Genomic DNA, 114,346 nt, shown 5'->3' with positions numbered 1-114,346 from the left:
ACGGCGAACGCGGTCGATCGGCATGCGCAGCGGCGCGCCGCGGAGAGCCGGGCCTACGGGGCGCAACAGGCACCGCCGCCCCCTTCGCAGCAGTACGGTCAGCCGGATCCCTACGCTCGGCCGGCTCCGGCGCCCGCGGCGGCGGAATCGGAGGACCTGGTCGACAAGCTGCACAGACTCGGTGAACTCCACGCCTCGGGTGTGCTCTCCGATGACGGATTCGCCGCGGCGAAAAGACAACTGCTCGGCTGACGGCTGCGCCCCGGTCGAAGCGCGTTCGCCGAGTGAATCCGGATGCGGCCCTCAGCGTTCCGGCGCCGACGTCCGGTGTGGGTCCGTCAGCGTCATACTGATGCCGATCAGGAGCCCGACGGTGACGACACTGATCGCGCCGATCAGCGGGCCGAGTACCTCCAGCGCTTCGGCGCCCTGCGGTTCCGCGGGGTGGGCGGCGGCATGGGCGTGCATCGCGGACATACCGGTGTAGTGCATGGTCGCCACACCTGCCGCCATCACCAGTGCCGCACCCACCGTGGAGACCGCACCCCAGGAGCGCAGGCTGAACCACAGGGTGACGGTGGCCGCGCCCATGGCGATCACCAGGGAGAGGGCGATACGAACCGGGTCGTAATCGATCTGGGCGTCGGTTTGCATCGCCGCCATACCCGTGTAGTGCATGGCACCGATTCCCAGGCCGGTGATCACTCCGCCGGTGAGCAGGATGGCGAGCCCGGAACCGGGTGTGCTCACCAGATAGAGGCCGACGCCGACGACCCCGATCGCGAGGGCCGCGCTGAGCACGGTGAGCGGGACGTCGAAGCGGATCTGGGCGCCGTCGATCGAAAAGCCGAGCATCGCAACGAAATGCATGACCCAGATACCGGTTCCCCCGATGGCGATCGAGGCCATGATCAGCCAGCCGAGCCGGCGCCGGCCCCGGCGCGCCTGTTTGGTGCACTGTAGTCCGATGGCGCAGCCGGTGGCCGAGAGAAAATACGCCAGCGCCGGCGTGAGCCAGCCCAGCGCGAAGTGTTCCAGGTGAAGCATGTCCATCCAATTTTCCGCCGGAATTCCCGGTCCTGTTGTGTGAGATAGACAGTACGACAGAGGAATCGGAGGAGTGTGCTGATTGTTTGCCGATTTACGGTGTTATCCGTCACACTCACTGATTGCGCATTGTGAATACGCAATATTGCATTCTCTGATGGCGGTTGCCGGAATGTGGGAGCGTGTAGGGGATGGACAAGTAGTCGTGGCGAAACCCGATGGGTCATCGGATGATTCGTTCGCTTTGACTGCTCTCGATTCGGTCTCGGGGTGGTGTGGGGGATGAGGTGGTCCGAAGCGGGCATCCGTCCAGCAGATTCGATGCCGGCGGTAGCCATTGCATAACCAAAGGTTCTCGAACTTCGTCGAACCCTCATTGCGACCGGTCTCCCGTGCGGGCTGCGGGCTGTCGATGGGTATCGGCGGATATCGCCGAACGGTTACATGTACACCGGCGGACCCGGCTGATAGTCATTGGGTATGACTACTCCGGGTGAGTTCGAATTCGAGGACATCTACCGCACCGGCGGGCCCTTCGGGCCGGGCGCCACACCGCCGTGGAGCATCGGGGAACCGCAACCCGCGCTCGCCGCGCTCATCGAACAGGGGCGGTTCCACGGCGAAATCCTCGACGCCGGATGCGGTGAGGGCGCGATCTCGCTGGACCTCGCGGCCCGTGGCTACACCACAGTAGGGTTGGACCTGGCGCCGACCGCGATCGAATCCGCCCGGGCCGAGGCGCGCCGTCGTGGGCTGGGGAATGCCACGTTCGAGGTTGCGGATATCACGTCGTTCATCGGTTACGACGGGCGGTTCGGCACCGTTGTCGACAGCACGCTGTTCCATTCGATACCGGTCGAGGCGCGGGAAGGGTACCTGCGTTCGATCGCCCGGTCGGCCGCCCCCGGGGCGTCCTACTTCGCGTTGGTTTTCGACCGATCAGCCTTTCCTGAGGTCACGGGCCCGGGGCCGGCGCCGGTCTCGGCCGACGAGCTGCGAACGGCGGTCTCGAAGTACTGGGTGGTCGACGAGATCGAACCCGCGCGGATCCACGGCAAGATTCCCGCCGCCGCGCTGGAGACCCCGGCCGGCGATCCGATCTTCCGGCTGGAGGCCATGCGCGACGAACCGCACGGCCGCAAATCTGTCCCCGGCTGGCTGCTCTCGGCGCATCTGGGCTGATCCTGCTCGTACCCGGCCCGTGGTGTGAGAGCCGGGCCGGGTGGGCGGGCGCTACGGATTCCCGGCCGGTGCCGGGCGGCAACGGATATCTGCTGAACGACCGGTTCGTCACCTTCTGTGGTGGAGGGCGGTGACCCGTGCGCTCGCCCGGTGGCAGGTGCCGGCGCACTCGCGGCTCGGGGTGGCCGCAGTATTACGGAAATGTCCGGTATTTCCGTAATTATCCGAGTGATCAGGGCGCGCAAGATAATTCGATGTAATACACTCGTGTAATTCCATCGATCGAATTTGGATCGCGCTCTGATTTGATTTCTATTAACCTCGGTTTCGTATCACGTTTGCAAAACGGAACGAGTACGTTAGGATTACGGCACTACCAATGTGGACGGCGCGCAGGGCGTCATCGGTTGGATGATTGATTGGAGAAGGAAATGGGTTCTGTCGACCTGGGAAACCTCGGGACTCTGCTGGGTGCGTTCGGGAGCATTTTCAGTGGATTCGGCGATCTGACGAGCTTCTCCGCCGAGTGACAAGTGGCTCGTGTACGCAGGTAGACCTGCAGGAACAGCCCGCCGGATCGGAAATCCGGCGGGCTGTTCTCATATCTGCCGAAGTCGCCTGGAAAATTGTCGGAGTCAATACTGTTGGGGCTGCCGGATATTCGGTCCAGAGCGGCACCGGCTACGCTGGGGCAGATGTCCGGAATCGACGACTTTGCTCGAAGCGGTACGCCGCTGTGTGACGAACCCGCCGACTCGGCCGGCAGATGCGGACTCGGGTCCGGTGATCTGTGTATCCCGTATCGGCGCGTCCACGACGGCACTTGGGGCTATCTGTGGGGGGACTGCTGGCGCGGGCCGGGACAATCGGGTGATTATCTCGGTTCCCCACTGATTCTGGTCGAGGACGATTTCGATCCGTCCGGTGCCCGCGCCATCGAATTCACGCGCCCGCTTCCGGGAGACCGGCCGGCCGGACAACTGTTCGACTACCGGCACCACGCGGACAACGGATTCGGTGTCACGGAGGTCTCGCGTATCCCCAACGACGCCATCGAATTCGGTGGTCGCACCTTCGTTCAGTACACCTCCGTGCACACCTGGGTCCCGCCGGACTCCGATACCGACGGCTCCGCGTTCTCGGGTATCGCCTACTCCGACGATTACGGCATCACGTGGCAGGACTTCCCGCACCACTGGCCCGGTGCCGCGCTCGGTATCAACGGGAATCCTTACGGTATGTGGACATTCGCCGGTATCGATCCCGACGGCTACCTGTATATCTTCGCCAAGCCGTGGAACGGCAGCCACCATTTCCGCCACGATCGCGGGGGTATCCACCTCTTCCGATACGACCCCGCCGCCTTCTTCCACGGCGATTTCGCCGCCCAGCAGAACTGGGCCCATATCGACGGAGAATGGGGCTGGTATCCCGCCGCCCGGCAAGCCCCGACCCCGATCTTCGGTCCCGGCAACAACCTCGGCGAATTCTCCGTCGAACGTATCGGTCCGGTCTATGTGATGTCGTACTTCGACTGCTCCGACCTGAGCATTCGCACCCGTACCGCGCCGCGCCCGGACGCGCTGTGGTCCGCCGCGAAAACGCAGGTGGTGCACGACGCAACGGCCTCGCCGGCGCACGCCGGCCGCCCGCAACTGCCGAACCTCTACGGTGGCTATCTGCACCCGGGGTCGTCCTCGCCCGACAACCTGACCGCGGTGATCAGCCGGTGGACCGGTATCGCCGGCTCCGGCCCGTACACTGCCACGCAGTGGACGGGCCTATCGGCCTGAGCGGCGGATTCAGCGAGTGGCTGCCAGTAGATCGGCCGCCTTTTCGCCGATCACCACCGCGGGTGCATGGGTATGGCCACGGATAATCGTCGGCATCACCGAAGCATCGGCCACCCGCAGCCCATCGACGCCGCGCACCTTCAGCTCCGGCGTCACCACACTGCCGGAATCACTGCCCATCCGGCACGTACCCACCGGGTGGTACAAGGTATGAGAATGCCAGGTGAGCGCCTCTTCGAGGGTCTCGTCGAGGGTTTCGCGCTCCCGTTTGGGCTGGAGGAACGCGCCGAGCGACGGCCCCAACGGTGCGGTGCGGGCGATCCGGTGCGCAATCCGCAGACCCTCGAGCATCGCGGCACGATCGGCGCCGTCGCTGTCGGACAGATACCTCGGGTCCACGAGGACCTTGGCGGCGGGGTCGGCCCCGGTGAGGGTGACCGTTCCGCGGCTGCGTGGGCGCAGCAGGACCGGCCCGAGTGCGACGGCATGGCCCGGGGCCACCCCGATCCCTTCGTCGAAGAACGGCGCGGGGCCGAAAATGAGCTCGAGGTCGGGTAATTCGAGATCGGGCCGACTCCGTACGAAACCGTAGGCCTCGCCGACATTCGAGGTGAGCAATCCGCGCCGGCGTAGCAGATAATCGAGCAACTGGCGCGGTTTCTCCGCGTCGAAGAGGCTCCCGGAATCGACGCCGAAACCGATGAGTGAAACCAGGTGATCGCTCATATTGCGGCCGATATCCGGAATATGGCGCAACACCGGAATATTATGCGCACGCAACTGCTGTTCGTCCCCGATACCGGAGAGCATCAGCAATTGTGGAGTGTTGATCGCGCCGCCGCAGAGCACGATCTCCTTCCGGGCCCGGACGGTAAAAACTCGATTGCCTTTGCGATATTCGACGCCGACGGCACGGGTACCTTCGAAGATGACTCTGTTCGCGTGCGCCTCGGTGAGCACGGTCAGATTCGGCCGGCGCCGGGCCGGCTTCAGATACGCGTCGGCGGTACTCCACCGCGCTCCGCGTTTCTGGTTGACCATCGTCTGGCAGAAGCCCTCCGGCTGCGCCGTATTGGCCCGCTCGTTCTTGAAACCGGCCAATTCGGCAGCCGCCAGGAATTTCCCGGTCCACGGGTTCGCGGTGCGCTGGTGCGAGACCTGTAGCGGCCCGGACCGGCCCTCGTCGGGTTCGGACGCGCCCTCCACGGCTTCGATCTTCTTGAAATACTCGACGATATGGGCGAACGACCAGGTATCGCCGGCCGCGGTCGCCCACTCGTCGTAGTCGGCGGCGAAACCGCGCACCCACATCATGGCGTTCATCGACGACGAGCCACCGAGCAACTTCCCGCGCGGGTACAGAATCTGACGGTTGCCCAGTTCGGGTTGCGCGGTGGTGAGGTAGCCCCAATCGCATTCGCCTCCGAAGAGTTTGGAGAACGCGGCCGGGATATGAGCGAACCGGTTGGTGTCCTCCGGGCCGGCCTCGAGCGCGACGACCTGGCTTCCCGGACTCTCGCTCAGCCGGGCGGCGAGGACTGCCCCGGCCGAACCGGTGCCGACAACGACGTAATCGGCGGTGGCCGGCAGAGCCGTATCTGCTTTCATCGGTGTGCTCCAGTCGTGGTCAGCCGCGCAGGGCGGAAGCGAAAATAGCGGGCAGCCGCGACCAGCGCGGTTCGGCGGCGAAAGCGGTGAGCAGGCGACCGGTTTGCGCGGCGGTCCGGTTGGTGACGAACCACGGCGGTTTCGGGGTCAGCGACCATTCCCGGTTCAGCAACGAACGCGGCGCGGGCCGGAACGGTCCCCGGACGACGGTGCGTTCGATCCGGTCGATCAGCCAGGCGTTGTGCACGACACCTATTCCGCTCTGGACATCGTCGAGGGTATGGCCGGGATAGGCGCCCCAGCTCGCCGTTGGGGTCAGATAGCCGACCGCAGTCCATGCGTTGACCGCGACGGTGCCGTAGCGCAGCCGCTCGATCAGGTCCTCGAACCCGGCGCCGAGGTCGGCGATGGTGTCCGGATGCGCGACGATATTGATCCCGAGAGTGCCGGTGAGCCGTTCGTTGGCGGTATCCACCGCCGCGCCGGCGAAGGCGGCGCCGGTTCCCGGCAGTTCCACGACGCCGAGAACCGGTGCGAAGTATTCGGTCGTGTACAGCGCCTCCGCGGCGGCGGGATCGAGTCCGGTCACCAGTGCACGTTCGCCCTGGGGGCCCAGCCGGCGGGCGTCGGGGTAAGTCGCGCGCGCCCCGGCCACGCGGTCGTCGCTGCCGGGGTAGTAGGCGCGGCGGGCCGGAGCGCGGTCCAAGGCGGCGGCCAGGGCTTTCAGGAATTCGTCCTTCTGCGGCCAGTCGGCGGAGACGATCACCGCCTGCGCCGCCACACAGTTGTAGCCGCCGTTGTGCAGCCGCTGGGTCGCGATATGTTCGGCCTGGAACTGCACATCGGCCGCACTCCACCGGCCGGGTAGCACGATCGTCGGGGAGACGCCGCCGAGTTCACTGCTGATCGGCTTGTCCAGCAGTGGCGTTCCGGCGGCCTTCCGGGCCGCGGCATCCGGGCCGGTGCCCCAGACGATCGCGTCGTGGGTTGCGGCGCTACCGGTCATGTGGACGTGGGTGACTTTCTCATGGGCGATCAGGCGCCCGCCGATATCGGCGCCACCGGTGAGGATGCGCACCACCCCGAGGTCGATCAGCGGTGCGAAGATCTTCTCGAAAACCGGCAGCAGCGGATCGGTGATCGGGTTCAGTTTGAGCGCAACCACCCGATTGTGCGCGATGAGCTCGTACACCGTGTCCAGCGGCGCGATCGAGGTGATATTGCCCGCGCCGAGTACGGCGCCGATACCGTGCGTGCGGGTCGGATCCAGCTGAGCGAGACCCGCATTGGCTCGCGCCGCGGCCGAACTCACCCCGCGCTGCAGCCAGATCTCGGCGCTGAATCCGCTGAGCAGCAGTTCGTCGTAGAGGCCCGTGGGCAGTACCTGGACAGTCACCTGATTACCGGCTGCACCGAACTTCGTCTTCGCGAGCGGGCTCCTGCCCTGCTCCAGCGATTCGAGAGTGCGCGAGACGGTGGCGAGAGCGGTTGCGAACCCATAGGGACCCGACATCCATTCCTCGCCCACCAGCGGCGACGAGGTATCCAGGCCTTTGATCCCGGCGGCGGCGTCGACCCATTCTTGGGCGTGCTGCCCGGTGAGCGCGCGGACCCGGTCGAGCAGGGCGCGTCTGCCGGTGAGCGGTAGCCGGGACCATTTCTGCTCGCCGCGGGCAAGGTCGGAGACGGCGGCGTCGATCACGGTATCGGCGGCGGCGGCCTGTTCTTTCTGCACGGTGCACTCCGTTGACGAGAATCGCGCGGTTATCCGGACACTGATGAGTGTGACTGTGCTCACGACCGAAGGGTATGTGTCACCGTTGCGTACACGGCGGGCAATATTTGTGCATGCGCACAACCGGGGCGTGGCCTGAGTCACTACCGGATGCGTACACTGCCGGATATGACCACGCCCGCGCCTGTGACTCCCGCCCCCGAAGCGTCGGCCTTGGCCGCCCGGCTGTCGGATGCTGTCGAGGTGCTGACCGATATCCTCGTGGGTCGCATCGCCGCGGCCGACCCCTCCTATGGAGAATCCGGGCTGCTGACCGAGGACCAATTGGCCCACACCTGCCGGGAAAACCTGGGATCGGTGATCGGCGCCCTGGCCGGTACGCACCCGTTCCGGTTGCAACCGGCCCGTGCGGCCGGGCGCCTGAAGGCCGAACAGGGCATTCCGATCGCTGCCCTGTTGCATGCCTACCGGCTCGGCGGCAGGCTCATCTGGGAAGAACTGACCGCACGCTCGGACGGGCCCGGTGATCCGCGGCTGCACGATCTGGCCACGCATCTGTGGGAACTCATCGACCTGTACTCCGACGCCGCCGTCGAGGCCTACCGCGATACCGAAGTCCTGCTCGCGCATTCCGATGCCCAGGTCCAGAGCCGGCTCATCCGGACCCTGTTCGACGACCATTCCGGAAACCCGGCCCGGGTGCTCGACGTACTGCGGACGCTGGGGTTCCCCGAACGCGGTGCGTTCGCCGTCGTCGCGATCGATACCGAATCCACCGCGCCCTTACCGGCGAAACTCGCGGCGGCGCTGGACGGCCTCGGTATCAGGTCGGTCTGGGATGCGCAGATCGACGCGTATATCGGGTTGATGTCCGCGGCCGCGCCGGCCGCAATCGATCGCGCGGCCGTGACGATTTCCTCGATCGTCGCCGACCGGGTCGGTATCAGTACCGTGTTCTGGGCGTCCCAGGCCATTCCCGCGGGGCTCACCGAGGCTCGGCTGGCCGCGCGTTCGGTCCGCGCCGGCGCCACCGGTGTGGTGCGCTTCGGTGACGAACCCGTCGGTCACCTGCTCATCGCCGTGCCCGCGGCGGGACGACGGGCCGCCACGCAGATCCTGGGGCCCGTCCTCGAGCTCCCCGATCCCGAACGTGACGATCTGATCGCGGCCCTCGATGCCTGGTACCGCTGCGGCGGTTCGGCCGCGGCGGTGGCCGAAACGATGCACTGCCACCGCAATACGGTGCGTTACCGGCTGCGGAAGATCCGCGATCTCACCGGCCGCGACACCACCGATCCGCGCCAGTCCGCCGAGCTGTATCTGGCGCTGGAGGCGTGGTCGCTGCTGGGTGCCGGCCGGGAGGCGTGAACTGCCGGCGCCGGTCAGCCGCCGGTGATCAGCAGGGGGAGTGCGCCGGTGTCGAGAATATGGTCGCAGTGCCGGGACAGGATGGTCAGAAACAGCTCGTCGCCTCGGTCGGTGCGTTCCACCACGACCGAGGCGGCGATCGACATGATCACGCCCATGAAACTCTGGCGGCGCACCGCCTCCCGGATCTGCTCCGGTGTCCGTGCCGGTTCCGGGCCCAGTGCCGCATGGTAGGTCAGCAGGAGTTCGTCGTAGTGTGCCCGGCGGAGGTCGGCGGGTAGGGCGCCGCCCAGGAAATAGGCCAGGTCCGTGAGTGCGGGCCCGACCATCACCCCCTGCCAATCCACGACCGTCAGTGACCGCGCCGACTCCCGCGCCCCGAACAACATATTGTCCAGGCGATAGTCGCCGTGCACGAGACCGCGCTGCTCCGCACTCATCAGTGCGAGATAGTGGTCGAACGCGGTGACCAGTGAATCGCATACCGAACGCTGGGGGCCCGACAGGTATTCGCGGTACCGCGCGAGGAACAGCGTATACAGTTGCGTCAGCAGTTCGGCATTCAACAGGGAACCGCGTTCGAGCCAGCCGGCTTCGATCAGCGACGGCCGCCCCGCGGTGAGAGTATGCAGCCGGCCGAGCTCGGTCACCGCGCGCCGCGCCTGTTCCACGGTGGCGCCACGGATCTCGTCACCGGCTACGGCGGGCGCCGCGTCTTCCAGCACGAGATCGAAGGCGCCGGAACCGGCATCGATGGCGGCGTGATAGCAACCTGGAGCCGGCCCGGAGCCGAGGTGCGGTACCAGCTCGCGGTAGAAGCGCACCTCGCTGTCGTACAACCCCATCGCCGCCCCGGTCTGCCGGCTGGTCGGGTCTGCCGAGGCGACTTTCAGGATCACCGACGCCGGCCCGGCCGAGCCGGGTGCGTAGCGGACTGCGATCCGATAGCAATCGCTGACCTGCCCGGTGCCGATGCGTTCGTACGAAAAGCCGTGAACGGCGGCGCCCAGCACGGCTGTCAGCCAAGCATTCGTGAGGTCGGCCGGCTGCGAGACGACCGCGAGGTCCGGAGGGTCCGCCATGGCCGAACGCTACCGTGCGGCCGGGCGCCGCACTCGCCTTTCGAAGATATTACTGTTGTTGTTACCGCACGGCGGAATCAGGTCCACAGCGCCGCGATCAGCACATTGACGATCGCGAGCCCGCCGGCCGCGTCCGGCATCCAGCCCGCGTCCTTGCCCCGTTTCGCGTCGGCCCGAGCCATTTCCGCGAACGCCGCCACCAGTACCGAGATCACCAGCTTGATCCCGATCTTCATCATGTTCAGGTCCTTGTCCAGCGAGGACACCGATTCGGCGAGCCCGACCAGGATTATCCCGGTGATGAGCTGGGCCCGTGCGCCCCAGACCATCACCTCGTTGACCGCGGGCCGCCCGGCGGCGTATCCGCCGACCACGGCCGCCATCCCGAGCAGATGGGTGACGACCACAACGTTGTAGACGAGTTCCATACGACCGAACGCTACTCGATCCGGAGGTCGGCTACTACATAGAGTCGTAAATAGGTGTCGACTCCCGCCGGCCGCGGACCGTATACGCCTGACCCTCCTGCCACCTCGCCCCACAAGAGCGGCAGATACCGCACTCGTTGCCGGATCAGCCGACGAACTCCGCGGCGCGGCCGGCCATATCGAGCAGCGGTTGTGGCGCAATACCCAGCACCAGTGTGGCCGCCGCGGCAACCACGATCGACGCCAGGGTGGCCGGCGGCCTGACCACGACCGGCGCATCGGCAGGCGGGTCGGTGAAGAACATCAGCACGATCACTCGGATATAGAAGAACGCAGCCACCGCGCTGGCCAGCACACCCACGATCACGAGCAACCCGGCATCACCGGCGGCCGCCGCCTGGAACACCGCGAACTTGGCGACGAAACCGGCGGTGACCGGAATCCCCGCGAACGACAGCAGGAGAAGGGCGAATACCGTCGCGAGCCAGGGCGCGCGGCGGCCGAGGCCGGCCCAGCGCGCCAATGCGGTGGCTTCGGTACCGTCGGGTTCGCGCACCAGGCTTACAACAGCGAAGGCGCCCAGCGTGCCCAGTCCGTAGACGAACAGATAGAACAGCGTCGAGGAGATACCGCGGTCGTTCGCGGCGACCAGTGCGGTGAGCAGGAAACCGGTATGCGCGATCGAGGAATACGCGAGCATCCGTTTCATATCCGTCTGGGTGATGGCCAAGACGGCACCGACCACCATCGTGGCCACGGCGACGGCGGCCAGCACCGGACGCCAATCGCCGGCGATCTCGGCGACGGCCACCTGCAGCACCCGCAGCAGAGCGCCGATCGCCGCGATCTTCGTGGCCGCTGCCATGAAGGCAGTGATCGGCGTGGGCGCACCCTGGTACACATCGGGCACCCACGCCTGGAACGGGACCGCACCGATCTTGAACAGCAAACCCACCGCCAGCATCGCGACACCGAGCAGCGCCAGTGTGGGCGCACCGGATTCGGCCGCGAGCGCCTCGGCGATACCGCTCAGCCGGACGGTACCGGCCTGGCCGTAGAGCAACGCCACCCCGTACAGGAAGAACGCCGACGAGAACGCCCCGAGCAGGAAGTACTTCAGCGCCGCCTCCTGCGAGAGCAACCGACGCCGGCGTGCCAGCCCACACAACAGGTAGAGCGGCAGTGAGAGCACCTCGAGCGCAACGAACATCGTGAGCAGATCGTTCGCGGCCGGGAACAGCAGCAAGCCGCCCAGGGCCAGGAGCAGCAGCGGAAATACCTCGGTAGGAGTGACACCCGCCGTCGCCGCGGATCGTTCGGCGCCGCTACCGGGCACCGCGGACGCCTGCGGAGTGAACGCGTCCATACCGTAGTCGGGTACGGCGGCGGCGCGACTCCAGGTGCCGGGGCCCGACCGCGGCCGGGGCAGCGGTCCACGTTCGGCGACGAAGAGCACCGCGAGAATTCCGACGACCAGCAGCGTGCCCTGCAGGAATAGTGTCACTCCGTCGACGGCGACCGCATCGGCGACGGCGGTCATCCTGGTTCCGGACAGCAGCACCACCGCGATCAACGCGGCGACGAGCGCGGTGAGGGTGAGCGCCACCTGGGTGGGATACCGGCGCGAGCGGGGGAGGAACGCATCCACGAGAACGCCCAGTACCGCCGCACCGAACACGATCAGAATCGGGGCCAGTGCGTGGTATTCGATACTCGGCGCGGGTATCGAGGCGGCCAGGATCTCACTGCCGCGTGGATCAGCGCTCATGGGGGACACCTCCGGTATTCGCCGCCTCCGGTTGGACCGGGACCGGCGGTGGGGGATCGACACTGCCGATGGTGGTGAGGGTCTGATGCACTGCCGGATCGATGAAATCGAGGACCGGCTTCGGATACACCCCGAGGAAGATCAGCGCACCGACCAGTGGCACCACCACGACCAGTTCCCGGGGAACCAGATCGTGAATCCCCTCGTTGCCCTTCGCCACCGGCCCGGTCATCATCCGCTGGTAGAGCCACAGCACGTAGATCGCGGCCAGCACCAGGGCGCCGGTGGCGAGGATCGCGGCCAGCTGGTAGCGGCTGAATGTGCCGATGAGCACCAGGAACTCACTGACGAACGGTGCGAGACCGGGTAGCGACAGCGTCGCCAGGCCGGCAATGAAAAACGTTCCGGCCAGCACCGGCGCCACCTTCTGTACGCCGCCGTAGTCGGCGATGAGCCGGCTACCCCGGCGCGACACCAGGAATCCGGCCACCAGGAACAACGCCGCGGTGGAGATGCCGTGGTTCACCATGTACAAGGTTGCGCCGGTCTGACTCTGGCTGGTCATCGCGAAGATACCGAGCACGATGAAACCGAAATGGGAGATCGATGTGTAGGCGATCAGCCGCATCACATCTGTCTGGCCGATGGCCAGCAGCGCGCCGTAGAGGATGCCGATCACGGCGAGGGCGATTACCAAGGGCGCGTAGGTATCCGAGGCGACCGGGAACAGCAGCAGGCAGTAGCGCAGCATACCGAAGGTGCCGACCTTGTCCACCACCGCCATCATCAGCACCGCGCTGGCCGGTGTCGCGGAGACCGCGGCATCCGGCAGCCAGGTATGTAGCGGCCACAACGGCGCCTTCACCGCGAACGCGAACATGAACCCCAGGAACAGGGCATTGAGCACGACCGGCCCGGCGCCGAGCTCGCCCGCGTTCGCGGCCGCCACCACCGTGCGCAGATCGAACGTGCCCGCCCCGTCGGTGCCGAGACCCTGCTGGACAGTGAGCACGTAGAGACCGATCACCGCCGCCAGCATGATCAATCCGCCGAGCAGGTTGTACAGCAGGAACTTCACCGCGGCCCGCGAACGCTGCTGCCGGGCGGGCGCACTGTCGGTGCGGGGCCCGAATCCGCCGATGAGGAAATACATCGGAATGAGCATCGCCTCGAAGAACACATAGAACAGCAGAATGTCGAGGGCCAGGAAGGAGACCAGCACCATGCCCTCGACCAGCAGCGTGAGGGCGATATAGATATGCGCTGCGCGTTTCCCGGAGCCCACTTCGCGATCGTCGTGCCAGCCCGCGAGTATCAGCAGCGGCACCAGACCGGCCGTGAGCAGCGTCAGTACCAGCGCGATTCCGTCGACGCCGAGCGTATAGCCCGCGCCGAACGCCGGTATCCAGGTATGGGATTCGACGAACTGGAATTGTTCCCCGCCCGGCTGGAAGGCCATGGCGACGCCGAGCGCTACGGCCAGGGTCGCCACCGCGAACACCAGCCCGGTCCAGCGGGCCGGGGTCGACCGGCCGGCGGGCAGCAGAAGCACGACTGCCGCGCCCACCACGGGGAGCAGCCAGAGCACGGTCAACCAGGGCACGGCGCTCACCAGATCCTTACGGCCAGCAGGGCGGCGGCCACCAGGGCCGCGCCGGTGAACATGGACAGGGCATACGAACGGACGAACCCGGTCTGGATCCGGCGGGCCCGTGCGGACAGTCCGCCGATGAGGGCGGCGCAGCCGTTGACGAGTCCGTCGATACCGCGGTTGTCGAGGAAAACCAGTGCCCGGGTGACATGCCGGCCGGGCCGCATGAACGCCGCCTCGTTGACCGCGTCCCCGTAGAGGTCACGGCGGGCGGCCACGGTCAGTGCGGAAACCGTGGCCGGTGCGGTGGCGGGGATCTTCGCGCGACCGTACTGCCGGTAGGCGAGTCCGATGCCGACCGCGACCACACCGAGCGCGAGCGCGGTGATCACGGGCACCGGCAGTGCAGGTTCGCCGTGATGTTCGCCGACGACCGGGGCCAGCCAGTTCTGCAGTGACGAACCCCAGACGAAGACCGCACCGGCGCCGACGGAACCGAGCGCGAGCAGAATCATCGGGCCGGTCATCACACCGGGGGATTCGTGCGGGTGGGTATCGGGTTTCCAGCGACGCTCACCGAAGAAGGTGAGCAGCATGACCCGGGTCATATAGAAGGCGGTGAGTCCCGCGCCGATCAGGGTGACGGTGCCCAGAATCGGTCCCGCGACCCCCTCGGCGGCGAATGCGGCCTCGATGATGCGGTCCTTGGAGAAGAACCCGGCGAACGGCGGTACGCCGATGATCGCGAGGTACCCGAGTCCGAAGGTGATATAGGTGATCGGCAGCAGCGTGCGCAGACCGCCGTAGCGGCGCATATCGGTTTCGTCGTCCATGGCGTGCATGACCGAGCCGGCGCCCAGGAACAGGCCGGCCTTGAAGAAGCCATGGGTCAGCAGATGCATGATCGCCACCGCGTAACCGGCGGGCCCCAGGCCGACGGCCAGCACCATATAGCCGATCTGGCTCATGGTCGACGCGGCGAGCGCCTTCTTGATGTCGTCCTTGGCGCAGCCGATGATCGCGCCGAACAGCAGGGTCACCGCACCCACCAGCACCACCGCGACCTGCGCGGTGGGTGCGAGGTTGTACACCGGGTTGGAGCGAGCGATCAGGTACACCCCGGCGGTGACCATGGTGGCGGCGTGGATGAGCGCCGATACCGGGGTGGGGCCCTCCATCGCGTCCCCGAGCCAGGACTGCAAGGGGACCTGGGCGGATTTACCACAGGCCGCCAGCAGCAGGAGCAGCCCGATCGCGGTGAGGGTGGTATCGCTCGCGGCGGAAGCGGATCCGAAGACCGCGTCGAAATCCACCGAGCCGAAGGTGGCGAACATGACCATCATGGCCAGCGCCAGCCCCATATCGCCGACCCGGTTCACCACGAACGCCTTCTTGGCCGCCGTCGCCGCGGTCGGCTTGTGATACCAGAACCCGATCAGCAGGTACGAGGCGAGACCGACACCCTCCCAGCCCAGATACAGCACGAGGTAGTTGTTCGCCAGGACCAGCAGCAGCATGGCCGCGAGGAACAGGTTCAGATAGGCGAAGAAGCGCCGGCGGCCGGTGTCTTCGCGCATGTATCCGACCGAATAGATATGGATCAGCGAGCCGACGCCGGTGATGAGCAGGGCGAAACAGATCGACAGCTGGTCCAGCGCCAGCCCGAAATCGACCTGCAGCCCGGCCACCGGAACCCAGCTGAACAGATCCGCCGTTACTGCCCGGTCGGGATCGGCGCGGCCCAGCATCCCCACGAACGCCACGATCGCGACGGCGAACGAGGCGAGCGCCGCGAAGGTCGCGAGCAGATGGCCCCAGGCATCGGCACGACGGCCGGTGAGCAGCAGTACGGCGGCGCCGGCGAGGGGCAGGGCGGGCAGCAGCCACAGCGTTGCTGTATCCATATCAGCGTCCTTTCGACATGCTCGGGAGCGCTGCGTGGCTACACTGCGCTGCTACCTCCGTGCTCGACCCGAACATGTCAGAACTTCAGCAGGTTGGCGTCGTCGACCGAGGTCGAGCGGCGGGCGCGGAAAATGGTGATGATGATGGCCAGTCCCACCACGACCTCGGCCGCGGCGACCACCATCGTGAAGAAGGCGAACACCTGACCGTCGAGGTTCGCGTGCATCCGGGCGAAGGTCACGAACGCGAGATTGACCGCGTTGAGCATCAGCTCGATGCACATGAACACGATGATGGCGTTGCTCCGCAACAACACTCCCGCGGCGCCGATCGTGAACAACAGCGCGGACAGGAACAGGTAGTTCTCGGGATTCACCGGGGACCTTCCTCGTCGGCCGGGCGAGTGGTGGGGTGTCCGGCGCCGGGCGTCGGGGTATCTCCGATACCGGGTGGTGCGGTTTCGCCGGCGGGACGTTCCGCGGTCGGCGCACCGACGGACAGGATCGCCGCATCGGTGAGTGCCCGGGTGCGGCGATGCCGCAGGATGGTGGAGACGGACAGTTCCTCGAAGGAGCCGTCCGGGAGCCGGGCGGGGATATCGACGGCGTTGTGCCGTGCGTAGAAACCGGGTGTCGGCAGCGGTGTCGGCCGGTGCCCGGGAACGCGGAACCGCCGCCGGGACAGTTCGCGCTGGCCGAGCTTGGGGACGAACTGCTCACGGTGCGCGAGCAGCATGGCGCCGATGGTGGCGGCGATGAGCAGGGCCCCGGTGAGCTCGAACGCCCACACATAACGCACGAAGATCAACTCGGCGAGCGCGCCTATCACGTCCTGACCGGGGAAACCGGTGGCGGGGAAGACGATATCGGAACGCCGGATACCGTGCGCGATCCCGGTGCACAGCAGGATGCCGAAGCCGACCCCGACCACAGCGGCGGCGATACGCTGCCCGCGCAGGGTTTCGCGCAGGGATTCCGCGGAATCGACGCCCACCAGCATGAGGACGAACAGGAAGAGCATCATGACGGCGCCGGTGTACACGACGATCTGGACGACACCGAGAAACAGTGCATCCTGGGCGATATAGAACACCGCCAGGCTGATCATGGTGGCAGCCAGGCAGATCGCCGAATGCACGGCTTTGGCCGCGAAAACCATACCCAGCGCACCGAGTACCGCCAGCGGCGCAAGGATCCAGAACTGGACGGCCTCGCCGGTGCCGGTCTCGGTGAGGGGAGTGGCTGCCAGGAATGCGGTTGCGGGGCTCATCGGGGGCCTCCTTGTCCCGCGCCGGCGACGGGGCGCTCCGTATCGCCGTGTACCCGGCCGAGGTAGTAGTCGGCCTCCGTGGTGCCCGGCTGCATGGCGTGTGGCGGGGCCTGCATATCCGGTGCCAGGGGCGCGAGGAGCCGGTCTTTCTCGTAGATGAGGTCGGCCCGGTTGTCGTCGGTGAGTTCGTAGTCGTTGGTCATCGTCAAGGCCCGAGTCGGGCAGGCTTCGATGCACAGGCCGCAGCCGATACAGCGCAGGTAGTTGATCTGATACACCTGGCCGTAGCGCTCACCGGGAGAGAAACGCTCCTCCTCGGTGTTGTCGGCGCCCTCGACGTAGATCGCGTCGGCCGGACAGGCCCAGGCGCACAGTTCGCATCCGATACATTTCTCCAGCCCGTCCGGGTGCCGATTGAGCTGGTGCCGCCCGTGATATCGCGGCGCGGTGGGCACCTTTTCCTCGGGATAGAACTCGGTATTGGGTTTCTTGAACATGGTGCCCGCGGTGACCGCGAAACCCGCCAGGGGTTCGAACAGACCGGGCGAGGAGGTAATGGTGGAGGTCCGCTCGGGAAGCGGTGGGGTGGGGAAGCCGAGGAAAACCTCGGAACCGCTCGGCGAACCCGCGGTGGGGGCGGCGATATCGTCGTCGGGCGGGAACTCCGGAGCCGGCGCGGGGATTCGGCCGGCCCGCAGGAACAACCCCACCAGCAGCGCGGTCACCAGCAGACCGGCGATCACCAGAATCGGCGTGGCCGCCGCATAACCTTCGAGATCGAGGACGCGGGCGGTGGCCACGACCATCACCCACGCCAGCGAGGCCGGAATCAGCAGTTTCCAGCCGAGGTTCATGAACTGGTCGTAGCGCAGCCGCGGCAGGGTGCCGCGCAGCCAGATGAAGACGAACAGGAACATCCATACCTTGGCGGTGAACCAGAGCAGCGGCCACCAGCCCGAATTCGCGCCCTCCCACAGATTGACCGGGAACGGGGCGCGCCAGCCGCCCAGGAACATGGTGGTCGCGAGCGCGGAGACCGTCGCCATGTTCACGTACTCGGCGAGCATGAACATCGCGAACTTGAGCGACGAATATTCGGTGTGGAAACCGCCGACCAGTTCGCCTTCGGCCTCGGGCAGATCGAATGGCGCGCGGTTGGTCTCACCGACCATGGAGATGCAGTAGATCAGGAACGACGGCAGCAGCAGGAACACATACCAGGTGGGTTGCTGGGCAGCGATGATGCCCGAGGTCGCCATGGTGCCGCCGAGCAGGAATACGGCCGCGAAACACAGCGCCATGGCGATTTCGTAGGAGATCACCTGGGCGGTGGAGCGAAGGCCGCCCAGCAGCGGGTAGGTCGAACCGGAGGCCCAGCCGGCCAGCACGATTCCGTACACCCCGATCGAGGTGATCGCCAGAATGTAGAGCACCCCCACGGGTAGATCCGTGAGCTGAAGCGCGGTGGGGTTCCCGAGGATCGACACCTCCGGCCCGAACGGGATCACCGCGAAGGCCATCACGGCGGCGACCACCGAGATGACCGGGGCGAGAACGAAAATGGGTTTGTCGACGATCGCGGGGACGATGTCCTCCTTGAACGCCATCTTCACCCCGTCGGCCGCGCTCTGCAGCAGACCCTTGGGGCCGACCCGGTTGGGCCCCACCCGCATCTGCATCCACGCGACGACCTTGCGTTCCACCAGGACCCCGAACAGGACGGTCAGCAGCAGGAACACGAAAACGGCGACGGCTTTGGCGGCGACCAGCCACAGCGGGTCCAGGCCGAAAAGGGACAGATCAGTCATGGTCGGAGGCCTCCGTCCGTTCGGCGCGCCGCACGGTGACGACGCTGCCCGGTCCTGCGCCCAGAGCGGTGTGCACCGAGCAGCCGGGTGAATTCATCGGCAGCCACACCACCCTGTCGGGCATGGGCGTAACCACCAATGGCAGAGTGACCGTGCCGTTTCCGGTGGCAACCGTGACCTGCTCGCCGTCGGCCACGCCCGATTCCGCGGCGGTGTCCGCCGACATACGGGCGACCGGCGCCCGGGCGATACCCGCGAGATTCGGCTCACCGTCCTGTAGCCGGCCGCGGTCGAGCAGCATCCGCCAGCCGGCCAGGACCGCGGACCCGGCGGGCGGCGCCGGCACCGGGCCGGCCGGATACGCAGGCGCCGTGGTGGTGGTCCCGGACCAGCCGGTGAGCCGGTCGAGTTCGGCCCGGGCGGCGGCGGTATCGGGCAGGCCCAGCGCAACACCGAGTTCCGCGGCGAGGCTGTGCAGCACCCGCTGGTCCGATATCGGTGCCGCGGTACGGCGCACCGTGCTGTCGGTCAACGCCGCGGTGAACGGCCGTGGGCGCCCCTCCCAGGTGCGGTAGGTACCGGATTTCTCCATCGCCGTCGCCACCGGGAACACCACATCGGCGTACGCGGTCACCTCGCTGTGCCGTTGTTCCAGGGAGATCACGAAATCCGCCCGGTCGAGCGTGGCCCGGGCCGCGGCCGGATCGGGCAGGTCGGCGAGTTCGACACCGCCGACGACGAGGGTGCCGACCCGGCCGCTGCCGTCGAGGATCGTCCCGGTATCACGCCCCGGCCCGGCCGGTATTTCGTCGACGTTCCATACCTGACAGACCTGGCGCCGGGCGTCGGGGTCGGTGACGGTCCGCCCGCCCGGGAGCAGGCCGGGCAGCGCACCCGCTTCCACCGCGCCGCGTTCACCCGCTCTGCGCGGCACCCACGCAAGCGCGGCACCGGTATCGGCGGCCAGCCGGATCGTCGCCGACAGCGCCCCGGGGACTGCGGCCAATCGTTCGCCTGCCAGGATCACCGCGCCGGGCCGGCGCAGCAGCCGCGCCAGGTCCGCCGAAACAGAGTCCGCTACCGCCGAGGTTGCCGATCCGCCGGTTCCGCCGAGTGCGCTGAGGGTCTGTGCTTCGGCACCCGGCACTGTCGGAAGCAGGGTGCCCGACATGCGTTCCAGACCGCGGGAGGCATATGGGGCGAGGGAGTAGACGGGCATGGCCCGGGTGCGTGCCTGCTTCCGCAGCCGCAGGTAGACGATGGGCGATTCCTCCTCGGGTTCGAATCCCGCGAGCAGCACCACCGGTGCGGTGTCGAGACTGTCGTAGCCGACGGAGTCGGGATGGCCGGCGACCCACGCGCCGAGGAACTCGGCCTCCTCCGCGGAATGGGCGCGGGCGCGGAAATCGATATCGTTGGTGCCGAGGACCACCCGGGCGAACTTCGCGTAGGCATAGGCCTCCTCCTCGGTGACCCGTCCGCCCGGTAGCACCGCCGCATTCCCCACTCCGGCACGCAAACCGCGCGCGGCCGCGGCCAGGGCCTCCGACCACGAACAGGACGCCAGTTCGCCGTCGGGGCGACGGAGCAGCGGCGTGGTGATCCGGTCCCGTTCGGTGGCGTAGGCGAATGCCCACCGGCCCTTGTCGCAGTTCCATTCCTCGTTGACCTGCGGGTCGTCACCGGCCAGACGGCGCATCACCTTCCCGCGCCGGTGATCGGTGCGCTGCGCGCACCCCGAGGCGCAGTGTTCGCAGACACTGGGGCTGGACACCAGGTCGAAGGGGCGGGCCCGGAAGCGGTAACTGGTCCCGGTCAGTGCACCGACCGGGCATATCTGCACGGTGTTCCCGGAGAAATACGAGTCGAGCGGCTCGTGCTCGGCGGTGCCGACCTGCTGCAGCGCACCGCGATCGAGCAGTTCGATGAACGGGTCTCCGGCGATCTGCTGGGAGAAACGGGTGCAGCGCGCGCACAGCACGCAGCGTTCCCGGTCGAGCAGCACCGCGCTCGACAGCGGAATAGGTTTGGGGAACGTGCGTTTGACGCCTTCGAACCGGGACTCGGTACGCCCGGTGGACATGGCCTGGTTCTGCAGGGGGCATTCGCCGCCCTTATCGCAGACCGGGCAGTCCAGCGGATGGTTGATCAGCAGCAGTTCCATCACCCCCTGCTGCGCTTTCTCCGCGGTCGGTGAACTCAACTGGGTGCGGGCCACCATGCCCTCGGTGACCGCCATCGTGCAGGACGCCACCGGTTTGCGCTGACCTTCCACTTCCACCAGGCATTGCCGGCAGGCGCCCACGGGCGCGAGCAGCGGATGGTCGCAGAATCGGGGGATCTGGACGCCGATCAGCTCGGCGGCGCGGATGAGCAGTGTCCCGGCCGGAACGCTCACCGTGGTGCCGTCGATGGTGAGGGTGACCAGGTCGGCGGGCTGCAGATCGGCCGAATCGGAACGGACGGTAGCTGTCATCGGATTACCTCTCCGGCCGCGGTGGAGGCCCAGGCGGTGGCGCGTGCCGGGTCGAAGGGGCAGCCACCTCGTTCCAGATGGGCGATGTATTCGTCGCGGAAATACTTCATGGAGGACACGATCGGGCTGGCGGCGCCGTCGCCGAGCGCGCAGAACGATTTACCGTTGATGGTGTCGGCGATATCCAGGAGTTTGTCCAGGTCGGCCGGGGTGCCGAGACCGGCTTCGAGCCGGGTGAGCAGCTGCACCAGCCAGTAGGTGCCTTCCCGGCACGGCGTGCATTTCCCGCACGATTCGTGCGCGTAGAACTCCGTCCAGCGCAGAACGGCCCGGACCGCACAGGTGGTGTCGTCGAAGATCTGCAACGCTTTGGTGCCGAGCATAGATCCGTGTGCCATGACATTCTCGTAATCCAGTGGTACGTCGAGATGTTCGGCGGTGAACAGTGGGGTCGAGGAGCCGCCGGGTGTCCAGAACTTCAGCTGGTGGCCCGCCCGGACACCCCCCGCGTAACCGAGAAGTTCCCGCAGCGTCACCCCGAGCTGCGCTTCGTACTGCCCCGGCCGGGTGACGTGTCCGGACAGCGAGTACAGGGTGAAACCCGGTGATTTCTCGGTGCCCATGGCACGGAACCAGCTCGGCCCGTTCCGGAGGATGGGCGGCACGCTGGCGATCGACTCGACATTGTTGACTACCGTCGGGCTGGCGTAGAGCCCGGCGACGGCGGGAAACGGCGGCCGCAGCCGGGGCTGGCCGCGGCGGCCCTCGAGCGAATCCAGGAGCGCGGTTTCCTCACCACAGATATACGCGCCGGCGCCCGCGTGGACGGTGAGTTCGAGATCGTATCCCGACCCCAGGATATCGGTGCCCAGCAGCCCGGCGGCGTACGCCTCGGCGACCGCGGCCTGCAACCGGCGCAGCACCGGCACGACCTCACCGCGTACGTAGATGAACGCATGCGCGGCGCGGATGGCGTAGGCCGCGATGATCACGCCTTCGATCAGCGAATGCGGGGAAGCGAGCATCAAGGGGATGTCCTTGCAGGTGCCCGGTTCGGATTCGTCGGCGTTGACGACGAGATAATGTGGTTTCACCGTGCCGTCCGGCTCGGGGCCCTGCGGGATGAAACCCCATTTCATTCCGGTGGGGAAGCCGGCTCCGCCACGGCCGCGCAGGCCCGCGTCCTTGACCGTGGCGATGACCTCGTCGGGCGTCATGGCGAACGCGGTCGGCAGTGCCTCGTACCCCTGATGCGCCCGGTAGGTGTCGAGTGTCCAGGAGTTCGGCAGGTTCCAATATCTGGTCAGTACCGGAGTCAAGGTCATCGTGCACCGTCCTCACCGGTCTCCGGCACCTCGGGTGCACGCATCCCCTGTTCCCGCGCGATATCCAGTCCCGCGAGCGTCGGACCGCCGGGATCACCGTCCAGTACGCCGGGACGGGTATCGGGGAATCCGGCCAGCACGCGCGCGGTCTCGCGGAACGTGCACAGCGGGGCGCCCCTGGTCGGCCGGACCGATTGGCCGTCGCGGAGATCGTCGACCAGGGTCTTCGCCGATTCGGGTGTCTGGTTGTCGAAGAATTCCCAGTTCACCATGACGACCGGCGCATAATCGCAGGCGGCATTGCATTCGATGTGTTCGAGGGTGATCTTGCCGTCGTCGGTGGTTTCTCCGTGCGCGATTCCCAGATGCTCGCGCAGTGTGGCGAGGATGGCATCGCCGCCGAGAACCGCGCACAGCGTATTCGTGCAGACACCGACGTGATAGTCGCCGGTGGGCGTGCGCCGGTACATGGAGTAGAAGGTCGCCACCGCCGTCACCTCGGCGCCGGTGAGGCCCAGCAGTTCGGCGCAGAACTCGATACCGGTGCTGCTCACACAGCCCTCTTCCGACTGCACCAGATGCAGTAGGGGCAGCAGGGCCGAGCGCGGTTGGGGATACCGGCCGATGATCTCCTTCGCCTCCGGTTCCAACCGGGCCCGGACCTCGTCCGGATAGGGTTGCGGCCGCGTGCTAAGGCGCAGCAGGATCTCGGTCATCGGTCCACCCCGCCCATCACCGGATCGATACTCGCCACAGCGGCGATCACATCGGCGACCATGCCGCCCTCGCACATCGCCGCCACCGCCTGCAAGTTCGTGAAGGACGGATCGCGATAGTGCACGCGATACGGCCGGGTACCACCGTCGCTGACCATATGCACCCCCAGCTCGCCGCGCGGCGATTCCACCGCCGCGTAGACCTGCCCCGGCGGTACCCGGATACCCTCGGTGACCAGCTTGAAATGGTGGATGAGCCCCTCCATGGAGGTGCCCATGATCTTGCCGATATGCCGCGGTGAGTTACCGAGGCCGTCGGGGCCCAGCGTGAGATCCGCCGGCCAGGCGATCTTCTTGTCCGAGACCATCACCGGGCCGGGACGCAGCCGGTCCAGGCACTGTTCCACGATCTTCAGCGACTCCTTCATCTCCTCGATCCGGATGAGGTAGCGGCCGTAGCAGTCGCAGGTATCGGTGGTGGGGATATCGAATTCGTAGGTCTCGTATCCGCAGTAGGGCATGGCCTTGCGTAGATCGTGCGGGAGCCCGGTGGACCGCAGCACCGGTCCGGTGACACCGAGCGCGATACATCCGGTGAGATCCAGATAGCCGATGCCCTGGGTGCGGGCCTTGAAGATCGGGTTGTGCGTGAGCAGGTGTTCCATATCCCGGAGCCGATTCGGCATCAGCTCCAGCAGTTCCCGCACCTTCGTGACCCCGTCGTCGGGGAGATCCTGGGCGACACCACCGGGCCGGATATAGGCGTGATTCATCCGCAGGCCGGTGATGGCCTCGAAAACATCCAGGATCAGTTCCCGCTCCCGGAATCCGAACAGCATCGGCGTGAGCGCGCCGAGCTCCATACCTCCGGTAGCGAGTGCCACCAGATGTGAGGAGATGCGGTTGAGCTCCATGAGCAGTACCCGGATCACGGTGGCGCGCTCGGGGATATCGTCGGTGATCCCGAGCAGGCGTTCCACTCCCAGGCAGAAGGCGGTTTCGTTGTAGAACGGGGACAGATAGTCCATCCGGGTGACGAAGGTGACGCCTTGGGCCCAGGTGCGGAACTCCAGGTTCTTCTCGATCCCGGTGTGCAGGTAGCCGATTCCGCAGCGGGCCTCCACCACGGTTTCGCCCTCGATCTCCAGGATGAGCCGGAGCACACCGTGCGTGGACGGATGCTGCGGCCCCATATTGACGACGATGCGTTCCTCGCCGGCGCCGCGGAGCGCATCGGCGACATCGTCCCAGTCCTGGCCCGCGACCGTTACCACCTGGTGGTCGGTGTCCGTGCCCGGCGCGGCCGGGGTGGTACCGGTACCGGAGTCGTCGTGGTCGGGCCCACCGGAAACACCGGGCCGGATATCGATTTCACTCATCAGCTGTAGGCCCTCCGCTCATCGGGCGGCGGAATGCGCGCGCCCTTGTATTCGACCGGTATCCCGCCGAGCGGGTAGTCCTTGCGCTGTGGGTGACCGCGCCAGTCGTCGGGCATGGTGATCCGGGTCAGCGAGGGATGCCCGTCGAACCGGATACCGAAGAAGTCGTAGGTTTCCCGTTCGTGCCAGTCGCACGTCGGGTACACGCGATACAGCGAGGGAATATGCGGATCCGTATCGGGTGCCGCCACCTCGAGGCGCAGCCGCCGGCCGTGGGTGATCGAGTTCAGGTGGTAGACGGCGTGCAGTTCGCGGTCCGTTTCGTCGGGGTAGTGCACGCCGCTGACTCCGAGGCACAGTTCGAAACGCAGGGCGGGATCGTCGCGTAACGCCCGTGCCACCGCCACCAGATGGTCCCGGCGCACATGCAGGGTGAGTTCGTCGCGGTCCACGACCACTTTTTCGATCGCCGCGTCGAAACCGGCGCCGGTGTCCAGTGCGGTGCGCAACAGGTCGACGACCGTATCGAAATAGCCCCCGTAGGGCGGGGGAGTACCACCCGGCAGGGCGATCTCGTGCACGAGGCGCCCGTACCCGGAGGTGTCACCGCTACCGGAGATGCCGAACATACCGCGGCGGCGGCCGATCACCTCGTCGTTCGGCCCGATGGGCTGTTCCGGTTCGACGGCTCGGCTGTCGGTGGATTCGGGACGGTCGGTGCTCATCGCAGCAGACCCTCCATCCGGATCGTCGGGGTCGCGGCGAGGGCGGCCTGCTCCGCAGCCCGGATCGCCTCGGCGCGATTCACCCCCATCGGGGTGTGCTGGATCTTGTCGTGCAGGGCGATGATCGCGTTGAGCAGCATCTCCGGTCGCGGAGGGCAACCCGGCAGGTAGATATCGACCGGCACCACGTGGTCCACACCCTGCACGATCGCGTAGTTGTTGAACATTCCGCCCGATGATGCGCAGACTCCCATGGCCAGTACCCATTTCGGCTCGGTCATCTGGTCGTAGACCTGTCGCAGTACCGGCGCCATCTTCTGGCTGACCCGGCCCGCGACGATCATCAGATCGGCCTGCCGCGGCGAGGCGCGGAAAACCTCCATACCGAAACGAGCCGAATCGAACCGGCCGCCGCCGGTTGCCATCATCTCGATGGCGCAGCAGGCCAGACCGAACGTCGCCGGCCACAGCGATCCCTTGCGCATGTACCCCGCCATGGCCTCGACCGTGCTGAGTACGAACCCGCTGGGCAGTTTCTCTTCCAAACCCATATCCGACTACTCCCTGGGCTATGGGCCCGCGCCGGAACGCGGACCGCGGCTGATCGGAGGTTCGCGGCTCAGTCCCAGCCGAGGCCGCCGCGCCGCCATTCGTAGGCGTAGGCGACCGAGACGTTGACGATGAACAATGCCATCGCGACCAGGCCGAACACCCCGAGCGCATCGATATGGACCGCCCACGGGTAGAGGAACACGATCTCGATATCGAAAATGATGAAAAGCATCGCGGTGAGGTAGTACTTCACCGGAAAACGTTGCCCGGTAGTGCTTCCCGCACCCCCGGCCACTGCATGCGGGGTCGGTTCGATACCGCATTCGTAGGCTTGTAGTTTCGCGCGGTTATAGCGTTTCGGGCCGATGAGGCCGGCGATCAGGACCGAGATGACCGCGAACGCGGCGGCAACCGCGCCGAGGACCAATATCGGCAGTTCGGTGTTCACGACTGCGCTTCCCCTCCTTGTGAACTCCGGACCCGGCGGTTGTGCCGCGGGGCCCGCGTACGGGGCCGGGCGGTCGATGGGTACGGCCCGCGCCGCCGGGAGCTGCCCCGGAAACGAGAATGGGCTGGGGGCAGATTCAGGCGTCGCGGGTATATATCATCTCCCGCGCTCATGTGAGCTACAGCACAGCCTACAACTGTTGCGGCAGGGAGAACGGGGATTCACAGACCGGTTTGATCGAATTCGGGACTGAGATTTATGAGCGAATGAACCTAATCGGCTCGGGCTGTATCAGATTGCGCCTGGAGTGTGAGCCCTACTCGGTGACGCTGCGACCGCGACGTGCTCAGGCTTATCCAGAGCGCTGAACTCCAGTCCTGCGCACGCCGATGCTCCGCTACCGCTGCCGGGTTCGACGCGCTCAGGCGGCCGGGCGTCGGCGCAGCAGGTCGACCACGATCTCGGTGAGCCGCAGCGGATCGATGGGATGGGACGCGACCGCCTCGGCACGCGACCAGTTCGCCAGCCACGCATCGTCGGCGCGGCCGGTGAGCACGATCAGCGGCGGGCATTCGGCGAGCTCGTCCTTGAGCTGTTTGGCCAGCCCCATCCCGCCGACCGGGGCGGATTCTCCGTCCAGAACGGCGAGATCGGCCGCGCCGGCATCCATCCGCTCCAGTACCACCGCAGCGGTGGCGACCTCGAGGTACTCGAGCGGGGGGAGATCCGGATGGGGGCGGCGCCCGAGCGCCAGCATCACCTGACTCCGGGTGTCGGCATCGTTGCTGTAGACCAGGACTCGCAACACGGCGGGAGGATTCACATCGGCCACGTCCGCATGGTACGTCCGCGACCGCGCGGTTGGGGCCGGCTTGGCCGAGATGGTCCGCGCGCGGCGCTGGTCTAAGCTGCCGGCGTGATGGACGAATTGGTCGGTGAGCTCATCGATACGGTGGCCTGGGTCCTGATCGTGGACGGGCGGATCCTGTGCGCTCGCCCGTCGGGTAAGGAGATCTTCTACATTCCGGGCGGAAAACGCGAAGCGGGCGAATCCGATGAACAGACGCTGGTGCGCGAGATCGCCGAAGAGCTCACCGTCGCACTGGTCACCGAAACCGTCGAACCGGTGGGCGTCTACGAGGCCGTCGACGGTACGGCCCGGGTGCGGATGAGCTGCTACCGCGCCGAGTACCGGGGACAGCTGACCGCGAGCAGCGAAATCGCCGAAATCGCCTGGTTCGGCTACGCGGATCGACCGCATGTACCACCCGTGGACCAGCTGCTGTTCGACGAACTACACACGGCGGGCGCCCTGCACTGAGTACCGGCTGCGTCTGTTGCGACGGCCCTGCACGGTTACGCGGCGCTTTCCCGCACCGTGCCGGCCGTGAACGCCGAGGGGTGCCGATCGGCAGCCCTCGGATTGCGGCGAAGGTGACGCGCTCAGGCGGAGCCGGCGAGCGACTCCGTCGGCGGATCACCCGGGATTGGCCGTCAGATCCGGCCGGGTGGCCCGATCGATCAGGTACTCGATCAAGCTGAGCAGCACATTCTTCGCCGATACCCGATCACGGGCATCGCAGAGCATCACCGGCATCGAGCCGTCGAGATCGAGAGCATCCCGGACCTCGTCCACGGTGTAGCGCGGGGCACCGTCGAAACAGTTGACCGCCACGAGGAACGGCAGGCCGCGGCGTTCGAAATAGTCGATGGCGGCGAAGGAGTTCCCGAGCCGGCGCGTATCGGCCAGGACCACCGCCCCCAGCGCGCCCCGTGCCAGTTCGTCCCACAGGAACCAGAACCGGTCCTGGCCGGGCGTCCCGAACAGGTACAGCACCAGGTCCTTGTCGATGGTGATCCGGCCGAAGTCCAGCGCCACCGTCGTAGTGGTCTTGGATTCGACACCCGACAGATCATCGATCCCGGTACTGAGTTCGGTGATCATCTCCTCGGTCCGCAGCGGCGGAATCTCGCTGATCGAGGCCACCATGGTGGTTTTACCGACGCCGAAGCCGCCGGCGATGAGGACCTTGACCGACGCGGCCAGGGCCGGCGCCGCGGGGTCGATCCGGGCAGGGTCAAATTTTTCGGATTCCATCCAGTACCGCTCGCAATATGTTGAAGTCGCCGGGGCCGGACTCCATCTGCACCGGAGTCCGGAAGATCAGATGGCTGTCACCGATCAGATCTCCGACGAGAATCTTGGTCACCGCCAGCGGCAGTTTCAAGGCGGCTGCCACCTCCGCCACTGTCTGTGGTTCCGTGCACAACTGCACGATATCGAGATATTCGGGTTCGGTACGACGTAGTGGCGGGGCTCCGCGAGCTCTGACCACGATCGTGAGCATATCCAGATCGTGTCCGGCACCGACGGTCCGGCCCCGGGTGATCGCATACGGCCGCACCAGCGGTCCGGCATCGTCGTCGAACCAGGAATCCCGTGTACCGGTCATCGCCGTATCGCTGTTCTCACGGTTGCTGTGGTCGGTCCCCGGTTCCGCTGCGGGAACTGGTCGAGAGATGGGTACCGACGCGCTGTACGGTCAGGTTCATCTCGTAGGCCACCATGCCGAGGTTGGCGTCCGCGGCCGCCTGGACCGCGATACAGGCGTTATCGCCGGCGGAGGTCACGAACAGGACAGCTCGATCGAGTTCGATCACCGCCTGCCGGACGTTACCGCCCTCGAATCGTGCGCCCGCGCTACGTGCGAGGCCGTGCAGGGTCGACGACATCGCGGCGAAATGCTCTGCTTCGGTGCGATCCATTTTCGAGGAGTGGCCGAGCAGCATTCCGTCGGTGGACAGTACGACCGCCAGCCGGACCCCCGCGAGTCGCTCGACGAGATCGTCGAGCAGCCAGTTCAGGTCACCTTGAGTGGAAGTTGACACTTAGCCTTCCTGTTCATCCGGGGATGCGCCGTCCGGCACCGGGGTCGCGGTGCCGGAATCCGTGGCGGGCAGAGGCCTGCGGCCCTGCCGGGTACCGTTCTCGATCGCCGCCATCAGATCTCGGGCTTGTTCGGCCGAGCGCGGCCGCGCCGTTGCGGCCTGCTGGGCGCCCGAATCTTCCGGTCGCGGTGCGACTTTAGCCTGCCTGGTGCGGCGTGGTAAAGCCGGACGACCGTCGGGCAGCACCTTCGGTTCGGTGGTGGACGTGCCGCTCTCCGCCGGCGCGGCGTCCGGAGGCGCCGGATCGGGGCGGCCGGGCGGCCGCGGGCGGTCCTCGACGAGGGTGGCCGCCGGGGCTTCGGCGCGCTCCTCGGGTGCCGGGGGCGGGACCGGGGCGGCCGGTCGCGCCAATCCCGTCAGCGGTGCGGTCTCCTCCGCGGGGTCGGTGAGCAGGGCAGACGGAACGATCACGACCGCGCGCACACCGCCGTACTCCGATTCCCACAGCCGTACCGAGATACCGTGCCGGTGGGCCAGCTGCGCGACGACGAAGATCCCCAGCCGCGAATCCCGCTGCAGTGACGCGACCTCGAAATCGGGCGGGCTTTCCAGGATCTCGTTGAGCCGGTCACGGCTGTCGGCCAGGATCCCCATGCCCTGATCGGTGATCTCGACGGCCACGCCCTTGCCGATGACCGACCCGGTCACCTGGACTCGCGATTGCGGCGGTGAGAAAGAGGTCGCGTTGTCGACGAGTTCGGCGAGCAGGTGGATGAGATCGCCGACCGCGCTGCCCGCCACCCGCAACTCGGGCAGCCGGGCCAGGCGCACCCGCGGATAGTCCTGGGTTTCGCCGACCGCGCTGCGCACCAGATCCACCAGCGGTACCGGGGTGCGCCACTGGCGGCCCGGTTTCCCGCCGCCGAGCACGATGAGGTTCTCCGCGTTACGGCGTTCGCGGGTGGCCAGATGGTCGAGTTTGAACAATACGTCCAGCATTGCCGGATCCTCTTCGCGCCGTTCGGCCTCGTCGAGGATCTCGAGCTGTTTGTGCACCACGATCTGGCTGCGGTGCGCGATGTTCAGGAAGATCGATTTGACGCCTTCCCGGTTGCGGGCTTCGGTGACGGCGGCCGTCACGGCTACTGCGTGCGCATGCTCGAATGCGGTGGCCACCGCGCCGAGTTCGTCACGGCCGAAATCGAGTTTCGCCGCGGCCGCGGTGTCGTCGACGTCCTCCCCGGCGCGGAGCCGGTCGAGCATATCCGGCAGTCGCTCGTCGGCCAGGGCCAGCGTATGGTCACGCAACCGCACCAGGCGGTGGATGAACCGGTTGGCCAGTACCAGGGATATCCCGAACGCCGCCGCGGAGATCACCAGCACGGCGAGCCCGATCAGCAGCGATTGCGTCGTGGTGCGGGCCGCCGCGTCCAGCGAGGCCTCCTGCATGACCACGTTCTGCGCGTCCCATAGTTCGAGCATCTCGTGATCGAGATGCTCGGCCGCGTCCTGCCAGGCGGCGAACTGGGCGGGCGGCAGGGCCGAGGCGCTGTCGTCGTCCGCGCTCGGGAGGCTGCGGGCGATGAGGGTGTTCTCGGTGCGGGTCAGCAGCTGCCACTGCGGGCTGCTGAGCAGATTGTTCAGCCGCTCACCGAGCTCTGGGGCGAGCTCGCGAGCCAGCAGAGCGGTTTCGGTGTGGTAGAAGCCGGTCTGCTGGATGTATTCCTCGGGCAGCGCCACCGGCCGGCCGGACCGCAGCGCAGCCCCGGCCAGGGCATGGCTGCGGGAGGTCGCCTCGAGCATATGCATGATGCGGGTGGTGAGGGTGAGTTGCGTGGCCGAATGTGCATCCGGCGCGAAGGACTGCGAGATCTGCGCACCGGCCGCGAGTGCGTCGAGCAGACGCGCGTAGAAGGTGTAGGCGTCACCCGCGGAGACCGCACGGCTGTCCACGGCGCCCCGGATATTGCCCAGTTGCTGGATGAGTGTGGCGAACGAGCCGACATCATCGGTGATCTGGTCGGGTTGCAGGCTACGTAGCTGGTGCGAGGCGTCGAGGAGGCCGCGTAGCGCCTGTTCGCTGTCGGGTCGTACGGCGTCCAGCGCATCGGCGGCGGTCGAGTCCCCGGCGAGGTAGGCGAGGGTGAGCCGGCGTTCGTTCTGAACGATCTCGTACACCGTGCGGGTGGGTCCGGAGGCTGCCCGCATCGCTTCGGTCACCTGGCGGTCGTGCTGGCCCTGGTCGATCAGATAGCCGGTCGCGCCCACACCGGCCACCAACAGGGTCAAACTCGGGATGAGCGCGATCGCCAGGATCCGGGCGCGGACACCGAGCCTCGCTCTGAACATCGCCACAAGGTAACCTCTCGACCCGCTTCCGGCACATCGGATCCCATTGAACAGGACTTCCGTCGACCTCGCGACCGACAGCGGGGTAAACGGTGTGGACCTATCCGGGATCGGGTCGGGGTGGCCTCTGCCGAGGACCGTTCGCGCGGGCCGGAATTCTTGCCCGGCCCGCGGAGCCCGTGATCGGGATTCAGCCCCGGCTACGTTTGCGGGTCTCGGAGGCGGCGGCCTCGGCGGCGCTGAGCCGGCGGGCGCGTAACAGGAAAACCGCGGTATCCGCCGGGGGTTCGTCGCCGCCCGCCTGTGGACCGGTGTCGGCGGGGATGTCCACGGTCAGGTGGTCGCGTTCGAATTGTTTGTATGTCTGCGCGCTCATCCACAGTTCGGTATGCCAGGCCAACCGGCCGAAGAGGATATCGTCTTCGGCCGCCCGGAAATCGCGGATGGGCAGCCAGTCGGGTGCCGCTTCGCCCGTGTCGTGGTGGGGCAGGTAGAGCAGGATGGGGCCGTGCTGTTCGATCAATTCGCGTAACGCGTTACGGGCTCTGTCGGTTACCGCCACCCGGTCGCTGCGATACGCCATCAGGAACTCCGTGCCACGCCACGGCACCGTGGCGCTACCGATCCGATCCGATGAAACATTGCGCGCTCCTTGTACCTAGGTTTCCGGCGCCGGCACCGGCCGGACGCACCGATTCCGGCTCGCCGCAGCCCGGTATCCGGATCGCTACTTCGCCAGCACTTTTGCGAACACATTCTTGCGTATCCCGTTTTCCGGGGCGAGGGGGTGTCGTAGGTCCGGCGAAAACTCTTGTGGTATGGGGCATATGGTCGCGGGGGAGCGATCGGCTGCGCGACTCGTCCCGGCGCCGGGGTGGTGAAGGCGTGGCAGCCGGCTATTTCCGGATGAAGATTCCGGCCAGATCGGCCCGTTCGATGGGGGTATCGGCATTGGCCTGGACCGTGCACAGGCCGTCGACGGCGGCCATGGACAGATCCACATTGGTGCCGGTCGGTGCTTGCCCGTGCTGTTCCTCGAGGAACTTCGTGATGGTGACGCGCTTGGTTTCGGGGTCCTGTCCGATGTACTCGCGGCAGGGTGTGTCGCCGCCCTTGTTCAGTGCCTGTTCGATCTCGGTGCACCCGGCCAGGGCGAGTGCAGTGGCCGCGATCAGCAGGCCGAACCGGGCTTTCGTGGCGTTCATCGACAATCCTCCTGGTGGCTCGGACCGGCGCCGCGCCTGCCCGGGACGTGTACCAGCCTATGTGCGCCGACTCGCCGGTGCGGAGGCGGCGCGGCGAACCCACGCGGGGTATGCAGAAGATATGAGCTCATCGACGGAGTTCCGGTTCGGCGTCAACATGGTCGTGCCGGATTCGCGCCACGACTGGGTACGTAAATGCCGCCGGGCCGAGGAACTGGGGTACGACGTGATCGGCGTAGCCGACCACCTCGGCCTCGCGCCGCCGTTTCCGGCGCTGGTACTGGCGGCCGAGAACACCGAACGGGTAAAGCTGAACACGTTCGTCCTGAATGCGCCCTTCTACAATCCTGTGCTGCTGGCCCGGGAGATCGCCGGGACGGATCGGTTCGTCGAAGGTCGGCTCGAGCTGGGGCTGGGCGCGGGGTATGTGCGCGAAGAATTCGATACCGCCGGTATCCCGTTCGGTAGCGGTGCGAACAGGGTGGCATATCTCGAGCAGACAGTGCGGACATTGCGTGATCTGTTCGCCGATCCGGGCTATGAACCGCGGCCCGCCCGGCCCGGCGGCCCGCCGTTGCTCATCGGCGGCTGGGGTGATCGGATGCTTACGCTCGCCGCCCGCTACGCGTCGGTCGTCGCGCTGACCGGGGCCGCGACCACGGGCGCCGGCCCGCTGCGGCTTGCCGGGCCCGCCGAGATCGATGAGCGGGTCCGGTTCGTCCGCGCCGCGCTGGGGGAGCGTGCCGGGGAAGTGGAGTTGAACGTCCTGGTCCAGTCGGTGGTGCCCCCCGGGCGGCGCGCCGAATTCCTCGACAGATACCGGTCGTTCGTGGAGCCCGGGGTGCTGGCCGCGGTGGATGAGTTGCCGACAGTGCTGCTGGGCAGTTCCCGGGAGATCGCCGAGCGGCTGCGGGTCAACCGGGAACGTTTCGGATTCGGATACCTCACCGTGCTCGAACCCGACCTGGAGACTTTCGCCCCGGTCATCGCCGAGTTCCGGTGACCGGGAAAGGGCGGTCGAATACCGTCGCGGACCCTAATGAGAAGAAGGGAAAATAGAGGTAAATATCACGTTGATCGAGGCGGTTGCGGGGGCAATGCAGGGAGTCGCCGGCCGGATGTGCGGGACGTGCCCGGTACCTCCATCGATATCGGCTACTCTCGGTTACAGGTAAAAGGCCGTCTGTCATGATCGACGGCGAACCCGGCACGAACAGACGAGGAACGCAATGACGCGGCATGTCGACGTACTGATCATCGGAGCCGGTCTGTCCGGTATCGATGTGGCCTGTCACCTGGAGAAGGAGAACACCGGGCGCAGCTACGCGATCCTGGAACGACGAACCGCCATCGGCGGAACCTGGGACCTGTTCCGGTACCCGGGGATCCGATCGGACTCCGATATGTACTCCTTCGGCTACGGCTTCCGGCCCTGGCGCGGCACCAAGATGCTTGCCGACGGCGCCGGTATCCGCCGCTATATCGAGAAGACCGCCGACGAGTACGGGGTCACCCCGCATATCCACTTCGGCCGGAAGGTGGTTTCGGCGAGCTGGTCCAGTGCGGACAACCGGTGGACCGTCCGATGCCTCGAGGAAGCGACCGGCGCCGAAGAAGTGTGGACCGCCGGCTTCCTGGTCGGCTGCACCGGCTACTACGACTACGACAAGGGCCATCGGCCGTCGTTCCCCGGGGAGGAGAACTTCACCGGACAGATCGTCCATCCCCAGCACTGGCCCGAAGATCTCGACTACCGTGGCAAGAAGGTCGTGGTGATCGGCAGCGGGGCCACCGCCATCACGCTGGTGCCGTCGATGGTGCCCGACGCCGCCCATGTGACGATGCTGCAGCGTTCGCCCACCTATATCGCCTCGATCCCGGCCGACGATCCGGTCGCGATCGGCCTCACGAAGGTCAAATCTCCTGCCGGCCTCACCTACCACGTCGGTCGCGCGCGCAATATCGCCGTCCAGCAGGCCAGCTATCAGCTTTCGCGCAAACAGCCGGCTCTGGCCCGGAAGATGTTCCTGAACTGGGTCCGGATGGCGGTCGGGCCGAATATCGATATGCGGCATTTCAGCCCGGACTATGCCCCCTGGGACCAGCGGCTGTGCGTGGTGCCCGACGGCGACCTGTTCAAAGCTCTTCGCCGCGGGCACGCGTCCGTCGTCACCGACACCATCGACACGTTCACCGAGAACGGCATCCGTCTCTCCTCGGGGACCGAGATCGACGCCGATATCGTCGTCACCGCCACCGGCCTGACCATCCAGATCCTGGGTGGTGCCACCCTGGACGTCGACGGGGAACCGGTGGTGACACGGGAGCGGGTCATGTACAAGGGGTCGCTGCTCGACGGTGTACCGAACGCGCTGATGGTTCTCGGGTACACCAACGCCTCGTGGACCCTGAAGGCCGATCTCGCCGCGGAATACTTCTGCAAGGTGCTCAACCGGATGCGGGACCGCGGCTACACACGGTTCGTGGTGAACGCGCGCGACAGCGACCGCTCCGAAGTCTCGGTGATGGGCGGTGCGCTCAGTTCCGGCTATATCCAGCGCGGCGACGCGGTGATGCCGCGACAGGGCACCGGCGGACCGTGGAAGGTGGTCAACAGCTATTTCCGGGACCGCGCCTACCTGCGTAAGAGCCCGATCGAGGACGGCATCCTGACCTTCACCGACAGCAACGGCCGCTCGACCACCGGCTCTCGCGCCCGCACCGCCCTGGACCGGATGCCGTTGATCGGCTCGCGCACCGCCTGAAGCCGGCAGGCGCTATCGGCTACGGCCCCGGCTCGTGACAGCCCGGTCCGCGGACGCCGGCGGCGCCCGGGCAGGAGTTCGGCCCGGGCGCGGACGGCGTGTACGCGCCGGGCGCACTCGCGTGCGGCGCAGTGGAGGCCGGGCGCAGATGTCCCCGGCAGCCGTGCCGCGGTGACACCGTCCCGGGGGTATCCACTCGCGAGGTGTGGGTGCTCACTGCACGTCGCTCTCGGTGGAACGGTGAGTGGCAGGACTGCCGGCGGTGCCTGTCGGCCGGTGGGTGGGGAGCAGCGGCCGCCGGTGATACCGCGGGGAACACGGCCGACTGGGTAGGTTGATCGTATGACCGAGCGGTTGGTGATCGTCGGCGGTGATGCGGCCGGTATGTCGGCGGCTTCCCAGGCACGCCGGTACCGGGAGGCCGGCGACCTCGAGATCGTGGTGTTCGAACGCGGGCATTTCACCTCGTACTCGGCCTGCGGGATTCCGTACTGGGTCGGCGGGCAGGTCCGTGACAGAGACCAGTTGGTCGCGCGGACACCGGCCGAGCACCGGGCGCGGGCGATCGATGTGCGGTTGCGTAGCGAGGTGGTCGAACTCGATATCGCGGGCGGCCGGGTGCGGAGCCGCGATCTGGCGACCGGTGTCGAAACCTGGACCGGCTACGACCAACTCGTGCTCACCACCGGCGCCCGGCCGATCCGGCCGCCTCTGCCCGGTATCGATGCACCCGGTGTGCACGGAGTACAGACCCTGGACGACGGCGAGGCGCTCATCGCGGCTCTGGCAGCAACCAGCGGTCGCCGCGCCGTGGTGGTCGGTGCGGGATATATCGGTGTCGAGATGGCGGAGGCACTGATCCGCCGCGGTTTCGAGGTCACCGTCGTACACCGGGGGGTCGAGCCGATGTCGACGCTGGACCCCGATATGGGCGCCCTGGTTCGGGATGCGCTGGGCGGGCTGGACATCGCGGTGGCCGGCGACCGGGAGGTGACCGCGATCCGGACCGGTGCCGACGGCCGGGCCCACGCGGTGGCCGCGGGAAGTAGCGAATATCCCGCGGATGTGGTGGTGCTCGGGATCGGAGTCGCCCCGGAGACCGAACTGGCCCGCGCGGCCGGACTACCGATCGGCGGGCACGGTGGGATCCTGACCGATACCGCCCTGCGGGTTCTCGGGTACGAAAATATCTGGGCCGGAGGTGATTGCGTGGAGGTACTCGATCTCGTCTCGGGGATGCGCCGCCATATCCCCCTGGGCACCCATGCCAACAAGCACGGCCAGATCATCGGCGCCAATATCGGTGGCGGTTACGCGACCTTCCCCGGTGTGGTCGGCACCGCGGTCAGCAAGGTTTGCGATCTCGAGGTGGCGCGTACCGGGTTGCGGGAGAAGGACGCCCGGGCCGCCGGTCTGCAATACGTCACGGCGACGATCGAATCCACCAGTCGGGCCGGCTATTATCCGGACCCGGCGCCGATGACGGTCAAGATGCTGGCCGAACGCCTCACCGGACGCCTGCTCGGTGTGCAGATCGTCGGCCGGGAAGGCGCCGGTAAGCGGGTCGATGTCGCCGCGGTCGCGCTGACCGCGGGAATGACCGTCGCGCAGATGACAGCACTCGATCTCGGGTACGCCCCGCCGTTCTCACCGGTCTGGGATCCGGTGCTGGTCGCGGCCCGCAAAGCCGTTCGCGCGGTTGGGGAGCGCGGATGAACGCGTCTGCCCGGTCACCGCGTACTATCGTCGATCGTCAGAACGGAACGGGTCGAATGAAGGGGGGCGGTGTGCGGACTCGCGGTATCCGGGTCGGGGGGCGCCGGGAACTAGTCGAGAGTGTGGTGGCCGGATGAACCCGGAGACGAACCCCGGGAGCGCCGAGCCGGGCGATATCCTCGACGCGGTGACCGAACCGATGCCGGCGGTGCGCGATACCTTGGATACCCGCCGCCGGGCCGCGGCGGCGGAACGAACAGTTCCGCGCCAGGCGGTCACGCCGGGGATCCACCGGGTGGCGCTACCTGACGACGGTCTGGCGGAAGTGGTTTGCGTGCACTGCGGGACCCAGGGGCGCGGCCCGCGCTGCCCCGTCTGTGACCATCCGCATCGGCTTCAGGATCGGTTCGAAGCCGATCTGGGCGTGGCCGGACTGGTCACCGACCGCGGAATCGTGCATGCACGGAACGAGGATGCCGTGGCCGCGGCGGTTGTGTCCGACGGCAGCGGGCAGCCGGAAACTCTCGTTCTGGTGGTGTGCGACGGAGTGTCGTCGTCGCCGGATCCGCAGGCCGCCTCCGGGACCGCCGTTCGCACCGGCGTGGATGCCTGTCTCGCGGCCCTCGCCGAGGACCGGACGGCCGAGGAGGCCACTGCCGCAGGAATGGCGGCCGCGTCGGAGGCGGTGCGCAATCTGGTCGGGCCGGACGGGGACGCTCCGTCGTGCACCTATGTGTCGGCGATCGTGCGCACCGAGGCCGACGGCCGGGTATCGGTCACCGTGTCCAATATCGGCGACAGCCGTGCCTACTGGCTGGCGGCCGGGGACCGGATTTCCGAACAGCCGGCGCGGCCGGGGCATCCCGGTCCGCTCGCCGGTCCGCAGAAGCTGACGGTCGACGATTCGTGGGCGCAGACGCTGATCGAAGCGGGTGCGATGGACGAGCAGGCAGCTATGGCCGATCCCCGGGCACATACCCTGATGCGCTGGCTGGGAGCGGACGCCGGGCAGCAGCCCTGGTCGGGCGACAGTATCCGTTCCTACTATCTGGACGGCCCGGGGTCGCTGCTGCTGTGTACCGACGGCCTGTGGAACTATCTGCCCGGGCCGGTCGAGCTGTCGCAACGAGCCCTCGGGATGCCGACGAGTGACGGCGCGCGGGCGCTCGTCGACTACGCGGTGGTCTGCGGGGGGAGCGATAACATCACGGTGGCTCTGGCTCCGATTTCCGGCGGCAGGTGACCGTTTTCCCGTCTCGGCGAATCCTCGGCAAACCCGAGGAGCGCCGGCGGCGTGAGCTCCGGTCGCCGTTCGGCGGTGCGGACACGCAGGACATTTGCCTGTCTGCTGTGTTTGCAAGAGTGCGAAGCCGGGTACAAGTCCGGAAAGCCGCTGTGACCACCGAGGGTTGCACGGCGAGCACGTACGCACCTACCGCAAGGAGGTTCGTCATGAAGGGTGGCCTTTCCGCCGCTCCCGGAACAACCATGGTCACCACGAATCATGAGATCATCCGCCAGTGGGCCCAGCGGCGCGGTGCTAATCCGGCGACGACGCCCGGCAGTCAGTACAACGGCGAGGTGGGGGTCCTGCGCCTGGACTTCCCGCACTACGGTGGCGCGGTCCTCCAGCCGGTCAGCTGGACCGACTGGTTCGCCACCTTCGACGCACGCAAGCTGAGCTTCCGTTACCAGGAGCTCCGCGCCGACGGCACTCCGAGCAACTTCTTCCGTTTGGAGCATGCGCACAACATCTGACAGTGAGCCATTTCACTTGGGGGGTTTACTTCGCAGGCATTGCGGCTACTCGTATAACCGGAAGGTTGCTCGAGTAAACTGAGTAGCGGGCTGTCGCGTCGGTTTGGGGATGCGAAACCCGCGCCGCGGCACGCCACGTGCGTCTGCAAGGGATTGAAAATTGAGCGCGAACCTGATGATCGTGGAAGACGACGACCGGGTCCGGGGTGCTTTACGCCTGGCCATGGAGGACGAAGGCTACGACGTCGCGGAGGCCGAGGAAGCCGAGGCCGCGCTCACCCATCTGCGGACGATCGGTGTACCCGACGTCATGATCGTCGATCTGATGCTCGGCGGAATGGACGGTTTCACCTGTATCCGGGAGATTCGCCGGGATCACGACGTGCCCATCATCGTGGTGAGTGCGCGTGACGATACTCACGATGTGGTGGCTGCCCTCGAGGCGGGCGCCGATGATTTCGTCACCAAACCGTTCGAGATCAAGGAGATCACCGCGCGGATGCGCGCCCTGCGGCGCCGCGCGCGGCTATCGGTGGAACGGGAGACGGCGCCGATCGAGGTCGTTCTGGACGCCGACCCCGTGACACCCCTGATCCTCTCGCCCGAGGGCGGCGCAGTGCGGCGCGGCGACGAAGAGATCAACCTCACCATCACCGAATTCCGGCTGCTGTGCGAACTCGCAGATGCACCGGGCCGGGTCCTGAGCCGCGATGTCCTGCTGGAGCGCGTCTGGGACCGGGGATTCTTCGGTGACGAGCGAATCGTGGATGTCCATATGCGAAGATTGCGCACCAAGATCGAGCGCGACCCCTCCGATCCGCAGATCGTGGTCACCGTCCGGGGCCTCGGTTACCGGCTGGACGTGCAGCGCTGAACGATGGTCGGCACAACGGATACGGCCCGGGTCGAACGCGATCCGGGGCACTGGAGCCTGCGCAGCCGGGTGACGACCGCGTTCGCGGCGTCCTCCGGCCTGATGGCGCTGGTCCTGGTCTTGTCAGTGTTCGCTGTGGTCAGCGATGAGAGCCGTACCTTCAGCGAGCGGCTGCATCACCGTCCGGCATTGCTGGTGGGATGCGCCGTCGCCGCGGCGCTGGTCGGCGCCGCGGTCGGGGTCGGGGTGAGCCGGCGCATGCTCAAACCGCTACGCGACGTCGCCGAGGCGGCGGCTCTCATCGCCTCCGGCGAACTGGGCACCCGCCTGCCGGACAGCAACGACCAGGATCTCGCCAGTACGGTCGCATCCTTCAATCGGATGGTCGATTCGCTGCAACGCCGGATCGATCGCGAACACCGGCTCTTCGGGGATGTGAGCCATGAACTGCGTACCCCGATGACCACTCTGACCACCGCGGTAGGAGTGCTGGAACGCTCGCGTGCGGAGCTTCCGCCGCGGTCCCGGCAGGCCCTGGATCTGGTGAGCGCCGAGGTGGAACATTTGCGCCGGCTACTCGACGACCTCCTCGCCCTGGCTCGGGTGGAGGCGGGGATGCATCACGGTGATGTGGATCCCGTTTCAGTGGGAGATCTGCTGGTACACACGCTGCGCGACAGCTACCGGCCTGCCGAACTGCTCACAGTCGCCGAGCCCGTCACGGTGCTGGGCCGTAAACTGGAACTGGAGCGCGCCCTGCTGAATGTGCTGAAGAATGCCGACCGGCACGGCGGGGGCGTGGTGGCGGTGACCGTGCGCCGCGACGGCGCGGAGGCCGTCATCGAAATCGACGACGCCGGTCCCGGGGTCGCGGTCGCCGATCGCGACCGGATATTCGAACGTTTTGCGACTTCCCGTAACAGCCGCCGGTCCAGCACCCGTGGTACCGGAATCGGTCTGGCGCTCGTCGCCGAGACCGTGGCCACTCACCGTGGCCGGGTCGAATGCATGGAACGCCCCGGAGGGGGCGCCCGATTCGTCATCCGGCTTCCTGCCATCGATCGAGAGGGGCGTCATCAGCCTGTAACACAATCGTAAAGAACTCGACCGGGCTACCTCAAAGTTGATTCGTAAGCCTGGGAAAGTACTGCAAGCAGACATCGGAGTTGTATGTCTTTACACACTGAGTCCACGCAGATTGCCGGCTCGACCGGCACGCAGACCGCCGGTCCGACCGGCACCGGCTCGACCACCGCGTCCGCCGCGACCGATGCGGAGCCCGCCAGTACCGGCGTGAGCTTGCGCTCACCGCGGATCACGGACGCCGCGCGATTGTGGCAGATCGCCGACGAGTCGCAGGTCCTGGACGTCAATTCGAGCTATTCCTATCTTTTGTGGTGCCGAGATTTCGCCGCTTCCTCGGTGGTTGCCGAGAGCGACGGCCGTGTTGTCGGCTTCGTCACCGGCTACCTGAGACCCGATGCGCCCGGCACCCTGTTCGTCTGGCAGGTCGCTGTGGACGCCGACCAGCGTGGCCGCGGAACCGGGGTCGCCATGCTGGACTGGTTGGTCGCCACCGTCACCGCGCCGGACCATCCGGCCGGCGGTGCCGTAAACGCGCTGGAGACCACCGTGTCCCCCGATAATCCCGCCTCGATCGCCATGTTCGCCTCGCTGGCCCGCCGCCGCGGGGCCGAAATGGTGCGCAGCGTTCTGTTCGAACCGGATGTGTTCCCGGACAGTCACGCCGCCGAGGACCTCTACACCATCTCCCCGATCGCCCGTAAAAACGAAAGGGATCACTGATGATTACCCCTGAAACGACGATCTTCGACGACCTGGAATCCAACGTTCGCGGCTACTGCCGCTCCTGGCCCGCGGTGTTCGAAACCGCCCAGGGTGCCTGGCTGCGCGACGAGAACGGCCGGGATTTCCTCGATTTCTTCGCCGGCGCGGGCGCGCTGAACTACGGCCACAACAACCCCGTGCTCAAGACCGCGCTGATCGATTACCTGACCGGTGACGGTGTCACCCACGGCCTGGACATGTCGACCGTGGCCAAGCGCAAGTTGCTGGAAACCGTCCGCGATACCCTGCTGGCGCCGCGCGGCCTGGACTACAAGGTGCAGTTCCCCGGCCCGACCGGCGCCAACGCGGTAGAGGCCGCGCTGAAGCTGGCTCGTAAGGTGACCGGTCGCCAGTCCATTCTCAGCTTCACCAACGCGTTCCACGGCATGACCCTGGGCGCCCTGTCGGTGACCGGTAACGCGATGAAGCGAGCCGGCGCCGGTGTGCCGCTGCACCACGCGACCCCCATGCCCTACGACGGTTACTTCGACGGCACCACCGCGGACTTCCAGTGGATGGAGCGGGTGCTCGACGATTCCTCCTCGGGTCTGGACCGCCCGGCCGCCGTGATCGTGGAAACCGTGCAGGGTGAGGGCGGGGTGAACCTGGCCCGCGCCGAATGGCTGCGGCATCTGGCCTCGCTGTGCTCCGCCCGTGGCATCCTGCTCATCGTCGACGATGTACAGATGGGCTGCGGCCGCACCGGCCCGTTCTTCTCCTTCGAAGCGGCCGGGATCACCCCCGATATCGTGACCCTGTCCAAGTCGATCGGCGGTTACGGTCTGCCGATGGCGCTGGTGCTGTTCAAGCCGGAGCACGATGTGTGGTCACCGGGCGAACACAACGGCACCTTCCGGGGTAACAATCCATCCTTCGTGACCGCGCAGGTGGCGCTCGAGCATTATTGGTCCGATGATGTATTGGAGAAGTCCACCGGCACCAAGGGTAAGCGGGTGGCCGCGGCGTTGAACGATATCGCCGTGGCCGCACCGGGAATCTCGACTCGGGGCCGCGGTTTGGTGCACGGCCTGGTCTTCGACGACGCCTCGCAGGCCGGGAAAGTCTGCCAGGTCGCGTTCGAACGCGGCCTGCTGGCCGAGACCTCCGGGGCATCGGATGAAGTTGTGAAACTGCTGCCGCCGCTGACCATCGCCGACGACGAACTGGACCACGGTTTGCGCATCCTGGGCGATGCCGTCGAAACCGTGTGCAGCTGAAAGGAATTACATCGATGATCGTGCGCACCACCGACGAGATCACCGGCACCCACCGCGATGTCGGTGCGGAGGGTTGGCGTAGCAAACGGATCGTGCTGGGCGGTGATGGTGTGGGGTTCTCGTTCCACGAGACCACCATCGAGGCCGGCACCACCCACGTCTTCCACTATCAGAACCATGTGGAAGCGGTCTGGTTGGTCGAGGGCGAAGGCACCCTCACCGATCTGACCAACGACCGCACCTACGATCTCGCCCCGGGCACCATGTACCTGCTCGACGGGCACGAGAAGCACGAGGTGCGGACACGGACACGGATGCGGATGCTGTGCGTGTTCAATCCTCCTGTCACGGGGCAGGAGGTGCACGACGAGAACGGCGTTTATCCGTTGATCGCCGTTCCGGCCGACTGAGAGGAAGGACGAACGACGTTGGTTGACAATCGGATCGATCGCTATCCGACCAGAACCGCCGAGCGGCTGGCGCTTCAGGAGCGACACGACGCGACGGTGTGGGGCCGGATCGGCAACGCGGAGCTGGCTGCGTTCGATACCGACGGTTACGCAATTCTGGATCGTTTGCTCAGCCCCGAAGAGGTGGCCGAATTCGCCACCGAGATCGATCGGCTGGCAAATGATCCGGATTTGCAGGGTGACGACCGGCTCATCGTGGAAAAGACGTCGCAGCGGGTGCGCTCGGTATTCGATGTGCACACGCTGAGCCCGGCGGTGAAGGAGCTGGTGCGTGAATCCCGGGTGGTGGACCTGGCCCGACAGGTTCTGGGTTCGGATGTGTACATCCACCAGAGCCGGGTCAATTATCTTCCCGGGTTCGGTACCGGCTTCTACTGGCATTCCGATTTCGAGACCTGGCACGCCGAAGACGGAATGCCCACGCCACGGGCGGTGAGTCTGTCCATCGCGTTGACGGACAACTACCCGTACAACGGCAGCCTGATGGTGATGCCCGGATCGCACCGCACTTTCGTTCCCTGCCAGGGCGAAACACCGGCGGATCACTACCGCGAATCACTGCGTGAGCAGGAGATCGGGGTACCGAGCCAGGCCGATATCACCGAATTGGCCCATAAGTACGGAATCGAGCAGTTCACCGGTCCGGCCGGGTCGGCGCTGCTGTTCGATTCGAATATCATGCACGCGTCGGCGAACAACATCACGCCGTTCCCGCGGTCGAATATCTTCCTCGTGTTCAACAGTGTGGAGAACACCCTGGAGGAGCCGTTCGCGGCACCGGCGCGCCGCCCGGCATATATCGCGAGTCGCGACTTCACGGCGGTGTAGAAGGGACTACTCGCCCATGGCGACGGGGACGAATCCCGCAGGGTTCGTCCCCGTCGCCGTGTCCGGGTCAGCGGCCTCGCCGGGGCGCCGGACGGTCGTGTGCCGGCGCGGCGGTCTCGTGCAACAGGCGGTACAGGGTGAGCCATGCGGCGGAGGGAACCAATCCCACCGGTAGGCCGGTCGCGATACCGGCCGCCGCGCAGGCCCGGGTCACCGCCCGGTCCGAATGCGAGCGCCGGAGTGAGGCGGCGAGCGAACCACCGACTCCCGAGAAGCCCACGTCCACCATTCGCCGGAATCACCGCGGGCACCGGCCGGTACAACGGGATCGGACGGCGCACTATCCGCAGTATCGCGCCGTCGACCCGGGGCGCCGGAAAGAATCACTGCGCTCGCGTGCTCCTTTGCGGAGTGGGCGTGAGTGAGTTCATAGAGCATGCGCCACATTCGTGGCTAGGTTTCTGGATATGGATAACGACGGTCCCAGCCGGACAGCGCTCATTACCGCGTATGCCCGCGCCTATCACCAGATCGCTGACCGGCCGCTGATCTTCGCCGACCCCGTGGCGGCACGTCTGCTCGGCGTCACCGCAGCCGAATTGACCGAATTGGGCACGCCCACAACCGACTACCTCGATCTCGCTGTCAGGGATCGGTCGCGCCGCCTGTTCTTCGCCGCCCGCGCCCGCTTCGCCGAGGACGCCGTGGCCGCGGCCATCGCCGCCGGTGTGCGGCAGGTCGTGATCCTCGGCGCAGGCCTGGACACGTTCGCCTATCGCAATCCGCTCCCAGAGTTGCGTGTCTTCGAAGTCGACCACCCCGCCACCCAGGCGTGGAAGCGCGAACGCCTCGCGGCGGCCGGAATCGGCCGTCCGGAAACGTTGACCTTCGTCCCGGTCGACTTCGAAACCCAAGCCCTGGCAGCAGGGCTGGAATCCGGCGGATTCAAACGGACAGACCCGGCCGTATTCGTCTGGCTGGGCGTCGTGTTCTACCTGACCCCGAGCGCCGCCCATACCACCCTCGAATACATCGCTGGTCAGGCCCAGCGGGTGGAGGTGGTTTTCGATTATCTGCAGCCTGCGGACAGTGACGAGGGTCGTGCGCACCAGCAGGCACGTGCCGAGCGGCTGGCCGCGGCAGGCGAACCCGTGTGCAGCTACTTCACACCCGTCGATATCGCCGCACAGCTGCGCGCCTTCGGCTTCACCGACCTCGAAGACCATTCCGGCCCTGATCTCATCACCGGCTACCTCGACGGATCCACGAGCTTCGCGAGCGAACTGCCCCGGGCGGTGCGGGCAAACCGCATACTGCGCGCGAGCCGCTGAGAATTGCCCGCCGCGGTGGCAGCCGCCACCAGATGAGCGTCCGGACGCGCGAGCGTCGGGCCAGGATAGCCTGCTGCAGCGACCGGTCCGCCCACCGATGTCGTCGGTGCCCAGGCCGCGGTCACCGCGAGGGCTGGACACCTGCTGCGCGGCAAGAAGTCCGGTTCTGCCATTATCGACCGCCGGGGCGCGCTGACTCTTATTCGCCAAAACGTCGCGACCGCCGGTCGGAAGAGTCGTTAGAGACTCATCGCTGCCGGTTCGCGGTGGCAATGACCTCTTCGGCCACGGCCTGGGTGCGCCACATCCGAGCCTCGGCCAGGGCGCCGCGTTGTTCCAGGAGTACCGCCAGTTCGGCCATCGCCGGGATCATTCGCCGGCCGGCCGCGGTCCGCCACCAGCGCTCCGCGGCGCCGGGATCGTCCCGGCGCAGCGACAGCGCGCCGAGATCGTATATTGCGCCCAGGCTCCCGGCCCGCGCGGCGCGGGTCCACAGCAGATGGGCGCGGTCGTCGTCGCCCTGGGCGTGGGCGATGGCGCCGAGCGAATGAAGCCGAGCGGGGTCGATGTCATCGTCCGGGGGCGGGGTTACTTCTGCGGTCGGCATATCGGTGGGCGATACCGAAGGCGGCGTTACCGGAGCGAGCGAATCGTCGGCGAGGGTGTCGACGAGCGCGTGGTCCTCGCGCATTGCGAATTCCGTGACCGCTTCGCCACCGGCGAACAGCGGTGTGCGGTACAGGGAGGTCGTGGCGGTGGCAGCGGTGGCTGCCGGCCGGGGCGGCTCGGGGCCGTAGTCGGTGAAACCGGCATCGCGGATGACCGGGACGAGACCTGTCAGTTCGGGGTTCTCGGCCCAGCCGTGCCGACCGGTGTCCGAATATGATTCTTCGCCCACGTCAGCCGGGGAATGGTGTCCCCCGCCCGTTCCGGCGAGTGGGTCATCGTATCCGGTGAGATCATCGATCAGAGCGCGGTGCGGCGCGGTCGCCTCCAGGTCTGGAGTATCTGCCGATCCCTCCTCGTACGCCGGGACGGACAGCCGAATATCGGCGAAACTGCAAAGGTAACCCTGTATTTCGGCGTCGTCCTCGATGGATTCCGGCACGGAACCAGGTGCGTCGGCTGCCATCGCAATATCGTTCACGACGGATTCGGCCAAGTGATCGGCGGAAGCGACGGCCGGTGGCGCGTTGTCAGCTACGCCTTCCGCGGTCGCAGATCTATGGGTCGTAGACGCCGGCAGCGCATCGTGAGCGGCGGGTATCGGCAGGGGATCGTGGTCCACGGGGAAGCTGCATACGGCGGATGCAGGCGGGAGAGCGCCGGCTGCGGTGGGCGCCGACGCGGGCTCGGACGTGGCCGGCACCGGGACCGTTCCGGTCATGGTGGGTGACGGCGCGGGACTGGCTGTCGTGAGTGTCGGCCGAGAGTCGTAGCCGGCGGGTGCACTGGTGAAGGTGTACGTGACCGGCGGCGATACGGCGGCGGTCGGCACAGGGGCGGCTGCGGTGGGCGCCGGAATCGTGGGGGAAGTGGTGAAGGTATATGCGGTCGGCACCGACACGGTGGGGGTGGGCAGCGCGTCGACCTCGGTGGGCGGCGGTGCGGGTTCGGGGGGCGTGGCGGATTCGCTCATGGTGGGTGACGTCGCAGGGTCGGCCGTCGTGCGGGCCGACACGGAGTCCTTGGTGGATGCGGTGGTGAAGGTGCCGGTGATCGGCGGCGACACGGTGGGTGCGGACAGATTGTCGGCTCTGATGGGCACCGGGGCGGGCCCGTGAGCGGCAGGTGCCGCAAGAGATTCGTGAGCGGCAGGTACCGGCACCGACTCGGGTGCGGCAGCCGCCGGTACCGACTTGTGTGTGGTGGATGCCGTTGTGGCCTCGTCTGTGACCGGTTCCGGTGCGGAGTCGTCAATCGGAGTGGTCAGCGGGCCGGCTGTGGTCGTCCGCGCCAGGGGGTCGTCGACGGCCGGTATCGCGGGGGAGTCGTCTGCGGCGGGTTCGTAATGCGCTGCCCACGGGTCGAGTTCGAGGGCGTCGTCGGGGGCGGGATCGTCGGGTTCCACCCAGTGGTGCCGGTTACGCCGGCCCTCCGGGGGCGTGGCCGTGGAAATGGCGGGGATGGCCCCGGACATGAACAGGTGCGGGTGCGGGTCCAGTGGAGTGCTGCGCACCTCGATCACCAGATCGGCGAAATGGGGTGGACCTTCGCCCATACTGCACCACAAAACGGTCCGGCCCATTTCCGTGCGCTCGACGACGATTCCGTAATTGCCGGACCACGATTGCGGTTCTCCCGCGGCATCCGACCAGACCGGCGTGAGCGCGAACAGGGCGTCCGGCGAGTCCGCGGCCAGATCGAAGGTTATGCCGCGTTCGAGTGCGTCGCGCCAGATATCGACTCCGGCCAGGTGCCGGTCGTCGAGGTCGATATATCCATCGATCACCGACAGGCCGATACCGACGGCGGCCAATCCGGCCGGCGGTGTCGCCGAGAGCAGGGTCATGGTCAATGCTGATGCCGGAGTGGGCAACTGCTCGCTGTACATGGGATATACCGTGGCGCCGTCCAGATCGATCGGGTCCGCGCTGCGGTAACGGGCGGCGAGCGTACGGCGCTGCGGTGCCGGTTCCGCGCTGTGCCGCGGTCCCGACGACGGCCGCGGGGCGCCCGTCAGCAACGGTGTGGCATCGCGATAACCACCGCGTAGATACCTGGGCAGCTGACCGGCACCCGATACCGGTGCGGACCTATCGGCCTGCGATGGAACGAATCCGATACCCGGCGATCCCGGATCATGCATATCCTGTGCCCCGCCTTTCCACCGCTTCGATTCACCCCGCAGCAATGCGGTGGCTATACCGTACTCGCCGAATCCGCGGCGTGTGGGGTGATTCCGTGGGCGACCACACGTTCGAGTGCGGCGATATCGCGTTCGAGCGTCCGGAACAGCAGATACGCCCCCGCGAAGGCGAGTGCGCTACCCAGCAACAGCACCCGCAAAGCGGGCCGGACCTCGGTGATATCGGCGGCCGGCAGGAAGGTCACGCCGGCCGCACCGAGTAGCGGGACCGCCGCGGCGAGCAGCAGGAAATACGTACTGCGCCGATCCAGTGCGCGCAACTGTTCCACATCGCTGCCGAACGCACCACCCAGCGGCAGGAACGCCGGATACAGCGACCGCACCGCATAACTGCCGACCGGGAAATACGGATACGCCATGGCCATCGCGCCACAGACGATCCGGTTCCCGGAGAAATGCGCGGACGCCGCCACACCCAGTGTGCTACCGGACGCCTGCATCGTGATCGGGACGGCAACTCCCGTGATCGCCCAGAGCGGGAAACCGGGCCGGCACCGTACGACTGCTCAACAGCAGGGTATCGCGGCGGGCGCGGGCCGGCGTGGTGTTGTCGTAGCTGCGACTGTCCCGGCCGCTCCCGCCGCGGCGGAGGCCGCGCAGCACCGAACCCAGAGGTGCGGTGAGCACGGTGGTGACGACGAAACCGGCCAGAAACGCGAGACCATAGGTGAACGGCGCGACCCGCTGGAAGGTCTCGTGCGCACCGGGATCCAGGTCATCGATGATGAGGACTCGATGGTCGGCGAGGCGTCTGTCCTGACCTGTGCACCGCCGGCGCTGGACGAGGTCGATTTTGACCACTTCGATGAGTGCCACGCGCCGGAGGGCGGTAGGCCTGGGCAGGTACTGCGTGAGATCGGGTCGTGCGGGTGAGTCCTGCCACGCCGCGGTGAATCGACGCGGGGTTTCCGCGAGCTGATCGCCGTGCAACCGCCCGAGGGTGTCCGCGCCTGGTGTGGCGGGTTGCCCCATCTGCGCATGGTAGCGCCGGGAGGCGCAGGAATGAGGTGGATAGGCGAGCGCTGACCCAGCAGTATCTGTAACTAGCGGTTACAGGTAAAAACCGGGATGCGGAGAAGTTGCCGAAGGGCGACTGCGTCAGCCTACACCACGCCGTGGCGCCAGCGCTGGACGAGGCCGGGATCGGAGATGAACAGGCGCCCGACGCCTCCCGCCTACATGATGACCATGCAGCCTCCACCCGACGACAACGTGCACAACAGCCGGCTCAGTTCCATGATCAGGCCCTGAACGGGGTTGGACGGGACGACGGCCGGAGAGAGCATCGGTAGCCTCCATGGCTGGTTCGGTGAGCACCTACACCCGGGATAATCGCCGGCCGGGTGCTCGGCGTCAGGGCGGTGTCCTATCGCGGGGACGCGTAGCGCCCGCTCCGGGTGATCAACCCAGCGGCATGCCCGGCGCGGGCGGGAACCGCACCGGGAGCGCGATGAGCGCGCGATGGAACGGGCCCGGCCGCCAGATCGTCCGATCCGGGTCGAACGCGAGAGTCAGATCGGGTAGCGCGTCGAGCAACTGCTCTATCGCCTCCTCGGCGAGCAGCCGGGATATCGTGCGGGCATGGGCCGGGCACGCGTGCGCTCCGCGGCCCCAGGCGAGGTCCCGGTCATCATGGGGTACAGGCGCAGCCGACCGGTCCGGGTCGCCGTGGCAGGCGGCCGCGCCGATGAGTACCGGCTGGTCCGCGGGTAGTAGGACATCGTCGACCATCACGGGAAGCGGGGGATAGCTGATGCTGTGATTGGCCAGCGGTGGATCGTTGGCCAGCACCTCGTCGAGTGCGTCGCGCGCGGGTGGTGCGAACCCGGTGTGATCGCTGGTGAACCGGGGGTCGGTGAGGGTCAGCAGTAGCGTATTGGCGATCAGATTGCGTGGCGGTTCGAGCCCGGTCCAATACAGGCCCAGCAGTTGGTGAACGAGCTCCTCGTCCGACAGATTCGCCGGGTGCCGGATCAGGCGGCTGGTGACATCGTCGCCGGGGTCGGTACGTTTACCGGCGATCAGCTCGGCGAGCAACCCCTGGATCCGCGGCTCGGCACCATCGTCCGCGGCGCCGTCGATCATCTCGGTCAGCGCGAGACGCAGCCGGTCGCCGAGTTCGGTCGGGCAGCCGAGGACATCGTCCATCGTCCGGAACACCAGCGGCACCACATACCGGTCGAGCAGATCGGCGGCGCCTTCCGAGCAGAACCGGTTGATCAGGTCCAGTGCGATACGCGAAACGGTGGTACGCAGCGAATTCGGGTCCACGCCGGCCAATGCGTCCACCGTGGCGGCACGGTAGCGGTCGTGGTCCGGGCCGTGCGTGCGCAGCGGATTGGGCCGCCATTGCATCATCGGCACGATCGGCAGTCCGGCCGGTGCTTTCTGCTGCCAACCGCGGGGGTCGGACGGGAAATGGTCGGCGTCGTCGAGGATTCGCCGCGCCGTCCGGTCGTCCACCACGAGGGTGGCGGGCACCCCGGGTGCGAGGTCGACCGGGGCCACCGCGCCGTACCGCCGGCGCATCCACTGGTAGAACCCGTGCGGGTCGGTCGCGAATTCGCGAGAGTAGAGCGGGATCCGGGAACCGGTGGAATCCGTCGGTGTGACGGTGCTGCCGCGACGTTGTGTGGACGCCGGCCGGGACTGCCCTGTCACCTGGTACCCCCTGCGGTTGTGCGCCGGGACTCCGGGCGCAGTCCGGAACGGCCGCAACCACCTGCTTGAAAAGGCTCGGCCGGTACACGTTTCGCGTACGGCCGGAAATGATACCCACGCGCGGGGCGGCTGTGCGGGACCCCGGGCGCGCTGCGGGTCGCCGCGGGATACGCGGGGACAGCTCAGCGTTCGCGTGGCACCGGCGCCGGTGCCTGCCGGAGTTCGATCGCGACCAGGAGCTCGACGAGATCGGTGACCGTGCGGATATTGCGACCGGTCAATTGCTGGATTCGGCGTAGCCGGTATTTGGCGGTGTTGTGGTGGATGCGCAGGGCGTCGGCCGCCTCACGCAGATTCGTATCGGCAGCGATGAAAGCCCGGATGGTGTCGGCGAGCACCCCGCCCTTGGCCTGGTCGTCGGCGAGGGCGCGGGCGATTCGCGGGTCGACGAGGCCGCGCGCGGTCTCGTCGGAGCTGAGGACGAGATAGCGGAACGGGGTGAGTTCGGGCAGCGCCAGGACACCACCGCTGTCGGGCAGCAGGTCCAGTGCGGAGACCGCTTCCTGTCGGCCGCGGGGAAGCTGTTCGACACCGGTGACGACTGTGCTGATCCCGAACCCGGTGGTGATGCCCTCCGCGAAGAGGGTGTCGCGGGTACGTCGCAGCCGGGTGCACAGTTCGCCGGCCGCAGCGCGGCCGAGCCCCGCGACGGCGACGATCTCGGTATCACGGGCGACGGCCAGGGTGCGGTGCCCGTTGACTCCGGTGCGTGCCAGCGCCGACGAAACGATCTGCGGCGCTTCGGTCGCGGAATGCGTACTGCGTTCGCTGCTGTCGAGGACGGTCGCCGCGATAACGACGAAGCGTTCCCCGGGGGCGGGGCCGATACCGTGGGCGGCCGCGGCCGCCGGGAGCGGTCCACGTTCGGGGAGCGTGCCGCCGAGCAGCGCTTCGACCAGATCGTGCTCGTCGCGCCCGGCTTCGCCCGGGTGATGCTGCTGGAAATCCAGATAGGCCTGTGTGGCTTCGGTGCTGATCAGATCGCAGTACCGGGTGAGCGGAAGTACCAGTGACAGTGTTGCCTCCCGGGCGGCGGGGGAATCGCCGGCGTGTGCGATCAGGTGCTTCCAGAAGGTCTGCTGGCCGAGCCGGAACGCGGTGATGTAATCGGCCAGGGGTAGTCCGGACCGGGCGCGCCGCACCGCCGCCCGGCGGGTATGGGCGAGGTCGGTCGCGGTGACCCGTCGATGGTCCAGCAGTGCGCCCAGTCCGGTGCGGCACAGCCGCGCCACTTGGTCGTGGACGTCGGCGCGGAATTCGCTGTCGCGGCCGGCGTAGCCGGGGATCTGGGTGAGGATGGCGGTGCTGCCCTGCTCGGCGATCTCCTCCGCGCGATCGTAGACGATGCCGGCGACCCGGGTGCGCGCGAGCTGCACCGGTCCGGGAAGCGACGCGGCCGGTGGGTGTGATCCAGCAGACATAGTCGGATGGTCCACGCCCTGATGGGCAATGTCAACATTCGACCGAGTATGTATCAAATTATGACCTGCTCGCTTGTACTCCGGGGACAAATGTGGCGGCAATAATTGGGACGCATGGGCTGATGTGTTTCATTCATGCCGCTCTTACGCTGGCCTGACCCATAGCCGACGCGACGGACTGTGTGCTGCCCCACAGAATTTCGACCGCGACTGACCGCGACCACGCGACCCGGAGGATTCATGCTCGAGATATCCGGCCTGACCGTTCGATTCGGCGGCATCACGGCCCTCGACGATGTCGGATTCGCCGTGGCGCCCGGCGAAATGACCGGTCTCATCGGCCCCAACGGGGCGGGGAAGACCACGCTGTTCAACTGCCTGACCAGGCGCTGTGTCCCGACCGCCGGCGCGCTGCGCTACCTCGGAACCGATCTGCTCGCGGTACGGCCCGATCTCCTGGCCCGGCTCGGAATCGCGCGGACCTTCCAGAACCTCGGCCTGTTCACCCGCATGTCCGTCCGGGACAACGTACTCGTCGGCGCGCACCACCGGGCGCGCGCCGGATTTGTCGCGGCAAGCCTGTTCCTGCCGCCGGTGCGCGCCGAGGAACGCCGGCTGCGCACCCAAGTCGACGGCTTACTCGAACGCCTCGACCTGGTCGATATCGCCGACCACCCGGCCGCCGGTCTGCCGTTCGGCACGTTGAAACGGATCGAACTGGCCCGGGCGCTGGCCGCCGGACCGCGCCTGCTGCTGCTCGACGAACCGGTCAACGGGCTCAGCCACGGGGAGGTCGGCGCATTCGCCGAACTGCTCGCCGGCCTGCGAGTGGATTTCGACCTGACCGTTGTGGTGGTCGAACACCATATGGGCTTCGTCATGGGCCTCTGCGATCGCGTGGTCTGTCTCGAGTTCGGCCGGGTCATCGCCGATGGGACGCCCGATGAGGTGCAGCGCGACCCCGCTGTGATCGAGGCCTATCTGGGTACGGCGGCATGAACGCCCGAGCTACGGGCCGGGTCGTGGAAGGCCATGGGCCGATGAGCCTTTCGAAAGGACGTGTGATGAGCAGTGAACCCCTGCTCGCCGTCACCGGACTCACGGCGGGATATGGCGCCGGCGAGGTGCTGCACGGGATCGATTTCTCCGTGACCACCGGCGAGATCTGCGCTGTCCTCGGTCCCAACGGCGCCGGTAAGACCACCTTGCTGCGGGCACTGAGCGGTCTGGTCCGGGTGCGCGGATCGGTCACCCTGGCGGGAGCCGAAATCGGCGGGCGCGCACCCGAGAAGATCGCCCGGGCGGGGGTCGCGCACGTTCCGGAGGGACGCGGTACCTTCGCCCCGCTCACCGTCGAGGAAAACCTCCGCCTGGGCGCCTACTCCCGCGGCGGTGCCCGATTTCGCCGCGGGGGCGGCAGTAACAGATGCCGCCGCGGAGGCGGAGACAGCCGCGGAGACGGCAGCACTGGACATCGACGCACCCGAGGTGGACTCGATACCGACCTGCGCCGCGTCTACGACTACTTCCCGGTCCTACGCGACAAACTGCACGAAAAAGCGGGCCGGCTCTCCGGTGGTCAGCAGCAGATGCTGGCACTGGGCCGGGCGCTCATGTCCCGCCCGCGGCTGCTGCTCCTGGACGAACCATCGCTGGGGCTCGCGCCGATGGTCACCCGGGAACTCTTCCGCATCGTGCACACCATCAACTCGGAGGAACACACCACCGTGATCGTCGTCGAGCAGAATGCTCAGCTGGCGCTGCGCACCGCGCACCGCGCACATGTGCTGGAAAGCGGGCGGATCGTCCTGTCCGGTGCCGCGGCCGATATCGCCGCCGACGAACAGGTCGCCCGGTCCTACCTCGGATACCGGGTGTGATCGTGTCCGGATTCGCGCAGCAGATCATCGAGGGCCTCAGCGCCGGGGCCCTGTACGCCGGTATGGCTCTCGCTCTCGTTCTCATCTACCGGTTCACCGGGATCGTCAACTTCGCCCAGGGCGAGCTGGCCATGTTCTCGGCGTTCCTGGCCTGGCAGCTGGTGCAGAGCGGTACACCGTTCTGGCTGGCACTCCCGGTGACCCTCGCGATCTCCTTCGCCGGCGGCATGCTGATCGAGCGGATCGTGATCCGGCCGGTCGAGGGTGCACCGGAACTCACGCTGGTCATCGTCACCGTCGGGTTGTTCTTCTTCGTCAACGCGGCCGCGGGCTGGATCTGGTCGTATCGGTTGAAAAGTTTCCCGAACCCCTTCCCGGAAGGCGCGTTGCGGGCCGGTGGGGTCACCGCCGGATACGGCAACCTGGGCATTCTCGCCGTGGTCGCGGTGGTGATGGCGCTGCTGTACGTGCTGTTCCGTTACACCCGGACCGGGTTGGCGATGCGCGCGGTGGCGGCCAACCCGCAGTCGGCGCGGCTGATGGGTATCGGTGTCGGCACCGTGCTCGCGCTCGGCTGGGGGCTGGCCGCCGCCGTGGGCGCCGTCTCCGGCGTCCTGTCGGCGCCCCTGCTGTTCCTCGAACCCAACATGATGGGCGGCGTACTCATCTACGCCTTCGCGGCGGCCACCCTGGGTGGTTTCGACAGTCCCGGTGGTGCGGTGGCCGGGGGGCTGATCGTCGGGGTCGCGGAAACCCTGGCCGGCGCGTATCTCGACGTCATCGGCACCGAACTGAAGATCGGTGTGCCACTGGTGATCATCCTCGGCGTGCTGCTGATCCGGCCGCAGGGCCTGTTCGGCACGCCGGCGGTGGAAAGGGCATGAGCGATATGGGAATCCCGGACACCACGATGGCACCGGAAGAACACCCTCCCGTGGCCGAAACGACCCGGCCCCGGGCCCGATTCCGGCGGATCGACCGGTCATGGGCCGCGGTGGCAGTACTACTACTGGTCGCCTGCTGGGCGCCGTTCGAACTGGCGCCCTTCCACACCTTCCAGCTGTCGTTGGCGATGATCTACGCCGTCGCCCTGCTCGGACTGAATCTGCTGGTGGGACATACCGGGCAGATATCTCTCGGACACGGGGCGTTCTTCGCGGTGGGTGCCTACACCACGGCGATCATGATGGACCGCTGGGACACGCCCTACCCGGTGACCCTGCCGGTCGCGGCGGCGGTCGCGTTCGTACTCGGAATCGGCCTGGGAATCCCGGCCTTGCGGCTACGCGGGCTCTATCTCGCACTGGTCACCCTGGCCATTGCGATCTTCCTGGTGCCCCTGCTGAAACGCTTCGAAACGGTGACCGGCGGCTCCATGGGCCTGACTCTGGACAAACCGGAACCACCGGCCTGGACCGGGTTGGCCGAGGACCAGTGGCTGTATTTCCTCGTGCTCGCGGTCACCGCGGTGAGCTATCTACTGGTCGCCGGGCTGCTGCGGTCGCGGGTGGGGCGGGCGCTGCACGCGGTGCGGGACAACGAGATCGCCGCCGAGGTCACCGGCGTGCGGCCGGCCTTCTACAAGACTCTGGCCTTCGCCTGGGGTGCGATGTTCGCCGGGGCTGCCGGTTGCGTCTACATCTGGGTGATCGGGTACGTGTCCCCGGACTCCTTCACGCTCACCTTCTCCATAACCCTGCTGGCCGGACTGGTCGTCGGCGGACTCGGCGGACAGTGGGGCCCGGTGCTGGGCGGCCTGTTCGTCATGTACGTGCCGACCGTGGCCCAGGACATCAACCAAGCCGCACCGGGGGTCGTGTTCGGGCTCCTCATCATCGCGGTCATGTACCTCGCGCCGAATGGATTGGCCGGACTCGTCGGCCGGGCGGCGCACTGGCTCGGACACCGGGCCCGGAAAGGAAGAACCGATGCGCACTAGAGCGATACAGGCGGCGCTCGCCGCCACCGCGGTCGTCGTCGCCGTCGCCGGCTGCGGGGGTCGCGACGACGCCGCCGGCGATACGGCCTCGGGCGACTGCCACGGCCAGCAGACGACGGGGCTCACCGACAGCACGATGAAATTGGGCGGCGTATTCCCGCTGTCCGGCCCGGCCTCCGCCTACGCCGAACTCCCGAAGGGGATGCAGGCCTACTTCGAATACGTGAACAACGAACAGGGCGGTATCGACGGCCGCAAGGTGGAGTACCTGCTGCGCGACGACGGTTATCAGCCCCCGAAAACTGTGGAGGAGACCCGGCGGCTGGTGGAACAGGATCAGGTGTTCGCCGTGCTGTCCACGCTCGGCACCCCCACCTCGGCGGCGGTCTGGGACTACCTGAACCAGCGGGAGGTGCCGCAGATCTTCGTGGCCGGCGGGGCGACGCAGTGGGGTGTCGGCGACGGGCATCCGTGGACCATCGGCTGGCAGCCCAGCTACCACGCCGAGGGGCAGGTGTTCGCCCGGTACGTCACCGAGCAGAAACCGGACGCCACGGTCGCGGTCCTGTACCAGAACGACGATTTCGGCAAGGACCTGCTGGCAAGTTTCACCGAGGCCACCGCCGGCAGCAGGGTACGGGTGATCGCCGAACAGAGCTACGAGGTCACCGATCCTACGGTCGACCCCCAGTTGCGCAATCTGGCGAATTCGAAAGCCGATGTGCTGTTGAACTTCGCCACCCCGAAATTCGCCGCGCAGACACTGGCGGCGGATGCGCGTAATTCCGAATGGAATCCGCTGCATATTCTCACCCAGGTCTCCAGCACCATGAGCGTGCTCGAGCCGGTCGGGTTCGAGAATGTGCAGAACGTCGTCACCTCGGTCTTCGTCAAGGATCCGGCCGATCCGCAGTGGACCGACGACCCCGGGATGCAGCTCTACCGCGACAAACTCGCCCGGTACGTCCCCGGCGCCGATCCGTCCGACGGATACACGCTCGTCGGCTGGGCGATGGCGCAGAGCTTCCACAAAGCCTTCGACGCCGCGACCTGCAAAACCCGTGAGGGCCTGCGCGATGCGATGCGCTCGCTCGACGATGTGGAGATCGATCTGCTGCTGCCCGGTATCACACTGCACACCGGCGAAGGCGACGGCTATCCGATGGAGGCCATGCAGATCCAGCGTTTCCAGGGAGACCGCTGGGTGCTCTCCGGTGATCTGGTCGATACCTCCGGCCGGTGACGGCCCCGAAAACGTCCGTGGCGCATTCCCGCGCCGACGGCCGCCTCGATATCAACCGATGAGGACACAACCATGAAACTCCGAACCAGTGTCGCCACCGCGGCGCTCGCGGTCGCGGCCCTCGGTGCCACCGCCGCTCCGGTCTCCGCGCAACCCGCGCCCGCACCGCGGGAACTCACCTACGAGATCACGCACTCCGGCGACAGTGCCGTAGTCGAGACGAACGGAAAATGGCAGGTGGCGGGCGATCAGCTCATCCTGCGGGCCGTCGACGACACGCTGCTCACCACGGTGCCGCTCACCTACCGCAAGGACAATATCGCCTTCCCCATCGCCGCGAAGATCGACGGTGGCACGGCGGTACTGACTCCGCAGCGTACGGGTGGTGTGCCGGTCGCGCCGGTCAGCGCGCCCGTGGTCACGCCCGAGCAGGCGGCCCAGGAGGTGGCCGAACAGTTCACGCCCCGCGATATGCAGGCCCTGGGTGTGTTCGCGCAGCGGGCGACGATGAGCGCGGCGATCGCGGGCGCGGTCGGCGCGGTGATCGGCGGCGGCCTGGGCTGTGTGCTCGGCGCCGCGACCGGTGCGCTGGTGTCCAGCCCCATCGCCCTATTGCTGGTCCCGTTCGTCGGCGCCACCATCGGCGGCTGTGTCGCCGGTGCCGCGACACTGGGTGCCGCCGGTGGGATCATCGGTGCGTTCCTGATCGGTGGACCGGTCGCTGTTTTCGCGGCCTTCCAGTACTTCTCGACCATCCTGTCCCCGTGCCCGCCGGAGCATCCGGCGTGCCGGCCGACCACCCCGTAACCCGGACAACGCTGCCCGTCCCGGCCCACCGGGACGGGCAGCGCGTTGTCGGCAGCCGAGTACTGATTACGGCGATGCCTCATGCGCCGCGATTGCGGGTCTTCGGCCCGAGCGGCTCACCGCCCGTTCCGGGGCGCTGTTTCCGAGGACGAATTCGAGCAGCGCGACGAGGCGGCGCTGTGGTGATTCCCCAGTTCCCATCGTCTGCACCGCCACCGGAGACCCGGCGTTGCTCGCCGAATCACGGAGCGCGGGCCGGCTGCGGGATATCGACACCGCCACAACCTGATGATCGCTGAACGGACAGCCACCGCCGACGCGTTTCTGCAGGTCGCAAGAGTCTGAGCGGTTTCGTCCCACTGCGGCCGCTGTCCGGGGAGGCGGGGGGGCGGCGTTCGGGGCGCTCAGCGCCAGCCGGTGGACCATTGCAGGGCGAGCGCCGAGAGGGCGAGGACCACCGCGAGGATGCCGCCGAACAACAATGGTCGCGAACCGGCCGCCCGGATCCGCCGCCAGGTGAGCGATGTGCCGATCGCGGCGAGTACGGCGGCGACCAGCCAGGAACTCAGATCGGTGAGATGCGCGGTCCAGGACGACGGCAGGACCCCGGTTCCGGCGACGACCGACGCGGCGAGGAACAGTACGACGAACAGGGGGATGGTGCGCCACAGGGGAGTCCGGGCGAGATCGACGGTACCGGCGCGGTGGCCGGTGAAATGCAGGCCGACGCACAGCGGGACGATCATCAGGCTGCGCACCAGTTTCACGACCACCGCGAAACTCGCGGCCGCCGGCCCGAAAGCGATACCGGCCGCGAGTACGGACGAGGTGTCGTTGATCGCGGTCCCGGCCCACAGGCCGAATGCCTGCTCCGACATTCCGAGGGCCCGGCCCAGCGGGGGATAGGCGAGGACCGCGACGATATTGAAGACGAAGATCGTCCCGAGCGCGTAGGCGACGCGTTCGCGGTCCGGTTTCAGCACTGCCGTGGTGGCCGCGATGGCGGACGCGCCGCAGATCGTGGTCCCGGCGGCGATCAGGATCACCGATTCGCGATGCAGCGTCAGCAATCGGCCGACGATCAGCGCTGTCACCGCACCCACGCACAGGGTCCCGAGCAGGACCACGGCGGTTTCGCGGCCGACCGTGAATACCGCCCCCACCGGGAGTCCGAGCCCGAGTAACACGATCGCCGCGCCCAGCAGATGCTGCCGCGCCCAGGTCAGCCCCGGGCCGAACCGGCCCGAATCCGCCACCTGGGCTTCGGTGCGCATACCGACCACGGCACCGGCGGCCAGGGCGAGCACCGGCGCGCCCGCGACCGGCACGAGCGTGCCCAGCAGCGTGGCCAGGGTCGCGAGGCCGGCGGCGAGGCCGAGGCCCGGAATTCTGCGATACACCTCGTTCACCTGTCCGACCTTGTCCGACCGGGTCCGGTCCCGGTAGCCGGTGAATCCGCAGGAGGTCATAAGCGAAGCTGATGGGTGCCGGTCGGGCACATTCGCCGACAGCCCATAATCGACCCCGTGACCCTGCCACCCGGAACCCCCGACCTCGCCGTGCTGGACCTGCTGGTCTCGGTCGCGGATACGGGCAGTCTGGGCGCGGCCGCACGCCGGCACGGCATGAGTCAGCCGGCGGCGAGTATGCGGATCAGTGCGCTCGAACGACGCATGCGCGTACAGTTGCTCGACCGCGGCCCCACCGGCTCCTCCCCGACCGACTCCGGCCGCACGGTGGTCGCCGCCGCGCGGACCGTGCTGGATGCGGCCCGATCGTTCAACGACACCGTTGCCGCGCTGCACAGCACCGACACACCACGACTGCGTATCGCTGCCTCGAAAACCATTGCCGACCACAGGGTCCCGCAGTGGCTGGCGGCGTTGCGCGGCATCCGGCCGGATATCGCGGTATCGCTGGAGGTGGACAACACCACCCATGTGGAAGCCATGGTGCGCGCGGGCGACGCCGACCTCGGCTTCGTAGAAGGTCCCCATCCGCCGCCGGACCTCGGCGGGCGGGCGCTCGGCGCCGACGAGTTGTTGCTGGTGGTGGGACCGGGCCATCCGTGGGCGACCCGGACCACGCCGGTCTCGTTGCGTGAGCTGGTTGCGACACCGCTGCTGTGGCGCGAACCGGGCTCCGGCACCCGCGACACCGTCTGGGAAATCCTGAGTGGGTACGGGCCGCCCGCCCCGCCGGCCGCCGAACTGGGCTCCGCGGTCGCGATCGTCGCGGCCGCCCGGACCGGAATGGCCCCGGCGGTGCTCAGTTCGCTGGTTGCCGTGCCCGAACTCGCGACCGGTGCGCTGCGTCGGGTGGAGCTCGCGGACGCGGTGGTCCTCGATCGGCAGTTCCGGGTGATCTGGCGCCGCGCGACGCCACCGGCCGGCGCAGCGGATCTGCTCGTACAGTGCGCCACCCGGATCTGAGCAGCCCTACGCCACGTGGAAGGCCGCGGGATTCCATGTGTTCGAGTGGAAAACGTGGCGTCCGATGGAGCAGTCCATAGGGGTCCACTGTCCGGGACAGACGTGGCATGCTGTCGGCTATGGCCGATATCCGCCTCGCTGTTTCCGATTCCGTTGCCACCATCACCCTGGACCGCCCGGCCCGGCTCAATGCGTTCACCACCGCAATGGGCGAGGAGCTGATCGACGCGTTCGACACCTGCGACCGCGACGACGGTGTCCGCGCGATCATCGTCACCGGCGCCGGCCGGGCTTTCTGCGCCGGGGCCGACCTCTCCGCGGGTGGACAGACCTTCGTCGCGCCGGAGGACGGGAACCCGGAATCCTTCCGCGACGGCGGTGGGGAAGTGGTGCTACGGATGTTCGAATCGCGTAAACCCATTATCGCCGCCGTCAACGGGCCCGCCGTGGGCGTCGGTATCACCATGACCCTTGCCGCCGATTTCCGGCTGGCGGTCGAGGGTGCCCGGATCGGTTTCGTCTTCAACCGGCGCGGTATCGTCCCCGAATCCTGTTCCAGCTGGTTCCTGCCGCGGCTGGTGTCGATGCAGAAGGCGCTGGACTGGGTGTATTCCGGGCGGCTCGTGGACGCGGCGGAAGCGTACGAGGCGGGGTTGTTCTACGGGTTGTATTCGCCGGAAAGCCTGCTGGACGAAGCAGTTGCTCTGGCCCGCCGCGTCACCGAGCATTCGGCGCCGGTGTCGGTGGGTTTATCGCGGCAGATGCTGTGGCGGGGGCTGGGTGCCGATCATCCGATGATCGCGCACCGGGTCGAATCGCGCGGGATCCGCAGCCGTGGAGCCAGCGCAGATGCGCAAGAGGGTGTTTCGTCGTTCTTGGAAAAGCGGGCGGCCAATTTCCCGGACAGTGTGCTGCGCGATACCCCGGATATCTTCGGTGTGGATCTGCCGGTCCCGCCGTTCCGGGATTGACCCGGATTCGCCAGGGCGAGTGTACTTTCGGTACCAGTTAACTCTGGAATAGTGAGTTCGCAAAAGTGCGCGAACACGGTGTCTCTTGTCTAGGATCTGTGGCACAACGATTTTCGGAGGTGCTGCATGCCGGACGAAGTCCTGGCGCCCAATATCGAGCTTTACTCCCGTAACGGTTTCGCCGGTCCGAACACCACCATCGTCCGGGCCCAGTACCGGCCGCGGTTCCTGCGTGCCCGCGGCGAGTACCTACCGCGTCGTTTCCACACCTGGGAACTACCGGCCCAGGTTTTCGCCGAGCCGAAAGCCCTCCCGGTGCCGATCCTGGAGGGGGAGGGGATCGGCCTCGAGCTGAACCGCCGCACCACCGCCATGTCGTTCGGCTACGTCAATGTGTGGGCCGACGAACTGCACTACATCGTCTCCGGGCGCGGCCGGCTCGACACCGAGGTCGGCACACTCGACGTCCGTACCGGCGATTTCGTGCTCATTCCGCGCGCCGTGACCTACCGCTGGGGCGAAATCGCCGAAGAGATCAACGAATTCATCGTGGCCACCACCAGCGAGCTACGCCTGGACCCGGAGGGCGCCCCCGCCACCTTCAACCCCGATCTCCACCTCGATCGCCCCGTCCCGCACGGCCGGCCCGGGGACGCGGTGGACGACGAATACGAGGTCGTGGTCCGCACCGGCGACAGGTTCACGTCCTACTACTACGACGTCGACCCGATCCCCTGCCTCGATGTCATCGGCGCCCCGCTCGTGGTCCGGTTCAATATCGAGAATGTGCAGGGTCTCGCTGTCGCCGAAGGCGGACTGGCGCCTGCCCAGCTGATGAGCAGCACCTCCGGCCGCGACTACATCTTCGGCGTCGGCAGCCGCCACAGCGCCCGGCCCCCGGTACATCACAACGCCGATTTCGACGAGGTCATCTGCTACGGCATGGGCCCCTCACCGTGGGGTTCGGTCGATACGCCCGGCACGGTCACCTGGACCCCGAAGGGCATCCTGCACCAGGGCCCGGAAGAGAACGTCCAGCCCGGCTACCGGGCGTGGCTGCTGGAAACCCGGTCCTCGTTGACGATGACGCCGGCCGGCCGGGATATCGCGCATCTGATGGAAACCGGCCAATACGGCGTCCATCCGGCCGAAGGGCAACCGGTCACCGCGCGCTGAGTTCGGTTAGTGCCGGGCACAGCCGTGGTGCCCTGTGCCCGGCCGACCGGGCACAGGTCCCTCAACTCTCGCCGCGTTCCTGGTATAGCGGTCAACCGTTGCGCGCGGTCCGGCCGAGCCAATCGAGGATCGAATCGATACCGGCCCGGAACCCTGGCGAATCGGGGCGGTCGAGGAAACCGTGCCGCGTACCCGGGACGACACGATGCTCGGCCGGCACCCCGGCCTCGGTGAGTTCACCGGCGAAGGTGGTACTCGAGGCGCTCAATGTGTCGTAGGCGGCATCGAGCAGCAGTACCGGCGGCAGGGCGGTGAGTTTACCGCCGCCCGGGAAAACCTCCGGATCCGCGAGCAATTCCGGCGATCCCGCATAGTTGAGGTTCATCCGCCGGATCATGTGCGGCGTGTAGGTGCCGATCCGGCGCCGGCCCCGCACCCGCGCCCGGACCGAATCCGGTAGCGGCGGCAGTTCGGCGTGCAGGGTCGCATACGCGAGGATTATCCCGACCGGAACCTCCGCGGACCGGTCCCGCAATCGCAGCGCGCCCGAGGCGGCCAGGCAGCCGCCCGCGCTCGCGCCACCGATCACGATCCGCCGTCCGCCCGTCATGAGGTCGGTGGCGGCGGTGAGGACATCGTCCAGCGGCGCCGGATAGCGATTCTCCGAGGGACGCAGAACCGGCGGACCCCAGAGCCGGAACCGCGGCACCAGCGCATAGTCGACGGTGCGTACCCGCCGCCCGGCCGCGGCCACTCGTAACGCCACCGCATGGGATTCGTGCTGATCGAGCCCGCCGGAAACGAACGCACCCCCGTGGATCCACAACAGCGGGTCGGCCGCCGGATCGGGGGCCGCGGGCAGGTACTCCCGGATCGGGACCGCGCCACGGAGCCCGTCGAGGGTCCGATCCCGGACCTGTGGGTCGTTCATCCGCCGTCCTCATCTGTGGCGTACGCGCTTCGGGCGGTCGGCGGCGCCCGGAATCTTCGCCGCCCGGCATCGGAGCCGACAGTCCCGGATACCTCGCAGACCACGGGGAATCGTATCGTCCCGGATGCCGAGCAGGGTGCCAGGCCGGCCGGGCCGGAGCCGCCGCCGCGTACCGGGGCTGCTGAGCACCTGCGGAGGCCGCTCGTCTGCGCCGGAACAGGGGCTGTAACCATGAACTGCGCACTTTGTCGGGGGTCATGGAGCCGGCGCACGCCATCGGCCCGGCGGACACCGAGCGCCGAGTGCTGAGACCCGGTCTCGTGGTCCGCGAGGGCCCCGTGATCAGCAGCGGTCGTGGTGTTGCCGAGCCGCGCAAACCTCTCGCACCCGGGCAGTAACTCGGCGAGCCGGCGACCGGCCGGGCGGACCGGTGCCCCCCGGTGGGTGAACTCACAGCCCGGATGAGGAAACCTGTCCCCGGACCGCCTGTTGCACGGAAGCGTGACTTCTACCGCTACCGGCACGGCCACGACTCCGGGACCCACTGCTCGCACCAGCTGGCATATCCCGGCAATGCTGGCGCTGGCGCTGGGCGGCTTCGGGATCGGCACCACCGAATTCGTGACGATGGGGCTGCTGCCCGATATAGCGGATGCTTTCGCGGTGTCCGAGCCCACCGCCGGGCATGCCGTCTCCGCTTATGCGCTCGGAGTGGTGGTCGGTGCGCCGGTGATCGCGGCGGCGTGTGCATCGGTGGCGCGCAAACGTCTCCTGGTGGTGCTCATGGTGGCGTTCACGGCCGGCAACCTGGCGTCGGCTTTCGCGCCGAACTTCGCGACCCTGGTCGGCGCACGTTTCGTGGCCGGCCTGCCGCACGGCGCCTATTTCGGGGTCGCCTCGCTGGCCGCGGCGACGCTGGCGCCGGTGGGGCAGCGTGCGAAAGCGGTAGCGGCGGTCATGCTCGGGCTGAGCACCGCCAATGTCGTAGGTGTCCCCGCCGCGACCTGGCTGGGCCAGCATCTCGGCTGGCGCAGTGCGTTCGTTCTGGTCGGGATGATCGGAGTGGCCACCGTCGTGGCCCTGGTGCGGTACGTGCCCGCACTGACCGGGATCGCGATCACCAACCCGCTCACCGAACTGGGTGCGCTGCGCCGATCTCAGGTGCTGCTCACGCTGGCTGTGGGCGCGATCGGGTTCGGCGGCATGTTCGCGGTCTACACGTATGTGAGCACGACCCTCACCGATGTGGCGGGCCTGAGCACCGGGCTGGTGCCGGTGGTGCTGATGCTGTTCGGGGTCGGCATGGTGCTGGGCAATATCGTCGGCGGTGTCCTCGCCGATCGCGGCGTGGACCGGTCGATCTTCCTGGCCATGGGCGCTATGACGGTGATCCTGACGGTGTTCGTCGCCGCCGCGCACAATCCGGTCACCGCCGGGATCGGCGCCCTGCTGGTCGGGGCGGCGGGAGCCGCCCTGGCGCCCGGATTGCAGACCCGGCTCATGGACGTGGCCGCCGACGCTCAGACCTTGGCGGCCGCGCTCAACCACGCCGCCCTGAACATCGCGAACGCGGCCGGCGCCTGGCTCGGCGGGCTGGTGATCGCCGCAGGCTACGGCTATACGGCACCCGCGGTGGTCGGCGCCGGTCTCGCCTTGCTGGGTGTCCTGCTCTTCACCGTCACGGTGTGGGCGGCCCGGCGCGGAGTGGCCGCGCGCGCCTGACAGCAGAACGGGCCCGGGCCGCGCGGTCGCGGTCGGGCGCTCGTGAGCTGCGTCCGATGCGCGACCGCGCGGGGTCGAGGTCAGTCGGTTACGGCCTGTTCCTCCAGACGTTGCAGGAGCTGCCGGGAGCCTTCGATCCCAAGGGAATCCTCTACATGTTTGCGTTTGTCCTCTGCGGAAGAAAACCGTGACCGCAGGGTCACTCGTGTTCGGTCGCCGAGCTCTTCGAGATCGACAACGGACTGGAAAGCGGCCGAGCCGAACTGCTCGGAACCGAGGGTGGTGTACACGAGTCGTGTCGGTGGCACTACGCGGGGTGCGCCGATGGTTCTTGTCGTGACCAGGGTGTGGGAATCGTCCATTCCGCTGCTCCCTCGATTATCGAGACTTCGAGGGGGTCGCGCGTCACCGGCTATCCGCACAATGGTTCAGGTTCGGCTGTGGGATCCGGGTGCGCGAAGCGGACCCTGGGCCGGCTCCGACAGCGGATGCGAGAAACCGCGTGGCGGGAATTCCCGGCCGCCGACATCCGGCTCGATATGCGACGGGGCTTCGGGCCTGTCCGCAAGGGAAGCTAATCCGGTGCGGTGACCGCTGTCTCCTGGACCGTGATCCAGCGGTAGGACAGGTCCGGATCGACGCGCAATACCGCCGTGGTTCGCCTGTGGTCCTGCCCGGTAGTGTCGCGCTGGCATTCGACGAAACGGGCCACGGTGGTATCGCCGTCCGAGCGCAGCGTTTCGACCTCGGAGACCTCGATCACCAGACCGGGCCGGCTGTTGCGCGCTCGGTGCAGACCGGACAGCAGGTCGCGTTTGCACACCACCGTGCCCTCGGCGGTGACCATCGAGAAGTCCTCGTCGTGTGCGGCGGCGAACCTGTCGAGGACGCGCGGTGAAGCGGCCGAACCCAGCCAGGTCGCCAGCAGATCGTGGACCCGCTCTATTTCGGCCGCGATATCGAGTTCACCGGTGCGGCCGGGTGACCGGGGAGATTCCGTCATCCGAGCAGAATAGTGCGGCGGCGGCCGGGAACGGGCCATCGAGCCCGTTTCCGCGCGGCGGCCGACGGGGGCCCACGTGTTGCCGGGGTAGTCGATCGGCGCCGTGCCTGCGCTGGGCCGCCCCTCATCGGCGGCCCAGCGCAGTCGGGCCTACCCGATGTTCGCCGCGGGCACGTGAGAATCGGCCGGCCGGTCCCCGGTCGCGGTATCGGCGGCCGCCAGACCGAAGACGAGCGCGGGCGCGATCCCACCGGCATAGGCGTAGTCGTAGAGACCCCCGGTATCGGAACCCGCGGCGAAAAGCCCGGCAATCGTGCCGCCGGTCGCGGACAGGACACGTGCGGTGGCGTCGATGCGGATGCCGTGGAACGGGAAGGTCAGCGCGGGGCACGTTTCGATGAGGTAGTACGGGCCCTTGTCCAGGGGCTGGTCGTCGTGGGTCCGAGTGGGCCGGACCGCGGCACCGGCGGCATTGACCTGCCTGATCTGCTCGGCGACGGCCGCCCCGTCGTATCCCCACTCCGGCGGCAGATAGGCGAAATCCTCCAGGGTCTCCGCAATACCGCAGCGGCCACCGCGGCGCTGGGTGAGCTCGAACTTGTCCACCGCGATCGCCCCCTCGACATAGCTGCCGAGGACCCATTCCCGGTAGACGCGTTCGTCGGCGACGAGCAAACCGCGGGATTCCGGCTGGTCGAGCAGGTGCATCGCGGTGAGGTGATCACCCTGGGTCTCGTCGGTGAAGCGCCGGTTGCCGAGGTTGAACAGCAGTGCATGCTCGCTGTAATACAGCGACAATGCCACGAAATCGGCGGGATCGCGGAACGGTACCTGCGCCGGCACCAGATGCCCGTAGAAACCGGAGCGCGTATTCCCGGTCGCGGCGCCCACGCTTTCGGCCAGGCGCAGACCGGCTCCCGCGCTCACCTGGTTGGCCCGCACCTGCATTCCGGCGGCGCGGGGATGAATGTGCTCGGCGACGAGCGTGCTGTCGGCCTGGAAGCCACCCGTAGCCAGAATCACTGCGGCACTGTGTATCTCGATTTCGGTGCCATCCGGCCTGTGTACTCGGGCGCCGGTTACCGCACCGTCTGCGGTGTGCAGAGCCAGAGTATCCGTGCCGGTGAACAGCTGCCCCCCGGCGCTTACCCGACGCCGGCATTCGTCGAGGTACTGGTTGGTGTCGAAGTGGTGGCCGCGGCCGTAGCGCAGGATCGGTACCGCATCGGCGCAGTGCACGCCGAGCGCCCGGATCCACGCGATACCGTCGGCGAATCCGTCCACGAGTGCGTGGCGCAGCGCCGGATCGCCCTTCGGGTTGGCCTCGTCCATCACCGCCCGGTCGGGTGCGGTCCAGGCATATCCGGCAAAGCGCGCCGACCCCCCGACGGCATCGGCCTTTTCGACCACGACGACCGAAGCGCCGCGGTCGAGCGAGCGGGCCGCGGCGGTGAGGCCGGCCATCCCCGCGCCGATCACCAGGACATCGGTTTCGATCCTCTGCATTCGTACTCCCTTGTTGCTGATCCGGTGGTTCAGGCCGTGAACCGGCCGCCGTTGCTCAACAGCACCGCGCCCACGACATTGGCGGCGGACGGTGCGGCGAGATACAGGATGTTGTCGGCCAGTTCTTCGGCGGTGGCGTATCCGCGGGCGGTGCCTTCGGACATGGCAGCGCGCAGATGCGGTGGTGTGCGCCGGGCCATCCCCGTATCGACCGGACCCGGGGCGACGGTGTTCACCCGGATCCCGAGATGCGCCACCTCTTTCGCCACCGACTGACTGAGCGCGTGCACACCCGCCTTGGACGCCGCATAGTGCGGATAGCCGGCCAGGGTGTCGAACGCCGCCGACGAACCCACGGTGACGATCGCTCCGCCGCCGGAATCCTGCATGGCGCGGACCGCGGCGCGCAGGACGTGGAAGGTGCCGTCCAGATTGATCGAGAGGATGCGCCGCCAGTCGGTGTCCTCGAGGTGGGTGATGACCTCCGGCGGCCGGTTCTGTGCGGCGGCCTCGTAGATGCGCTGTTTGCTGCGCGGATCGTCGACACCGGCCGGGTGGACCACGATATCGACCCGGCCGTGCTCGGTCAGCGCCGCGGCGAAGACCTGATCGACCTGAGCCGAATCGGCCACATCCAGTTCGACCGGGACGCCGCCCGCGATATCGGCCGCCACCGCGGCAACCGCCCGCCGGTCGATATCGCAGAGGTGCACTGCTGTCGCTCCCCGCCGCGCGAGCAGCCGCGCGGTGGCGGCACCGATCCCCGATCCGGCGCCGGTAACGAGCGCCACCTTCCCGTCGAACTGCTGGTCCGGCACGGTCGTCTCCTCGTGTGTGGTGATGGAATCGGTGCTCACTGGAAGATGTTTTCCCAGTCGTTGCGGTACTTTTCGGCGCCTTCGCCGACGGTCACCTCGAGGTTCTGGTCGGGAATGTCCTGCGCCACCGCCAGGGCGCCCTCGATGTCCGGCAGGACAGATCCGTATCCGGGGGACGTCGCCTGCTGGCCGGACCGGCTCACCATGAAGTCCGCGAGTACCTGGGCCGCGTTGGGGTGGGGGCCGAGCCCAGCGCCAGGCCGTACCAGCGTGCCCCCCATACCGCCGGTCCGGCGGTCCAGCCGACGGGTGCGCCCGCCGCCTGTTCCGGCAGCATCGGGTTGCACATCAGCGCGGCCACGATCTCGCCGGAGGCCAGTGCCTGCCCGAGTGGTTGGGAGCTCGGGTAGATACGTGGCGCGTTCTGCGCGAGCCGGTCGAGGAATTCGCGGCCGCCGTAGTTCTCCTCGATATGGTCGTAATAGTCGATGTAGGTCGGCGAGGTCGCCGGGGTGACGATTCCGACCCTGCCTTTCAGTGCCGGGTCGAGCAGATCCTGTGCCGTCCGGATGCCTTTGGGGTATGCGGCGGTGTTCCAGCCGAAGCCGAGGACCACGGCGCCCTCGAGGAAGAACCTCCCGTCGACGATGCTGTCGGCGCGCCGGTACTCGGGCGCGTCGAACGCGGGACCGATGACCTCCACCGCCTTGTCCGTGTCTGCGGCCGCCTGCATCCAGGCCGTATCGGTGATCACCGCGACATCCCCCGCCCCCTTGCCCGTGCGGGCTTCGATATCGACGCGGAAGAGCAGGTCGGAGTCGATGCCCCGGACCACGGTCAGATCGATACGGGGATAAGCCTTTTCGAAGGCTCGCTCGAGGTCCGCGAGCACGGGTTGGGCCTGCGTCGAGTAGAGCGTGACGGAGCCTTCTTCGTTCGCCGCCGCCACCAGTTCGTCCCACGATCCGGAGACCGGCCGGGACACCGCGGTGGGACCACCGCATCCGGCGAGAGTCAGGGTGATCGCCCCCAGCACCGCTACCGTCCCCAGAACCCTTTTCCGAAGGGGTTTCCGCATACTCACCTCTCCTTGTCCGTGGCGAACGGTCCGCGCCTCATCCGGGCCCGCCCGCCGATCACGCCGGTGGCCGGCGCAGTTCTGTGGGGCGCCGGTCACCCGGCCTGTGCGGGCACTCGCGTGCTGCCGAGAATCGTTTCCGCGGCCGCGTAACCTTCGGCGACGGCGTGGGAGACCCGCCGGGGGACGAGGGCATCGCCGATGACCTGCACCCTCGCCTGCGTCAGTAGCTCCGGGAAGGGCCGCCAGTCGGTGGCGATCCGTTCCCCCGCGACCACCACCCGATCGCAGGCCAGCTCACGCAACTCCCCCGAGAACGCGTTGCGGTAGCCCACGACGGTGTCCGGTCCATCGTCGTGCACCTCGACCTGCGCGGCCTGGACGACGAAATCCACTGGGCGGCCCGCCAGCCGGCGCAGCAACTGCACCCGGCTTTCCGCCGGTACCCCTGCCGCGATCGCCGGGCCGGGGACGAGCACGGTGACCCGGCCGGCACCTCGGGTCAGCGCCGCTTCCACGGCGCCGAGGGCAGGCCAGTAGCCGAATCCGTCGTCGACCACCACCACGTGGTTACCGGGCCGGATCTGCCGCGGATCGGTCAGGACCGAGGTGGTCGTCACGGCGCGGGCGGTTTCGGATTCGGTGGCGCCGGTCGCTACGACGATCTCGTCGAAATCGGCGAGATCCGCCGGAGATACCCGGTGCCCGAGTTCTTTCCGGACACCGTCGAGGTTGTCCTGGTAGTAGCGCAACAGCGCCGACCAGCCCGTCCGGTTCGGTGCCTGCGCGGCGGTGCGCAACTGGCCCCCGACCCGCGGCTGTACGTCGAAGAGGGTGACGTCGGACGCCGGAGCCAGCCGGAGGGCGGCTTCCAGACCTGCCGGTCCGGAGCCGACCACCGCGACGCGGCCCGTTCGGTAACGCGGCCGGCCGAAACGTAAGGGCTGCGCCGGGCGTGCCGAGTGACCGGGCGGCGCCAAGACCGGGTTCACCGTGCACAGCAATACCGGGGTGAACGAACGGCAATCTTCGTTACAGGACACACAGGGCCGTATCGTGGAATCCTCACCCCGTAGGAGTTTCACCGCGATCTCCGGGTCGGCAACGAAGGGCCGTGCCATCCCGACCAGGTCCGCGCCGGCGGCGAGGGCGCCTTCGATCTCCGCTCGCGACCGGAACGCCTGGGATACCAGTAACGGGCGGGTGGTCGCCGCGCGCAGCCGGTCCAGTAGCGGGAGCAGCGGCGGTTCGGTGGTGGCCATATCGCGGACGTAGGTGGTGCGTACGCCGGCCGTGATGTCGAGGTAGGCGAACATGTCCAGTAGTGGCAGCAGTTCGCACAGGCCGTCGGCGTCCAATCCCGCTTCCTCTGCACCATCCAGCGAAATCCGTACTCCGACGACGAGGCCGGGGCAGGCTTGCGTGATTTCGGTGTGCAGCCGGTGCAGGATCGTGGCCCGCTCGGTGGCGGTAGTGGCATCTGCCCGGGTGTTCGTGGCCGGAGACAGGAACTGGGCCAGCAGGTATCCGTGGGCGGCGTGCAGTTCCACTGCGGCGAAACCCGCTTCGGCAGCGTGGCGGGAACTGCGGACGAAATCGGCGATCACCCGGTCTATATCACTGTCCGACAGCACCCGTGCGCGGACCGGTTCGCGCGGCGACCGGACGGCCGACGGCGCGACCGGATGTTCCCAGATCTCGGCGCCGAGGGTTTCACGCCCCAGATGTACGAGCTGGCAGGCCGGTATCGCGCCGCCTTCGGCGATCGCCCGTGCGCGCCGGTGCAGGCCCGGGAGGGCATCGGGCAGGGAGGCGTCGGTGATGTTTCCTGTCCGGTTGCCGGAGTCCGATCCGACCACCGTTCCCCCCGCGATGACCATGGCCGCACCTCCGGCCGCGCAGCGCCGCCAGTAGTCGTCGTCGCCGGGCCGGGCGGCTCCGGCACTGACCACGCCGGAGCCGTGTGCGGTCGCGACCAGGCGGTTACGCAGCTCGAGACCGCCTATCCGCAGTGGGTCCGACAGGAGAGGGGAGACCAAGAGTTCCTCCTTGAACTGGATTCACTTCATATTATTGCCACAAGGTGATTGACACCACAATGGGTATGGCATAGTTTCAAACTGACATCAGTTCAGTTCTGTGGGATGTGGGTATTCGCACTATGAAGTTGCTGTTCCAGGCCACGGCGGCCGTCGCGGTCCTCGCTGTCACCTCCGTACTCACTGCCTGTGGCGCGAGTCCCGGAACCACGGCTCCGGTATCGGGAACATGGGACGAAGTGATCGGCGCCGCCGAGAACGAAGGCAGCGTGCTGCTCTACTCGAGCCAGAAACCGGCCAATCTCGAACGGCTCGAAAAGGCCTTCGAAACGGCGTATCCCCGCATCGATCTCGAATTCGTCCGGGGTACCGACGCCGATATCAATCCCCGCGTGGAAACGGAGAACCGGACCGGGCGCGGTACCGCGGACGTCCATATGCTCACCGACGCCACATGGATCACCAATGCCGCCCAATCGGGCAGCTATTCGACCGAACTGATCGGGCCGAACCTGCGGGCACCGGAATATCGGCCGGAGGCCGGCGTGCTGGAGAACCGATTCGCGCTCAGCAGCGCGGCCGTGTTCGCCCTGGGCTGGAACACCGACGCAGTGCCTTCCGGCCTGACTTCGCCACGTGACATTCTCGACCCGAAATACACCGGCAAGATCGGCATCGTCAATCCCACCGGCATCGCGTCGTACGTCGATCTCTACCGGTATTACGCCGATACCTACGGCGCCGACTTCTGGGAGCGGATGGCCGAGCTGAAACCCCGGATATATCCGAGTGCACTCGGTATCGCACAGGCCCTCGCCTCGGGCGAGATCATGGTGACTCCGTCGGTGCAGCCGCTGGTGACCGAAGTGGCCGCGGGCGCTCCGGTCGACTGGGCTCTTCCGCCGCAACCGTGGGGCACACCCTGGTACAGCCATGTGCTGAGCGTCGCGCCACATCCGAACGCCGCCCAGCTTCTGGTTGACTTCCTGGCCACTCGCGAGGGACAGACCGCGCTCAACGAAGGCTATGCCGCAGCGTTGCCCGATATCCCGGGCTCCGTTGTGCAGGCACAGGATATCGCCGCACCCGACACCCGTGATCTGACACCGGACAAGGTCGCGCAGTACTCCCAGGAATGGGCCCGGCGATTCCAGAGCTGATCCGGCTCCGGCGTTCCCGATACATCGACGAAGGATAGGCATGGACGATACGGCCGAGCCCTGGCACGGCACCCACGTACTGGTGACCGGAGCATCCGGCGGGATAGGCGGGGCAACCGCCGAACTGTTCGTCGCGAAGGGCGCGACGGTCTACCTCACCGATATCGACGATATCGCCGGCCGGGAACGCGCGCGGGCGCTGGGCCCACGCGCCCACTACCGTCACCTCGACGTCACCGACGAGGCCGCATGGGACGCGGTGGCCGGCGCGATGCAACAGTCCGGGCACGAGATGAATGTGCTCGTCAACAGTGCCGGAACTGCGATGAAAGCGACGCTGACGCAGACCACGCTCGACGAGTTCCGCCGGATGATCGACCAGCATCTGGTCGCGACATTCCTCGGATTGCGCACCGCGGCCGCGGCGATGACCGGGGGCGGCTCGGTCGTGAATATCTCCTCGCTACGCGGTGTGCTCGCCACCGCCGAACTCGGCGCGTACGGCGCCGCCAAATTCGGTGTCCGCGCGCTGACCAAGGTCGCCGCACTGGAATTGGCCGAACAGGGCATCCGGGTGAATTCGGTATGCCCCGGCAGTATCACGACCGAGATCACCGCGGCCCCCGGCTTCGCCGCCGACGATGTAGCGGCATATATCCGCAGTATTCCGATGCAGCGCCGAGGCGACCCCGCCGAAGTGGCCGCGGTGATCGCCTTTCTGGCCGGCGCCGAGAGCAGTTATGTCACCGGAACCGATCTTCTCGTCGACGGCGGAACCGCCGCCGGCGTCCGCACTCCGAAACTATCGACCCAGAAGGCATGAGATGACGTCGCAATTCACCGTTTCCGGCCTGACCAAGACCTATGGCAACAACGTTGTCGTCGATCAACTCGACCTCACCATCGAGGAGGGCGAATTCCTGGTGCTGCTCGGTCCGAGCGGGTGCGGGAAAACTACGACGCTACGCTGCCTGGCCGGGTTGGAAACACCCCAGGGCGGCGCGATCGCTTTCAAGGACCGGCCCGTTTTCGACGCCGAGGCGCGGCTGAACACGCCCGCTCACAAACGCAATATCGGGATGGTGTTCCAGTCCTACGCGCTGTGGCCGCATATGACCGTCCGCAACAATATCCGCTACCCGTTGAAGGTCCGGAAGATGAAGGAAGCCCTCGCCGAGGGGGCGGTGGAGGCGGCTGCCGAGATGGTCGATTGCGGGAAGTTGCTCGACCGGTATCCGTCCCAGCTCAGCGGCGGCCAGCAACAACGAGTGGCTGTCGCCCGCGGCCTGGTGGCGCGGCCCGATCTGGTGCTGTTCGACGAACCGCTGAGCAACCTCGACGCCCGGCTCCGCGACCAGGTGCGCACCCAGATCCACCAGCTGCACCAGAAGCTCGGATTCACCGCGGTATTCGTCACTCATGACCAGTCCGAGGCATTCGCCCTGGGCGACCGGCTCGCCATCATGAAGGCCGGCAAGATCGAACAGTACGATGCGCCCGAACAGGTCTTCGAGAACCCGGTATCGGACTATGTCGCCGCCTTCATCGGGATGAGCAACAAGTTGTCGCTGCGGCGCGGACACGACGGCTGGGAAACCTCGGCCGGCGACCCGATCGACCTCACCCATGCCGTGGTCCGCGATTCCGCCGATCGGCACACCACCGCCGTCGCCCGGTTGCGTCCAGACGATGTGCTGTTGCACACCGGTGCCGAGGAGGTGCCGCCCGGCAATCTCGCCCTGCACGCCGAACTGGTGACCTACGAATACGGTGGCCGGTACTTCGATGTCACCGTCGAAACCGGTGGTGAACAACTGATCCTGCGGGCGCCCGCCGCCCGGCACAGTGCGGCCCTGCGGGGCAGCCGCCCGGGCGCACGGCTGGTCGTGAGCTTCTCCCCGGCGAGCCTGCGTGTTTTCGCGATGCCGGGAGACGAGCCCGCCGCCGCGCCGGAACCCGTCGCCGTGAGTGCGGGAGGGCACGCCTGATGGCCACCGTCACCACCGCCGTGAACCGCTCGTTCGCCTTACCGGCGCAATGGCGGACCCGGCTCGGGTATTTCGCCCTGCTCGCCGTGCTGGCATATCTGGTGGTGCTGCCGATGATTCGGTTGCAGTCGCTGGCCTTCGAAGACGGTGCCCGCGGCTACCGGGCGCAGTACACCCGTTTCGATATCGGCGAAACCATCGGGACCACCATCGCGCTCGCGCTGGGGTCGCTGGTGATCGCCATGGTGCTCGGCACGCTGCTCGCGTTCGCGGCGAGCCGGCTGCCGCAACGCTTCGGGTTCCTGCGGATAATCCCGATCCTGCCGATCGTGATGCCGGCGGTCGCCAACATCGTGGGCTGGGCATTCCTGCTCTCGCCCGGGCCGGGCTACCTGAACGTCCTGCTCCGGAAGCTGCCCTGGTGGAGCGGCACGGATTCCGGGCCGATCGACGTATACACCGTGCCGTGGATCATCATCCTCACCGGATTCGGGCTCACTTCGTTCGTGTACCTGTTCGTCAGCGCCGGTATGCAGAACATCGGCGCCGAACATCTGGAGGCTGCGCAGATCAGCGGATCCTCGACCGTCGGAGTTTTCTTCCGGGTCGTCCTGCCACTGCTGCGGCCGTCACTGATCTACGGTGGCGGTATCGCGCTGCTGTTGGGGCTCGGCCAGTTCACGGGCCCGCTGCTGCTCGGCCAGAACTACGGTGTGAAAGTGCTGACGACCGAGATGTATCGCCGGGTCTCGGAATCACCGTCGGATTTCGCCGCGGCGGCCGCCGCCGGTTCACCACTGGTGATTTTCGGGTTGGTGCTGGTGCTGATCCAGAAAGGACTGCTGGGCAACCAATCCCGTTTCGTCACCCACGGCGGGAAATCCTTCGCGCCGGCCGGGGGCCGCTCGCTGTGGGCCACGGTGACCATTGTGGTGTACGCCCTGTTCGCGCTGATCATCCCACTGATCGGACTGATCATCGTCGCGCTGACCCCGTACTGGTCCGGGTCGCTGTCCTGGGATCTGCTCACGCTGGACAACTTCCGTGCCCTGGCCGCCGACAGCGCCATCATGAGCTCTGTGCTCACCAGTGTGTCGACCTCGCTGGCCGCCGTGCTGATCTGCGTACCGCTGGGTTATCTGATGGCCACCCTCTTGGTCCGCGGGCGGCAGTTCAAGATCATGGCATTACTGGCCGATCTGATCACCGCGCTGCCCTTGGGTATTCCGGCAGTTATCTTCGGTGTCGGGTTCCTGCTCACCTATACCGAGCCGCCGCTCATCCTGTACGGGACCCAGACCGTGATCATCCTGGTCTACATCGTGCTGATGCTGCCCTACGCGACCCGGATGCAGATGACCGCCATGCTTTCGCTCGGCAACACCTACAGTGAGGCGTCGGCGACCAGCGGCGCGTCGCCACTGGTGACCAATCTGCGGGTGATGCTGCCGCTGATGCGGCCCACCGTCCTCAGCGCCGTCGCCCTGATGTTCATCCTGCTGACCCACGAATTCGCGGCCTCGTTGCTGGTGCGCGCCTCCACCACCCAGGTGATGGGCACCCTGCTGTTCGACCTGTGGCAGAACGGCTCCTACCCGCTGGTGGCGGCGATGGCGCTGCTGATGACAGCGGTGACCACCGCGGGTGTCGGTGTGGCCATGCTCGTCGGCGGCCGCAACGTGCTGAACAAGTTGTGAACGGCCGGCCCGCATACATCTCCTCGAAACAGAAAGGCCTGCCATGGCTACGGGTCCGTCGCGGTTGATCGACAAGGTGATCCTGGTGACCGGTGCGACCGGCGGTATCGGTGTGGAAATCGCACGCCGCCTCGCCGCCGAAGGCGCCGTGCTGGTGGTGACCGACCTCGGCGAGGCGGCATGCGCCGATCTCGTCGCCACCCTGGACCGGCCGGACCACCATCTCACCCGGACCCTCGATATCGCCCGGGAACAGGAATGGGGCGCCGTGGTGAGTGCGGTGCGCGACCGGTACGGGCGGTTGGACGCCCTGGTCAACAACGGCGCCATCGGCAGCCTGGCCTCGGTGGTCGACGAAGATCTCGACCGCTACAACCGGGTGATCGAGGTCGGCCAGACCGGCACGTGGCTGGGTATGAAACATGCCGGAGCCCTGATCGAGCAGAGTGGGGGCGGCTCCATCGTCAATCTCTGCTCGATCCTCGGCACCGTCGGCGGATTGGGTAACAGCCTCGCCTACGCGGCCGCCAAGGGGGCGGTGCGGACGATGACGAAGAACGCCGCCCTGCACTGGGCGGCGAAAGGTGTCCGCGTCAACTCGATCCATCCGGGCTTCATCGAAACCGGACAACTCCTCGAACGCTATGAAGGCACCGACCGGTATCGCGCGATGCTTGCTAATACACCGATGGACCGGCTCGGCAAGCCCGAGGAAGTAGCCGCCGCGGTGGCGTTCCTGGCCGGAGACGACTCGACCTTCGTCACCGGCAGCGAACTCTACGTGGACGGCGGCTGGACCTGCGCCTGACGGCGCGGAAGCCGGGGTTGTCTCCGCCGGATGAGGGCGGAGACAACCTCAGCGGTCTGTTCATCCCTACGGGCCCGCCGCCACGGCATGGGCGCTGGTAGCGCGCCGCTGTCGGGCTGTCGCGTGTGCTATCGCCGGCTGCGTCAGCGGCGGTCGCTGTGGGTAGCAGTGGCGTATTGCCTGCGATCGGGCCGGGGTAGGCCTCCGGCACCCGGAGCTGATGACAGTGGCGACGCAGCAGACGGTGCCCACCCGGCTATGGGATGCGGGCGGATGGCAGACGGTACGCGATCGGGTCACCGTGGTGGGTGTTGCCGGTGCGAAAAGCGGGACTGGGCCCGGTACCGGTCCGTGGAGGGGCTGGGTACTGTCGGGCAGATCCCGGATAGGTCAGAGCGCGGGTGCGAAAAAATCGATACCGGAGTCTGTTTCGCCGGTCAGGTCGTTCCGGGCGACCAGAACATCGAGGTGCGCCATCGTTTCGCAGGCGGCCACCATCTGATTGAACGTATCGAGGGTGTCGAATGGGCGCTCCCGGCGCGTCCAGGTCAGCGCGCGGGCGACTTCGAGACCCGTGCAGGGGGCGAGTTCGGTGACGGCGGTGCGGATCTGCCCGAATCGCCGATCGTGATGATCCAGCAGATCCCGGGCCCGCCGGCCGGCGTTGCCGCCGTCGGGGCCGTGGGCGGGCAGCATGGTCTGATCATCGTCGTCGCGGAGCAGAGCGAGCGAGCTCAGGTAGTTGTCCAGCGGGAGCTCCCAGATGCCCAGTTCGAAGCCGATGGAGGGTGTGATGGTCGGCAGCAGATGGTCGCCGGTGAACAGCAGCCGCCGGGCGCGGTCCTGAAAAACCACGTGTCCCTTGGTATGGCCCGGGGTGGCACGGACCTCGAGTTCGTACCCGCCGAGGGTGAGTGTCCCGGGCTGCAGCCATCGATCGGGGGCTGCCCAGTCGGCGACGTCGAAGGGTTCGCCGATGCTGTCGGCGTACGCACGTGCCGCGATATCGGTGGCGCCGGCGCGGCGTAGTTCGCGCAGGGAACTGGTGGGCACATTGTTGCCGAGTGCGCGGATCTCCGCGAGTCCGGCAGATTCGCCGGCGCCGAGATGGACTCGGCAGCCGTGGCGGCGCCGCAGTTCCACCGCGAAGGTGTAGTGGTCGCGGTGGATATGGGTGACCAGGACATCGTGGATATCGTCGGGGGAGCGGCCGATCCGCGCGAGACCGGCGGTGAGCTCGCGGTAGGTGCCCGGGCGGTGCCAGCCGCCGTCGATCAGGACGAGTCCGGTATCGGTTTCCAGCGCATAGACGTTCACCGCGCGTAATCCGTCCTGCGGTAGTTGCAGCGGAATGCGGTGGATGCCGTCGGCGACCGGGTAGCAGCCGGGCTCGGCCCAGTGCGTGCTCATTCGCCGCTGCCGCCCAGGGGCACCATGGTCTGCTCTTCGCCGAACCAGATCATGCGGCGGCCGCGCATCGCGCCCACATGCTGGACGGCGGCTTTCCATTCGGGGCTGGCCAGCGCCGCGTCGAGCGCCTCGCGGGATTCGAAGCTCAGGATCGACAACCCGTCCCAGCCGGCCGATTTGTCGTCGAAGGTGTCGAGTAGTTCGGTGTGTTGCCAGCGCAGCAGGCCGGGCAGCGGATAGGTCATTTCGGCGTGTTCGCCGCGCCACCATTCGATGAACTGTTCGTGCGACCAGTCGCTGGGCCGGGACGCCAGCACGATGAGGTTGTACACAGGTACTCCTAACTGAATTCTGTTCAGGTTGGTAGGGTGTGCCCCGGCGCCGTTCGCTGTCGCCGTCCGGGAGCCGGGCAGGTCCGGTCCACCGGCCCGAGCGTGCCGGAACTGTGGTCCGCGCCGTGCGGGTGTTGCCGTCAGGCGCGCACCATCCGCACCGCGGTATCGGTGACGGTATCGGTGATCTCCGCCAAGGTGAGCGTGCCGTCCGGGCGATACCAGCGCCAGACGCTGATCACCACGGCCAGTACCATCCGGCCGAGAATCTTGGGATCGCCGCCGGCGAAAACGCCGGCCTCGATGCCCCGCTCGATCAGCTCGGTCCAATTCTGTTCGATCTCCTGGACCAGTTCCCGCGACCGCAGCCGTTCGGCCTCCTCCTTCTCCGATTGGCGCGGTTGGGCGAGCAGGTCCATATGGTTCTGCAGAATGCGGCGTTGCAGGGCGTCGATCGGCTCGGCGCGCAGAGCGGCGGCGACGGCGGCGCGCAGGGCCTGCTCGGGATCCTTCTCGTTCTCGGTCGCCGAGACGAAGCGGTCGACGGAATCGGCGAGTTCGAGGCGCATGATCGTGAGCAGGCAGTGCGCCTTCGACTCGAAGTAGTGATAGAGGGCGGTCTGGCCGATACCGACTTCATCGGCGATGGAGGCCCATTTCGTATGGTCGTAACCGACTCGTCCGAACTGCTCGATGGCGGCCGTCAGGATGCTGCTGCGTTTCGACCGCGGGCTTTCCCGCCGGGCGCCGGTGTCAACGGTCATGAGTTGTGCCCCCAAATATCGGCTGTGTGTGGGTCGGTCAACTCTACAGCCCAACCTGAGATGAATTCGAGTCAGCCGCGGCGAGCCGGGTGGCGAGCTGGATCGCGTCCGGCCGGGACAGTTTCCCGACCCGGTTCTGCGGCAGGTCGGTGACCGGGAAAAGGTATTCCGGCCATTTGAACTTCGGGAAGCCCGCCGCGGCCAGCCGGTCGGTGATGCCGGTCAGCGTCGGCGTCACGCCGTCGGCGACGACCAGCGCCGCCGCCCGCTCGCCGAGCAACTCGTCGGGAACCGGAACCACGCAGACCTGCACGATTCCGGGCAGTGCCGCGATCGCCGACTCCATCTCGTTGATATCGATATTGCGGCCGCCGCGGATGATGATCTGTTTCTGTCGGCCCATCACCCGGATCGAACCGTCTGCGGCCACCTCTACGAGATCGCCGGTGGGCAGGAATCCGTCCGCGGTGAGGTCGGGCCGGCCGGGGACGCCGCCACGGGCATAACCCACGAACAACGACGGCCCCTTCACCTGGGCGTCACCGATCGCACCGGCAGGCAGCCGCGCACCCGATTCGTCGACCGCGCGGACTACGGTGCCGGGGAAGGGCCGCCCGTCGCGACCCAGCCGGATTTCCGGGGGATCGTCCGGCCGCGGGGTCGTATGACCGAGGCATTCCGACATTCCGAAAACCCGGAGGAAGGTGGTGCCCAGCTTGGCCTCGGCCTCGGCCAGGGCTCGCTGGTTCATCGGCCCGCCGCCCACGGTCATCGCCCGCATACCGGCCAGTCGGCCGGCGCTGTTGGCGGTGACCGAGAGCTGTAAAGCCATGGTCGGTACCAGCATGGTCCAGGCGATCCGATGCTCGGCCATGGCGTCGAGCGCGGCCGCCGGAGTCCATCGACCGAGGGTGACCATGGTGCCGCCCAGGAAGGCCGGCAGATACATACCGAAACAGAACGCGGCCACCGAGGACAGCGGTACGAACGCACCCACCGATTCGCCCGGCCGCAGGCCGACGGCTTCGATGGTGCTGCGGCAGGCGTAGCGGATGGCGTCCTCGGACTGGACCACGCATTTGGGACGGCCGGTGGAACCGGAGGTCATGGCGATGGCATTGCCGCCGCGCCACCGCTGTACCGGGCCGAACGGGACGCCGCGCGAACGGAGCACATGGTCGCCGAAGGCGGTGGCAGCGTCAGGGAACTCCGTCGCGGGGACATCCCATCGACTGAGGGCTGCGGGTTCCGCGATCACCAGATCGGGGTCGATATCCGCGAGCGCGAACCGGAATTCGGATTCGGTGGCGTGCGGGCTGAACACGGCCACCACACCGCCCCGAAGGCCCACGGCCAGCGCCGCGGCGAGCGTGCGCCAGGTGTTGTCCGCCTGGATGATCACGGTCGGTCCCCGGCCGTCGATGGCCGCGATACGTTCGGCGAGCGCGTGCGCCGTCGCCATGATCTCGCCCGAGGTGTGCTGTCCGAGCTCGTCGATCACGGCGATGTCGCCCGGAGCCCGGCGGGCCCGCTCGACCATCTCCTGCGCCAGTACTTTCATCTACCCGTTCCTTGTGCCGCTGTGCTCTCTGTTTACTCGCTATCCATCCGCCGCGGGGCGGTTTGTGCCGTTCACCGCCGGCGGGACCAGAACTGCGCGGCCGGTGATACCACCCGACCGCAACTGCCGGTAGATCTCGACCGCCGCGGTGAGGGGGTAGGTCTGCGCGGTGACGTGCAGCGCGCCCCGGCGTGCCATATCGACTACTGCCGCCAAATCTGCGCGCGGTCCCCAGAACGGGGCAGTGATCCCCCAACCGGCCGCCAGTCCCACATCCTTACCGGCCTCGAGGCGTCCGCCCGCACTGCCGACCACCGATAACCGTCCGCCGGGAGCGAGTGCGGCGGCGGCCGGGGCGACCGTATCCGGAGCACCGGCGAAATCCAGGATCAGGTCCGCGCCCTCGCCCAGCGCTGAAGCGGCGGAGTCGATATCGCCGAATACGGCGCCGGCTCCCAGCTCTGCGGCCATATCCCGGGCGTCGGAGCGAGTGTCGACCGCGACGATACGTCCGGCGCCGAGATCACGCAGTACCTGGAGCGCGAGATGTCCCAGGCCGCCGACCCCGATCACCACGCAGACGCTCTGGGCGTCGAGAAGATCGCGATGTTCGCGGACCGCGTGGTAGGCGGTCAGCCCGGCATCGGCGAGTGGTGCGCAGACCACCGGATCGACACCGGCCGAACGCACCAGGAACCGGGCCGCGGGAACGATCACCGCTTCGGCCAGACCGCCCGGATAACCGAGTCCGTTCCCGATCGGTGCGCCGCGACCGTCGCGCGGTCGCAGGCGCAGGCAATAGTTCTCCCGGCCACGCAGGCAGTTACGGCAGCCGCCGCAGCCCCAGATGCCGTGCACCACCACGTGTTCTCCGAGCCAGCCCCGGTCGGCGGCCGGTCCCGCGTCTACGACGGTCCCGGCCACTTCGTGGCCGAGGGTCAGCGGTAGCGAGTAGTCGAAACTGCCGGCCGGGGCGTCCATGACGTGGAGGTCGGAACGGCACAGACCGGCCGCCGTCACGCGGACGAGCAGTTCTTCGCCTCGCGGCCGCGGGGTGGGGATCTCGCGGAGTTCGGGTTCTGCGCCCCATGCGGTGAGCTGAACGGCCAGCATCAGCGTGCCGTCCAGCCGCCGTCGACGACGAGCGCCTGTCCGGTCATATACGAGGACGCGTCCGAGGCGAGGAAAACCACGGCCCCGTCCACCTCACCCGCCCGGCCGCCCCGGCCGAGCATGGTGTTGCGCCGCACCCAGCCCGCGGATTTCTCGTCGGTGAACAGGCCGTCGGTCATATCGGTATCGAACCATCCCGGGACCACGGCGTTGACCCGGATACCGCGCCTGCCCCATTGCCCCGCCAGTTCACGGGTCAATCCGAGCGTCCCCGCTTTCGACGCGGCGTAGCTCGCGCCCCCGATCGGCGCGGTCGATACGAGGCCGATCACCGAGGAGATATTGATATACGACGCGCGTTCCCCCTCGGGGAGCCTGGACGCCGCACACGTCGCCAGGTGGAATCCTGCCAGCAGGTTCAGATCCAGGATGGCGCGGAATTCGGCATCGGTCTCCTGTTCCGCATTCGGCGGCCCGGCCCGGCCCGCGTTGTTGACCAGGATGTCGAGGCGACCGGACTGTTCGTAGCAGCGGTCGACGAGTCCGGCGCGGTCCCCGGGGGCGGTGACATCGCAGCGTACCGGGATGATCCGCGGTTCGTCCGCGGCGAGTGCCTGTACCCGGTCCACCCGGCGGGCGGCCGCGTATACGGTGGCTCCCGCGCCGGCGAGCGCCCGTGCGAAACCGGCGCCGAGGCCGGAGGATGCTCCGGTGACGACGGCGACCCGGCCGGTCAATCCGAATAGATCCTGCACTACCGGTGTATTCATCTGTGCCGCCTCTCAGTACACCGCGGTACGGCCGCCGTCGACCGGGATCAGCGCACCCGTCGTATACCCGGCGGCATCGCTCGCGAGATGGGTTACCAGCCCGGCGATCTCGGCCGGATCGCCGAGCCGCCCGGCGGGCAGCCGGTCGACGATCTTGCCCACGAATTCGTCGTCCCAGTGCTCCGACATATCGGTCGCGAACCCGCCCGGCATCACACAGTTCACCCGCACCGACGGTGCATATTCCTGGGCGAAGGCCATGGTGAGCGCATTGAGCCCGTTCTTGGCCGCGGCGTACATCGCCTCCGGCGGGCTCGGCCGCACCGCACCGATACTCGAGATATTGATGATCGAGCCCCCGCCGGCGGCGGCCATCCGGGCCCCGGCGACCGCCATGAGACGGAACGGGCCCTTCAGATTCACCTCGATGGTCTTGTCCCACAGTCCTTCGCTGACCGACGCCAGATTCTCGGCCGACGGGGCGATTCCGGCGTTGTTGACCAGAATGTCGAGTCTGCCGAAACGCTCGATGATCCCGTCGACCGCCGGTTCGAGGGTGTCCCACCGGCCTACATGTAATTCCAGTGGATACGCGTTGCCCGGTCCGTCGCCGAGCGCGGCGACGGCTGTTTCGCAGGCCGTGAGTTTGCGGCTGGAGACGATCACGGTGGCACCCGCGTCGCGTAGTCCGCGGGCGATGGCCAGCCCCAGTCCACGGCTCGCACCGGTGACCAGCGCGACCTTCCCGCTCAGATCCGTTGTGCTCATCGGTATTTCTTCACCTCGAGACGTGCGATGGTGCGCAGATGTACTTCGTTGGGGCCGTCCGCGATCTGCAGGGCCCGGGTGATGGCGTGCATCCGGGCCAGAACGGTATCGTTGCTGACCCCCGCCGCGCCGAATGTCTGCACTGCGCGGTCGACCACCTTGTGCGCGACCTCCATCGCCGAAACCTTGATGGCCGCGACTTCCGAGCGCGCCGCCGCGTTACCCTTCGTATCCATCAGCCAGGACGCTTGCAGGGTCAGCAGCCGGATCTGATCGATCTCGATCCGGCTGCGCGCGATCCATTCCCGCACCACCCCACGGTCGGCCAGCGGCCCACCGAACGCGGTCCGGTCCAGCGACCTCCGGCACATGAGCTCCAAGGCGCGTTCGGCCATCCCGATGGCGCGCATGGCGTAATGCATCCGGCCCGGTCCGAGCCGGCCCTGGGCGATCGCGAAACCGTCGCCCTCGGTGCCGAGCATATTCTCCGCCGGGATCCGCACATCGGTGAACTGCACTTCGCCGTGGCCCAGCCGGTCGTGGAAGCCGAACATCGGCAGATCGCGCAGTACCTCGATACCCGGTGTGTCGGCGGGTACCAGGATCATGCTCTGCCGGCGATAGGCCGGGGCGTCCGGATCGGATTTGCCCATGAAGATGATCAGTTTGCAGTCCGGATCGAGGATTCCGGAGATGTACCATTTGCGGCCGTTGAGGACATAGTGGCCCCCGTCGCGCCGGATGGTGGAGGTGATGTTGGTGGCGTCCGAGCTGGCGACGGCCGGCTCGGTCATCGCGAAGGCCGAACGGATCTTGCAGTCCAGCAGTGGTTTCAGCCACTTGTCCTTCTGCTGCTCGCTACCGAACATGGCGAGGATTTCCATATTGCCGGTATCGGGGGCCGAACAGTTGATCGTCTCGTTGCCGATGATCGATCGGCCCACCATTTCGGCCAGCGGGGCGTATTCGAGATTGGTGAGCCCGGCACCGAGGCCGTCGTGGGTCATGAAGAGGTTCCACAGCCCCTGCCGCCGGGCCTCGGCTTGCAGTTCGCGCATGATCGGCGGTTGTTCGTGCGGATCGTCCGCGGCGGCGATCTGTTCGTCGTACACCCGCTCGGCGGGATACACGTACTCGTCCATGAATTGTCCGAGCCGGCCGAGCAGTTCTCGGGTGCGGGGGGAGTAGGAGAAATCCACGATAGGGCTCCTGAATCGGGTGAGGACCTCAACCGGCGAGGAGCGCGGTTCCGGTCTCGATGAGGCGATTGATGGTGGCGGGCAGCTTTTCCTGGTCCGGGTCGTGGTGCCGGCCTTCCCGGTGCCGCCGCAGGTTGTGACCCATGATCGCGGCCATCTTCAGCCGCCCGAGCGCGTCGAACCAAGGCAGGTCGGACAGTTCTGGACCACCAGCGCGGTAGCGGTCGACGAGTTCGGCCGGATCGGGCAGGCCCGGCACGGTGCGGCCCACCTCCGGAAAATTCGTGCCGTCGGCGAATACCAGGAACCAGCCGAGTTCCACGCGTGGATCTCCGGCGCTCCAGATCTCCCAGTCGATCAGCGCGACCGGTTCGGTACCGTCGGCGATGATATTGCCGAGCCGGTAGTCACCGTGCACGAGCGTGGGGGGCACGGGTTCGGGGATCCGCCGGCCCAGCAGGCCGAGCAGCCGGTCGCCGCCCGCGACCAGCTCGGGCGGCACCGCGCCCAGGGTGCGCGCCCAGCGGGCGAGTTCATCGGCCGGTGTCAGTGCCGCTTCCGCGCCCGGCACCGAGCCCGGATCGATCGCGTGCAGCCGCGGCAGCACCTCGGCGGCTCGTCGCATTCGTGCCGCCGCCAGGGTGGGCTCGACGGCCGGGTCGTCCAGGACCGGCTCGAGCGAATCCCCTGACACGAATTCCATGGCGAACCACGCGGGTTCGGCCTCGTCGACGGCCACGATACGCGGCACCGGCACATCGGTATCGGCCAGCGCCCGCATCACCCGCGCCTGCCGCAGCATATCGTGGCGGCCGACCGGTTTGCGGCCCTCGGGCACCGCCTTCACCACGAACTCAGGACCGGTGGTGGCGACCCGGTAGGTGAGGCCCGAATGACCGCCGGGCAGTGATTCGAATCCGGTGACCTCGATATTCAGTTCTGCGCGCAACCGGTCACGCACTCGCTGTTCCAGCGTCATGGCCGCGGCTCCTTGGGTAGGCCGAGCGCCCGCTCGGCGATGATGTTGTGCTGGATCTCGTCGGTCCCGCCCGCGATCCGGTACCCGGGCGCGCCCAGGACGTGTTCGGTCCAGGCGTAGGTGCCCCAGCGTCCGGAATCGGCGGTGAGTTCCCGGCCGAGCAGTAGCCGCACAACCTCGGAGGTCCGGGCCATGGTGTCGGTGGCGAGCAATTTGCCGACCGACGCCTCCGGTCCGGGATCGCGGCCCGCGACCACCGCCGCGGCCACCCGCATTCCGGCGATCCGCTGCACATAACTGCGGGTCACCAGGTCCGCCACTCGGTCGCGTTCGAGTTCGGTCAGTTGACGGCCGAGGTTGCGGGCCAGCTCCACGGCCTGGTCCGCATTCGCCAGACCCAGCCCGGCGCCGTCGAGCCGCTCCGCGGCGAGCACGGTGAGGGCCACCGGCCAGCCCTTACCGACCGGTCCGAGCCGCAATCCGTCGTCGAGTACGACGCCGTCGAGATAGACCTCGTTGAACGAACTCCCGCCGGTCATCTGCCGGATCGGCCGGACGGAGACGCCCGGTGCGTCCATCGGCACCAGGAAGACGGTGAGTCCCGCGTGCTTCGGCGCCGCGGGATCGGTCCGGCATACCGCGACCCCGAGGTCGGCGACGCGGGCCCCGGACGTCCACACCTTGTGCCCGTCGAGTGTCCAGGCGCCGTCGGCGTTGCGGGTGGCCTTGGTGCGCACCGCGGCCAGATCCGATCCGGCCTCGGTTTCGGAGAAGAGCTGGCATGCGATGAGATCGGTACGCAGCATCGCCCGCACATATCTTTCCCGCTGCTCATCGGTGCCCCACTGCTCGATCGTCGGCGCCACCAATTGCTGAGTGACCGAGAACATCTCGGTCCGCCGCGGTACCTCGAATTCTTCCTCGGCGCGGCGGAAGGCCAGCGCGTAGGACATCGGCAGTCCCTGGCCGCCGTATTCGGCGGGCCAGGTGAGTGCACCCCAGCCCGCATCGAATTTGGCCTGTTCGTAGGCGCGGATGCGGTCGGTGTGCCGGCGTTCTTCCGTGGCGGTCCAGTTCTCGAAAACCGCCACCGAATCGTCACCGGCGCCCCAGGTGGATGCCGTTCGCGGTGCCGCCGTACCGGCAAGCCAGGCGCGGGCCTGCTCGGTGAATTCGGTGAGGTCGGGCAACTGCTGTGTGTTCACTGTGTCCACCTCAGACCGACAGAACCGTACAGGCGCTGATTCCGGGGGCACCGTACACATGGGTGAAACCGGTTTTCGGCGCGCCCGGTACCTGCCGATCGCCGGCTTCACCACGCAGCTGGGTCACGATCTCGTGCACCTGCCGCAGCCCCGAGGCACCGATGGGTTCGCCATTGGCAATACATCCGCCGTCGGTATTGATCGGCAGCCGGCCGTCGATCTCGGTGGCGCCCGCCGCGATCACCTCCTCTTGTTCCCCGGGAACACAGAACCCGCATTCGGCCATATGCATGATCTCCGCACCGCTCTCGGTGTCCTGGAGTTGCGCGACACCGATCTCCGCCGGTCCGATACCGGCCTGTTCGAACACCGCCGAGGCGGCATCCGCGCTGACACTGGTCGGTTCACCGGTGCCCTGGACAGCCGGACTGAACACCTCGAAGGAGCCGAACCGCCGGGTGCGATGGCTGATGGCCCGCAGCCGGACCGGCCGGCCGCCGAGGCGGCGGACCGCCGCCGAACTTGCGACCACCACAGCCGCGCCGCCCTCACCAGGAGAGCAGAACATCAACTTGGTGAGCGGATCGTTGACCATCTCGGCCGAGAGGATCTGCTCCGCCGAGATCGGATCGCGGCGCCAGGCATTCGGATTGCGACTGCCGTTGCGGTAGGCCTTCTCGGCGACCATGGCCAGCGTCGCCTCGGAGATACCGTGCTCGCGCATATAGCGGCCGATCTTGGCGCCGAAAAATTGTGTCGTCACCATGAGCCCGGCCGACCCGTAGCCCTCGGGCAGACCCCAATCGGCGGGGACGGGGTCGAACGCGCCCCGCGGGTGCTTGTCGAAACCGACGGCGAGAGCGATCTCCGCGGCGCCGGAGCGGATCGCGTTGACCGCGGAGAACAATGCGCTGCCACCCGTGGCGCAGCCGTTCTTGACATTGGTGAACGGGATTCCGGTGAAACCGAGTTCGGCCACCAGGGTGTCCGCCAATCCGGACCCGTCGCTGCCGCCGTAGGCAACCTGGATATCGGGCCAGGTCAGCCCGGCGTCCGCTAGCGCATTGCCGATCGCCTGGACGGCGAGTTGCCGCCCGGTGACCCCGGGCTGCCGGCCGAAGCGGGACAACCCGCTGCCGATGATCGAAACCTGCTGGGTCACCGGACCTCGCTCTGCTGACGGTGTGTGGTGGCGAACCGCGGCACCGGCGCTACCGCGACGAGGCGTACCGGTGCCCGGTCCAGATCGGCGAAATCGTCGCAGTCGAGGATCGCCTCGACCCGGATTCCCTCGGGCAGTTCGACATAGCCGACCGCGTAGGGCGTGAAGCCTTCGGCGGGAACGACATACGGCGGCGCTTTCGGTGCGAACCGTTGCACGGTATGCGCCCACACCACGCCTTCGGTGCTCAGCGTCAGCGGTTCGGCGGTCGGCGCGGCGCAGCGCGCGCAATGCGCGCTCGCCGGATAACCCACCGTGCCGCATACCGCGCACCTACTGCCTTCCAGTACCGGTTTCACCTGCTCGCCCATGTCGTCCCTTCCGATTTGTGACTGCTATCCGGAATTCAGCGCCCGACCCACTTCGGTTCCCGCTTTTCCAGGAAGGCGTTCACGCCTTCGCGCGCGTCCTCGGACTGCAGGGCATTGCCGACGGCGAGGTGTTCCATCACCATCAGCGATTGGATATCGGCATCCAGACCCCGATCGATGGTCATCTTGGTGAGCTTCATGGCGAACGGGCTCTTGTCCACGATCGGAGCGATGAAATCGGCGACGAGCTGATCCAGTTCCGCGGCGGGGGCGCAGGCATTGATCAGGTCGAAGTCGGCGGCCTCGCGGCCGTTCAGCAGCTTGCCGGTGAGCATCAGCTCCTTGGTCTTGCGGATACCGATCATCCGGGGGAGCCGGTAGATCGGGCCGGCCCCGCCGAACAGGGCCCGCCGGATGTGGAAGTCGCCGATCTTGGCGTCCTCGGCGGCGACCGCGAAATCGCAGGAGATCATGAGCTCGAACCCGCCCGCGGTGACGTGGCCTTCGAGTACCGCGACCGACGGAGTGTTCATCGAGTACAGCCGGTCGCAGACCTTCGCGGAGAGCACCGCGACGTCCATGGCATTGGTTTTGCCGACGTAGTTCTCGCGCAGTTCGTCGAGGTCGAAGCCGGAGCAGAAGGTGTTGTTGCGCCCCCGCAGTACCAGCACCTTCAGCTCGGGATCGTTGTCCACCTCGACGATGATCTCGTCGAGCCGGTGCAGCAGTTCCACCGTCACTGCGTTCTTCTTGTGCGGGCGGTTGAGCCAGACGCGCGCGATATCGCCGTCTTTTTCCAGGACGATGTGGTCGGTGTCGATCATCGGAGCCTCTTTCGGGATCATTTCCTGAACTGGATTCACTTCAGTTGTACTCGACGGCGCGAAGCGCGTCAATACGGATTTCCGGCGAACGTCGCGGCTGGTCACACGCCGATCAGTGCGGCGACACGGGTGCGGTGTGTGCGCGCATCGCCCTGTGCCGCTTCGTTTCCCAATACCCGGCGAAGATAGGAGTGCGCGGGATGTTCCCAGGTGAACCCCACTCCGCCGTGTAGCTGCACAGCCTCGGCCGCCGCGTGAACAGCAGCGTCGGTGCATACCGCACCGGCCACCGCGACGGCCAAGCGGGCCGAATGAGGGTCCTCGGCATAGAGTGCTGCCGCATACCGCGATGCCGACCGCGCGCGTTCCAGTGAGACCAGCAGATCGGCCAGCCGGTGTTTGATCGCCTGGAACGAGCCGATGGCCCGGCCGAACTGGTGCCGGGTAGCGGCGTACTCCACGGTCATTTCCAGCAGGCGTTCGATGATTCCGGTGTTCTCGCAGGCGAGGGCGAGCGTCGCCAGATCGCGCAACCGGGAGCGCGCCGCCGGGGTGGCGTCGGGTGCGGTGAGTGCCACGGCCGGGCAGTCGCGCACGGTCAGATCGGCTTGTCGCCTGGTGGGGTCGAGTACACGTAGGTCCGTGCGCACTGCATCATTCGATGGTTGCAGCGCGAACAGTCTCGGGCCGCCGGCCGTTTCTGCCGAGGCGATGACGATATCGGCGCTGCGCCCGCCGGTGAGGTGGGTGACCGTGCCGTCGATCCGCCATCCGTGCGGACTCGGCGTCGCCCGCAGATCGTCGGTGGCCGGATCGAGCGAACTCATCGTGGCGACGAGGTTCCCGGCGAGAACCTCCGGAAGTGGATTGCCTTCGGCTTCCGGTGCCGTCAGCAGTGCGTGTGTGCCGAGGACTGCCGAGCTGTAGACGGGTTCGCAGACCAGCGCCCGGCCGCATTCTTCGAGGACGACCGCCAGCTCGGCCGTTCCGTAGCCGAGGCCGCCGTGCTGTTCCGGTACGGCCAGGCCGGTCACCGACATCTCGTCGACGAGCATCCGCCACAGTTGCGGTGAGTAGCCGAGGCCGGTGTCCGCGATTGCCCGGACGTGGTCGATATTGCTGTACTTTCCGAGCAGTCCCCGCAGCGATTCGCGCAGTTGAACCTGTTCGGGATCGGGGGACAATCCCGGCGGTTCCGAGCCCGGCCAGGGGTGTTCGGCGGGTGCTGCCGAGGTCGGAGGCATAATCTCCCCTTGAGTTGAGTTCAATTCGATAATGCTGACCCTAGCGGCTGAACCTCTCGACAAGAAGAGGTTGGCTGAACTAAGTTCATTTCATGACCCACGTGATCGAGGACTACTACGCGACGGTCGACAGCGGCAGACTGCGGGAGGCGACGGCCATGCTGGCCGAGGATGTCGAGTTCGCGATGATACTGCCGACAGGAGCCAACCAGGGCCGCGGTCGTGCGGCCATGTTCGACTACCTGAGCGGCAGGCCGAAGGTGAACCGCAAACACCGGATGCTCCGGGTGGCCGTCGACGGCGATATGCAGTTCGCCCACGGTGCGGTCACCGAGAACGATTCCGTGACCACCGGCTGGTTCGTCGCCGCCATGCATATCGGCGCCGACGGCCTCATCGACCGGTATCAAGTCTCGTTCAGCGCGGATTTCGCGCTCATACCGGCACAGTCCTCGACCGAAGGGGCGCGGGCATGACGACGGCGGTACCCGTACTCACCCGGTGGTTCGGCTATATGGACTCCGACGACCCGGACCGGGTGCTCGGCATGATCGCCGCCGATTTCACCATGTCCGTGCAGTTCTCCAAAGGTGGCGGCCAAAGTGCCGAATTCGTCGGCGACCGAGCGGGATTGGTTGCCTATCTGGCGCAACGTGAAAAGAGCACGCTGATCCACCACATCGATATCGGCACCGTGGCCGGCGAATACGAGATGGTCGTCGGTCGCACCACCCGCGACGGCGTGTTCGAGGCGTCCTTCAATGCAACCGCGCAACTCGACGCAACCGGCGCGGTGCGCCGCCTGCTCATCGCCCGGACCCCCGAGATCGCGTTCGTGCGCTGAAGCATGCCGAGGATCGTAGTGAAGGACACGCCGTTGAATCGTCACGTGCGGATGGCCCGCCGGCCGTCCGGGAAGCTACTGGCCGCCGACCTCGAGCTGGCCGAGGCGCCGATTCCGGAACCGGGCCCGGGCGAGGCGCTGGTGCGCAACACCTGGTTGTCGATCGACCCGTCGATTCGGATCCGGCTGGCCGAAACAACTCCGAACGGGTATCTCCCACCTCTACGCCCCGGCGACGAGCTGTCCGGGCTCGCCCTCGGCACCGTGATCGAATCCCGGTGCCCGGATTTCGCGGTCGGTGACTTGGTGTCGCATACCCTCGGTTACCGGGAGTATGCGCTGGTCGGCGCTCGAACGCAGACCATCGGAGGCTACGGTGCAGCGTCCCGGATCGATGCCGGAGACCTACCGCCCCAGTGGTTTCTCGGTCCCCTCGGCAGTGCCGGGCTCACCGCCTACGTCGGATTGTTCGAAATCCTGGATCTCGATGCGGACGACACTCTGTGGGTGTCGTCCGCCGCGGGGGCTGTCGGCGTGCTGGCCGCGCAACTCGCGAAGATCCGCGGCGCCACCGTGATCGGGTCTGCCGGAAGCCCCGCAAAGGTTGCGTTCCTGTGCGACGAACTCGGCATCCCCGCGTTCGATTACCACGACGGCCCGCTACCGGAATCGCTGGCAGCGCTGGCGCCCGGCGGTATCGACGCCTATTTCGACAATGTCGGCGGTGACCACCTGACCGCCGCCTTGGACATCCTCCGTCCGTCCGGCCGGATCGCGCTGTGCGGTGCTGTCTCCGGTTACGACGGCGCCGTGCCGCAGGGGCCGCCGAACCTGTTCACGATGGTGTCGAAGGGGCTGCGAATGCGTGGTTTCCGCGCGGGGTCGTTCCTGCACCTCGAGAAATCGATGCGCCGGGAAGTGGGCCGCTACCTCGCGGACGGCCGGTTGGTCTACCGGGAGACCGTGTTCGACGGGATCGAGTCGGCGAGCACAGCTCTGCCGGCGATGCTGTCCGGACTCACCACAGGGAAAACGCTCTGCCGGCTCGCCTTCTGACGATTCCGCGAGCACCGCACCATACTCGATGGTATGGTCAGCGCCCGGTGCGAGCAGGAGGCACGACCATGAACAGGCCGATCGGGCGGCGCGCAGTACTGCGCGGGGCGGCGGGTGCGCTGAGCGGACTCGCCGCGGGCAGGGCGGCGGCGCAACCGTCCGGCAGTCCGCTGCTTTTCCATTCACCGGAGCTGGCGAAGTTCGTGGACGAGATGCCGCGGATTCCGGTGGTGCGCGGGCAGCGGCTGGACTTGGCCGCGGCGACGACGAGGCATCGGTTCCATCGGGACCTGCCGGATGCGCCGGCATTCGGATATCACGGGCAGAGTTATCTCGGACCGACCATCGATCACCACCGCGATGAGCAACTGCACATACGGTTCGCCAACACTCTGGGTGCGCATCCGTTCGCAGCGGATCTGGACACCAGCCTGCACGGCGTACAGGAAAGCTACCGGAGTGTGCCTCCGGCCTCCCTGCACCTGCACGGCGGAGTGACACCCCCGGACAGTCACGGGCATCCGGAACAACTGGTCATGCCGGGGCAGAGCGTGGATCACCACTATCCGCTGCGGCAGGACGCCGGGACGCTCTGGTACCACGACCATCCGATGGCTGTCACCCGCGCCAACGTCTACGCAGGCCTGGCCGGGATGCTCCTGTTGCGTGACGAGTTCGATACGGGGGAGCAAGGGAATCCGCCGGGCCTGCCGTACGGCGAGTTCGAGATGCCACTGGTGCTGCAGGAGAAGATCTTCCGGCCCGATGGGCAGCAGAGTCTGCGGTCCACGATAGTGGTACCCGAAGGGAGCTGGGAGGGCGGTGGCGCGGGCGACACCGGACTGGTGAACGGGAAGGTCTGGCCGGAACTGCCGGTCGCGCGTGGGCTCTACCGTTTCCGGACGATCAACGCCTCCTCGTTCAGCACCTGGAACCTGTTCTTCGGCAACCGGATGCGGTTCTGGGTGATCGGCAACGAACACGGCCTGCTCGATGCGCCGGTGCCGGTGCAGAACTTCCGCTTGGCGGCGGGGGAGCGGATCGATCTGCTGGTCGATTTCTCCGGGCTGGCGCCGGGGGAGACGGTAGAGCTCTGCAACGACGAGCAGCCGGTATTCCAGGCGCGCCTGATCGGACAGGTGGCGATGCCGGTGTTCTGCCGTTTCCGCGCCGAACCGCGGCGTGGGTTCACCGGCCCGGTGCCGGAGCGGTTGCGCGGCGGGTATCGGCAGCCCGCGGTGATACCCGCGCCACTGACACCGACGGTTGTCCGCAACATCACCCTCAGTCAACCCTACGATGTCACGCGGCTACCCCCGGCGATCATGACGCTGAACAATCTCCGCTATTCCGATCCCGATATCGAGATGCCGCGCCAGGGCACGGTCGAGCAATGGAACATCGTGAATATCACCCCCGACCCACATCCCATTCACATCCACCTCGTCACCTTCCGAGTGCTGGACCGGACCCCCCTCCGCACGCTGGAATATCAGGCCGCCCACCCACAGCCGCCGGTCGGTACCCGGTGGACGCCACCGGCCGGCGGGTTTCTCGCCGGCCCTCCGGTTCCGGTGCCCCCGTGGGAGCAGGGGTGGAAGGATATCGTGCGGGCCGACGGGGGAACGGTTACCCGGATCATCGTGCGCATCCCGACGGCGGAGGAACTGGGATTCGATCCCGACGCCGCATTCCCGCGGCTCGACCTCTCATCGGGGAACAGCCACGGACCCGGGCGTCACCCAGGCCGCCGTCCGGTGCACAACAGCCACGACAACCCCACCGACCTACGCGGGTACGTCTGGCACTGCCACATCCTCGACCACGAGGACCACGACATGATGCTGCGCTTGCGTTTTCCGGCCTGAACGCTCGCCGCCGGAAACCACAGATCGACCGGAAGTGGGCGCTCGATCCCCGGCAGTCCGATGGGCAGCTGATGTCCGCCGGGATCAGCGTCCGCGATGGGCGGGATCTGCCTTGCGTTCGCGTTCGCGTTCGGCGGCGGTGGCGAGATAGTCACCGAGTTCGCGGGCCAGCGTCGCGTCCAGTGAACGAGCCAGGCTGCTGTGCACGGCGGCGACACCCAGTTCGCGCATGGTGTTGAGCATGCGGGTGGTGGCGGCGATTTCCTCGTTGGTGTCGGGGAGCCAACCCGGCCCGTGTTCGTCGACGATATGCTTCTTCGCAGCGCGGATAAGGATTCCGCTGATATCGTCGATCCGGGTCGCGACCTCGGCGTATACGGAGATCAGCGTGCCCAGATCGATCCCGTACTCATGGAGTTCGGTGAACGACGTGAGCAGCTGGGTATCGGTGATCGTCACGGTATCGCCGTCGGTGCGGACCAGATCCATCCGGTGCAATTTCTCCACCAGTTCCTCGGATTGTGCGCCGAGAATGGTGGTGAGCAGTTCCCGGGAGACCTCGAACGGTTCCTCCTGGGACCAGTTGGCCGTGACCGCGTGCTGCAGGCCGAGCACCTCGGTGAGGTCCTTACCCGTTTCCCAGCTGGTGATGAAATCGGAGATATGCGCGGTGGTGAACCCGCGTTGCAGCAGCGCGTCGATGAGGCGCAGCCGTTCGAGGTGGGAATCGTCGTAGATACTGGCGCGGCCGTCCTTGGCCGCCGGCGGTGGGAGCAGACCGCGTTCCTGGTAGGCGCGGACATTGCGGGAGGTGGTGCCCGCGGCACGGGCCAGATCGTCGATCCGATACCTCGGCATCTCCGCCGCACCTCCTCGCCCGCCTACCGCCCGGTTGCCCCCGGCTCGAGTGATCGAGTCTAGCCGCCGCTCAGAACGCCGGGACCGACGTCGGCGGAATGATCGCTCCGGGCGGTCGTCACCGTGTAGTCGTCGAGGTCGACGTCGCGCAGCTCGTGGCGGTACTGGGTGGCGAAACCCGGGTACATGGTCGGGTTGAAACCGTCCTCGGTGAGATACCAGCTCCGGCAGCCCGAATTCCAGGTGGTCGCGCCCAGCCGGCGCTGGATCGTCGCGTTGTAACGTTCCTGGCGGTCCGGGCGGACGTCGAGCATTGTCAGGTCGCGGTCCAGGATTATCCGGATGGCGCGAACCAGATAGTCGATCTGCGATTCCATATACACCAGCGCCGAATTGTGTCCGGGGCCGGAATTGGGACCGAAGGTGAGGAACAGGTTCGGATAGCCCGATACGGTGACACTGCGGTACGCAAATGCGCCGCGTCGCCATTCGTCGGCGAGCACCCGGCCGTCACGGCCCGTGATCGGGATCGGAGTGCCTTTCTTGGAGACATCGAAGCCGGTCGCGAACACGATGCAGTCGGCCCGGTGTTCGATTCCCTCGGCCGTGCGGATACCGTCCGGGGCTATTCGCGCGATCGGCCAGGTGATCAGTTTGCAGTTGTCGCGCTGCAGCGCCGGATAGTAGTCGTCGGACATGAGCAGGCGTTTGCAACCGGCCCGGAATTCCGGGGTGAGCTGGCGGCGCAGCCACGGATCGCGTACCTGGCGCCGCAACTGCGCGCGCCCGACCAATTCGACCACCCGGGTGAGCGGGGTATTCCAGACGACGCCCAGCGCCACCGATTCGTGACCGTAGAACCAGGCCTGCCGGGCCAGCGTTTCCGCCCCTGGAACCTGCCGGTAGATCTCCTTGGCCAGTGTGCCGGTGCGGCGGTTGACCCGGGGCAGCACCCAGCCGGGCGTGCGCTGGAAAACCTTGACCGAGCCGGCCTTCCGGACCAATTCGGGAATGATCTGGACCGCGCTTGCGCCGGTGCCGATCACCGCGACCCGTTTACCGGTGAAGTCGTAATCGTGATCCCATCGGGCGCTGTGGATTTTGTGCCCGGTGAATGTGTCGATCCCCGGAATATCGGGGAAGCCGGGTTCGGTGAGCGGCCCGGACGCCAGCACGACCGCCCGCGCCCGGACAGGTTCGCGGCCCTCGAACGCGATATTCCACAGCCCGGCTTCTTCGTCGAACCACATCCCGGAGACGTTGTGCTGCAGTCGAATATGCGGTGTGACCTCGTACTTCGCCGTGATCGACTCGATATAGCCGAGGATTTCGGTACTACCCGAGTAGGTGTGCGACCACTCCGGATTGGGTGCGAAACTGTAGGAATACAGCCGCGACGGTATATCGCAGGCGGCGCCCGGATAGGTGTTGTCACGCCAGGTGCCGCCGATCGCGGAACCCCGTTCGAATACGGCGAAATTCCCGATACCGCTCTGACGTAGACGAATTGCGGTGCCGATTCCGGCGAAGCCGGCACCGATCACGGCGACATCCAGCACCGCCGCATGGTTGGTGGTCATGATGTCCTCGTTCACGCAGCGGGGGTGTAGGTCAGCTCTTTCGACCAGGTCGGATCCTTGCGCAGCAGCTGCCGCGGGATGGCCCCGGTGATCTTCACCAGCGCGTCGGCGAGGAGGTGATAGGGGTGGCCGCGGTCGACGACCCAGTTCGCCTGCAGTTTCACGATCTGATACATCGGGAGCCGGCGTACGAATTCGCTACGCTCGCCTACTTTCCGGTAGCGCTCCATGGCCGTATAGAGCTTCTGCTCGTCCACGCCCATCGCGACGATATTGTCGCGCATCTTGTTCAGCAGCGGCACATAGCTGAGCACGCCGATGAGGAACGTCGGTTTCACCCAGCCGCCGACCAGGTCGATGAGCAGTTTGCGCAGCTCCGCGTGCCCGAGTACATCCATCACCGCGAAATCGACAGCGAGGTGACGGGATTCGTCGGCATTGATCCGGCGGAACGTTTCCTGGCAGACCGGATCGTCGATCTCGTCCATGATGAACTTCACCAGGGCACCGTCGAGCGCGACCTCCAGCATCGGGATCACGGTACCCAGGAACGACAGCGACATATCGTCGGAGTATTTGTCCAGGAAATCGATCACGAGTTTGACATTGACATTCGGCTGCGGGATCTCGTCGCCGTCCAGCATCCCCCAGCGCCGCATCAGGGCGAGTTCGGCATTGGCGTGCCGCTGTTCTTCGGCGTGGAACCAGCGGTAGATCTCCCGCAGGGTCTCGGTGGGCGCTTTCCTCGCCATCGCCGCGAAACCCCGCGCGCCCACGTTCTCGATCCACATCAGATCCGCCATGAACGGCTTCAGCCGGGCGTGCTGTTCGGGAGTGAGCGTTTCCGCGCCCGGTGCGTCCCAATCGATATCGGCCAGCGCCCACTGCCGGTCCTTGATCTTGCCGAGCATATCGTCGAAGTCCATGGTCGCCATATCAGACTCCAGTTCTTTCCGGGGTGATGGACACTGCCGCTTCCTCGTCGGGCAGCAGTCGCGCGAGCAGCCCGGCCACAGCCGTGCACTGGCCGGGGAACAGCCGCTTCAGTAGCCAGAGGAGTTGCGCGTCCGGCTGCGGGACGACGTGCAACCGGCCGCGGTCGTGTGCGTCGAGCGTGGTGCGGGCGATGCTCTCCGGAGAGAACCCGGTCCAGCGCATCAGGGTGCCGGCGAGTTCGCGGGGCCCCGCGGGGACCGGTGCGTCGCGCGCGATATTGGTGCGGACGAAGGTCGGGCACAGTACGGTCACCGCGATATCGGTCCCGCCGAATTCCGCGGCCATCGTTTCCGACAGCGCGAGCACCCCGGCCTTGCCGGTGTTGTAGGCGGCCATCCGCGGTGCGGTGCCGAACGACGCGGCCGAGGCGACATTGATGAACCCGCCGTGGCCGGCCTCGCGCAGCCGTGGAGCGAATATCTCGCACCCGTGGATGACGCCCCACAGATTGATGCCCAGGGTGCGCTCCCATTCGGCGAAACCGATCTCGCCGATGGGCAGCCCGCCCGATCCGACCCCGGCATTGTTGATCACCAGCGTGGCGGGGCCGTCGAAAACGGATTCCGCGTAGCGCGCCAGCACCTCGACATCGTCGCGTTTCGCCACATCGCAGCGGAACGGGTAGGCAACGCCCGGATGCTCGCGCCCGATCAATGCCACCGTTTCCGCCGCACGATCCTCGTCGATATCGGCGCAGACGATCCGGCCCCCGCGAGCGGCCAGCTCGTGGGCGAAGGCCCGGCCGATACCGCTGCCCGCGCCGGTGACGACCGCCCGGGCGCCACGGCTGCGCGGCGGCGGGCCGAAGGGCCGGAAGATATCGAGTCCGAGCATGTCAGCCCACCTTCCGTGCCGTGGACACCGGCAGTGAGGTCTTCGTCGACCTGTTCATATCTGTAAGAATCAGTTATGAATGTGCCATTTGTCAATGGCGGATAATGTCGACGGTGGTCGCGCCGGTTGCCGGGCTGGTCAGGTGCCCGGTCTGCGCACGGTACGCACACTCACGGGACCGGTTCGGTCCCGCGGAGTCAGCGCCCGGATTCCGCCGAGGCATGGACCTGGGCCCCGGCGCTGACGCCGGGGCTTCTCTCATTTCGTCGGTCGATGATTTCGCGGTTCAGTTGAATTCGGCGACAACTCGATAGAGGCTCGGGTACGCAACGGCAGACTTCTCCGCTTCCGCTACCGAGGCCGTTACCATCGGATCGGCACCGGCGGCACGGCAATCTTCGGCGCTGTCCCAATGAGCGATATTGACCAGCTGGAACCGGGAATCCGGAAGCAATGCGCGGTGTAGACGGACATCCCGGAAGCCGGGGGCGGCCCGCATACGGGCTGCCCGTTCGCGCCAGTGGACGATGAACTCGTCGACCGCCTCGGCGGGGAGTTCGATGACGTTGATGAAGGTGACACCGGGATCGGTCACGGCAGGCTCCTGACTGTTCTGACCGGTGGAAAATGGGAGACGAAGGATTCGTGCTGGGGCGCGTCGCTAGTCGCCCCACCCGCCGGCGGCGATGACGTCCTGCCAACTGGGGGCGAGTTCCGGGTGGGTGAGGCGGACGATTTCGCCGGGCAGCGAACCCGGTTGTGCCTTGGCGGGATTCGCTACGGCCTGTTCTTCGACGAGGTGGGTCAGTGCGCGGATTCCGCCGAGTCGCGGATAGTCCATGTGTACGCGGTCTGCGTATCCCCGGGGAAGCATGTCTGCGTTGCCGCCGATATCGATGGCGATACCGTCGACAGCGACCCAGATGGCGGCGGGGCGGCGGCGACGGTAGACGGGGGAGTTGCTGAGGCCGGTGGTGTGGGCAGCGATGGCATCCCAGACGATATCGACGCGCTCGTCGGTCACGCCCTGGGACTCCAGGAATTCGGCGGCGTAGTCGGCGCCGTCGACCTCGAAACGCTGATCGCCGTTGGCGATTTCGGCCAGGCCGATATCGTGCAGGGTGCAGATGAGGTACATGGTTTCTTCGTTGTAGTCCACGCCGGGCCGCAGTCCGCGGTCGGCGGCCGCGGCCCGGGCGAACAGGAACGAGCGGACGCTGTGATTGCGTAGGGCCGGGGTCAGTTCGGTATCGATCACGGTCTGCGCCGCGCGCGCCAGGGGCGTGGCCGGTAGGTCCAGGGACATGGGAACTCCTCGGGGTGAAAGGACATGCGGCAGACGCATGCCGGTGGACGGCCGGGGCCGGTCGAGATTGCTGGGCTGGGACAGGGCGGTGCCGGTCAGGCAGTTGCGGCGGGTTTCGCCGTGATGGCAGTGGCAGTGGTGGAGCGGAAGCGGTCCCGGTAGTCCGCGGGTGACACCCCGAGTCGGCGGTGGAAGGCGCGGCGCAATGATTCGGCAGTACCGAAACCACACCGCCGGGCGACGGCGCCGACCGGATCGCCATCGATCAGTGCGGTCTGGGCGGCTTCGATCCGGACCTGCTCGACATAGGCCGCCGGGCCGACGCCGAGTTCGGCGGTGAAGCGGCGCTGGAAGTGGCGGGGACTCAAACCGGACCGGGCTGCGAGATCGCCGATACTGTGCCGGGCGCCCGGTTCGGCATGGATGGCCGCCACCGCCGCCCGTACGGGGTCGGTCGCGGGCTGCGGTCGCCACAGCGCCGTGCTGTACTGGGTCTGTCCGCCGGGCCGGCGTAGGAAAAGCACCAGGTAGCGCGCTAATTCGAGGGCAGCCCGGCGGCCGAGGTCATCCTCTACGAGAGCCAGGGCGAGATCCATCCCGGCGGTTACGCCGGCCGAGGACCAGATGTTTCCGTCGTGCACGAAGATCGGATCGCGGTCGACACCCACCCGGGGATACTCGCGGGCGAGCTGTGCGGTGAACGCCCAATGCGTGGTAACCCGTTTCCCGTCCAGGAGGCCCGCGGCGGCGAGCAGGAACGCGCCGGTGCATACCGAGGCGACGCGCCGGGCTCCCGCGGCCGACCGGATCCATTGCATGAGGCGGGGTTCATCTCGGGCGGCCTCGACACCGGGCCCGCCGACGACTACGAGCGTGTCCACGGTGACCGGGTCCACGTCCTCCACGCTGCAATCGACTCCTACCGGTAAACCGCTGTCGGATCGCACGCAGCCCGGACGTGAGGCCACGATCTGGCAGTCGTACTCACCGGAACCTCGGAAGACCTCGTAGGGGCCGACCAGGTCGAGCGCTTGGAAATCGTCGAAGACGACGAATACGACACGGCGTTGCTGCACACTTCCCACCTTCCGCCGTACCGTGGATGGCGTCAACGACATGTATCCCACAGATCGCGCCATAAGCGCACTTTTGCTAAGGTCTGCGGTGATGACTACCGGGACGGCGATTCGCCACACACGGATGGGTTACCCGGTGCTGTTCTGAGCACCCCGCGGGTCGATGCCGACCACAACGGTCACGGGATCCCGTGTGTTCGGCGGTCGGCCGCCCTCGCTTACTCGCTTCCGGCGCAGACAGGGCAATCGGTCTTCCCGGCTCGTCGTCGATCCTGGGACGCGGCATGCGGTGGCGGATGCGGGCGACGCTCCCGTACCGGAGGGCCGAAAAGGCCCTGGCCGGTGGGGCTTCGTGATTATGGACCGGCCCCGATCGATGCGGATCAGCCGAGTAGGTTCTCGATCAGGTCGGCGGCCATGCTCGTACCGCCCTCGGCGAGGGCTTGTGCACGTAGCTGAGCAGACCGGCGACTCACGTCTTCGTCGGTGAGGAGATCGTTCAAGGCTGCGCGCAGTGTTTCGGCGGTGGCTTGCTCGGTATCGATCCGCCGGGCCACGCCCAGTTCCACCAGCCGGTCGGCATTCACCGACTGTTCGGCGCCCTGTGGCACAGCGATCATGGGCACTCCGGCTGCCAGCCCCTCCGCACTGCCGCCCATGCCGGCGTGCGTGACGAAGGCGTCGGCCTGTTCCAGGATCGACCGTTGCGGAACCCAGGAGTGCACTTCGACATTCGCGGGGATGGTGCCGAGTTCCTGCGGGTCGGTGTATTTCCCGGTCTGTAGCACCACATACCAGCCCGGCAGGTCACCGAACGCGGCCAGGCATTGCCGATAGAACTTCGGCCGGTGGGTATACGCCGAGCCCAGTGAGATCAGCAGCACGTTCTCGGCCGAGCCGGGGCGGGCCCAGGTGCCGGAATCGCCCTGAGGCAGGCAGGGGCCGGTGTAGGTCACCGTATCGCTGTCGACGTGTTCGGCATTCGGTTGCATCGCACGCGGGATGAGAGCCACGGTCCGTGCGGGACGGCCGGAGAAGGTGTCGACGTCGGTGGTGGCCGCTCCGCATTCGGCGAGCCATCGGGCGAATCGTGCCCGGTAGTCGCCGGCGCCGGGCAGCTGTCGCAAGTGGGCGGCGACATCCTCGTCGTAGCCGTTCCACGCCACGAAGGTCGGGGACAACAGCAGCAGTGGGCGTTGCTGCTTCTCGGCGAGGGCGCGTGCGGCGTAGGCACCGATGTCGTACAGGTAGAGGTCGGCCGGATCGCGATCGTAGTGGGCCTGCAACTGGGGCAGTGCCGCGACGGCATCGTCGAGGAACAGGCTCGCGGCGGCGATCGGGTCGTCGGGCCAGTTGTTGTCGGCGACCGGTAGCGCCGAAGTGCACGAGACGAACGCCGCTCCGGTGGTGGTGATCAGCTCGGCCACGACCGGGTCGTTGGCGTAGGTGACACGGTGGCCCCGGCGCACCAGTTCGCGGATCACCTCGAGGCTCGGCAGGACGTGGCTGACGATCGGGATACCGATCATCGCGATATGTGCGCGTCGGTGGGTCGTGGGCATAGCTCGCTTCCGGTCGATCTGGTGGTGTCCGGTGATACAGCGGCTGCGATTTCCGGCCACTATAGCGACATCTGTTGCGTTTGCATGCTGTCACGGGTTCGGTCCGGTGGGCAACCGGGTTTCCGCGAGGGCGGTTGCGTCCCTGGCACCGGATCGATATACGCCTCCGGCCGGATACCGGTCGAGTCTGGACAGCGATCACACCGGCGCGGACCATAGGACAGAGCATTCGCAGCGAGGAGGACCCCGGCAGGTTGCATCCCGGTGGAAGGAGAGCACGATGATCACAGCACGCGAGCTCATGCACACCGAGGTGGTGACCATCGGTGTACGCGACACCATGGACACCGCCGCTCAGCAGATGCGGCAGCGCGATATCGGGGCGCTGCCGATCTGTGACGGGGAAGGGCATCCGGTCGGAATCGTCACCGACCGGGATATCGTGGTGAACTGCCTGGCCCTGGGACGTAATCCCGCGACGGCGACCGCCGGCGAGTTCGCGCAGGGCGACGAATTGCGCAGTGTCGAGGCGGATACGGAGTTCGGGGCGATACTGGCGCTGATGCAGCAGTACCAGATCCGCCGCCTGCCCGTCACCGAACGCGGCCGGCTGGTCGGGATCATCACCGAGGCGGATATCGCGCACGGCGTGCCGGAGGCGCAGACCGGCGAATTCGTGGAGGCGGTCTGTGAACAGCAGTTGCCTGCCCGAGTCGGTGAGCCTGCGCTCGGGGGCTGATCGCACCTGCGGAGACCTCGATAGCCGACACCACCCGGGGCCGGCCCTCACCTCAACCGGTGATGGCGTCGGACCACCCGGCCTTCCGCCCGTGACCACGGACGGCCCAGCCCGACGGGTCCTGGGCGTATCCGCTGGTGCGCAGGTGGACGCGGTTGTGTATCGCCGCAGTGTCAGAGCTGAGCGCTCGCCACGCCGGGAGTTGGGTTGCCGCGCTGGGAGTTGCGCGATATCAGCTCTGGTCCGGGTTTTCGGGAGCGGGCACAGGGCCGTCCGCGAGTATCGGCAGGTGTACGAGCCGCAAGGTCGTCAGCGGATATCGAATTCGTTGCTGGTGCCGGTGATCGGGTGCAGGGTTCCGCCGGGTGACAGGCGGTCGGCCCAATGGACGAATCGATACCGCCCGGCCGGCGCGCCGGCGGGGATATCCCAGGTGAAGGTGGCGAGGGAGGTCGCCGGTGGGCGTTTGCTCCAGTAGAAGCGCACATTCCATTCACCTTCGTTGGCGATCCGGGTCCAGCGGCCGCCGACCGATCGCTGGACCTCGAGGAAGGTGCCGTTGCGGCGCGGGTTGTGCTTGGGATGGGCGGACACGAACTCCACGATCGCGCGGGTGCCCGCAGTGTAGGAGGGTGCCGGCTGGGTGAGCACCGCGCCGAAATCGGATCCCGGCGGGGCGGTATCGGGGCCCGGCGCGGGCACGAAATTCGGCTGCAGATGCGAGATATCGCGCGGGGCGGGTCCGCGCGCGACGGTCGTGCCCGCGGCCAGCGCCGTGGCGAGGCGGGTGAATTCCTGCTGGTAGGCGGGCAGCGTATACCGACCGAACAGCGTGGACGCGCCCTCGTACTGCTGGACGTCGTACTCCTCCGGGGTCGTGACGTATTCGTGGTAGGCGTTCGCATAGCCCTGCAGCAGGACCTGGGCAATATCCACCCCGAGTGCCGCCGCCACGGCCCGGCGCACCCGCAGGCCTGCCACGATGGTGAACTCGCCACCGGCCGCCGCCAGGTACAACTCACCGATCCGCACGATCTGAATCGGCACGATATTCGGCACCCAAGAAGCCGGTGGTAGCAGGCTGAACGGCACCGCGATCGCCTTGGGGGCCTGGGCATCGGCGAGCCAGCCGGGCGCGGGCGTGTGCGGATCGCCCAGTGTGTCGATGAACGGATTGCGCACACCCTCGGGAATCGGCGCGCCGGGTAGGCCCGGTCCGTCCTCGATACTGCCTGCCAGCAGGGAGACCCCGGCAGCGGCGGGTGCCGTATGGCGGGCCACGCCGTCCGGGGTGAACCGGCCGTCCACGGCGATATCGGCGAGATCGATATAGCAGAACACCGACCCCACCGGGCCTGCCAGCGGACGTGCCGCGGCCAGCGCCGCGCGGGAGGCGCTGTACTGCCGTTCGCCGATGATCCGGGTGTTGTCGAATTCGTTGTCGGTGGGCCCCGAACCCGGTTGCAGGTTCAGGTTCGGCGACATGTCACCGGCATTGGTCTGCGCGAAGGCGGCGACGAAATCCGGTGGTCCCTCGTCGAGGTAGCGGACACCATGGTCGGTGTGTTCGCAGGCGAAGGCCGCATAACCCTTGTTGTCCGAGCTGATCAGCCGGTTCTTGTTCGTCATCGACGTGTTGTGGGTGGCGAACCAGGTGATCGCGCCCGCCGGTCGGCCGCCCCGCTCGATCGACAGCGCAGTGACGGCCGGATCGATGGCAGACGGGAAGTGCTCCTTGTCCGCGGCGGGGTTGCGGTCGAAGGCGACCCGGGACCGGTTGACGCTCGCATCGTGGAGTTCGGAGCGACCCAGCGCCAGAGTGCCGGGCACCAGATCGGCATGCGCCGCGGCGATGGCCTCGACCAGCCCGCCGACCTCGGCATCGTAGACCTGCTGCTGGAATCCCAGAATCGACAGATTGTAGGCGTAATCGTGGGCCGCGCCACCGCAGACGGCATGCGAATGCGTGGAGGTGAGCAGGACATTGCGCTCGGTGTAGAGATCGCCGAACCGCCGCGCCAGTTCGGTGAGCACGCCCCGGTGCACCGACTGGAAGATCATCGCGTTCTCCGCGACCGCGAACACCACCCGCTCGGTGCCGGCGGCGATGACGAACGCGCGGGCGCGGGGCCGCAGATGAATTCCGGCGGTGGTCTGGTCCTGCTGGGAGTACCCCATCATGCCGCATTCGGCCGCCGGCCCGGTGATATCGGAAATCCCCATCCCGATCAGGTATTCGCCGGATCCGGGCGCGGCTGTCGCAGGGGTAGCGGAACCGAACGTGGTGACCGAGCCGAGGGCGAAGGTTCCCGCTGCGGCACCTGCCAGCACGGTCCGGCGCGGAAGTGCCGCGGGCCGATCGCCGGACGGGCCGGTGGCGGTGCGGGGTTCGGGTGTCGCTGCCATCGCGGTTCCTTTCCTGTCGTGTGGCAGCGAACCACACTGTTGAACGTTCGTCCAGATGCGGTTGGTCGATTGTTCAGTTCGTGGTGCCGGTGATGCGCACGGAGGCGGGAGACTCGATCAATCGGGCAGTAGCGGAACCGAAAGTCCTTCACCCCGGCCGAGGAGCGCGGCGCGGGTCACGGCGCTCGACCCGAACCGGGTCCGGACCTCGTCGAGTGTCGTATCCAATTCCGGGCCGGGTCCGTGCTCGAACGGCAGCGTGAGCTGGCGGGGGTCCGCGTCTTCCAGGTTGGTCAGCGCCAACCCGATGAGGGTGAGCCCGCGTTCGTGGATCAGGGGCATGGCGGCAGTCAGCAGGCCGAGAGCCGTGCGCAGGATCGTTTCGGTGTGATCGGTCGAGTCGGGCAGGGTATGCGAACGGGTGGCGCGGGTGAAATCGTCGAAACGCAGACGCAGCACCACCGTCCGGCAGACCCGGTCCGCGTTCCGGAGCCGCCGGCCCAGGCGATCGGTGAGACCGTGCAGATACGCCTCGATTTCGTCCGGGGTCCGCGCCCGGCGCCCGAGCGCGCGCTGAGCGCCGATCGACCGGCGCCGTCGCCCGGTTTCCACCCGGCGTGGGTCGCGCGCCCAGGCCAGGGCGTGCAGATGCCGGGCCGCTGCCCGGCCGACGATCGGCCGCAGCCCCTGTTCGCCGAGTTCGGCCAGCTGCCCGATCCGTTCGATCCCGTGCACGCGCAACGCTTCGGCAGTCACCGGTCCCACGCCCCAGAGTCGCTGTACCGGAAGTGGATGCAGGAACTCGAGCTCGCCGCCGTGCTCGACCAGCAGTAATCCATCCGGTTTCGATGCCGCACTGGCGACCTTGGCCAGGAATTTGGTGCCCGCGATCCCCACCGAAATGGGCAGACCGACTTCGCGCCGCACCCGCGCACGCAGTTCCCGTGCGATGGTGCGCGGCTCTCCGGCGACCCGGCGCAAGCCCGCGACATCGAGGAAGGCCTCGTCGATGGAGATCCCCTCCACGACAGGAGTGGTATCGAAGAAGATCGCGAACACCTCCTTGCTGGCCTGCGCGTATTCGGACGTCCGCGGCGGCACCACGATCGCCTCCGGACACAACTGCAGCGCCCGCCCGATATTCATCGGAGTCCGGACCCCTCGTGCCTTGGCCTCGTAACTGGCGGCCAGTACGACCCCGCCGCCGACCAAAACGGGTTTACCGCGCAGATGCGGCTGATCCCGCTGTTCGACCGAGGCGTAGAACGAATCCAGATCGGCGTGCAGGATCGACGCCTGCGGTCGCGCGGCGATCCGAGCCCGCGGGCCGGGTCCGGGGGAGTGGTGTGTGCGCCCACGTCCCCGGAGGCCGCCATCGGATTCGAACATATGTTCACACTAACACCCTGTTGCCCGGAAAACAGCAGGCCATAGTGGGCGGGCGCGCAGGTCGCCGCGTTCGTGTGGCGCCAACGCGAACCTGTCGTTGCGGCCCCTCGGGAGGGCGGCCGGTGCGGGCCTGTGTTTCCGAGGTTCGGGACCGGTCCCGAATCGGTGGCAGTGATCAGGGGGTGGACGATGTACTGCTAGGCTTAAGCAAGCAATTGCTTGGTTGGTTGAAGGCGTGATGGTGGACGAGTTTTCCGGGCGCCCCGGGGCCGCGCTGGTAGCCGGCGGGACCGGTGGAATCGGTGCCGCGGTGGTGCGGTTGCTGGCCCGGCGAGGCAGCGATATCGGTTTCACCTACCGGGTGAACCGGGCGAAGGCCGACACGCTGACCGAAGACGTGGTGGGACTCGGGCGCTCGGGCCGGGCATGGCCACTGGATCTGGCGGATCCGGACGCGGTAACCGAGAGCGTCGCACAGTTCCGCGAACATTTCGGTGGCCTGCACACGGTGGTATACGCCGCCGGCCCCCATGTCCCGATGGTCCACCTGAGCAGGGTCTCGCCGCAGCAATACCGCGACCAGCTCCTCGGCGATTCCGCGGCATTCTTCAATCTGATGCACGCCACGCTTCCGCTACTACGGGAATCTCGTGGTGCCGTGGTCGCCGTGACGACTGCCGCCACCCGGCGGTACCCGGTCCGCGACGGGCTGTCGGCCGGGACGAAAGGTGCGGTCGAGGCGGTGGCCCGGGGATTGGCCGTTGAGGAGGGGCGTTACGGCGTGCGGGTCAATTGTGTGGGCCCCGGCATGCTCACCGATGGAATGGCCGAACGTTTGATCGGGTCCGGCGATCTCGAGGAATCGGCCCTCGAGATCGCCAGGGGCAATATTCCGCTGCGCCGCTTCGGCAATGCGGACGATATCGCCGAAGCGGTCGCCTTCCTCGCCTCGGATCGGGCGGACTTCATCTCCGGTCAGACGTTGGACGTCGACGGGGGATACACGGCCTGATCGCCGGCCCGCTCCAGCGGGCGGCGCGCCGGGCCGCGGGCGTGGGGGATGCGGTCGGGTCGCCGCGGGACAGGTTCGCCACACGGCCGACCGACGCCGCGGCAAAGCCGCCTCGGTGCAGGCACTTCCGGTGATAGCCCGGCCCACTCGGAGTCCACAGCGGGAGACAGGAACAACGAGTACATCCCGGGGCGTTCGCTCGTAGAACCACCCGCAGGGCTTGTGCCTGATCGTCGATGTAGATGCTGGTGATACCGATCCGCAACACTATTCCTCCAGCCAGCGGTCGGTGAGACCCACGGGGGCGCGCGGTCGGGATAAAGAAATTTGTGCCGCCCGTCGCGATGCGTGCGAACCGGGCCCGCGGCAGCCAGTTGGTCCGGATGCTGGGAGATCGCCTGCCGGGTGGACGACAGGCCGTGCATCATGGTCAGTCGCCCGCACAGTTCGAACAACGTCTACCTGTCGCGGCCGGCCAGTTCGTCGAGAATTGCCCGGCCGGGTCGGATCGGCGAGTGCGTGGCCTCAGGCTCCGGGCCGGAGCCGGCCACCATGGGGCAGAACCCAGGACGCGCCGAGAGCGACTCCGGTGCCCGGGTCGGTGACATCCGCGGTATAGAACCACTCCATGCGCACCCGCTCGGCGGCGATATCGACCACCCCGTAACCGTGCGAATCGAGCTCGGTGTAGCGGATATGACGGTTGAGCGTCCGGAGGGAGTTCTCCAGCGCCACTGTCCCCGTGCGCGGCGGGCCGGGCAGTAGATCACCTATCGCGAGAGAGGTCACCGACGGAACGACGAACTCCGCCCCCGCGGTGGGACCGTTCGGATAGGCCGCTGCGTCGAGTGGCACGTCCGAAGCCCATGAGCTGTGGATATCACCGGTGAGATAGACGATATTCGTCGCCTTTCGGTCGGCGAGGGCCGTCAGCAGCCGCCGCCGGTCGGCCGTGTACCCGTCCCACTGATCGGTGTTGGGCGCCAGACCCTCCCGTGGGATCCCGAGGACCTCGGTCACCGCGGCCGTCGTCGTCGGATCCATCGGCGGGAACGCCAGCGGCGAGATCATCACCGAGTTGCCCACCAGCTGCCAGCGCGCCGAACCCGATACCAGCCCGGCCGTGAGCCAATCCATCTGCGCCGATCCCGTGAGAGAGCGGGCCGGGTCGTCACTGTCCGGAGAGCCGAGATGCGGCGCAGCATCGCGGTAGCTGCGTAAATCCAGCATGGACAGCTCGGCCAGAGTGCCGAACCGCAACCGCCGGTAGATCCGGGGCGCCGCGGCCGTGCCCTCGGCCCGCACCGGCATCCATTCCAGGTAGGCACGCACAGAGGCGGCCCGGCGCGCGGGCCAGTCGCCCTCGGTGGCGGGGTCGTGATTCCCGGCGCCGCCGGACCAGGAATTATCGGCCGATTCGTGGTCGTCCCACGTACAGATGAACGGTACCCGGGCGTGCAACGCCATGAGATCGGTATCGGTCTTGTACTGACCGTGACGGACCCGGTAATCGGCGAGCGAGACGATCTCGTGCACCGGGTCGTGCCGCCGGACGGACCCGGAACGGCCACCGTACGCCCCCGCCGCATACTCGTAGAGGTAATCGCCGAGATGAACGACGCCGTCGAGATCATCGCGGTCGGCAAGATGCCGGTAGGCGGCGAAATATCCGGCTTCCCAGTTCGAGCACGACACCACACCGAAGCGCAGTCGCGGAGGAGTGGCCGCGACGGCCGGCGCAGTCCGGGTGCGGCCCACGGCCGATACTTCGCCGAGCGCCCTGAACCGGTACCAGTAGTACCGCGCGGGAGCGAGACCCCGTACGTCGACTTTCACCGTGTGGTCGCTGTCGGCGGTGGCGGTCGTGGTACCCGATGCCACGATCTCGGTGAATCCCTCGTCGGCGGCCACCTCCCAACGCACACCGGCCGGGGCGCCGGCACCCGATCCGGGCACCGCGCCCGGGTCTACGGTCACCCGGGTCCACAGGATGACTCCGTCGGGAAGCGGATCGCCCGAGGCGACACCGTGACAGAACACCGGCGCAGCGGCCTGGGCGTGGGGCGCGGCCAGAACGCCCGCGGCGGCGATGGCCCCTGCCTGCAACACCCCCCGCCGTCCCAGCGCGCCGCGGCCGGTGGCCATCGAAACGATCCTGTTTCCGCTCACGTGCACCGATCACAGCGGACGCCGAGCGAATCGGCAAATCGGAGCGTGCCAGGCTGTGCAAGTGCCAAGGGACCGAAACACGGCCGGGCAGCCGATACGCGCAGATCGCGAACAATGGCTGTCGCGAACGCGGCCGAGCAGTAGCCCGGTGATGGCGGCGCGGGGCGGTGCGGGGATGAGCCGGCGGCAGTGACGATCCGGCGAATCATCGGGTCGCCGCGAATTCACCGGTGCGCGTCGCGGATTCTCTGGTCGCGGGCATGTTTGGGCTTACGCCGGTAGCTCTTCCCTGAGGGGATGGGTTGTGCGGCACTGGATCGGCGGAGTTGCTGGCGCCGCCGCCAGCCGGTGAGGTCGGGACGTTCGGGATGGTCAGGGACAGGCATCGTTGCTCCGGTCGGTGGGAATGTCTGGCAGGCTTTCGATCTCGTACTTGTTCACGGCATGAATCATCTCGCGCGCACGGCTTTTCCGCCCGTGAATTTTCCTTCGTAAAGGTTCGCGAGGTCGGCCGCGTATCAGCGGCGGGCCGGGTCCGTTGGTGGATTGCCGCGGTGGCAGCACCTCCGGGCTCGGGAATTCGGGACGGCGGTGAGGCCGTCGCGCAGCGGCGCTCAGTCGCGGGCGTTCTCGGTGATCCAGGCGGCGATCTGGGCGCGGGAGCTGAAACCGAGTTTGGTCAGGATATGCTCCACATGGCTCTGGGCGGTGCGCTGGGAGATCACCAGTTTCGCCGCGATCTGCTTGTTGCTGAGCCCCTGGGCCACCAGATCGGCGACCTGGCGCTCACGTTTGGTCAGCGTAACCGCCGCGGACCCGGTAGGGGCCTCGGTCGCCGGCGCTCCGAGCGTGTAGGCGACGGCGGCGTCCATATTCATCGCCAGACCCCGGCGCCGGGCGGCATCGTAACCGCGATCGCCCAGTGTGTGACGCGCCTGCTCCTCGCACTCCTCGTGGTAGCGGGCCATATTGCCGTATACCGTCGTCACCTGGCTTCCCGCCGGAGCCAGTCCGTGCGCGGCGCCCAGTAGTACGGCGGCCCGTTCGGCGTCGCGCCGCTGCACGCGCCGCGCGTCCTCCCCGAACGCAGCCGCGGACGGGCGCGCCCGGGGATCCCGGCTCATCGCCGCTTCCACGAGGTCGATGATATCGCCGGGTATCCCGTTCTCTCGAAGATCGGGCAGCGCTTGACTGGTGATGCGCAGGAACTGGGTCACGATCTTCTCGCCGGTCCCGCGTTCGAATGCCGCATGGCCGGTGAGCGCGCTGAACAGCGTCGCACCCAGGCCGTAGACGTCGGCGGCCGGTGTCGGGGTATCACCCTCCAGGACTTCCGGTGCGGTGTATGCCGGGGACCCGGTCACGGTGCCCTCGGCGGTCCGGAAACCGCCGGAGATATGGGCGATACCGAAATCGGTCAGCGCCGGCTCCCCGTAGTCGGTGAGCAGGATGTTCCCGGGTTTCACGTCCCGGTGCACGACCCCCCAGCCGGTGCGCGCTCTCGAGTGCGCCCGCGATCTTCACTCCGAGTTGCAGTGCGTCGGCCGCCGGCAACGGCCCGTGGCGGCGGATCCGGTGCTCGAGCGAACCCGACGGGTAATAGGGCGTCACAAGGTACAGGCGCCCGCCGTCGGTGACCCCGGCCTCCAGCACGGGGACGATATTGGGGTGCCCGGTGAGGCGGCCCATAGCGCGCTGTTCGCGCACGAACCGGGCCCGGTTGTCCTCGTCGGTTTCGCCGGTGAGGAGTTTGACCGCCACCGTGCGATCCAGCGCCTGCTGGGTGCAGCGGTAGACGACCCCGAATCCGCCGCGCCCGATTTCGGTGGCTGCCGTGAAACCGGCCGCGTCCAGTTCCGCGGCGACCGATGTCGTCGACTCACGACGCGTTCGCAGCGGATCCCCGGCGGTCATGGCCGGAAAACGACCCGCCGGATATGTGTGTGGGCACCGGTCGTCATGCGCTCACCTCTCGCCACCGTCAACTGTATCCCCGAGTGGGCTCGGCGGCGAGATGCGGAAACCGGTAGGTGCCCGGTCAGATACGACCTCGTTATGGACCGCCCGGCCGGTTATGCCGTACAGACGGCCCGGTCCGGTAGTACCGCGAATATCGGGAACCGGTTGCCGCACGGCGGTGCCTGGAAGCGCACCCGTACCGGCTGGTCCCCGGTCTGCGGTATTTCGCCCTCGACCGTGGTGTACACCCATGGACCTTCGTCCAGTTCGACGATGGCGATTATCGCCGGTACGGGATCTACCAGTGCGTTTGCGGCATATTCCACGACCCGCCAGCACACGATGGATCCGGTGCCGGCCGCCGCCACGCGTTCGACATCCTCGGACGAACACGACGAACAGCGCACCACCGACGGCGCGAACAACCTACGACACGCCACGCACCGGCGGATCATCAGGGCGTCCGGCCTGCATTCCGCAGTGTTTTCGCAGTTGTCTCGACACGGGTCAGAACGTCGATATCGCATCTTCGAGCCTCGGTGTTCGGATACTGGTGGACAGCTTCCAGCATCTGCCGGTCCCGCCCGGACCGCGTCGGTCGAACAGCCCGATACATACCTATTTCCGGCATTCCGCCGGTTGTCGGTACAGACACTTTCCGACGGCTCGACCGGGCCGGACTGCGTGCTGTCGATGCCGTCGGTGCGGAGTTCGCCTCGGCCATGTGACGTTCGGAACACACGCGGGTCGCGGCTGAGTAGCGGCGTGTCGGGCGGCGTCGGTTAGGGTGCGGCACCGGCGGCAGGCCGCGCACCACAACGGAAGGATCTCCGATGGTCACTGTCCTCGGCGGGGGAATCGCCGGAACCGCATCGGCCGGTGCGCTGGCCGGATCCGGCCGCCCGGTCACCGTCTACGAACAGCGCCGCGGGGAAGGGGGCGGAGCTTTCCTGATCCTCGACGGTCGCGGGCATCGCGGCCTGATCGAACTCGGCGTGCCGGAGCAGGAACTCCATGCCGCGTCGTACCCGCTCGACGAACTGCGGTACACCCCGGACGACGGTGTCACCCGGCGACGCCCCAGTGAGGGGCACCGGTTCTGGCTGCGCGGCGATCTTATGGCCGTGCTGAATCGGTACGCATTCGAGTCCGGCGCCGAAATCCGCTACGGCGACCCGGTCACCGAGGTCCGGGTCGATCCCGCAGTCGGCACCGTGCTCCGGATCGGTGGCCGTACGGTGACGACCCGGGACCTGGTTATCGGGGCCGACGGTATCGATTCGGTGGCGCGTGCCGGTATCGAACCGCACCGGTCCACGGAATATG

Annotated in this window: 107 protein-coding genes and 1 pseudogene (2 of these 108 running past the window's edge); 39 read left to right on the top strand and 69 right to left on the bottom strand. The window is 67.3% G+C overall.

Annotated elements, in window-relative coordinates; all coding sequences use genetic code 11:
- Positions 1-252, top strand: the 3' portion of a protein-coding gene (locus NFL01S_RS23295; protein WP_062978411.1) for an SHOCT domain-containing protein. The gene continues 87 nt to the left of window position 1, outside the view; 252 of the gene's 339 nt are visible here — the last part of the coding sequence; its start codon lies off the left edge, out of view; the stop codon is at positions 250-252.
- Between the two features lie 51 nt (positions 253-303).
- On the opposite strand, the gene NFL01S_RS23290 is transcribed toward NFL01S_RS23295, so the two are convergent.
- The gene (locus NFL01S_RS23290; protein ID WP_062978410.1) at positions 304-1,053 is read right to left on the bottom strand and encodes an MHYT domain-containing protein; all 750 of its coding nucleotides are present in this window, start codon (positions 1,051-1,053) and stop codon (positions 304-306) included.
- A 474-nt stretch (positions 1,054-1,527) separates the two neighbouring features.
- Between NFL01S_RS23290 and NFL01S_RS23285 the strand changes: the two genes are divergently transcribed.
- Positions 1,528-2,229, top strand: coding sequence for a class I SAM-dependent methyltransferase (locus NFL01S_RS23285; RefSeq protein WP_062978409.1), 702 nt, complete (start codon positions 1,528-1,530; stop codon positions 2,227-2,229).
- Between the two features lie 695 nt (positions 2,230-2,924).
- Complete coding sequence (locus NFL01S_RS23280) at positions 2,925-4,022, top strand: DUF4185 domain-containing protein (RefSeq protein ID WP_062978408.1); 1,098 nt, start codon at positions 2,925-2,927, stop codon at positions 4,020-4,022.
- 9 nt (positions 4,023-4,031) lie between these two features.
- Here NFL01S_RS23280 and NFL01S_RS23275 read toward each other — a convergent pair whose 3' ends face one another.
- Together NFL01S_RS23275 and NFL01S_RS23270 are read right to left on the bottom strand one after the other, a co-directional pair.
- Positions 4,032-5,630 carry a GMC family oxidoreductase gene (locus NFL01S_RS23275; RefSeq protein ID WP_062978407.1) on the bottom strand — a complete coding sequence of 533 codons (1,599 nt, stop codon included), beginning with the start codon at positions 5,628-5,630 and terminating at the stop codon, positions 4,032-4,034.
- Positions 5,631-5,649: 19 nt separating this feature from the next.
- Positions 5,650-7,365 (bottom strand): aldehyde dehydrogenase family protein, encoded by a 1,716-nt coding sequence (locus NFL01S_RS23270; RefSeq protein ID WP_062978406.1) that lies wholly within the window; start codon positions 7,363-7,365, stop codon positions 5,650-5,652.
- Between the two features lie 168 nt (positions 7,366-7,533).
- On the opposite strand from NFL01S_RS23270, the gene NFL01S_RS23265 reads away from it, so the two are divergent.
- The gene (locus NFL01S_RS23265; protein WP_062978531.1) at positions 7,534-8,733 is read left to right on the top strand and encodes a PucR family transcriptional regulator; all 1,200 of its coding nucleotides are present in this window, start codon (positions 7,534-7,536) and stop codon (positions 8,731-8,733) included.
- 14 nt (positions 8,734-8,747) lie between these two features.
- On the opposite strand, the gene NFL01S_RS23260 is transcribed toward NFL01S_RS23265, so the two are convergent.
- The 16 genes from NFL01S_RS23260 to NFL01S_RS23185 form a co-directional block, all read right to left on the bottom strand.
- Positions 8,748-9,815, bottom strand: coding sequence for a phosphotransferase (locus NFL01S_RS23260; protein WP_062978405.1), 1,068 nt, complete (start codon positions 9,813-9,815; stop codon positions 8,748-8,750).
- Positions 9,816-9,892: 77 nt separating this feature from the next.
- On the bottom strand, positions 9,893-10,243 hold the full coding sequence (locus tag NFL01S_RS23255; protein ID WP_062978404.1) for a hypothetical protein: 351 nt from the start codon (positions 10,241-10,243) through the stop codon (positions 9,893-9,895).
- Positions 10,244-10,388: 145 nt separating this feature from the next.
- Positions 10,389-12,011 (bottom strand): NADH-quinone oxidoreductase subunit NuoN, encoded by a 1,623-nt coding sequence (gene nuoN / locus NFL01S_RS23250; protein WP_062978403.1) that lies wholly within the window; start codon positions 12,009-12,011, stop codon positions 10,389-10,391.
- Entirely contained in the window at positions 12,001-13,623 is a 1,623-nt protein-coding gene (locus NFL01S_RS23245; protein ID WP_062978402.1) for an NADH-quinone oxidoreductase subunit M, read from the bottom strand. The genes nuoN and NFL01S_RS23245 overlap by 11 nt, the downstream gene beginning before the upstream one ends.
- Complete coding sequence (gene nuoL / locus NFL01S_RS23240) at positions 13,620-15,506, bottom strand: NADH-quinone oxidoreductase subunit L (protein ID WP_062978401.1); 1,887 nt, start codon at positions 15,504-15,506, stop codon at positions 13,620-13,622. Before nuoL ends, NFL01S_RS23245 begins: the two co-directional genes overlap by 4 nt.
- A 77-nt stretch (positions 15,507-15,583) precedes the next feature.
- On the bottom strand, positions 15,584-15,883 hold the full coding sequence (nuoK, locus tag NFL01S_RS23235) for an NADH-quinone oxidoreductase subunit NuoK (RefSeq protein WP_033241823.1): 300 nt from the start codon (positions 15,881-15,883) through the stop codon (positions 15,584-15,586).
- The gene (locus NFL01S_RS23230; RefSeq protein WP_084493172.1) at positions 15,880-16,776 is read right to left on the bottom strand and encodes an NADH-quinone oxidoreductase subunit J; all 897 of its coding nucleotides are present in this window, start codon (positions 16,774-16,776) and stop codon (positions 15,880-15,882) included. The genes nuoK and NFL01S_RS23230 overlap by 4 nt, the downstream gene beginning before the upstream one ends.
- Positions 16,773-18,584 carry an NADH-quinone oxidoreductase subunit NuoH gene (gene nuoH / locus NFL01S_RS23225; protein ID WP_062978400.1) on the bottom strand — a complete coding sequence of 604 codons (1,812 nt, stop codon included), beginning with the start codon at positions 18,582-18,584 and terminating at the stop codon, positions 16,773-16,775. Before nuoH ends, NFL01S_RS23230 begins: the two co-directional genes overlap by 4 nt.
- Complete coding sequence (locus tag NFL01S_RS23220) at positions 18,577-21,060, bottom strand: NADH-quinone oxidoreductase subunit G (protein WP_062978399.1); 2,484 nt, start codon at positions 21,058-21,060, stop codon at positions 18,577-18,579. The genes nuoH and NFL01S_RS23220 overlap by 8 nt, the downstream gene beginning before the upstream one ends.
- Positions 21,057-22,385, bottom strand: coding sequence for an NADH-quinone oxidoreductase subunit NuoF (gene nuoF / locus NFL01S_RS23215; RefSeq protein WP_062978398.1), 1,329 nt, complete (start codon positions 22,383-22,385; stop codon positions 21,057-21,059). Before nuoF ends, NFL01S_RS23220 begins: the two co-directional genes overlap by 4 nt.
- Positions 22,382-23,101: an NADH-quinone oxidoreductase subunit NuoE gene (gene nuoE / locus NFL01S_RS23210; protein WP_062978397.1), complete on the bottom strand. Its 720-nt coding sequence runs from the start codon at positions 23,099-23,101 to the stop codon at positions 22,382-22,384. The genes nuoF and nuoE overlap by 4 nt, the downstream gene beginning before the upstream one ends.
- A complete protein-coding gene (gene nuoD, locus NFL01S_RS23205; RefSeq protein WP_245670841.1) occupies positions 23,098-24,480 on the bottom strand; it encodes an NADH dehydrogenase (quinone) subunit D in 1,383 nt (460 codons plus the stop codon). Before nuoD ends, nuoE begins: the two co-directional genes overlap by 4 nt.
- The gene (locus NFL01S_RS23200; RefSeq protein ID WP_062978396.1) at positions 24,480-25,205 is read right to left on the bottom strand and encodes an NADH-quinone oxidoreductase subunit C; all 726 of its coding nucleotides are present in this window, start codon (positions 25,203-25,205) and stop codon (positions 24,480-24,482) included. Before NFL01S_RS23200 ends, nuoD begins: the two co-directional genes overlap by 1 nt.
- Entirely contained in the window at positions 25,202-25,756 is a 555-nt protein-coding gene (locus NFL01S_RS23195) for a NuoB/complex I 20 kDa subunit family protein (protein WP_062978395.1), read from the bottom strand. The genes NFL01S_RS23200 and NFL01S_RS23195 overlap by 4 nt, the downstream gene beginning before the upstream one ends.
- A 68-nt stretch (positions 25,757-25,824) precedes the next feature.
- Positions 25,825-26,205 (bottom strand): NADH-quinone oxidoreductase subunit A, encoded by a 381-nt coding sequence (locus NFL01S_RS23190; RefSeq protein ID WP_062978394.1) that lies wholly within the window; start codon positions 26,203-26,205, stop codon positions 25,825-25,827.
- A gap of 421 nt (positions 26,206-26,626) precedes the next feature.
- On the bottom strand, positions 26,627-27,037 hold the full coding sequence (locus NFL01S_RS23185; protein WP_062978393.1) for an Rv3143 family two-component system response regulator: 411 nt from the start codon (positions 27,035-27,037) through the stop codon (positions 26,627-26,629).
- An 87-nt stretch (positions 27,038-27,124) separates the two neighbouring features.
- Here NFL01S_RS23185 and NFL01S_RS23180 point away from each other — a divergent pair, with 87 nt between their 5' ends.
- Complete coding sequence (locus tag NFL01S_RS23180; protein ID WP_062978392.1) at positions 27,125-27,526, top strand: NUDIX hydrolase; 402 nt, start codon at positions 27,125-27,127, stop codon at positions 27,524-27,526.
- A 156-nt stretch (positions 27,527-27,682) separates the two neighbouring features.
- On the opposite strand, the gene NFL01S_RS23175 is transcribed toward NFL01S_RS23180, so the two are convergent.
- The 6 genes from NFL01S_RS23175 to NFL01S_RS23150 all read right to left on the bottom strand — a co-directional run bounded on the left by NFL01S_RS23175 (position 27,683) and on the right by NFL01S_RS23150 (position 32,648).
- A complete protein-coding gene (locus NFL01S_RS23175) occupies positions 27,683-28,303 on the bottom strand; it encodes a GTP-binding protein (protein WP_051157594.1) in 621 nt (206 codons plus the stop codon).
- Positions 28,284-28,658, bottom strand: coding sequence for a DUF742 domain-containing protein (locus NFL01S_RS23170; RefSeq protein WP_033241831.1), 375 nt, complete (start codon positions 28,656-28,658; stop codon positions 28,284-28,286). Before NFL01S_RS23170 ends, NFL01S_RS23175 begins: the two co-directional genes overlap by 20 nt.
- Positions 28,659-28,674: 16 nt before the next feature.
- Positions 28,675-29,094 (bottom strand): roadblock/LC7 domain-containing protein, encoded by a 420-nt coding sequence (locus tag NFL01S_RS23165; protein ID WP_033241832.1) that lies wholly within the window; start codon positions 29,092-29,094, stop codon positions 28,675-28,677.
- Positions 29,095-31,443: a sensor histidine kinase gene (locus tag NFL01S_RS23160; RefSeq protein ID WP_062978529.1), complete on the bottom strand. Its 2,349-nt coding sequence runs from the start codon at positions 31,441-31,443 to the stop codon at positions 29,095-29,097.
- Positions 31,444-31,633: 190 nt separating this feature from the next.
- The gene (locus tag NFL01S_RS23155) at positions 31,634-32,026 is read right to left on the bottom strand and encodes a DUF779 domain-containing protein (protein ID WP_063916024.1); all 393 of its coding nucleotides are present in this window, start codon (positions 32,024-32,026) and stop codon (positions 31,634-31,636) included.
- 313 nt (positions 32,027-32,339) lie between these two features.
- Positions 32,340-32,648 carry a hypothetical protein gene (locus NFL01S_RS23150; protein ID WP_062978390.1) on the bottom strand — a complete coding sequence of 103 codons (309 nt, stop codon included), beginning with the start codon at positions 32,646-32,648 and terminating at the stop codon, positions 32,340-32,342.
- A 121-nt stretch (positions 32,649-32,769) separates the two neighbouring features.
- Between NFL01S_RS23150 and NFL01S_RS23145 the strand changes: the two genes are divergently transcribed.
- The 11 genes from NFL01S_RS23145 (at position 32,770) to thpD (ending at position 44,124) form a co-directional block, all read left to right on the top strand.
- Positions 32,770-33,651, top strand: a complete 882-nt coding sequence (locus NFL01S_RS23145) for a TIGR03621 family F420-dependent LLM class oxidoreductase (protein WP_062978528.1) — start codon at positions 32,770-32,772, stop codon at positions 33,649-33,651.
- Positions 33,652-33,877: 226 nt separating this feature from the next.
- Entirely contained in the window at positions 33,878-35,413 is a 1,536-nt protein-coding gene (locus NFL01S_RS23140) for a flavin-containing monooxygenase (protein WP_062978389.1), read from the top strand.
- 342 nt (positions 35,414-35,755) lie between these two features.
- The gene (locus NFL01S_RS23135; protein WP_062978388.1) at positions 35,756-37,129 is read left to right on the top strand and encodes an FAD-dependent oxidoreductase; all 1,374 of its coding nucleotides are present in this window, start codon (positions 35,756-35,758) and stop codon (positions 37,127-37,129) included.
- Between the two features lie 133 nt (positions 37,130-37,262).
- Positions 37,263-38,372 carry a PP2C family protein-serine/threonine phosphatase gene (locus tag NFL01S_RS23130; RefSeq protein WP_062978387.1) on the top strand — a complete coding sequence of 370 codons (1,110 nt, stop codon included), beginning with the start codon at positions 37,263-37,265 and terminating at the stop codon, positions 38,370-38,372.
- Between the two features lie 209 nt (positions 38,373-38,581).
- Positions 38,582-38,887 carry a hypothetical protein gene (locus tag NFL01S_RS23125; protein WP_062978527.1) on the top strand — a complete coding sequence of 102 codons (306 nt, stop codon included), beginning with the start codon at positions 38,582-38,584 and terminating at the stop codon, positions 38,885-38,887.
- A gap of 160 nt (positions 38,888-39,047) precedes the next feature.
- Positions 39,048-39,761: a response regulator transcription factor gene (locus NFL01S_RS23120; RefSeq protein ID WP_033241837.1), complete on the top strand. Its 714-nt coding sequence runs from the start codon at positions 39,048-39,050 to the stop codon at positions 39,759-39,761.
- A 3-nt stretch (positions 39,762-39,764) separates the two neighbouring features.
- Positions 39,765-40,859, top strand: coding sequence for a sensor histidine kinase (locus NFL01S_RS23115; protein ID WP_062978386.1), 1,095 nt, complete (start codon positions 39,765-39,767; stop codon positions 40,857-40,859).
- 72 nt (positions 40,860-40,931) lie between these two features.
- Positions 40,932-41,567 carry a diaminobutyrate acetyltransferase gene (ectA, locus tag NFL01S_RS23110; protein ID WP_084493171.1) on the top strand — a complete coding sequence of 212 codons (636 nt, stop codon included), beginning with the start codon at positions 40,932-40,934 and terminating at the stop codon, positions 41,565-41,567.
- Entirely contained in the window at positions 41,567-42,826 is a 1,260-nt protein-coding gene (ectB, locus tag NFL01S_RS23105) for a diaminobutyrate--2-oxoglutarate transaminase (RefSeq protein ID WP_062978385.1), read from the top strand. The genes ectA and ectB overlap by 1 nt, the downstream gene beginning before the upstream one ends.
- 14 nt (positions 42,827-42,840) lie before the next feature.
- Positions 42,841-43,236, top strand: coding sequence for an ectoine synthase (locus NFL01S_RS23100; RefSeq protein WP_062978384.1), 396 nt, complete (start codon positions 42,841-42,843; stop codon positions 43,234-43,236).
- 18 nt (positions 43,237-43,254) lie between these two features.
- Entirely contained in the window at positions 43,255-44,124 is an 870-nt protein-coding gene (gene thpD / locus NFL01S_RS23095) for an ectoine hydroxylase (RefSeq protein WP_062978383.1), read from the top strand.
- A gap of 67 nt (positions 44,125-44,191) precedes the next feature.
- Here the strand turns inward: thpD and NFL01S_RS23090 are convergent, their stop codons facing one another.
- Positions 44,192-44,413 (bottom strand): hypothetical protein, encoded by a 222-nt coding sequence (locus NFL01S_RS23090; RefSeq protein WP_062978382.1) that lies wholly within the window; start codon positions 44,411-44,413, stop codon positions 44,192-44,194.
- A 178-nt stretch (positions 44,414-44,591) separates the two neighbouring features.
- Between NFL01S_RS23090 and NFL01S_RS23085 the strand changes: the two genes are divergently transcribed.
- Positions 44,592-45,455 carry a class I SAM-dependent methyltransferase gene (locus NFL01S_RS23085; RefSeq protein ID WP_062978381.1) on the top strand — a complete coding sequence of 288 codons (864 nt, stop codon included), beginning with the start codon at positions 44,592-44,594 and terminating at the stop codon, positions 45,453-45,455.
- Between the two features lie 247 nt (positions 45,456-45,702).
- On the opposite strand, the gene NFL01S_RS23080 is transcribed toward NFL01S_RS23085, so the two are convergent.
- The 5 genes from NFL01S_RS23080 to NFL01S_RS23060 all read right to left on the bottom strand — a co-directional run bounded on the left by NFL01S_RS23080 (position 45,703) and on the right by NFL01S_RS23060 (position 52,466).
- Positions 45,703-48,264: an SEL1-like repeat protein gene (locus tag NFL01S_RS23080; protein ID WP_062978380.1), complete on the bottom strand. Its 2,562-nt coding sequence runs from the start codon at positions 48,262-48,264 to the stop codon at positions 45,703-45,705.
- Between the two features lie 53 nt (positions 48,265-48,317).
- Positions 48,318-48,737 carry a hypothetical protein gene (locus NFL01S_RS23075; protein WP_157116831.1) on the bottom strand — a complete coding sequence of 140 codons (420 nt, stop codon included), beginning with the start codon at positions 48,735-48,737 and terminating at the stop codon, positions 48,318-48,320.
- A gap of 10 nt (positions 48,738-48,747) precedes the next feature.
- A complete protein-coding gene (locus NFL01S_RS23070) occupies positions 48,748-49,296 on the bottom strand; it encodes a hypothetical protein (protein WP_062978378.1) in 549 nt (182 codons plus the stop codon).
- 429 nt (positions 49,297-49,725) lie between these two features.
- Entirely contained in the window at positions 49,726-50,985 is a 1,260-nt protein-coding gene (locus NFL01S_RS23065; protein WP_062978377.1) for a cytochrome P450 family protein, read from the bottom strand.
- Between the two features lie 182 nt (positions 50,986-51,167).
- Positions 51,168-52,466: a PucR family transcriptional regulator gene (locus tag NFL01S_RS23060; protein WP_062978525.1), complete on the bottom strand. Its 1,299-nt coding sequence runs from the start codon at positions 52,464-52,466 to the stop codon at positions 51,168-51,170.
- A gap of 240 nt (positions 52,467-52,706) precedes the next feature.
- On the opposite strand from NFL01S_RS23060, the gene NFL01S_RS23055 reads away from it, so the two are divergent.
- The 6 genes from NFL01S_RS23055 (at position 52,707) to NFL01S_RS23030 (ending at position 58,335) form a co-directional block, all read left to right on the top strand.
- On the top strand, positions 52,707-53,465 hold the full coding sequence (locus NFL01S_RS23055; RefSeq protein WP_062978376.1) for an ABC transporter ATP-binding protein: 759 nt from the start codon (positions 52,707-52,709) through the stop codon (positions 53,463-53,465).
- A gap of 65 nt (positions 53,466-53,530) precedes the next feature.
- Positions 53,531-54,346, top strand: coding sequence for an ABC transporter ATP-binding protein (locus tag NFL01S_RS23050; protein ID WP_062978375.1), 816 nt, complete (start codon positions 53,531-53,533; stop codon positions 54,344-54,346).
- A complete protein-coding gene (locus NFL01S_RS23045; protein WP_245670840.1) occupies positions 54,343-55,230 on the top strand; it encodes a branched-chain amino acid ABC transporter permease in 888 nt (295 codons plus the stop codon). The genes NFL01S_RS23050 and NFL01S_RS23045 overlap by 4 nt, the downstream gene beginning before the upstream one ends.
- The gene (locus NFL01S_RS23040) at positions 55,227-56,285 is read left to right on the top strand and encodes a branched-chain amino acid ABC transporter permease (RefSeq protein ID WP_245670839.1); all 1,059 of its coding nucleotides are present in this window, start codon (positions 55,227-55,229) and stop codon (positions 56,283-56,285) included. The genes NFL01S_RS23045 and NFL01S_RS23040 overlap by 4 nt, the downstream gene beginning before the upstream one ends.
- Positions 56,275-57,528: an ABC transporter substrate-binding protein gene (locus NFL01S_RS23035; RefSeq protein ID WP_062978374.1), complete on the top strand. Its 1,254-nt coding sequence runs from the start codon at positions 56,275-56,277 to the stop codon at positions 57,526-57,528. The genes NFL01S_RS23040 and NFL01S_RS23035 overlap by 11 nt, the downstream gene beginning before the upstream one ends.
- Positions 57,529-57,600: 72 nt before the next feature.
- A complete protein-coding gene (locus NFL01S_RS23030; RefSeq protein ID WP_062978373.1) occupies positions 57,601-58,335 on the top strand; it encodes a DUF8020 domain-containing protein in 735 nt (244 codons plus the stop codon).
- A 404-nt stretch (positions 58,336-58,739) separates the two neighbouring features.
- On the opposite strand, the gene NFL01S_RS23020 is transcribed toward NFL01S_RS23030, so the two are convergent.
- Entirely contained in the window at positions 58,740-59,804 is a 1,065-nt protein-coding gene (locus NFL01S_RS23020) for a YeiH family protein (RefSeq protein WP_157116830.1), read from the bottom strand.
- 57 nt (positions 59,805-59,861) lie between these two features.
- Between NFL01S_RS23020 and NFL01S_RS23015 the strand changes: the two genes are divergently transcribed.
- The 3 genes from NFL01S_RS23015 to NFL01S_RS23005 all read left to right on the top strand — a co-directional run bounded on the left by NFL01S_RS23015 (position 59,862) and on the right by NFL01S_RS23005 (position 62,914).
- Positions 59,862-60,767 (top strand): LysR family transcriptional regulator, encoded by a 906-nt coding sequence (locus NFL01S_RS23015; RefSeq protein ID WP_062978371.1) that lies wholly within the window; start codon positions 59,862-59,864, stop codon positions 60,765-60,767.
- Between the two features lie 119 nt (positions 60,768-60,886).
- The gene (locus NFL01S_RS23010) at positions 60,887-61,738 is read left to right on the top strand and encodes a crotonase/enoyl-CoA hydratase family protein (protein WP_062978370.1); all 852 of its coding nucleotides are present in this window, start codon (positions 60,887-60,889) and stop codon (positions 61,736-61,738) included.
- A 126-nt stretch (positions 61,739-61,864) separates the two neighbouring features.
- Entirely contained in the window at positions 61,865-62,914 is a 1,050-nt protein-coding gene (locus tag NFL01S_RS23005) for a hypothetical protein (RefSeq protein ID WP_062978369.1), read from the top strand.
- A 91-nt stretch (positions 62,915-63,005) separates the two neighbouring features.
- Here NFL01S_RS23005 and NFL01S_RS23000 read toward each other — a convergent pair whose 3' ends face one another.
- Positions 63,006-63,845, bottom strand: a complete 840-nt coding sequence (locus NFL01S_RS23000) for an alpha/beta hydrolase (RefSeq protein ID WP_062978368.1) — start codon at positions 63,843-63,845, stop codon at positions 63,006-63,008.
- Between the two features lie 573 nt (positions 63,846-64,418).
- On the opposite strand from NFL01S_RS23000, the gene NFL01S_RS22995 reads away from it, so the two are divergent.
- The gene (locus tag NFL01S_RS22995; RefSeq protein ID WP_062978367.1) at positions 64,419-65,567 is read left to right on the top strand and encodes an MFS transporter; all 1,149 of its coding nucleotides are present in this window, start codon (positions 64,419-64,421) and stop codon (positions 65,565-65,567) included.
- Between the two features lie 80 nt (positions 65,568-65,647).
- Here the strand turns inward: NFL01S_RS22995 and NFL01S_RS22990 are convergent, their stop codons facing one another.
- The 7 genes from NFL01S_RS22990 to NFL01S_RS22965 form a co-directional block, all read right to left on the bottom strand.
- On the bottom strand, positions 65,648-65,929 hold the full coding sequence (locus tag NFL01S_RS22990; RefSeq protein WP_062978366.1) for an SRPBCC domain-containing protein: 282 nt from the start codon (positions 65,927-65,929) through the stop codon (positions 65,648-65,650).
- 212 nt (positions 65,930-66,141) lie between these two features.
- Positions 66,142-66,570: a hypothetical protein gene (locus NFL01S_RS22985; RefSeq protein WP_062978365.1), complete on the bottom strand. Its 429-nt coding sequence runs from the start codon at positions 66,568-66,570 to the stop codon at positions 66,142-66,144.
- A gap of 150 nt (positions 66,571-66,720) precedes the next feature.
- On the bottom strand, positions 66,721-68,076 hold the full coding sequence (locus tag NFL01S_RS22980; RefSeq protein WP_062978364.1) for an FAD-dependent oxidoreductase: 1,356 nt from the start codon (positions 68,074-68,076) through the stop codon (positions 66,721-66,723).
- 29 nt (positions 68,077-68,105) lie between these two features.
- Entirely contained in the window at positions 68,106-68,933 is an 828-nt protein-coding gene (locus NFL01S_RS22975; protein WP_245670838.1) for an SDR family NAD(P)-dependent oxidoreductase, read from the bottom strand.
- Positions 68,930-69,100: a hypothetical protein gene (locus NFL01S_RS37100; protein WP_245670837.1), complete on the bottom strand. Its 171-nt coding sequence runs from the start codon at positions 69,098-69,100 to the stop codon at positions 68,930-68,932. Before NFL01S_RS37100 ends, NFL01S_RS22975 begins: the two co-directional genes overlap by 4 nt.
- Positions 69,094-69,972: an extracellular solute-binding protein gene (locus NFL01S_RS22970; RefSeq protein WP_245670836.1), complete on the bottom strand. Its 879-nt coding sequence runs from the start codon at positions 69,970-69,972 to the stop codon at positions 69,094-69,096. Before NFL01S_RS22970 ends, NFL01S_RS37100 begins: the two co-directional genes overlap by 7 nt.
- 95 nt (positions 69,973-70,067) lie before the next feature.
- The gene (locus NFL01S_RS22965) at positions 70,068-72,011 is read right to left on the bottom strand and encodes an oxidoreductase (RefSeq protein WP_062978363.1); all 1,944 of its coding nucleotides are present in this window, start codon (positions 72,009-72,011) and stop codon (positions 70,068-70,070) included.
- A 122-nt stretch (positions 72,012-72,133) separates the two neighbouring features.
- On the opposite strand from NFL01S_RS22965, the gene NFL01S_RS22960 reads away from it, so the two are divergent.
- The 5 genes from NFL01S_RS22960 to NFL01S_RS22940 are packed head-to-tail and all read left to right on the top strand — an operon-like array spanning position 72,134 to position 77,664.
- Positions 72,134-73,171: an ABC transporter substrate-binding protein gene (locus tag NFL01S_RS22960; RefSeq protein ID WP_084493170.1), complete on the top strand. Its 1,038-nt coding sequence runs from the start codon at positions 72,134-72,136 to the stop codon at positions 73,169-73,171.
- Between the two features lie 40 nt (positions 73,172-73,211).
- Entirely contained in the window at positions 73,212-73,994 is a 783-nt protein-coding gene (locus NFL01S_RS22955) for an SDR family NAD(P)-dependent oxidoreductase (protein WP_062978362.1), read from the top strand.
- A 1-nt stretch (position 73,995) separates the two neighbouring features.
- Positions 73,996-75,159 carry an ABC transporter ATP-binding protein gene (locus NFL01S_RS22950; RefSeq protein ID WP_062978361.1) on the top strand — a complete coding sequence of 388 codons (1,164 nt, stop codon included), beginning with the start codon at positions 73,996-73,998 and terminating at the stop codon, positions 75,157-75,159.
- Positions 75,159-76,856, top strand: coding sequence for an ABC transporter permease (locus NFL01S_RS22945; protein WP_062978360.1), 1,698 nt, complete (start codon positions 75,159-75,161; stop codon positions 76,854-76,856). Before NFL01S_RS22950 ends, NFL01S_RS22945 begins: the two co-directional genes overlap by 1 nt.
- A gap of 43 nt (positions 76,857-76,899) precedes the next feature.
- Positions 76,900-77,664 carry an SDR family NAD(P)-dependent oxidoreductase gene (locus tag NFL01S_RS22940; protein ID WP_062978359.1) on the top strand — a complete coding sequence of 255 codons (765 nt, stop codon included), beginning with the start codon at positions 76,900-76,902 and terminating at the stop codon, positions 77,662-77,664.
- A gap of 390 nt (positions 77,665-78,054) precedes the next feature.
- Here the strand turns inward: NFL01S_RS22940 and NFL01S_RS22935 are convergent, their stop codons facing one another.
- The 14 genes from NFL01S_RS22935 to NFL01S_RS22870 form a co-directional block, all read right to left on the bottom strand.
- Positions 78,055-79,074, bottom strand: a complete 1,020-nt coding sequence (locus NFL01S_RS22935; RefSeq protein WP_062978358.1) for an MBL fold metallo-hydrolase — start codon at positions 79,072-79,074, stop codon at positions 78,055-78,057.
- Positions 79,071-79,406, bottom strand: coding sequence for an EthD domain-containing protein (locus tag NFL01S_RS22930; RefSeq protein WP_062978357.1), 336 nt, complete (start codon positions 79,404-79,406; stop codon positions 79,071-79,073). The genes NFL01S_RS22935 and NFL01S_RS22930 overlap by 4 nt, the downstream gene beginning before the upstream one ends.
- A 140-nt stretch (positions 79,407-79,546) precedes the next feature.
- Positions 79,547-80,170, bottom strand: a complete 624-nt coding sequence (locus NFL01S_RS22925) for a TetR/AcrR family transcriptional regulator (RefSeq protein WP_062978356.1) — start codon at positions 80,168-80,170, stop codon at positions 79,547-79,549.
- A gap of 43 nt (positions 80,171-80,213) precedes the next feature.
- Entirely contained in the window at positions 80,214-81,731 is a 1,518-nt protein-coding gene (locus NFL01S_RS22920; RefSeq protein WP_062978355.1) for a class I adenylate-forming enzyme family protein, read from the bottom strand.
- Positions 81,732-81,770: 39 nt separating this feature from the next.
- Positions 81,771-82,844 carry an NAD(P)-dependent alcohol dehydrogenase gene (locus NFL01S_RS22915; RefSeq protein ID WP_062978354.1) on the bottom strand — a complete coding sequence of 358 codons (1,074 nt, stop codon included), beginning with the start codon at positions 82,842-82,844 and terminating at the stop codon, positions 81,771-81,773.
- Positions 82,844-83,614 (bottom strand): SDR family NAD(P)-dependent oxidoreductase, encoded by a 771-nt coding sequence (locus NFL01S_RS22910; protein WP_062978353.1) that lies wholly within the window; start codon positions 83,612-83,614, stop codon positions 82,844-82,846. The genes NFL01S_RS22915 and NFL01S_RS22910 overlap by 1 nt, the downstream gene beginning before the upstream one ends.
- Before the next feature lie 12 nt (positions 83,615-83,626).
- Positions 83,627-84,382 (bottom strand): SDR family NAD(P)-dependent oxidoreductase, encoded by a 756-nt coding sequence (locus NFL01S_RS22905; RefSeq protein WP_062978352.1) that lies wholly within the window; start codon positions 84,380-84,382, stop codon positions 83,627-83,629.
- Positions 84,379-85,581: an acyl-CoA dehydrogenase family protein gene (locus tag NFL01S_RS22900; protein ID WP_062978351.1), complete on the bottom strand. Its 1,203-nt coding sequence runs from the start codon at positions 85,579-85,581 to the stop codon at positions 84,379-84,381. The genes NFL01S_RS22905 and NFL01S_RS22900 overlap by 4 nt, the downstream gene beginning before the upstream one ends.
- Before the next feature lie 28 nt (positions 85,582-85,609).
- Positions 85,610-86,560, bottom strand: coding sequence for a phosphotransferase family protein (locus NFL01S_RS22895; protein WP_062978350.1), 951 nt, complete (start codon positions 86,558-86,560; stop codon positions 85,610-85,612).
- Entirely contained in the window at positions 86,557-87,750 is a 1,194-nt protein-coding gene (locus NFL01S_RS22890) for an acyl-CoA dehydrogenase family protein (RefSeq protein ID WP_062978519.1), read from the bottom strand. Before NFL01S_RS22890 ends, NFL01S_RS22895 begins: the two co-directional genes overlap by 4 nt.
- 25 nt (positions 87,751-87,775) lie before the next feature.
- Positions 87,776-88,927, bottom strand: coding sequence for a thiolase family protein (locus NFL01S_RS22885; protein ID WP_062978349.1), 1,152 nt, complete (start codon positions 88,925-88,927; stop codon positions 87,776-87,778).
- Positions 88,924-89,298: a Zn-ribbon domain-containing OB-fold protein gene (locus NFL01S_RS22880; protein ID WP_062978348.1), complete on the bottom strand. Its 375-nt coding sequence runs from the start codon at positions 89,296-89,298 to the stop codon at positions 88,924-88,926. Before NFL01S_RS22880 ends, NFL01S_RS22885 begins: the two co-directional genes overlap by 4 nt.
- A gap of 35 nt (positions 89,299-89,333) precedes the next feature.
- A complete protein-coding gene (locus tag NFL01S_RS22875) occupies positions 89,334-90,122 on the bottom strand; it encodes an enoyl-CoA hydratase/isomerase family protein (protein ID WP_062978518.1) in 789 nt (262 codons plus the stop codon).
- 101 nt (positions 90,123-90,223) lie between these two features.
- Positions 90,224-91,366, bottom strand: coding sequence for an acyl-CoA dehydrogenase family protein (locus NFL01S_RS22870; RefSeq protein ID WP_062978347.1), 1,143 nt, complete (start codon positions 91,364-91,366; stop codon positions 90,224-90,226).
- A 92-nt stretch (positions 91,367-91,458) separates the two neighbouring features.
- Here NFL01S_RS22870 and NFL01S_RS22865 point away from each other — a divergent pair, with 92 nt between their 5' ends.
- The 4 genes from NFL01S_RS22865 (at position 91,459) to NFL01S_RS22850 (ending at position 95,134) form a co-directional block, all read left to right on the top strand.
- Entirely contained in the window at positions 91,459-91,842 is a 384-nt protein-coding gene (locus NFL01S_RS22865) for a nuclear transport factor 2 family protein (RefSeq protein ID WP_062978346.1), read from the top strand.
- Entirely contained in the window at positions 91,839-92,210 is a 372-nt protein-coding gene (locus NFL01S_RS22860; RefSeq protein WP_062978345.1) for a hypothetical protein, read from the top strand. Before NFL01S_RS22865 ends, NFL01S_RS22860 begins: the two co-directional genes overlap by 4 nt.
- Positions 92,211-92,213: 3 nt before the next feature.
- Positions 92,214-93,266 carry an NADP-dependent oxidoreductase gene (locus NFL01S_RS22855; protein WP_062978344.1) on the top strand — a complete coding sequence of 351 codons (1,053 nt, stop codon included), beginning with the start codon at positions 92,214-92,216 and terminating at the stop codon, positions 93,264-93,266.
- 68 nt (positions 93,267-93,334) lie between these two features.
- Positions 93,335-95,134: a multicopper oxidase family protein gene (locus NFL01S_RS22850; protein WP_062978343.1), complete on the top strand. Its 1,800-nt coding sequence runs from the start codon at positions 93,335-93,337 to the stop codon at positions 95,132-95,134.
- 84 nt (positions 95,135-95,218) lie between these two features.
- Here the strand turns inward: NFL01S_RS22850 and NFL01S_RS22845 are convergent, their stop codons facing one another.
- From NFL01S_RS22845 to NFL01S_RS22810, 8 genes are all read right to left on the bottom strand, one after another.
- Positions 95,219-95,992, bottom strand: a complete 774-nt coding sequence (locus tag NFL01S_RS22845; protein WP_062978342.1) for a MerR family transcriptional regulator — start codon at positions 95,990-95,992, stop codon at positions 95,219-95,221.
- Between the two features lie 59 nt (positions 95,993-96,051).
- Positions 96,052-97,572, bottom strand: coding sequence for a flavin-containing monooxygenase (locus NFL01S_RS22840; RefSeq protein WP_062978517.1), 1,521 nt, complete (start codon positions 97,570-97,572; stop codon positions 96,052-96,054).
- Positions 97,573-97,583: 11 nt separating this feature from the next.
- On the bottom strand, positions 97,584-98,507 hold the full coding sequence (locus NFL01S_RS22835; protein ID WP_062978341.1) for a ferritin family protein: 924 nt from the start codon (positions 98,505-98,507) through the stop codon (positions 97,584-97,586).
- Position 98,508: 1 nt separating this feature from the next.
- Positions 98,509-99,402 carry an SDR family NAD(P)-dependent oxidoreductase gene (locus NFL01S_RS22830; RefSeq protein WP_062978340.1) on the bottom strand — a complete coding sequence of 298 codons (894 nt, stop codon included), beginning with the start codon at positions 99,400-99,402 and terminating at the stop codon, positions 98,509-98,511.
- A gap of 286 nt (positions 99,403-99,688) precedes the next feature.
- Positions 99,689-99,997, bottom strand: a complete 309-nt coding sequence (locus NFL01S_RS22825; protein WP_062978339.1) for an antibiotic biosynthesis monooxygenase family protein — start codon at positions 99,995-99,997, stop codon at positions 99,689-99,691.
- A gap of 66 nt (positions 99,998-100,063) precedes the next feature.
- The gene (locus NFL01S_RS22820) at positions 100,064-100,708 is read right to left on the bottom strand and encodes an HD domain-containing protein (protein ID WP_062978338.1); all 645 of its coding nucleotides are present in this window, start codon (positions 100,706-100,708) and stop codon (positions 100,064-100,066) included.
- A 95-nt stretch (positions 100,709-100,803) separates the two neighbouring features.
- Positions 100,804-101,826 (bottom strand): GlxA family transcriptional regulator, encoded by a 1,023-nt coding sequence (locus NFL01S_RS22815; protein ID WP_210744850.1) that lies wholly within the window; start codon positions 101,824-101,826, stop codon positions 100,804-100,806.
- A gap of 341 nt (positions 101,827-102,167) precedes the next feature.
- Entirely contained in the window at positions 102,168-103,346 is a 1,179-nt protein-coding gene (locus NFL01S_RS22810; RefSeq protein WP_063916020.1) for a macrolide family glycosyltransferase, read from the bottom strand.
- Positions 103,347-103,626: 280 nt separating this feature from the next.
- On the opposite strand from NFL01S_RS22810, the gene NFL01S_RS22805 reads away from it, so the two are divergent.
- Positions 103,627-104,085 (top strand): CBS domain-containing protein, encoded by a 459-nt coding sequence (locus NFL01S_RS22805; protein WP_062978337.1) that lies wholly within the window; start codon positions 103,627-103,629, stop codon positions 104,083-104,085.
- A 309-nt stretch (positions 104,086-104,394) separates the two neighbouring features.
- Here the strand turns inward: NFL01S_RS22805 and NFL01S_RS22800 are convergent, their stop codons facing one another.
- Both NFL01S_RS22800 and dinB read right to left on the bottom strand, forming a co-directional pair.
- Entirely contained in the window at positions 104,395-106,491 is a 2,097-nt protein-coding gene (locus NFL01S_RS22800) for a neutral/alkaline ceramidase (protein ID WP_062978336.1), read from the bottom strand.
- Positions 106,492-106,608: 117 nt separating this feature from the next.
- On the bottom strand, positions 106,609-107,880 hold the full coding sequence (gene dinB, locus NFL01S_RS22795) for a DNA polymerase IV (protein WP_084493167.1): 1,272 nt from the start codon (positions 107,878-107,880) through the stop codon (positions 106,609-106,611).
- Positions 107,881-108,118: 238 nt separating this feature from the next.
- Between dinB and NFL01S_RS22790 the strand changes: the two genes are divergently transcribed.
- Positions 108,119-108,892 carry an SDR family NAD(P)-dependent oxidoreductase gene (locus NFL01S_RS22790; protein ID WP_062978513.1) on the top strand — a complete coding sequence of 258 codons (774 nt, stop codon included), beginning with the start codon at positions 108,119-108,121 and terminating at the stop codon, positions 108,890-108,892.
- Between the two features lie 525 nt (positions 108,893-109,417).
- Here NFL01S_RS22790 and NFL01S_RS22785 read toward each other — a convergent pair.
- The 5 genes and pseudogenes from NFL01S_RS22785 to NFL01S_RS22770 form a co-directional block, all read right to left on the bottom strand.
- Positions 109,418-111,037 (bottom strand): alkaline phosphatase D family protein, encoded by a 1,620-nt coding sequence (locus tag NFL01S_RS22785; protein ID WP_062978335.1) that lies wholly within the window; start codon positions 111,035-111,037, stop codon positions 109,418-109,420.
- A gap of 248 nt (positions 111,038-111,285) precedes the next feature.
- Positions 111,286-111,447 (bottom strand): hypothetical protein, encoded by a 162-nt coding sequence (locus tag NFL01S_RS36155; protein WP_168433911.1) that lies wholly within the window; start codon positions 111,445-111,447, stop codon positions 111,286-111,288.
- 228 nt (positions 111,448-111,675) lie between these two features.
- The gene (locus NFL01S_RS37090) at positions 111,676-111,933 is read right to left on the bottom strand and encodes a response regulator transcription factor (RefSeq protein ID WP_245670847.1); all 258 of its coding nucleotides are present in this window, start codon (positions 111,931-111,933) and stop codon (positions 111,676-111,678) included.
- 183 nt (positions 111,934-112,116) lie between these two features.
- Positions 112,117-112,975, bottom strand: a pseudogene (locus NFL01S_RS34685) (serine/threonine-protein kinase); the annotation flags it as partial.
- Between the two features lie 158 nt (positions 112,976-113,133).
- Positions 113,134-113,460 (bottom strand): OB-fold domain-containing protein, encoded by a 327-nt coding sequence (locus tag NFL01S_RS22770; protein WP_245670835.1) that lies wholly within the window; start codon positions 113,458-113,460, stop codon positions 113,134-113,136.
- A gap of 393 nt (positions 113,461-113,853) precedes the next feature.
- On the opposite strand from NFL01S_RS22770, the gene NFL01S_RS22765 reads away from it, so the two are divergent.
- Positions 113,854-114,346: the beginning of an FAD-dependent oxidoreductase gene (locus NFL01S_RS22765; RefSeq protein ID WP_062978331.1), read on the top strand. The gene runs 563 nt beyond the window's last position; 493 of the gene's 1,056 nt are visible here — the first part of the coding sequence; its start codon is at positions 113,854-113,856; the stop codon falls past the right edge of the window.

Source organism: Nocardia flavorosea NBRC 108225 (assembly GCF_001613385.1).
GTDB classification, from domain to species: domain Bacteria; phylum Actinomycetota; class Actinomycetes; order Mycobacteriales; family Mycobacteriaceae; genus Nocardia; species Nocardia flavorosea.
The sequence above is the reverse complement of the archived record's forward strand: the minus strand, read 5'-3'. Positions and strand labels throughout refer to the sequence as shown.

Bases quoted from the DNA above. Each gene is read 5' to 3' on its own strand.
- NFL01S_RS22785 (WP_062978335.1), bottom strand. From the start codon at position 111,037: ATGGCCACCGGCCGCGGCGCGCTGGGACGGCGGGGGGTGTTGCAGGCA.
- NFL01S_RS22985 (WP_062978365.1), bottom strand. From the start codon at position 66,570: ATGACGGAATCTCCCCGGTCACCCGGCCGCACCGGTGAACTCGATATC.
- NFL01S_RS22800 (WP_062978336.1), bottom strand. From the start codon at position 106,491: ATGGCAGCGACACCCGAACCCCGCACCGCCACCGGCCCGTCCGGCGAT.
- NFL01S_RS23055 (WP_062978376.1), top strand. From the start codon at position 52,707: ATGCTCGAGATATCCGGCCTGACCGTTCGATTCGGCGGCATCACGGCC.
- NFL01S_RS23115 (WP_062978386.1), top strand. From the start codon at position 39,765: ATGGTCGGCACAACGGATACGGCCCGGGTCGAACGCGATCCGGGGCAC.
- NFL01S_RS23135 (WP_062978388.1), top strand. From the start codon at position 35,756: ATGACCGAGCGGTTGGTGATCGTCGGCGGTGATGCGGCCGGTATGTCG.
- NFL01S_RS22820 (WP_062978338.1), bottom strand. From the start codon at position 100,708: ATGTCCCTGGACCTACCGGCCACGCCCCTGGCGCGCGCGGCGCAGACC.
- NFL01S_RS23180 (WP_062978392.1), top strand. From the start codon at position 27,125: ATGGACGAATTGGTCGGTGAGCTCATCGATACGGTGGCCTGGGTCCTG.
- NFL01S_RS23160 (WP_062978529.1), bottom strand. From the start codon at position 31,443: ATGTTCAGAGCGAGGCTCGGTGTCCGCGCCCGGATCCTGGCGATCGCG.
- NFL01S_RS23100 (WP_062978384.1), top strand. From the start codon at position 42,841: ATGATCGTGCGCACCACCGACGAGATCACCGGCACCCACCGCGATGTC.
- NFL01S_RS22915 (WP_062978354.1), bottom strand. From the start codon at position 82,844: ATGCTGGCCGTTCAGCTCACCGCATGGGGCGCAGAACCCGAACTCCGC.
- NFL01S_RS22960 (WP_084493170.1), top strand. From the start codon at position 72,134: ATGAAGTTGCTGTTCCAGGCCACGGCGGCCGTCGCGGTCCTCGCTGTC.
- NFL01S_RS23285 (WP_062978409.1), top strand. From the start codon at position 1,528: ATGACTACTCCGGGTGAGTTCGAATTCGAGGACATCTACCGCACCGGC.
- NFL01S_RS23175 (WP_051157594.1), bottom strand. From the start codon at position 28,303: ATGGAATCCGAAAAATTTGACCCTGCCCGGATCGACCCCGCGGCGCCG.
- NFL01S_RS22940 (WP_062978359.1), top strand. From the start codon at position 76,900: ATGGCTACGGGTCCGTCGCGGTTGATCGACAAGGTGATCCTGGTGACC.
- nuoD (WP_245670841.1), bottom strand. From the start codon at position 24,480: ATGAGTGAAATCGATATCCGGCCCGGTGTTTCCGGTGGGCCCGACCAC.
- NFL01S_RS22870 (WP_062978347.1), bottom strand. From the start codon at position 91,366: ATGCCTCCGACCTCGGCAGCACCCGCCGAACACCCCTGGCCGGGCTCG.
- NFL01S_RS36155 (WP_168433911.1), bottom strand. From the start codon at position 111,447: ATGCCTGTCCCTGACCATCCCGAACGTCCCGACCTCACCGGCTGGCGG.
- NFL01S_RS23265 (WP_062978531.1), top strand. From the start codon at position 7,534: ATGACCACGCCCGCGCCTGTGACTCCCGCCCCCGAAGCGTCGGCCTTG.
- NFL01S_RS22955 (WP_062978362.1), top strand. From the start codon at position 73,212: ATGGACGATACGGCCGAGCCCTGGCACGGCACCCACGTACTGGTGACC.
- NFL01S_RS23195 (WP_062978395.1), bottom strand. From the start codon at position 25,756: ATGGGTTTGGAAGAGAAACTGCCCAGCGGGTTCGTACTCAGCACGGTC.
- NFL01S_RS37090 (WP_245670847.1), bottom strand. From the start codon at position 111,933: ATGGACGCCGCCGTCGCCTACACGCTCGGAGCGCCGGCGACCGAGGCC.
- NFL01S_RS22815 (WP_210744850.1), bottom strand. From the start codon at position 101,826: ATGTCGTTGACGCCATCCACGGTACGGCGGAAGGTGGGAAGTGTGCAG.
- NFL01S_RS23200 (WP_062978396.1), bottom strand. From the start codon at position 25,205: ATGAGCACCGACCGTCCCGAATCCACCGACAGCCGAGCCGTCGAACCG.
- nuoE (WP_062978397.1), bottom strand. From the start codon at position 23,101: ATGACCGAGATCCTGCTGCGCCTTAGCACGCGGCCGCAACCCTATCCG.
- NFL01S_RS23280 (WP_062978408.1), top strand. From the start codon at position 2,925: ATGTCCGGAATCGACGACTTTGCTCGAAGCGGTACGCCGCTGTGTGAC.
- NFL01S_RS23080 (WP_062978380.1), bottom strand. From the start codon at position 48,264: ATGCATGATCCGGGATCGCCGGGTATCGGATTCGTTCCATCGCAGGCC.
- NFL01S_RS23220 (WP_062978399.1), bottom strand. From the start codon at position 21,060: ATGACAGCTACCGTCCGTTCCGATTCGGCCGATCTGCAGCCCGCCGAC.
- NFL01S_RS23005 (WP_062978369.1), top strand. From the start codon at position 61,865: ATGCCGGACGAAGTCCTGGCGCCCAATATCGAGCTTTACTCCCGTAAC.
- NFL01S_RS22950 (WP_062978361.1), top strand. From the start codon at position 73,996: ATGACGTCGCAATTCACCGTTTCCGGCCTGACCAAGACCTATGGCAAC.
- NFL01S_RS37100 (WP_245670837.1), bottom strand. From the start codon at position 69,100: ATGGTGAGCCGGTCCGGCCAGCAGGCGACGTCCCCCGGATACGGATCT.
- NFL01S_RS23030 (WP_062978373.1), top strand. From the start codon at position 57,601: ATGAAACTCCGAACCAGTGTCGCCACCGCGGCGCTCGCGGTCGCGGCC.
- NFL01S_RS22910 (WP_062978353.1), bottom strand. From the start codon at position 83,614: ATGAATACACCGGTAGTGCAGGATCTATTCGGATTGACCGGCCGGGTC.
- NFL01S_RS23260 (WP_062978405.1), bottom strand. From the start codon at position 9,815: ATGGCGGACCCTCCGGACCTCGCGGTCGTCTCGCAGCCGGCCGACCTC.
- NFL01S_RS23290 (WP_062978410.1), bottom strand. From the start codon at position 1,053: ATGGACATGCTTCACCTGGAACACTTCGCGCTGGGCTGGCTCACGCCG.
- NFL01S_RS22850 (WP_062978343.1), top strand. From the start codon at position 93,335: ATGAACAGGCCGATCGGGCGGCGCGCAGTACTGCGCGGGGCGGCGGGT.
- NFL01S_RS22990 (WP_062978366.1), bottom strand. From the start codon at position 65,929: ATGGACGATTCCCACACCCTGGTCACGACAAGAACCATCGGCGCACCC.
- NFL01S_RS22920 (WP_062978355.1), bottom strand. From the start codon at position 81,731: ATGAAAGTACTGGCGCAGGAGATGGTCGAGCGGGCCCGCCGGGCTCCG.
- NFL01S_RS23040 (WP_245670839.1), top strand. From the start codon at position 55,227: ATGAGCGATATGGGAATCCCGGACACCACGATGGCACCGGAAGAACAC.
- NFL01S_RS23130 (WP_062978387.1), top strand. From the start codon at position 37,263: ATGAACCCGGAGACGAACCCCGGGAGCGCCGAGCCGGGCGATATCCTC.
- NFL01S_RS23000 (WP_062978368.1), bottom strand. From the start codon at position 63,845: ATGAACGACCCACAGGTCCGGGATCGGACCCTCGACGGGCTCCGTGGC.
- NFL01S_RS23275 (WP_062978407.1), bottom strand. From the start codon at position 5,630: ATGAAAGCAGATACGGCTCTGCCGGCCACCGCCGATTACGTCGTTGTC.
- NFL01S_RS23050 (WP_062978375.1), top strand. From the start codon at position 53,531: ATGAGCAGTGAACCCCTGCTCGCCGTCACCGGACTCACGGCGGGATAT.
- NFL01S_RS23020 (WP_157116830.1), bottom strand. From the start codon at position 59,804: ATGACCTCCTGCGGATTCACCGGCTACCGGGACCGGACCCGGTCGGAC.
- NFL01S_RS23255 (WP_062978404.1), bottom strand. From the start codon at position 10,243: ATGGAACTCGTCTACAACGTTGTGGTCGTCACCCATCTGCTCGGGATG.
- NFL01S_RS23125 (WP_062978527.1), top strand. From the start codon at position 38,582: ATGAAGGGTGGCCTTTCCGCCGCTCCCGGAACAACCATGGTCACCACG.
- ectB (WP_062978385.1), top strand. From the start codon at position 41,567: ATGATTACCCCTGAAACGACGATCTTCGACGACCTGGAATCCAACGTT.
- NFL01S_RS22905 (WP_062978352.1), bottom strand. From the start codon at position 84,382: ATGAGCACAACGGATCTGAGCGGGAAGGTCGCGCTGGTCACCGGTGCG.
- NFL01S_RS22970 (WP_245670836.1), bottom strand. From the start codon at position 69,972: ATGCGGAAACCCCTTCGGAAAAGGGTTCTGGGGACGGTAGCGGTGCTG.
- NFL01S_RS22895 (WP_062978350.1), bottom strand. From the start codon at position 86,560: ATGACGCTGGAACAGCGAGTGCGTGACCGGTTGCGCGCAGAACTGAAT.
- NFL01S_RS23035 (WP_062978374.1), top strand. From the start codon at position 56,275: ATGCGCACTAGAGCGATACAGGCGGCGCTCGCCGCCACCGCGGTCGTC.
- NFL01S_RS23060 (WP_062978525.1), bottom strand. From the start codon at position 52,466: ATGTCTGCTGGATCACACCCACCGGCCGCGTCGCTTCCCGGACCGGTG.
- NFL01S_RS22840 (WP_062978517.1), bottom strand. From the start codon at position 97,572: ATGACCACCAACCATGCGGCGGTGCTGGATGTCGCCGTGATCGGTGCC.
- nuoF (WP_062978398.1), bottom strand. From the start codon at position 22,385: ATGACCTTGACTCCGGTACTGACCAGATATTGGAACCTGCCGAACTCC.
- dinB (WP_084493167.1), bottom strand. From the start codon at position 107,880: ATGTTCGAATCCGATGGCGGCCTCCGGGGACGTGGGCGCACACACCAC.
- NFL01S_RS22805 (WP_062978337.1), top strand. From the start codon at position 103,627: ATGATCACAGCACGCGAGCTCATGCACACCGAGGTGGTGACCATCGGT.
- NFL01S_RS22980 (WP_062978364.1), bottom strand. From the start codon at position 68,076: ATGCAGAGGATCGAAACCGATGTCCTGGTGATCGGCGCGGGGATGGCC.
- nuoL (WP_062978401.1), bottom strand. From the start codon at position 15,506: ATGGATACAGCAACGCTGTGGCTGCTGCCCGCCCTGCCCCTCGCCGGC.
- NFL01S_RS23150 (WP_062978390.1), bottom strand. From the start codon at position 32,648: ATGAACGCCACGAAAGCCCGGTTCGGCCTGCTGATCGCGGCCACTGCA.
- NFL01S_RS22860 (WP_062978345.1), top strand. From the start codon at position 91,839: ATGACGACGGCGGTACCCGTACTCACCCGGTGGTTCGGCTATATGGAC.
- NFL01S_RS23070 (WP_062978378.1), bottom strand. From the start codon at position 49,296: ATGGGGCAACCCGCCACACCAGGCGCGGACACCCTCGGGCGGTTGCAC.
- NFL01S_RS22855 (WP_062978344.1), top strand. From the start codon at position 92,214: ATGCCGAGGATCGTAGTGAAGGACACGCCGTTGAATCGTCACGTGCGG.
- NFL01S_RS22830 (WP_062978340.1), bottom strand. From the start codon at position 99,402: ATGCTCGGACTCGATATCTTCCGGCCCTTCGGCCCGCCGCCGCGCAGC.
- NFL01S_RS22845 (WP_062978342.1), bottom strand. From the start codon at position 95,992: ATGCCGAGGTATCGGATCGACGATCTGGCCCGTGCCGCGGGCACCACC.
- NFL01S_RS22790 (WP_062978513.1), top strand. From the start codon at position 108,119: ATGGTGGACGAGTTTTCCGGGCGCCCCGGGGCCGCGCTGGTAGCCGGC.
- NFL01S_RS23140 (WP_062978389.1), top strand. From the start codon at position 33,878: ATGACGCGGCATGTCGACGTACTGATCATCGGAGCCGGTCTGTCCGGT.
- NFL01S_RS22810 (WP_063916020.1), bottom strand. From the start codon at position 103,346: ATGCCCACGACCCACCGACGCGCACATATCGCGATGATCGGTATCCCG.
- NFL01S_RS22925 (WP_062978356.1), bottom strand. From the start codon at position 80,170: ATGACCGTTGACACCGGCGCCCGGCGGGAAAGCCCGCGGTCGAAACGC.
- ectA (WP_084493171.1), top strand. From the start codon at position 40,932: ATGTCTTTACACACTGAGTCCACGCAGATTGCCGGCTCGACCGGCACG.
- NFL01S_RS23155 (WP_063916024.1), bottom strand. From the start codon at position 32,026: ATGGCGTATCGCAGCGACCGGGTGGCGGTAACCGACAGAGCCCGTAAC.
- nuoN (WP_062978403.1), bottom strand. From the start codon at position 12,011: ATGAGCGCTGATCCACGCGGCAGTGAGATCCTGGCCGCCTCGATACCC.
- NFL01S_RS22945 (WP_062978360.1), top strand. From the start codon at position 75,159: ATGGCCACCGTCACCACCGCCGTGAACCGCTCGTTCGCCTTACCGGCG.
- NFL01S_RS22835 (WP_062978341.1), bottom strand. From the start codon at position 98,507: ATGGCGACCATGGACTTCGACGATATGCTCGGCAAGATCAAGGACCGG.
- NFL01S_RS22875 (WP_062978518.1), bottom strand. From the start codon at position 90,122: ATGATCGACACCGACCACATCGTCCTGGAAAAAGACGGCGATATCGCG.
- NFL01S_RS22995 (WP_062978367.1), top strand. From the start codon at position 64,419: ATGCTGGCGCTGGCGCTGGGCGGCTTCGGGATCGGCACCACCGAATTC.
- nuoH (WP_062978400.1), bottom strand. From the start codon at position 18,584: ATGACTGATCTGTCCCTTTTCGGCCTGGACCCGCTGTGGCTGGTCGCC.
- NFL01S_RS23085 (WP_062978381.1), top strand. From the start codon at position 44,592: ATGGATAACGACGGTCCCAGCCGGACAGCGCTCATTACCGCGTATGCC.
- NFL01S_RS23090 (WP_062978382.1), bottom strand. From the start codon at position 44,413: ATGGTGGACGTGGGCTTCTCGGGAGTCGGTGGTTCGCTCGCCGCCTCA.
- NFL01S_RS23010 (WP_062978370.1), top strand. From the start codon at position 60,887: ATGGCCGATATCCGCCTCGCTGTTTCCGATTCCGTTGCCACCATCACC.
- NFL01S_RS23230 (WP_084493172.1), bottom strand. From the start codon at position 16,776: ATGAGCCCCGCAACCGCATTCCTGGCAGCCACTCCCCTCACCGAGACC.
- NFL01S_RS23170 (WP_033241831.1), bottom strand. From the start codon at position 28,658: ATGACCGGTACACGGGATTCCTGGTTCGACGACGATGCCGGACCGCTG.
- NFL01S_RS22880 (WP_062978348.1), bottom strand. From the start codon at position 89,298: ATGGGCGAGCAGGTGAAACCGGTACTGGAAGGCAGTAGGTGCGCGGTA.
- NFL01S_RS23145 (WP_062978528.1), top strand. From the start codon at position 32,770: ATGAGCTCATCGACGGAGTTCCGGTTCGGCGTCAACATGGTCGTGCCG.
- NFL01S_RS22935 (WP_062978358.1), bottom strand. From the start codon at position 79,074: ATGAGCACGCACTGGGCCGAGCCCGGCTGCTACCCGGTCGCCGACGGC.
- NFL01S_RS22865 (WP_062978346.1), top strand. From the start codon at position 91,459: ATGACCCACGTGATCGAGGACTACTACGCGACGGTCGACAGCGGCAGA.